The 115,343-nt window shown below is 43.3% G+C and carries 101 protein-coding genes, 5 pseudogenes, 1 riboswitch and 1 other annotated feature (1 of these 108 running past the window's edge); of the genes and pseudogenes, 84 read left to right on the top strand and 22 right to left on the bottom strand.

The window, feature by feature from the left end; genetic code table 11:
* The 3 genes from ACESTK_RS10330 to ACESTK_RS10320 all read left to right on the top strand — a co-directional run.
* Positions 1–34: the final stretch of a class I SAM-dependent methyltransferase gene (locus tag ACESTK_RS10330; protein WP_173773551.1), read on the top strand. 827 nt of this gene lie to the left of the window's left edge; the window shows 34 of its 861 coding nt (coding positions 828–861); the start codon falls outside the window, past its left edge; the stop codon is at positions 32–34.
* Positions 35–301: 267 nt separating this feature from the next.
* On the top strand, positions 302–1,582 hold the full coding sequence (locus ACESTK_RS10325; protein ID WP_173716845.1) for an aminotransferase: 1,281 nt from the start codon (positions 302–304) through the stop codon (positions 1,580–1,582).
* Between the two features lie 316 nt (positions 1,583–1,898).
* Complete coding sequence (locus ACESTK_RS10320; RefSeq protein WP_373119692.1) at positions 1,899–3,299, top strand: peptidoglycan binding domain-containing protein; 1,401 nt, start codon at positions 1,899–1,901, stop codon at positions 3,297–3,299.
* Here the strand turns inward: ACESTK_RS10320 and ACESTK_RS10315 are convergent.
* Positions 3,300–3,383 (bottom strand): annotated as a pseudogene (locus ACESTK_RS10315) (DUF6783 domain-containing protein); the annotation flags it as partial.
* A gap of 112 nt (positions 3,384–3,495) precedes the next feature.
* Here ACESTK_RS10315 and ACESTK_RS10310 point away from each other — a divergent pair.
* The 5 genes from ACESTK_RS10310 to ACESTK_RS10290 all read left to right on the top strand — a co-directional run bounded on the left by ACESTK_RS10310 (position 3,496) and on the right by ACESTK_RS10290 (position 9,017).
* The gene (locus tag ACESTK_RS10310; RefSeq protein ID WP_173770095.1) at positions 3,496–4,530 is read left to right on the top strand and encodes a D-alanine--D-alanine ligase; all 1,035 of its coding nucleotides are present in this window, start codon (positions 3,496–3,498) and stop codon (positions 4,528–4,530) included.
* A 42-nt stretch (positions 4,531–4,572) separates the two neighbouring features.
* Positions 4,573–5,940: a UDP-N-acetylmuramoyl-tripeptide--D-alanyl-D-alanine ligase gene (murF, locus tag ACESTK_RS10305; protein WP_173770096.1), complete on the top strand. Its 1,368-nt coding sequence runs from the start codon at positions 4,573–4,575 to the stop codon at positions 5,938–5,940.
* Between the two features lie 432 nt (positions 5,941–6,372).
* Positions 6,373–7,011, top strand: a complete 639-nt coding sequence (locus tag ACESTK_RS10300; protein WP_173716849.1) for a hypothetical protein — start codon at positions 6,373–6,375, stop codon at positions 7,009–7,011.
* Positions 7,012–7,314: 303 nt separating this feature from the next.
* Positions 7,315–8,271 (top strand): D-2-hydroxyacid dehydrogenase, encoded by a 957-nt coding sequence (locus ACESTK_RS10295; protein ID WP_173773548.1) that lies wholly within the window; start codon positions 7,315–7,317, stop codon positions 8,269–8,271.
* A 128-nt stretch (positions 8,272–8,399) separates the two neighbouring features.
* A complete protein-coding gene (locus ACESTK_RS10290) occupies positions 8,400–9,017 on the top strand; it encodes a viroplasmin family protein (RefSeq protein ID WP_173773547.1) in 618 nt (205 codons plus the stop codon).
* A gap of 86 nt (positions 9,018–9,103) precedes the next feature.
* Here ACESTK_RS10290 and ACESTK_RS10285 read toward each other — a convergent pair whose 3' ends face one another.
* Positions 9,104–9,928 carry a transglutaminase-like domain-containing protein gene (locus tag ACESTK_RS10285; protein WP_118582104.1) on the bottom strand — a complete coding sequence of 275 codons (825 nt, stop codon included), beginning with the start codon at positions 9,926–9,928 and terminating at the stop codon, positions 9,104–9,106.
* Positions 9,925–10,200, bottom strand: coding sequence for a hypothetical protein (locus ACESTK_RS10280; RefSeq protein WP_118582107.1), 276 nt, complete (start codon positions 10,198–10,200; stop codon positions 9,925–9,927). The genes ACESTK_RS10285 and ACESTK_RS10280 overlap by 4 nt, the downstream gene beginning before the upstream one ends.
* Before the next feature lie 279 nt (positions 10,201–10,479).
* Here ACESTK_RS10280 and ACESTK_RS10275 point away from each other — a divergent pair, with 279 nt between their 5' ends.
* Positions 10,480–12,738, top strand: coding sequence for a hydratase (locus tag ACESTK_RS10275; RefSeq protein WP_373119690.1), 2,259 nt, complete (start codon positions 10,480–10,482; stop codon positions 12,736–12,738).
* 147 nt (positions 12,739–12,885) lie between these two features.
* Here ACESTK_RS10275 and ACESTK_RS10270 read toward each other — a convergent pair whose 3' ends face one another.
* The gene (locus tag ACESTK_RS10270; protein ID WP_373119700.1) at positions 12,886–13,071 is read right to left on the bottom strand and encodes a DUF6783 domain-containing protein; all 186 of its coding nucleotides are present in this window, start codon (positions 13,069–13,071) and stop codon (positions 12,886–12,888) included.
* 1,110 nt (positions 13,072–14,181) lie between these two features.
* Between ACESTK_RS10270 and ACESTK_RS10265 the strand changes: the two genes are divergently transcribed.
* Both ACESTK_RS10265 and ACESTK_RS10260 read left to right on the top strand, forming a co-directional pair.
* Positions 14,182–14,913, top strand: a complete 732-nt coding sequence (locus ACESTK_RS10265) for an RluA family pseudouridine synthase (protein WP_118582110.1) — start codon at positions 14,182–14,184, stop codon at positions 14,911–14,913.
* 140 nt (positions 14,914–15,053) lie between these two features.
* Positions 15,054–16,154 (top strand): substrate-binding domain-containing protein, encoded by a 1,101-nt coding sequence (locus ACESTK_RS10260; RefSeq protein WP_118582113.1) that lies wholly within the window; start codon positions 15,054–15,056, stop codon positions 16,152–16,154.
* Between the two features lie 56 nt (positions 16,155–16,210).
* Here ACESTK_RS10260 and ACESTK_RS10255 read toward each other — a convergent pair.
* Positions 16,211–16,267, bottom strand: a pseudogene (locus tag ACESTK_RS10255) (DUF6783 domain-containing protein); the annotation flags it as partial.
* 551 nt (positions 16,268–16,818) lie between these two features.
* Here ACESTK_RS10255 and ACESTK_RS10250 point away from each other — a divergent pair.
* The 13 genes and pseudogenes from ACESTK_RS10250 to ACESTK_RS10190 all read left to right on the top strand — a co-directional run bounded on the left by ACESTK_RS10250 (position 16,819) and on the right by ACESTK_RS10190 (position 28,232).
* Positions 16,819–17,088, top strand: a complete 270-nt coding sequence (locus tag ACESTK_RS10250) for an AtpZ/AtpI family protein (protein WP_173717843.1) — start codon at positions 16,819–16,821, stop codon at positions 17,086–17,088.
* An 86-nt stretch (positions 17,089–17,174) separates the two neighbouring features.
* On the top strand, positions 17,175–17,600 hold the full coding sequence (locus ACESTK_RS10245; RefSeq protein ID WP_118582119.1) for an ATP synthase subunit I: 426 nt from the start codon (positions 17,175–17,177) through the stop codon (positions 17,598–17,600).
* Positions 17,601–17,708: 108 nt separating this feature from the next.
* Entirely contained in the window at positions 17,709–18,467 is a 759-nt protein-coding gene (locus tag ACESTK_RS10240; RefSeq protein ID WP_195391857.1) for a F0F1 ATP synthase subunit A, read from the top strand.
* Between the two features lie 122 nt (positions 18,468–18,589).
* Positions 18,590–18,868, top strand: a complete 279-nt coding sequence (gene atpE, locus ACESTK_RS10235; protein WP_179962564.1) for an ATP synthase F0 subunit C — start codon at positions 18,590–18,592, stop codon at positions 18,866–18,868.
* Between the two features lie 143 nt (positions 18,869–19,011).
* Positions 19,012–19,515, top strand: coding sequence for a F0F1 ATP synthase subunit B (gene atpF / locus ACESTK_RS10230; protein ID WP_118582125.1), 504 nt, complete (start codon positions 19,012–19,014; stop codon positions 19,513–19,515).
* Positions 19,512–20,051 carry an ATP synthase F1 subunit delta gene (gene atpH, locus ACESTK_RS10225; RefSeq protein ID WP_118582128.1) on the top strand — a complete coding sequence of 180 codons (540 nt, stop codon included), beginning with the start codon at positions 19,512–19,514 and terminating at the stop codon, positions 20,049–20,051. The genes atpF and atpH overlap by 4 nt, the downstream gene beginning before the upstream one ends.
* A gap of 15 nt (positions 20,052–20,066) precedes the next feature.
* Positions 20,067–21,596, top strand: coding sequence for a F0F1 ATP synthase subunit alpha (gene atpA / locus ACESTK_RS10220; RefSeq protein ID WP_118582131.1), 1,530 nt, complete (start codon positions 20,067–20,069; stop codon positions 21,594–21,596).
* A gap of 22 nt (positions 21,597–21,618) precedes the next feature.
* A complete protein-coding gene (gene atpG / locus ACESTK_RS10215) occupies positions 21,619–22,473 on the top strand; it encodes an ATP synthase F1 subunit gamma (RefSeq protein ID WP_118582134.1) in 855 nt (284 codons plus the stop codon).
* 222 nt (positions 22,474–22,695) lie between these two features.
* Positions 22,696–24,099, top strand: a complete 1,404-nt coding sequence (gene atpD / locus ACESTK_RS10210; RefSeq protein ID WP_373119688.1) for a F0F1 ATP synthase subunit beta — start codon at positions 22,696–22,698, stop codon at positions 24,097–24,099.
* A 12-nt stretch (positions 24,100–24,111) separates the two neighbouring features.
* Positions 24,112–24,513 (top strand): ATP synthase F1 subunit epsilon, encoded by a 402-nt coding sequence (gene atpC / locus ACESTK_RS10205; RefSeq protein ID WP_118582140.1) that lies wholly within the window; start codon positions 24,112–24,114, stop codon positions 24,511–24,513.
* A gap of 340 nt (positions 24,514–24,853) precedes the next feature.
* A pseudogene (locus tag ACESTK_RS10200) lies at positions 24,854–26,153 on the top strand (sodium-dependent transporter).
* Between the two features lie 45 nt (positions 26,154–26,198).
* Positions 26,199–27,392 (top strand): pyridoxal phosphate-dependent aminotransferase, encoded by a 1,194-nt coding sequence (locus ACESTK_RS10195; protein WP_118582146.1) that lies wholly within the window; start codon positions 26,199–26,201, stop codon positions 27,390–27,392.
* A gap of 129 nt (positions 27,393–27,521) precedes the next feature.
* On the top strand, positions 27,522–28,232 hold the full coding sequence (locus ACESTK_RS10190) for a glycosyltransferase family 2 protein (protein ID WP_373119687.1): 711 nt from the start codon (positions 27,522–27,524) through the stop codon (positions 28,230–28,232).
* Positions 28,233–28,307: 75 nt separating this feature from the next.
* Here the strand turns inward: ACESTK_RS10190 and typA are convergent, their stop codons facing one another.
* Entirely contained in the window at positions 28,308–30,143 is a 1,836-nt protein-coding gene (gene typA / locus ACESTK_RS10185) for a translational GTPase TypA (RefSeq protein WP_118582152.1), read from the bottom strand.
* 275 nt (positions 30,144–30,418) lie between these two features.
* On the opposite strand from typA, the gene ACESTK_RS10180 reads away from it, so the two are divergent.
* From ACESTK_RS10180 to ACESTK_RS10125, 12 genes are all read left to right on the top strand, one after another.
* Positions 30,419–31,042, top strand: coding sequence for a single-stranded DNA-binding protein (locus ACESTK_RS10180; protein WP_118582155.1), 624 nt, complete (start codon positions 30,419–30,421; stop codon positions 31,040–31,042).
* 272 nt (positions 31,043–31,314) lie between these two features.
* Entirely contained in the window at positions 31,315–31,818 is a 504-nt protein-coding gene (locus ACESTK_RS10175; protein WP_118582158.1) for a cob(I)yrinic acid a,c-diamide adenosyltransferase, read from the top strand.
* Positions 31,819–31,842: 24 nt separating this feature from the next.
* On the top strand, positions 31,843–32,736 hold the full coding sequence (dapA, locus tag ACESTK_RS10170) for a 4-hydroxy-tetrahydrodipicolinate synthase (RefSeq protein ID WP_118582161.1): 894 nt from the start codon (positions 31,843–31,845) through the stop codon (positions 32,734–32,736).
* Between the two features lie 175 nt (positions 32,737–32,911).
* Entirely contained in the window at positions 32,912–33,670 is a 759-nt protein-coding gene (gene dapB, locus ACESTK_RS10165) for a 4-hydroxy-tetrahydrodipicolinate reductase (RefSeq protein ID WP_118582164.1), read from the top strand.
* Between the two features lie 394 nt (positions 33,671–34,064).
* Positions 34,065–34,952, top strand: a complete 888-nt coding sequence (locus ACESTK_RS10160; protein WP_187565131.1) for a transporter substrate-binding domain-containing protein — start codon at positions 34,065–34,067, stop codon at positions 34,950–34,952.
* Between the two features lie 153 nt (positions 34,953–35,105).
* Complete coding sequence (locus tag ACESTK_RS10155; RefSeq protein ID WP_118582170.1) at positions 35,106–35,756, top strand: amino acid ABC transporter permease; 651 nt, start codon at positions 35,106–35,108, stop codon at positions 35,754–35,756.
* Entirely contained in the window at positions 35,757–36,497 is a 741-nt protein-coding gene (locus ACESTK_RS10150) for an amino acid ABC transporter ATP-binding protein (protein WP_373119684.1), read from the top strand.
* 6 nt (positions 36,498–36,503) lie between these two features.
* Entirely contained in the window at positions 36,504–38,207 is a 1,704-nt protein-coding gene (locus ACESTK_RS10145; RefSeq protein WP_373119682.1) for an amidohydrolase family protein, read from the top strand.
* A gap of 205 nt (positions 38,208–38,412) precedes the next feature.
* On the top strand, positions 38,413–38,859 hold the full coding sequence (locus ACESTK_RS10140) for a lipoprotein (RefSeq protein WP_373119680.1): 447 nt from the start codon (positions 38,413–38,415) through the stop codon (positions 38,857–38,859).
* 146 nt (positions 38,860–39,005) lie between these two features.
* On the top strand, positions 39,006–39,776 hold the full coding sequence (gene hisA, locus ACESTK_RS10135; protein WP_373119678.1) for a phosphoribosylformimino-5-aminoimidazole carboxamide ribotide isomerase: 771 nt from the start codon (positions 39,006–39,008) through the stop codon (positions 39,774–39,776).
* A gap of 94 nt (positions 39,777–39,870) precedes the next feature.
* Entirely contained in the window at positions 39,871–40,398 is a 528-nt protein-coding gene (gene hpf / locus ACESTK_RS10130; RefSeq protein WP_118582188.1) for a ribosome hibernation-promoting factor, HPF/YfiA family, read from the top strand.
* 48 nt (positions 40,399–40,446) lie between these two features.
* Positions 40,447–40,611: a hypothetical protein gene (locus tag ACESTK_RS10125; protein WP_373119676.1), complete on the top strand. Its 165-nt coding sequence runs from the start codon at positions 40,447–40,449 to the stop codon at positions 40,609–40,611.
* A 3-nt stretch (positions 40,612–40,614) separates the two neighbouring features.
* Here the strand turns inward: ACESTK_RS10125 and ACESTK_RS10120 are convergent, their stop codons facing one another.
* Positions 40,615–41,235: a 4'-phosphopantetheinyl transferase superfamily protein gene (locus ACESTK_RS10120; protein ID WP_187565128.1), complete on the bottom strand. Its 621-nt coding sequence runs from the start codon at positions 41,233–41,235 to the stop codon at positions 40,615–40,617.
* Positions 41,236–41,472: 237 nt separating this feature from the next.
* Between ACESTK_RS10120 and secA the strand changes: the two genes are divergently transcribed.
* Positions 41,473–44,049: a preprotein translocase subunit SecA gene (gene secA, locus ACESTK_RS10115; protein ID WP_195478463.1), complete on the top strand. Its 2,577-nt coding sequence runs from the start codon at positions 41,473–41,475 to the stop codon at positions 44,047–44,049.
* Positions 44,050–44,719: 670 nt separating this feature from the next.
* Here the strand turns inward: secA and ACESTK_RS10110 are convergent.
* Complete coding sequence (locus ACESTK_RS10110) at positions 44,720–45,550, bottom strand: AraC family transcriptional regulator (protein ID WP_173716554.1); 831 nt, start codon at positions 45,548–45,550, stop codon at positions 44,720–44,722.
* 249 nt (positions 45,551–45,799) lie between these two features.
* Between ACESTK_RS10110 and dapF the strand changes: the two genes are divergently transcribed.
* From dapF to ACESTK_RS10080, 6 genes are all read left to right on the top strand, one after another.
* Positions 45,800–46,648 (top strand): diaminopimelate epimerase, encoded by an 849-nt coding sequence (gene dapF / locus ACESTK_RS10105; RefSeq protein WP_173735272.1) that lies wholly within the window; start codon positions 45,800–45,802, stop codon positions 46,646–46,648.
* A 522-nt stretch (positions 46,649–47,170) separates the two neighbouring features.
* Positions 47,171–50,560 carry a penicillin-binding Tp47 domain C-containing protein gene (locus ACESTK_RS10100; protein WP_373119673.1) on the top strand — a complete coding sequence of 1,130 codons (3,390 nt, stop codon included), beginning with the start codon at positions 47,171–47,173 and terminating at the stop codon, positions 50,558–50,560.
* A gap of 173 nt (positions 50,561–50,733) precedes the next feature.
* Positions 50,734–52,698 carry an FMN-binding protein gene (locus tag ACESTK_RS10095; RefSeq protein WP_373119671.1) on the top strand — a complete coding sequence of 655 codons (1,965 nt, stop codon included), beginning with the start codon at positions 50,734–50,736 and terminating at the stop codon, positions 52,696–52,698.
* Positions 52,699–52,701: 3 nt separating this feature from the next.
* The gene (locus tag ACESTK_RS10090) at positions 52,702–53,337 is read left to right on the top strand and encodes an FMN-binding protein (protein WP_173716550.1); all 636 of its coding nucleotides are present in this window, start codon (positions 52,702–52,704) and stop codon (positions 53,335–53,337) included.
* Positions 53,334–54,122, top strand: a complete 789-nt coding sequence (locus ACESTK_RS10085; RefSeq protein WP_195699574.1) for a 4Fe-4S binding protein — start codon at positions 53,334–53,336, stop codon at positions 54,120–54,122. The genes ACESTK_RS10090 and ACESTK_RS10085 overlap by 4 nt, the downstream gene beginning before the upstream one ends.
* 193 nt (positions 54,123–54,315) lie before the next feature.
* Positions 54,316–55,371 (top strand): FAD:protein FMN transferase, encoded by a 1,056-nt coding sequence (locus ACESTK_RS10080; protein WP_373119669.1) that lies wholly within the window; start codon positions 54,316–54,318, stop codon positions 55,369–55,371.
* 151 nt (positions 55,372–55,522) lie between these two features.
* On the opposite strand, the gene ACESTK_RS10075 is transcribed toward ACESTK_RS10080, so the two are convergent.
* Together ACESTK_RS10075 and ACESTK_RS10070 are read right to left on the bottom strand one after the other, a co-directional pair.
* Positions 55,523–56,008, bottom strand: coding sequence for a Gx transporter family protein (locus ACESTK_RS10075; protein WP_148461028.1), 486 nt, complete (start codon positions 56,006–56,008; stop codon positions 55,523–55,525).
* Between the two features lie 3 nt (positions 56,009–56,011).
* The gene (locus ACESTK_RS10070; RefSeq protein WP_226815079.1) at positions 56,012–56,380 is read right to left on the bottom strand and encodes a NusG domain II-containing protein; all 369 of its coding nucleotides are present in this window, start codon (positions 56,378–56,380) and stop codon (positions 56,012–56,014) included.
* A 383-nt stretch (positions 56,381–56,763) separates the two neighbouring features.
* Here ACESTK_RS10070 and prfB point away from each other — a divergent pair.
* The 11 genes from prfB (at position 56,764) to ACESTK_RS10015 (ending at position 68,977) form a co-directional block, all read left to right on the top strand.
* A protein-coding gene (gene prfB / locus ACESTK_RS10065; protein ID WP_118580361.1) for a peptide chain release factor 2 occupies positions 56,764–57,892 on the top strand; the annotation gives its coding sequence in 2 pieces (ribosomal slippage) (positions 56,764–56,838 and positions 56,840–57,892; 1,128 coding nt in all).
* 113 nt (positions 57,893–58,005) lie between these two features.
* Positions 58,006–58,458, top strand: a complete 453-nt coding sequence (locus tag ACESTK_RS10060; RefSeq protein ID WP_118580364.1) for an ACT domain-containing protein — start codon at positions 58,006–58,008, stop codon at positions 58,456–58,458.
* 7 nt (positions 58,459–58,465) lie between these two features.
* Entirely contained in the window at positions 58,466–59,683 is a 1,218-nt protein-coding gene (locus ACESTK_RS10055) for a homoserine dehydrogenase (protein ID WP_204452589.1), read from the top strand.
* A gap of 96 nt (positions 59,684–59,779) precedes the next feature.
* Complete coding sequence (locus tag ACESTK_RS10050) at positions 59,780–60,988, top strand: aspartate kinase (RefSeq protein ID WP_195992727.1); 1,209 nt, start codon at positions 59,780–59,782, stop codon at positions 60,986–60,988.
* A 31-nt stretch (positions 60,989–61,019) separates the two neighbouring features.
* Positions 61,020–62,231 (top strand): hypothetical protein, encoded by a 1,212-nt coding sequence (locus tag ACESTK_RS10045; RefSeq protein ID WP_373119668.1) that lies wholly within the window; start codon positions 61,020–61,022, stop codon positions 62,229–62,231.
* Positions 62,232–62,280: 49 nt separating this feature from the next.
* Entirely contained in the window at positions 62,281–63,168 is an 888-nt protein-coding gene (locus ACESTK_RS10040) for a DegV family protein (RefSeq protein WP_118580373.1), read from the top strand.
* A 164-nt stretch (positions 63,169–63,332) separates the two neighbouring features.
* Positions 63,333–64,085, top strand: a complete 753-nt coding sequence (locus tag ACESTK_RS10035; RefSeq protein WP_373119666.1) for a DUF975 family protein — start codon at positions 63,333–63,335, stop codon at positions 64,083–64,085.
* Between the two features lie 30 nt (positions 64,086–64,115).
* Complete coding sequence (locus ACESTK_RS10030; RefSeq protein ID WP_118580379.1) at positions 64,116–66,275, top strand: Tex family protein; 2,160 nt, start codon at positions 64,116–64,118, stop codon at positions 66,273–66,275.
* 110 nt (positions 66,276–66,385) lie between these two features.
* Positions 66,386–66,649, top strand: a complete 264-nt coding sequence (locus tag ACESTK_RS10025; RefSeq protein WP_373119664.1) for a DUF1294 domain-containing protein — start codon at positions 66,386–66,388, stop codon at positions 66,647–66,649.
* A gap of 179 nt (positions 66,650–66,828) precedes the next feature.
* A complete protein-coding gene (locus ACESTK_RS10020) occupies positions 66,829–67,737 on the top strand; it encodes a mechanosensitive ion channel family protein (RefSeq protein ID WP_233456050.1) in 909 nt (302 codons plus the stop codon).
* 303 nt (positions 67,738–68,040) lie between these two features.
* Positions 68,041–68,178: riboswitch (FMN riboswitch) on the top strand.
* A gap of 163 nt (positions 68,179–68,341) precedes the next feature.
* The gene (locus ACESTK_RS10015; protein WP_118580386.1) at positions 68,342–68,977 is read left to right on the top strand and encodes an ECF transporter S component; all 636 of its coding nucleotides are present in this window, start codon (positions 68,342–68,344) and stop codon (positions 68,975–68,977) included.
* Here ACESTK_RS10015 and ACESTK_RS10010 read toward each other — a convergent pair.
* On the bottom strand, positions 68,941–69,120 hold the full coding sequence (locus tag ACESTK_RS10010; RefSeq protein WP_319017188.1) for a DUF6783 domain-containing protein: 180 nt from the start codon (positions 69,118–69,120) through the stop codon (positions 68,941–68,943). The two genes, ACESTK_RS10015 and ACESTK_RS10010, sit on opposite strands and share 37 nt — an antisense overlap.
* Between ACESTK_RS10010 and ACESTK_RS10005 the strand changes: the two genes are divergently transcribed.
* Entirely contained in the window at positions 69,052–69,195 is a 144-nt protein-coding gene (locus ACESTK_RS10005) for a DUF6783 domain-containing protein (protein ID WP_347708501.1), read from the top strand. The two genes, ACESTK_RS10010 and ACESTK_RS10005, sit on opposite strands and share 69 nt — an antisense overlap.
* 15 nt (positions 69,196–69,210) lie before the next feature.
* Positions 69,211–69,825, top strand: coding sequence for an NUDIX hydrolase (locus ACESTK_RS10000; protein WP_118580392.1), 615 nt, complete (start codon positions 69,211–69,213; stop codon positions 69,823–69,825).
* 31 nt (positions 69,826–69,856) lie between these two features.
* On the opposite strand, the gene ACESTK_RS09995 is transcribed toward ACESTK_RS10000, so the two are convergent.
* Positions 69,857–70,366: a hypothetical protein gene (locus ACESTK_RS09995; protein WP_148461039.1), complete on the bottom strand. Its 510-nt coding sequence runs from the start codon at positions 70,364–70,366 to the stop codon at positions 69,857–69,859.
* A 264-nt stretch (positions 70,367–70,630) separates the two neighbouring features.
* Between ACESTK_RS09995 and rsxC the strand changes: the two genes are divergently transcribed.
* From rsxC to ACESTK_RS09975, 4 genes are all read left to right on the top strand, one after another.
* A complete protein-coding gene (rsxC, locus tag ACESTK_RS09990) occupies positions 70,631–72,595 on the top strand; it encodes an electron transport complex subunit RsxC (protein WP_195992719.1) in 1,965 nt (654 codons plus the stop codon).
* A 1-nt stretch (position 72,596) separates the two neighbouring features.
* Complete coding sequence (locus ACESTK_RS09985) at positions 72,597–73,217, top strand: methylenetetrahydrofolate reductase C-terminal domain-containing protein (protein WP_195699561.1); 621 nt, start codon at positions 72,597–72,599, stop codon at positions 73,215–73,217.
* A 41-nt stretch (positions 73,218–73,258) separates the two neighbouring features.
* Positions 73,259–74,137, top strand: a complete 879-nt coding sequence (locus ACESTK_RS09980) for a methylenetetrahydrofolate reductase (protein WP_368366002.1) — start codon at positions 73,259–73,261, stop codon at positions 74,135–74,137.
* A 366-nt stretch (positions 74,138–74,503) separates the two neighbouring features.
* The gene (locus ACESTK_RS09975) at positions 74,504–76,225 is read left to right on the top strand and encodes an MATE family efflux transporter (RefSeq protein ID WP_373119662.1); all 1,722 of its coding nucleotides are present in this window, start codon (positions 74,504–74,506) and stop codon (positions 76,223–76,225) included.
* Between the two features lie 300 nt (positions 76,226–76,525).
* On the opposite strand, the gene ACESTK_RS09970 is transcribed toward ACESTK_RS09975, so the two are convergent.
* Both ACESTK_RS09970 and ACESTK_RS09965 read right to left on the bottom strand, forming a co-directional pair.
* Positions 76,526–77,428 (bottom strand): AraC family transcriptional regulator, encoded by a 903-nt coding sequence (locus ACESTK_RS09970; protein WP_270413378.1) that lies wholly within the window; start codon positions 77,426–77,428, stop codon positions 76,526–76,528.
* A complete protein-coding gene (locus ACESTK_RS09965) occupies positions 77,425–77,589 on the bottom strand; it encodes a DUF6783 domain-containing protein (protein ID WP_368072602.1) in 165 nt (54 codons plus the stop codon). Before ACESTK_RS09965 ends, ACESTK_RS09970 begins: the two co-directional genes overlap by 4 nt.
* A gap of 98 nt (positions 77,590–77,687) precedes the next feature.
* Between ACESTK_RS09965 and ACESTK_RS09960 the strand changes: the two genes are divergently transcribed.
* From ACESTK_RS09960 to ACESTK_RS09920, 9 genes and pseudogenes are all read left to right on the top strand, one after another.
* Positions 77,688–78,869: a sugar MFS transporter gene (locus ACESTK_RS09960; protein ID WP_118580427.1), complete on the top strand. Its 1,182-nt coding sequence runs from the start codon at positions 77,688–77,690 to the stop codon at positions 78,867–78,869.
* 212 nt (positions 78,870–79,081) lie between these two features.
* Positions 79,082–80,833 (top strand): S8 family peptidase, encoded by a 1,752-nt coding sequence (locus ACESTK_RS09955; protein ID WP_373119660.1) that lies wholly within the window; start codon positions 79,082–79,084, stop codon positions 80,831–80,833.
* Positions 80,834–80,971: 138 nt separating this feature from the next.
* Positions 80,972–81,376: pseudogene (locus ACESTK_RS09950) on the top strand (TnpV protein).
* A gap of 120 nt (positions 81,377–81,496) precedes the next feature.
* On the top strand, positions 81,497–83,326 hold the full coding sequence (locus tag ACESTK_RS09945; RefSeq protein ID WP_302471791.1) for a DNA primase family protein: 1,830 nt from the start codon (positions 81,497–81,499) through the stop codon (positions 83,324–83,326).
* 197 nt (positions 83,327–83,523) lie between these two features.
* Positions 83,524–84,468 carry a ParM/StbA family protein gene (locus ACESTK_RS09940; RefSeq protein ID WP_182438266.1) on the top strand — a complete coding sequence of 315 codons (945 nt, stop codon included), beginning with the start codon at positions 83,524–83,526 and terminating at the stop codon, positions 84,466–84,468.
* Positions 84,465–84,917, top strand: a complete 453-nt coding sequence (locus ACESTK_RS09935) for a hypothetical protein (protein WP_118580433.1) — start codon at positions 84,465–84,467, stop codon at positions 84,915–84,917. Before ACESTK_RS09940 ends, ACESTK_RS09935 begins: the two co-directional genes overlap by 4 nt.
* Before the next feature lie 824 nt (positions 84,918–85,741).
* Complete coding sequence (mobC, locus tag ACESTK_RS09930) at positions 85,742–86,122, top strand: plasmid mobilization relaxosome protein MobC (RefSeq protein ID WP_118392775.1); 381 nt, start codon at positions 85,742–85,744, stop codon at positions 86,120–86,122.
* Complete coding sequence (locus tag ACESTK_RS09925; protein WP_270424954.1) at positions 86,071–87,312, top strand: relaxase/mobilization nuclease domain-containing protein; 1,242 nt, start codon at positions 86,071–86,073, stop codon at positions 87,310–87,312. Before mobC ends, ACESTK_RS09925 begins: the two co-directional genes overlap by 52 nt.
* On the top strand, positions 87,245–87,985 hold the full coding sequence (locus ACESTK_RS09920) for a DUF6040 family protein (protein ID WP_270424952.1): 741 nt from the start codon (positions 87,245–87,247) through the stop codon (positions 87,983–87,985). The genes ACESTK_RS09925 and ACESTK_RS09920 overlap by 68 nt, the downstream gene beginning before the upstream one ends.
* 41 nt (positions 87,986–88,026) lie before the next feature.
* On the opposite strand, the pseudogene ACESTK_RS09915 reads toward ACESTK_RS09920, so the two are convergent.
* The 5 genes and pseudogenes from ACESTK_RS09915 to ACESTK_RS09895 all read right to left on the bottom strand — a co-directional run.
* Positions 88,027–88,125 (bottom strand): annotated as a pseudogene (locus tag ACESTK_RS09915) (cysteine-rich KTR domain-containing protein); the annotation flags it as partial.
* Positions 88,126–88,233: 108 nt separating this feature from the next.
* On the bottom strand, positions 88,234–88,860 hold the full coding sequence (locus ACESTK_RS09910) for an ABC-2 transporter permease (RefSeq protein ID WP_015541856.1): 627 nt from the start codon (positions 88,858–88,860) through the stop codon (positions 88,234–88,236).
* The gene (locus tag ACESTK_RS09905; protein ID WP_016286642.1) at positions 88,857–89,714 is read right to left on the bottom strand and encodes an ABC transporter ATP-binding protein; all 858 of its coding nucleotides are present in this window, start codon (positions 89,712–89,714) and stop codon (positions 88,857–88,859) included. The genes ACESTK_RS09910 and ACESTK_RS09905 overlap by 4 nt, the downstream gene beginning before the upstream one ends.
* Before the next feature lie 11 nt (positions 89,715–89,725).
* Positions 89,726–90,097 carry a GntR family transcriptional regulator gene (locus tag ACESTK_RS09900; protein WP_015541858.1) on the bottom strand — a complete coding sequence of 124 codons (372 nt, stop codon included), beginning with the start codon at positions 90,095–90,097 and terminating at the stop codon, positions 89,726–89,728.
* 530 nt (positions 90,098–90,627) lie between these two features.
* Complete coding sequence (locus ACESTK_RS09895; protein ID WP_270424950.1) at positions 90,628–91,179, bottom strand: helix-turn-helix domain-containing protein; 552 nt, start codon at positions 91,177–91,179, stop codon at positions 90,628–90,630.
* A gap of 646 nt (positions 91,180–91,825) precedes the next feature.
* On the opposite strand from ACESTK_RS09895, the gene ACESTK_RS09890 reads away from it, so the two are divergent.
* The 11 genes from ACESTK_RS09890 (at position 91,826) to ACESTK_RS09840 (ending at position 107,769) form a co-directional block, all read left to right on the top strand.
* Positions 91,826–92,071, top strand: a complete 246-nt coding sequence (locus ACESTK_RS09890) for a DUF6870 family protein (RefSeq protein ID WP_008369874.1) — start codon at positions 91,826–91,828, stop codon at positions 92,069–92,071.
* Positions 92,072–92,200: 129 nt separating this feature from the next.
* Positions 92,201–93,874: a recombinase family protein gene (locus tag ACESTK_RS09885; RefSeq protein WP_270424948.1), complete on the top strand. Its 1,674-nt coding sequence runs from the start codon at positions 92,201–92,203 to the stop codon at positions 93,872–93,874.
* The gene (locus ACESTK_RS09880) at positions 93,875–95,530 is read left to right on the top strand and encodes a recombinase family protein (RefSeq protein WP_270424944.1); all 1,656 of its coding nucleotides are present in this window, start codon (positions 93,875–93,877) and stop codon (positions 95,528–95,530) included.
* A complete protein-coding gene (locus ACESTK_RS09875) occupies positions 95,523–97,076 on the top strand; it encodes a recombinase family protein (protein ID WP_373119657.1) in 1,554 nt (517 codons plus the stop codon). The genes ACESTK_RS09880 and ACESTK_RS09875 overlap by 8 nt, the downstream gene beginning before the upstream one ends.
* Positions 97,077–97,195: 119 nt before the next feature.
* The gene (locus ACESTK_RS09870) at positions 97,196–97,924 is read left to right on the top strand and encodes a hypothetical protein (RefSeq protein ID WP_118520129.1); all 729 of its coding nucleotides are present in this window, start codon (positions 97,196–97,198) and stop codon (positions 97,922–97,924) included.
* Positions 97,925–97,936: 12 nt separating this feature from the next.
* Positions 97,937–98,779 (top strand): serine/threonine-protein kinase, encoded by an 843-nt coding sequence (locus ACESTK_RS09865; protein WP_005333818.1) that lies wholly within the window; start codon positions 97,937–97,939, stop codon positions 98,777–98,779.
* Between the two features lie 13 nt (positions 98,780–98,792).
* Complete coding sequence (locus tag ACESTK_RS09860; protein ID WP_118392780.1) at positions 98,793–99,989, top strand: hypothetical protein; 1,197 nt, start codon at positions 98,793–98,795, stop codon at positions 99,987–99,989.
* A 446-nt stretch (positions 99,990–100,435) separates the two neighbouring features.
* Positions 100,436–103,450 carry a glycoside hydrolase family 3 C-terminal domain-containing protein gene (locus tag ACESTK_RS09855; RefSeq protein WP_373119655.1) on the top strand — a complete coding sequence of 1,005 codons (3,015 nt, stop codon included), beginning with the start codon at positions 100,436–100,438 and terminating at the stop codon, positions 103,448–103,450.
* 180 nt (positions 103,451–103,630) lie between these two features.
* Positions 103,631–104,341 carry a LytTR family DNA-binding domain-containing protein gene (locus ACESTK_RS09850; RefSeq protein WP_148461047.1) on the top strand — a complete coding sequence of 237 codons (711 nt, stop codon included), beginning with the start codon at positions 103,631–103,633 and terminating at the stop codon, positions 104,339–104,341.
* Positions 104,338–105,678, top strand: a complete 1,341-nt coding sequence (locus tag ACESTK_RS09845) for an ATP-binding protein (RefSeq protein ID WP_270430990.1) — start codon at positions 104,338–104,340, stop codon at positions 105,676–105,678. Before ACESTK_RS09850 ends, ACESTK_RS09845 begins: the two co-directional genes overlap by 4 nt.
* A gap of 61 nt (positions 105,679–105,739) precedes the next feature.
* Positions 105,740–105,993 (top strand) — a binding site (T-box leader).
* Positions 105,994–106,065: 72 nt separating this feature from the next.
* Positions 106,066–107,769, top strand: a complete 1,704-nt coding sequence (locus ACESTK_RS09840; RefSeq protein WP_195379632.1) for a carbon starvation protein A — start codon at positions 106,066–106,068, stop codon at positions 107,767–107,769.
* A 75-nt stretch (positions 107,770–107,844) separates the two neighbouring features.
* On the opposite strand, the gene ACESTK_RS09835 is transcribed toward ACESTK_RS09840, so the two are convergent.
* The 3 genes from ACESTK_RS09835 to ACESTK_RS09825 form a co-directional block, all read right to left on the bottom strand.
* Positions 107,845–109,188 (bottom strand): MATE family efflux transporter, encoded by a 1,344-nt coding sequence (locus ACESTK_RS09835; RefSeq protein WP_373119652.1) that lies wholly within the window; start codon positions 109,186–109,188, stop codon positions 107,845–107,847.
* Entirely contained in the window at positions 109,178–109,630 is a 453-nt protein-coding gene (locus ACESTK_RS09830) for a MarR family winged helix-turn-helix transcriptional regulator (protein ID WP_227198892.1), read from the bottom strand. Before ACESTK_RS09830 ends, ACESTK_RS09835 begins: the two co-directional genes overlap by 11 nt.
* A 121-nt stretch (positions 109,631–109,751) precedes the next feature.
* Positions 109,752–110,885, bottom strand: a complete 1,134-nt coding sequence (locus ACESTK_RS09825; RefSeq protein ID WP_373119651.1) for an ROK family transcriptional regulator — start codon at positions 110,883–110,885, stop codon at positions 109,752–109,754.
* Between the two features lie 320 nt (positions 110,886–111,205).
* Here ACESTK_RS09825 and ACESTK_RS09820 point away from each other — a divergent pair, with 320 nt between their 5' ends.
* The 4 genes from ACESTK_RS09820 to ACESTK_RS09805 all read left to right on the top strand — a co-directional run bounded on the left by ACESTK_RS09820 (position 111,206) and on the right by ACESTK_RS09805 (position 114,965).
* Positions 111,206–112,825, top strand: a complete 1,620-nt coding sequence (locus ACESTK_RS09820; protein WP_373119650.1) for a mannitol dehydrogenase family protein — start codon at positions 111,206–111,208, stop codon at positions 112,823–112,825.
* Between the two features lie 119 nt (positions 112,826–112,944).
* Positions 112,945–114,303 (top strand): GntP family permease, encoded by a 1,359-nt coding sequence (locus ACESTK_RS09815; RefSeq protein ID WP_173773984.1) that lies wholly within the window; start codon positions 112,945–112,947, stop codon positions 114,301–114,303.
* A 13-nt stretch (positions 114,304–114,316) separates the two neighbouring features.
* On the top strand, positions 114,317–114,628 hold the full coding sequence (locus tag ACESTK_RS09810; protein WP_368366742.1) for an HPr family phosphocarrier protein: 312 nt from the start codon (positions 114,317–114,319) through the stop codon (positions 114,626–114,628).
* Positions 114,576–114,965: a VOC family protein gene (locus ACESTK_RS09805; RefSeq protein WP_373119648.1), complete on the top strand. Its 390-nt coding sequence runs from the start codon at positions 114,576–114,578 to the stop codon at positions 114,963–114,965. The genes ACESTK_RS09810 and ACESTK_RS09805 overlap by 53 nt, the downstream gene beginning before the upstream one ends.
* The last annotated feature ends 378 nt before the right edge of the window (positions 114,966–115,343 follow it).

Raw genomic sequence — 115,343 nt, 5'->3', positions numbered from 1 at the left:
ATGCGGTGCTTCTGGAAGATGGGAAGCGGTTTAAGTTACTGTTCACTGGTAACATTCCGCGAAGTGTTTTTTGTGAACAAAGTTCACAGAAAACCCGAGAGTTGCGGCGCGAAATCATGCAAAGCATGATTTCTGTGCATCGCGAAGCGTGTTACTGTGAACGAAGTGAACAGTAACCGGTTTAAGAGGGATTTTATATAAAATAGAGCCAAACACTTGACAACCGACAATTTAGCATACTAAAATGGAAAAGATATACGAGGAGGATACACCAAACAGGCAATTGCCGAAGGAGGAATTTATGAAAAAATATACCGAAATGAATCATGAAGAGCTTCTGGCACTGAAAAAAGAGCTGGACAAAGAATTTGAAGAGATCAAGGCACAGGGACTTGCCCTTGATATGTCAAGAGGAAAGCCAAGCAATGCACAGCTGGAACTTTCTATGGAAATGATGGACGTTCTGAAGGGCGATTCAGATCTGAAATGCGAGACTGGAGTAGATTGCCGTAACTACGGTGTGATCGACGGTATTCCGGAAGCCAAGCGTCTTCTTGGAGAAATGTCTGAGGTAGATCCGGAACACATTATCATATATGGAAATTCAAGCCTGAACGTTATGTTCGACAGTATCGCACGTTCCATGACTCAGGGTGTAATGGGAAATACTCCATGGTGCAAGCTTGACAAGGTGAAATTCCTCTGTCCGGTACCAGGTTATGACCGTCACTTCAAGATCACCGAATTTTTCGGAATCGAGATGATCAATGTTCCGATGACTCCACAGGGACCGGATATGGACATGGTAGAGAAGCTGGTAAGTGAAGATGCAGCAATCAAGGGAATCTGGTGTGTTCCGAAATACTCCAACCCACAGGGTTACACTTACTCCAAAGAAACCGTAGAGCGTTTTGCAAGACTGAAACCGGCAGCACCTGACTTCCGTATTTACTGGGATAATGCATACAGCATTCATCATCTCTATGATGATAATCAGGATTTCCTGGTTGAGATTCTTGGTGAGTGTGCAAAAGCTGGTAACCCTGATCTTGTTTATAAATTTACATCCACTTCCAAGGTAAGCTTCCCAGGCTCCGGAATTGCTGCCGTTGCAGCTTCCAAGGCAAACCTGGATGATTTCCGCAAATATATGCAGGTTCAGACCATCGGTCATGATAAACTGAACCAGCTCCGTCACGTAAGATTTTTCAAGGATCTTGACGGACTTCACGCCCACATGAGAAAACACGCAGATATCCTCCGCCCGAAATTCGAGCTGGTTCTGGATACGCTTGACAAAGAACTTTCCGGACTTGGAATCGGTGAGTGGACAAAGCCACACGGCGGATATTTCATCTCTTTTGATTCCCTGGATGGCTGTGCAAAGGCAATTGTAGCCAGAGCAAAAGAGGCTGGTGTTATCCTTACTGGCGCAGGTGCTACTTATCCATACGGCAAGGATCCGAAAGACTCCAACATCCGTATTGCACCATCCTTCCCTACACTTGAGGATCTTGGCAAAGCAGCACAGGTATTCGTACTTTGTGTGAAACTTGTCAGTGTAGAAAAACTTCTCGGCTAAAAGCGTGTTGCTGTGAACGGTAACCTTTCCGTAAAAGGTGAGCCGCTATTTTCAAACAGGCTCTGAAATCGGAAATTTGCGCATAGAATGTAACCATGCCAGATCAGGAAGAGTACCTGATCTGGCATATAAAAAGAGGCAGAGTAATCTACTGTTATCTGTGAACAGTAATCATCTGCTTTTTATTGTCTTTACCCGTCTGCATTTGGAAGATAGAAATAAATGCCGACTATGGAGTTTATTTCCTACATAAGGTTAAACAGAAGATGTGGTCGTGTAAAGGCAATAAGAATTCATCATAAGCAGGGAGGAATTTATGGCAAAAAATAAGGAAAAAGCAGGCGCAGGAAGAACGATTGTTATTTTACTTGTGGTTTTGCTGCTGCTTCTTACAGCAGGAGCCTATGGATATGGCGTGTACTACTTTTCCAGTCATTTTCTTCCAGGATCTATGGTAAATGGCTTTAATTGTTCCTATATGGCTTCAGAAGATACCGAGGACCTTCTGAACCAGCGTGTAGGCGCTTATGTTCTTGCTGTGGAGACCATGAAAAACGGTCAGGAAGCAATTTCTGCCCAGGATGTGGGGCTTTCCTATGTGTCTACTGGAATTGTGAAGCAGTTGATCAAAGATCAGGACCGTTTTACCTGGTTTCTTGCTTTTAACCAGGATAAGAATTATGATATTTCAGAATCCCTCAGCTATAATGTGGAGCTCATGGGGCAGGCTGTTGATAATCTGAAATGCATGCAGCCAGAGAATGTAGTCCAGCCTGTGGATGCCCAGATCCAGGATACCGGAGATACTTTTGAAATCATTCCGGAAGTAATGGGAAATGCTCTGGATCGCACTAAGACGGAGGAAGTGATTTCCGCAGCCATGCTCCGGGGAAAAACTTCTGTAAATCTGGAGAACGAGAGCTGCTACCGGAAGCCTTCGGTATACAGCACAGATGAACAGCTGAAAGCCAATTGTGAAAAAATGAACCAGCTTGTCAAGGTAATCATAACTTATGACTTTGCTGATCGTACTGAGACTGTGGACCGTACCCTGATCAAGAACTGGTTCGGTTATGATGAGGCTGGCAATGTGATCCTGGATGAAAACCTGGTGCGGCAGTATGTGGCAGACCTTGGGCTGAAATATGATACCATGGGACAGACCAGGACATTTCTGACTTATGATAATCGCCAGGTGGAAATTAAAGGCGGCGATTACGGCTGGGTGATCGATCAGGACGAAGAAGTAAAAGCGCTGATCGCTGCTATCGAAAGCGGTGTTACGCAGGTGCGTGAGCCTGTTTATCTGTATTCAGGCTATAGTCGCGGAACCAATGATATTGGTTCCACCTACGTGGAGATAGATCTGACAAACCAGCGTCTTGTTTTTTACCAGAAGGGAACTCCGATCGTGGACACACCCATTGTAAGCGGAAATCCGGATATAGAAGGCTGTGGCACTCCTACAGGCTGTTATGCACTGGATGCCAAGGAATCTCCGGCTGTGCTTACAGGAGAGGATTACGAGGCAAATGTGACTTACTGGATGCCTTTTGCAGGAAATGTGGGAATTCACGACGCTTCCTGGCGGTCTGAGTTTGGAGGAAATCTTTATCTGTGGGAAGGCTCCCATGGATGTGTAAATGTTCCATATGACAAGGCGGCCGAGATTTATGCAAATATTGAGGTTGGCATGCCGGTGGTTGTGTATGAGTAACTATTCAGTAGAGAATATTCCGCGAGGTGTTTTGGGAAAACTAGAGTCTGTTTGAAAAATCATTTCCGCAATCTGCACGCCCCACGGAAAATCAGCGCGAAATCATGCGAATGCATGATTTCTGTGCATGGCAAAGCGTGTAACTGTGAAGGAACTGAACAGTTACGTTTACGAACAAAAAAGGAGATATAAGATTATGAAGATAGTAGTTTTGGCTGGAGGAACCAGTACGGAGAGAGAGATTTCCATTGTATCCGGTACCGGAATCTGCGGTGCACTGCGCCAGAAAGGTCATGAGGCAATACTTGTAGATATTTTCTGTGGAGTTGAGAATGTAGACTGGGAGAATCCTTTCCCGGCTGAATATGATGTGGAAAAAGCAGCAGAGTATATGAGCAGCTTCAATCCGCAGATCAAGGAGATGGAGAAAAAACGCAGAAGCTTTTTCGGACCAAATGTTCTGGAACTTTGTGAAAAATGTGACATTGTGTTCCTTGGACTTCACGGCGCAAATGGTGAGGATGGCAAGGTGCAGGCTGCATTTGACTTGATGGGAATCCGTTATACAGGAACCGGTTATCTCAGCAGCGCCATGGCAATGGATAAGCGTATCACCAAGGAAGTTTTCCTGATGAACCATGTTCCTACCCCAGGCGGATTTACCATGACAAGAGACAATCTGGAGAAAGACATTGCTAAGCATGGACTGGAATTCCCGGTAGTTGTAAAAACAAGCTGCGGCGGTTCCAGCGTAGGTGTTTATATTGTAAATGATCAGAAAGAATACGAAGAGGCTCTTACAGATGCATGCCAGTATGGCGCGGATATTGTTGTGGAGGAGTATATCAAAGGCCGTGAATTTTCTGTTGCAGTTGTAGATGACAAAGCATATCCGATTATTGAAATTGCACCGATCCAGGGCTTCTATGATTATAAGAATAAATACCAGGCTGGCTCTACTGTAGAGACCTGCCCGGCTGAGATTTCTCCGGAGCTCACAGCAAAAATGCAGGAGAATGCAGTGAAGGCAGCGAAAGCACTGGGACTTACTGGCTACAGCCGTCTGGATTTCATGATGAAAGAGAACGGAGATATGTACTGTCTGGAAGCAAATACCCTTCCGGGAATGACTCCTACCAGTCTGATTCCTCAGGAGGCGAAGGTACTGGGAATGGATTATCCGACGCTTTGCGAGGAACTGATCCGGATTTCTTTAAAGAAGTACGAATAATATACCGAATATTTATATTACATATAAAAAGGATTAAATAAAATGAAAAATATTACCCTGGAAAACCTGACCAAGGTCTGCGGCGGTGTTTATTCCGGACCGTCTGACAAGCTGGAGCAGGAGGTTTCCTCTATTACAACAGACAGCCGGAAAGCAGAGGCCGGAACCTTATTTGTTCCCATCGTAGGCGAACGTGTAGATGCCCATAAATTTATTCCCCAGGTGATGGAGGCAGGTGCGCTTGCTACCTTATCTGAGAGAATCCTGGAGAATGCTGATTTCCCATATATCAAGGTAGAATCTTCCCTTCAGGCTGTAAAGGACATTGCAGAATTTTACCTGCAGCAGCTTCAGATTCCGGTTGTTGGAATTACCGGAAGTGTGGGAAAAACAAGTACAAAAGAGGTAATTGCCTCTGTCCTGAAAGAGAAATACCGTACCCTGAAAACACAGGGAAACTTTAACAATGAGTTAGGTCTTCCACTCACCGTATTCCGCCTTCGTGACGAGGATGAGATCGCAGTTCTGGAAATGGGAATCAGCGATTTTGGTGAGATGACCCGACTTGCGAAGATTGCAAGACCCGATACCTGTGTGATCACGAATATTGGCACCTGCCATCTGGAGAACCTGGGTGACAGAGACGGTGTGTTGAAAGCGAAAACCGAAATTTTTAAATATCTGAAAAAAGATGGACATATTGTATTAAACGGTGACGATGATAAGCTTTGCACTGTGAAAGAATATGAAGGAATTAAGCCTGTATTCTTCGGTATGGAGTCAGATAAGGATATTTATGCGGATGAGATCGTGAGCAGAGGGTTGAAAGGCATGACCTGCCGCATTCACGTAGGTGAGGAGTCTTTTACAACGGACATCCCAATGCCTGGCCGTCATATGGTATACAATGCCCTGGCAGCAACTGCAGTTGGTCGTATTTACGGACTGACGCTGGAGCAGATCCGTCATGGAATTGAGACTCTGGAAGCCATCAGCGGCAGATTCCACATGATCGAGACAGACCGTTTCCTTATCGTAGACGATTGTTATAATGCCAACCCAATGTCCATGAAAGCATCACTGGATGTGCTGAAAGATGGTGCTGGCAGAAGAGTGGCAATCTTAGGCGACATGGGAGAGCTTGGAGAGAATGAAGTTCAGCTTCACGCAGAGGTAGGCGAGCATGCAGCCCAGTGTGGAATTGACGTTTGCATCTGCACCGGCCCTCTTTCCGCAAACATTGCGAAGATGGCGAGAAAGAACCCGGAGCTTATCGTTATAGAAGAACCGGACCGTGACAGCCTTTTGTCCCATCTGTCTGATTATGTGCAGACCGGTGATACCATTTTGGTAAAGGCGTCTCACTTTATGCAATTTGAGAAAGTGGTAGCTGCATTGCAGGAAATGTAGGGAAGATAATGTATTGCCCTTTAAGCAGACTCTGTAGATATAATCAGAATCTGTTTAAGGGGCATTTACATTTATTTCCGCGATATATTTGACTTATAGCGCGAAAAATCAATGCTATTCCGCAATATATCATACTTATTCCGCAATAAATCAAAAACTAATTGATATATTGCGGAAAGTCTTTATATAAGTGATCATAAAATAGGAAAATATGCAGAGAAACCACAGGATAAGCGGGATTCACCGAGAATTTGACGAACGATTTATGTTTCATACAGAACAGGACAGCGGTATAATGTTCGTAAAAGGTTACTGTTTATTGGCAATGTTCCGCCAGGTATTTTTTGAAATCAGGTTCATACAAAAAAAGAGAACTGCGGTGCAAAGATATTGAACAGTTTCCCAATTTGAAAGAAAGCATGGGAGGACATTATGCTGGAGAAAATTATGGATCTGCAGATATTGCTCTACAGTATGGCGGCCCTTGGGACCCTTGGAGCAATTGGAATGCTGACGACAAACCTCACCTACAGAAGAATGCTGAAAAGTACCGGAAGCAAAAACACAGGCACGAAAAACACCCAAGGAGCAGGCAGCAGTCAGCGGATCAGCCTGAAGGAAAAATGGCTGAGACTTTGGAAAACACGGGACAGGCTTCTTCACAGAATGAATCGGCTGGTGTGGTATCCGGCACTTTTGTCCACTGTGATTCTTGGCTGTGCCATCTATTTTTCCAAGACGTTAAGGATAGAAGAGGGACTTCCTCTGACTTATCTGTATGTGGGCGCCACTGTACCGGTGGTGTTATTGCTTTTACGTCAGGCGTTGGATTTTTCTTACAAAGAAGAGCTGGTGATGGATACGTTGGCAGATTATGTGGAGCAGATGAGAAGCTGGACAGAAGAGATTCCAGCCGCGAAAAAAGCGGACCCTGTTTTACAGGAAGAAATCGTGGATAAGATTACCAGTAGCATCAAGCAGACAGCTGCTTCCGGAAGTCATTTCAGTAAGATGCTGACTCCTGAGGAAGAGAAGATTATGAGGGAAATTATCCGGGAATTTATGGCTTGACAATTACAGAATGGTAGATGAGGGCGCAAGCACTATCAGCCTTGCGCTCTTGTATTTTGGGGATTATTGTTTTCCCCATTTACAGCAACACGCTGCGCAAACTTAATTCTCGGGGGTTCTGTGAACTTTGTTCACAAAAAACACCTCGCAGAACATCACCAGTGAATAATAACAGGATAGTAACACTTATTGTACATTTTATAGTTTGGGATTGCATTTTCCCGGAGAAAACGGTATTTTATAAAACAGATGAGGAAACGCACGACTATATAAGTGAGCACAGAAGAAAGCGAGGAGCACATTATGAAAATTGTAATTCTGGAAGCAGACAGCCTGGGACAGGATATGGTATTTACTCCATTTGAGGCACTGGGCGAAGTAGTAATATATCGAAGTACAACAGCAGATGAAATGGAAGAAAAGACAAAAGACGCAGATGTGATCGTGGCCAACAAGGTTCCAATCTGCGAGTCTACCATTGGAAAAGCACAGAACCTGAAGCTGGTCTGCCTGACCGCAACAGGCTTTAACAACCTGAATGGAGACTATCTGAAAAAGAGGGGAATTGCAGCTTACAATGTTGCCGGATACTCTACAAACGGAGTGGCACAGCATACCTTCGCTCTTCTTTTCTATATTCTGGAAAAAATGAATTATTACGACAATTACGTAAAATCCGGAGAATATGCAAGAGGAACCTGTTTCTCCCATTTCGGACAGAATTTCTTCGAGCTGGATGGAAAAACCTGGGGAATTATCGGTCTTGGCGCAATTGGAAACAGGGTGGCGCAGATTGCCAAGGCATTTGGCTGCCATATTATCTGCTATTCCGCTTCCGGGAAGAAATACAATACAGAATATGAACAGGTAAGCCTGGATGAGCTTCTTTCCCGCTCTGATATTCTTTCCGTCCATGCACCGCTGAACGGGTACACGGAGAATCTGATGACACTGGAAAAATTCCGCAAGATGAAGAAATCCGCTATTTTCCTGAATCTTGCGCGAGGCGCCATTGTAAATGAGCCAGATTTGTATACAGCTCTTACCGAAGGCTCCATTGCAGGTGCAGGCCTTGATGTTCTTTGCAAAGAGCCAATGAATCCGGAGAATCCGCTTCTTAAGATCCAGGACAGCAATAAACTGATCATTACTCCGCATATTGCATGGGCTGCGAAAGAGACCAGATTCCGCGTAGTGGATGAAGTGGTGAAAAACATTCAGCGGTTCCAACGTGACGACAGGACAAACAGGGTATATTAAAGTTTCGGGCCAGGGATAGATTAGAGTGTGTTGTGGACATGCTCTAATCTATTATTGAAGATAAGAAACAGTTTCGTTATAATTAAAGAAAAAGTGTTTGAGAATGTCTGATACAGAAGGGAGACTACATGGCAAAGAAATACTATGCAGTAAGAACAGGCAGAAAAACAGGTGTATTTATGACCTGGGCAGAGTGTCAGAAACAGGTCACGGGATTTTCGGGAGCAGAATTTAAGAGCTTTCCCACTATGGAAGAGGCACAGGCATTTGCCGGTGTGAGTGCAGAGGGCATCCCGGATACACTTTCTAGGGCAGAAAAACCTGCGTCAGACCAGGTGATTGCCTACGTAGATGGCAGTTACCGCTCTGACACCGGCGAATTTTCCTACGGAATGGTCATCCTGAAGGATGGAGAAGAGCACACATTCTGCGAAAAAATGACAGACAAAGAGCTGGCACTGATGCATAATGTAGCAGGAGAAATCAAAGGCTCCGAAGTGGCAATGCAGTATGCTGTGGATCATAATATTCCGGAAATCACCATTTACCATGATTATGAAGGCATTGCCAAATGGTGCACCGGTGCCTGGAAAGCTACCAAACCCGGAACAATTGCGTATCAGGCCTTTTACCGGGAAGCCGTGAAGAAAGTAAAAGTCCATTTTGTAAAAGTAAAAGGACACTCCAACGACAAATACAACGATATGGCTGACCAGCTTGCCAAAAAAGCTCTCGGAATCCTGTAGCGGATCCGGGAGCTTTTGTAATCTGTGCGCCGCATATATTTTGTCTGAACTTAGTTACTGCAGCCAGTACAGCGAATATTAACCATTTATGAAATCTTATATTTCAAAACCGGGTAAAGTCCATAAGAACCATAGGTTGCACCGTAATACTTGCTGTAACTCTTTGCCTCTGCGAAAAGCGGGTCATAAACATACCCGTTGATCTCGCACCATGCGTGGGCATTGTTGTTGCTCTGCACAGCGTCGGCACATACATAAACATTCTTGTATCCGATTGCCTTGGCGAGGTAAGCAAATGCGCCAGCGTCAGAAACGCAGTCCCCGTTGTGATGGAGAAAATGGTCATTTGCAAAAGTAGCCGGCCAGTCCTTGCCGCCCTGGTCAAAATCACGCCAGATATTATAATAGCCCTTGATCACCCAGTTGAAGCATGTCTGAAGCTTCTGGGATTTGGACATGCTGGAATTGGTGATCTCTGCTGCAATCTGCTTGGAGCGGAGGTTGGCAATCTGAACCTGAGTCATTCTCTTTCCGCTGGCAGTATAGTAGGTAGAACCCTTTTTTCTGCCGATTACATGACTTTTATTGTCGATGTAGTAAGTAAATCCCCTGTAACCTTTATTAACAGTAGTATTTTTTAATAGGGTTCCCTTGGCACTGAAATAGAAATAATTCTTGCCAATCTTCTGGAAACCGGTGAGGCGTTTTCCTTTTCGATAGTATCTTCTGATTCCGGATTTGGTCTTCACCCAGCCTTTTTTCTGTGGCTTTTTGGGCGTCGGAGTAGGGGTGGCAATAACAGTTTCCGTTACCTGAGAAGGTGCAGCTTCAGCTGCGTTTGCAGTTACCGGAGTAAGGGCAAGTACTGCGCTGGTGAGAACCAGCATAAACATTTTTGTCTTTTTCATCATTCTCCTCCATCTTCCTCTATTACCTGTATTTCCAGGTAATCAAAGTCAATCTGTTCAATAAAATTATCCTGATAAAAACGTGTTTTACTGTGCTTCTTAAAATCCCGCACCGTAGTATCCAGCCAGATCGGATTTCCCAGATCCAGCTCATAACAGATCTGCTCCAGACAGTGAAAAACCTTGTGCGTTCTGGTCTCCTGGCGGTCATCACAGATCACGGTATCCTTCAGCATATGGTTATCTTTCCAGATTCTTCCCCAAAGGCGAAACATCTTAGAACACCTCCCATTATTTCAGTGTTGGTAGATTCTACCTTATCACTGATTTGAAAAAGTTGCAACAGAAATGTGGAGCAAAATTACAGACCATTTTTGGCAGAAAAAGCTTTTTAGCACGCTAAAGTGTTTTTGCTTGACCCTTTCGGAGAAATCTACTATAATTAACGATAATGTTGCTGCTGTTCACAAAAAATACCTCTCAGAATGTTGCTGGTGAACAGCTGCATAATATTTGTTACTTATAAATCTCTCAAGATGAGGAGGAGCTTTATTATGAAATTATATGATACTGGCGTGTATCTGCAGAATGGAAAGGAAATCATTCCGGCAGCTGAAGCCCAGCTTCCTGTTTCCAGAGAAGATGCAGCAAGAAATACCATTGCCTATTCTATTTTAAAAGTCCATAATACTTCCGGTAATATGGACAAGCTTCAGATTAAATTTGATAAACTGACATCCCATGATATTACTTTTGTAGGAATTATCCAGACTGCACGTGCTTCCGGACTGGAGCGTTTTCCGGTACCGTATGTTCTGACCAACTGTCACAACTCCCTCTGTGCAGTTGGCGGTACTATTAATGAGGATGACCATATGTTTGGTCTTACCTGTGCGAAAAAATACGGCGGTGTCTATGTTCCGCCACATCAGGCAGTTATCCATCAGTTTGCCCGCGAAATGCTTGCTGAGTGCGGCAAGATGATTCTTGGCTCAGACAGCCATACCCGTTATGGCGCTCTTGGAACTATGGCTATGGGAGAGGGGGGACCGGAGCTTGTGAAGCAGCTTCTTTCCCAGACATATGATATCAATATGCCAGGAGTTGTTGCTATTTATCTGAAAGGAAGCCCACGTCCGGGCGTAGGACCGCAGGACGTTGCTCTTGCTATCATTGGTAAAGTATTTGCAAATGGTTATGTGAAGAATAAAGTAATGGAGTTCGTAGGTCCTGGCGTAGCTAATTTAAGTGCTGATTTCCGTATTGGAATCGATGTTATGACTACTGAGACTACCTGCCTTTCCTCCATCTGGCAGACAGATGAGAAGATTCAGGAGTTTTACGAGATCCATGGAAGAGCCCAGAGCTATAAAGAGCTGAAACCGGGAGATGTGGCTTACTATGACGGCTGTGTGGAGATTGACCTTGGCGAGATCAAGCCAATGATCGCTATGCCGTTCCATCCAAGCAATACTTATACAATTGATGAACTGAATGCAAATCTGGATGACATCCTTGCCGATGTTGAGAAAAAAGCTCTGGTAAGTCTGGACGGCAAGGTTCCTTATACTCTCCGTAATAAGGTTGTAGACGGAAAGCTTTACGTTGACCAGGGAATCATTGCAGGATGTGCAGGCGGTGGATTTGAGAATATCTGTGCTGCAGCGGATATTCTCCGCGGAACCAGCATCGGTGCAGATGCCTTTACTTTAAGCGTATATCCGGCAAGTACTCCGATTTATATGGAGCTGGCTAAGAATGGAGTTCTGGCAGATCTTCTTGAGACAGGTGCTGTTGTGAAAACGGCATTCTGCGGTCCATGCTTCGGCGCTGGAGATACTCCGGCAAACAATGCTTTCAGTATCCGCCATACCACCAGAAACTTCCCAAACCGTGAAGGCTCCAAGATCCAGAATGGTCAGATTTCTTCTGTCGCACTTATGGATGCCCGTTCTATCGCTGCTACAGCTGCAAACAAGGGATTCCTTACCTCTGCTGAGAATTTCACAGGAGAGTACAGAGGACAGAAATATTTCTTTGATAAAACGATTTACGATAACCGTGTATTTGACAGCAAAGGCGTGGCTGATCCGTCTGTTGAGATCCAGTTTGGACCGAACATCAAAGACTGGCCGAAGATGCCGGCACTTGCAGAGAATCTGGTTCTGAAGGTTGTTTCCGAAATTCACGATCCGGTAACTACTACCGACGAGCTGATCCCGTCTGGTGAGACTTCCTCCTACCGTTCCAATCCTCTTGGACTGGCTGAGTTTACTCTTTCCAGAAAGGATCCGGCTTATGTTGGACGGGCAAAAGAGGTTCAGAAAGCAGAGCATGCCATTGAGAACGGCGAATGTCCGCTGGATGCACTGCCAGAGCTGAAGCCGGTTATGGAAGCGGTGAACAAAGAGTATCCGGAAGCTGGCAAAGGCAATCTTGGCGTTGGAAGTACTATTTTCGCAGTGAAGCCCGGAGATGGTTCTGCCCGTGAGCAGGCTGCTTCCTGTCAGAAAGTACTTGGCGGGTGGGCAAACATTGCCAACGAATACGCTACCAAACGTTACCGTTCCAACCTGATTAACTGGGGAATGCTTCCATTCCTGATCCCGGCCGGTGATCTTCCGTTTGTAAACGGTGATTACCTGTTCTTCCCGGAAATCCGCAAGGCTGTGGAAGAGAAAGCCGACTGCATTACCGGCTATGTGGTAAAAGAGAGCGGACTGGTTCCATTTACTGTAACACTTGGAGAACTGACAGATGATGAGCGGGAAATCATCCTGAAAGGCTGTCTGATCAACTACAATAGAAAATAAAATGTTATGAGGCAGGTCATTCTTTTTGAGAGCGACCTGCCTTTTTATCAGAATTTCCTGTTACATAAAAAGTTCTACATGGTATGATCACACTGCAACGAAAAGGCAAATATCGCTCAATGTGTTTCTACATAGGCTAGAACGTGTTTAAAAAAGCATTTCCGCAATCTGCACGTCCCACTTTGCGGTATATTTTTCCCGAATTCGGTTGTCGTAGCCCGCTATGATACCCTCAACCGGACAAAATCTCCCACAAATCATGACGTATATCTTGCAGAAAGCCTTTTTTAAACACCCATTTAGACTTTTGCAAAAAGGAGCCTTTCTTGTTATATAAACAAATATTCTGAATAATTATAATAATTAGTAAAAAACACAGAAATACAACGTGAAACGCCAAAATAAAACAGAAATAAAACAAAAAATACACGAAAAAGTATTGACAAATAAGATCAGAGATGGTAATATAAGCTCATCAAAAGAAAAGAAAAACAACTTCATAAAGAAAGGAGCTTAGTGATTCCAATGGGAACATAAAATCTTTCTAATCAATATAAGAGAGACAGGAATCGCATTTCCTGCAAGAAGACCTGATACGAGAACCGTGTAAATAGAAAATAAAGTATCACTTGATTCAGCTGATACTTATAAACGTATCCAAGGTAAATAGAAGCGATTACTTATATTGAATAACTGTCCACCACTAATACAAAGATCTGGAACTTGTGTAAAGAAACATTTCTCCAGAGGATATAACCCCTTATCACAGATAAGCAGGATATCTTGAGATTCCTATTGAACCTTTAGAATATGAATCGAAACTTTGCATTAGAAGAATATCATAATTGATATTCCAGTCAGAAATAGATCAGGAACTTCCGCTCAAACTTTTTTGTATAATACATATAAGAGAGCATATGAACCAGTAAGTGGTTTTGGATTTAACCGAATTAAGTTTGAAATTGTTTATGATAATGATTCAGAGCCTGAGAAGTATATCCGATATTTCTGCAGAAGAAATTATAAAACGTGAATTATAATTTCAATCTATCAAACTTCTAAATAAACCGAATGATAAACATCATATCGTTTATGAGCAGGAAATAAGATAAGATATTTTAAATAAAAACTTAAAACTGAATATAGAACAACTGAATAAAGACCACGTAAATATTAAATTGTAAATCAATTTGAAAAACGAGGAAAAGACCATTGAATACTGAAGAATTTTAGGACGGTCATCATTTGAAATATAAGTAAAATGATGACCGTCCTTTTCCATGCTGTGAGAGACAAAAAAGCGGGATGATGTATTGGATACGAAGTGAACAGGAACCGATATGCAGCATAAAGCATACCGGAATAGAAAGTGTGAGCTTGTAAATCAGGCTTTAATCCGCTATAATGAGCAGAGAAAATTGGAAACTATGAGGGAAGCAGACGATGTTTAGTGGGAAAATAGAGGACTACATTCTTTTCGAAGATAAAGAAATTATAGTTTGCCGTAAGCCAGCGGGAATTGCGGTACAGAATGCAAGAATCGGTGCCATGGATCTGGAGAGCAGCCTGAAAAATTATCTGGCAATGCAAGACGGTGGTGGGAGAAGGATTCCATATCTGGCAGTAATCCACAGGCTGGATCAGCCGGTAGAAGGTATTCTTGTATTTGGGAAGACACCTGAGGCTGCGAAATCGTTAAGTGCACAGATTACAGCTGGAAAGATGGAAAAAATTTATCTGGCAGTAACATATGGAAAGCAGGCCGAGGCTGGGAAAAAAGAAAAAGTTCTGGAGGATTATCTGAAAAAAGATGGAAAATCCAATACTTCTTCCGTGGTAAATGCGCACACTCCTGGTGCGAAGAAAGCCAGACTTTCCTATGAGGTTCTCGGTGAAGCTGTGGATGCAATTTCCGGAAAGAAAAAATGGCTGCTTCGAATTCATCTGGATACAGGCCGTCATCACCAGATTCGGGTTCAGATGGCTCATGCAGGAATGCCTTTGGCTGGTGACCGGAAATATGGTGCCGGAACGAATGTGACCATCGGGGCAGGCAGCCTGGCTCTGTGCGCTGCAAGCCTCACCTTTTTCCATCCGATAACCGGAAAGGTGATGAAATTCGTGACAAATCCGGAAGGGGCGGAATTTAAGGGGATTTCTATCCCGCAAATGTGAAAAAAACATAAAAACTATAGACGTGGAACCGAAATTGTGTATAATGTAAAAGCAAGATTAAACAAAGATGAAGACTGCGAAAAATAGTTATAAAAAGTTTCTATGAAAAACTTTAAACATTCAGATGAGGAGTGAATAAAATGAAAAAAGTAGCAGTGATACCTGCTGTTGTTCTGGCTGCATTATGCACCTTCACAGGCTGTAAGAAAGAAGAAGTGGAGAAAGTGATCGCGCCACTGGTCTCTGACGGGCAGACTACGGAATCCACAGAAGAAGCCCAGGAAGAAAAGGATCCTCTTATTCCTGAAATTGATACATCTGTAGAACTCCAGGCAGGATCCCGGGTGGCAGTTGTAAGCAAGAGTACAAGCGGAGAGTTCTGGGGACTGGTTAAGAAAGGAATGGAGCAGGCAATTGCCGATGTAAACGAGGCATATGGCTTCAAGAAAGAAGATCAGGTGACCATGACCTTTGAAGGCGCCAGCGATGAGAAAGATGTGGAGAGCCAGGTAAATACCATAGATGCGGTAATTGCAGAGAATCCGGATGTACTTTGTGTTTCTGCCAGCGATATGGATTCCCTTCAGGCGCAGCTGGAAGCTGCCAAGGAGAATGGAATCCCGGTTGTGGCATTTGACTCTGGTGTTACAGACAGCAAGATGGTCCGTGCATTTCGTGGTACGGATAATACCAGGGTGGGCGAAATCGCTGCGTATAGATTAGCCACAGCCATCGGAAAAATGGGTAAGGTTGCAGTCTTTTCTGCGCAGGAAAAGACGCAGAGCATTCAGGAACGTGTAAGCGGTTTTACCAATTATATCACCAATTATCCGGATATTGAAGTTGTGGAGATTGTTTATCAGGATCAGGTAGATGATATGACAGCTGCCATGCAGGAGGTTCTTGACAAATATCCGCAGCTGGACGGTGTTTTCTGCGATAATGCAGATATTGCCGATCTGTATCTGGACATGAAAAAGGATGAGACAAAGGATTCCATTGTGATGGTTGGTGTGGATGCCACAGCGAAACAACAGGAGGCTATCCGGAATGGTAAAGAGGTCGGTGTGGTTTCCCAGCAGCCTTACGCGATGGGATATCAGACCATCTGGACAGCACTTTTGACTACAGCACCAAAGAAGAGTGTGGAAATCAAGCGGAATGTGCGTATCGACCCGGCATGGATTGATTCCTCAAACATTGATGATCCTACATACAGTTCTTATTTGTATGCAAATTGAAATAGCTTTCATAAGAGGCACGTCATAATTTTCAGGAATGATTTCACAAACACGCTCTACGAATTTGGGCAAAATATGTCGCAAAGCGGGGCGTGCAGATTGCGAGAATGATTTTATAAATACGCTCTAAAATAAGATAGTGCGGTTCATAAGAAACTATGAAAGAGAAACTGCTTTGTACAGCATGAATTTACCAGGAATGGGAATGCTGATACAAGGCAGTTTTTTGCATATCAAAGGATATTGCAGCCAGAGCCTGTTTCAAACACATTCTAGTACATCGAAAATTAAGTTTCTGCTATATTGACGCAGGATGATTTCTTCATATGCAAGGCGGAGGAAGGAGGCGTAGCGGTGGCTACGGCGACCGACGACAACGCAGCAGATGAAAAATCAGACAAGTCAATATGGCGGTTACTTAATATTCAATGTACTAGACAATACTACCTGCCGTGTCTGAATTTTAGTCAATGTTTAACGATTGTATAACGACAAAATAACAAGAATTTGTTAGCATGTAATTACTTTTTGAAGTGTGAAAAAATTGACGATATGCAATAAAATGGAAGTCAATTTTTAAATAATGTGCACAATAGAAGTTGCTATCCATACTGAATTGTGTTAAAATCTGTCTATAAAATGAGACTTGAGACAGGAGACTTTTATGAAAAAATGGGGAGATATTATCAAGAATATGACTTTGCTTAGTCAATTTAGCTTATCCTTTATCACTCCTCTGCTTCTGTGCCTGCTGATCTGCTGGTGGATGAGTACCAGCCTGGGAATAGGAGAATGGATTTTTATTCCTGGCTTTTTTTTCGGACTGGGAGGCTCCTTTACAGTAGCCTATAAGCTTTACCTGTCCGTAACCGGACATCAGAAGAAAGAGAAAGAGAAAAAGAAGAATAAAGTTTCATTTAACAGACATCATTAGAGTGTGTTTGAGGAATCATTCCTGCAAAGTGTGACGTACATTTTGCAGAAAACCTTTTTCAAACACGTTTCAGAAGGGAGATTTGTATGAGCAAAATGTTTGCAGATGTGCAGCCGGCAGTGAGGAAAGAGACGAAGAAGGTGGCGATTGGTACATTTGTATGCGTAGTCCTGATGTGGGCTGTATTTGGAATCGGACATCTGGCAGTGCCGGAGCAGATTCCGTTTGATTATACAGTGCTTCTCGCCGGATTTATTGGCGGGATGGTGGCAGTACTGAACTTTTTCCTTATGGGGCTGACCGTTCAGAAGATAGTTTCCATGGAGGACGATAAACAGGCTGCAGCGAAGATGAAGGCCAGCTATAGTCAGAGAATGATGCTTCAGCTTATCTGGGGCGTTCTGGCGATTGCGGTTCCCTGTTTTCAGTTTGTAGCCGGAATCTTACCATTGCTTTTTCCAAACATTGTGATCAAGACAGTTGGAATCATTGGGGGGAGGAAGGCCGCATAATGATATATACAATTTTATGTAACTATTCAGCAGGTACTGCTCCGCGAAATGTGTGACAGATGTGGTACGGAACAGTTACAAATTTATAATGACAGGAGGTGAGAGTACATGGATATCGAAATAACCGGTGGCAGGATATTCTATACGTTTCCGTTCGAGATTCCCATCCTGGGGAAATTCCAGATCACGGAGACTCTGGTTGTAAGCTGGCTGGTTATGCTGTTGATCACAGGACTTTGTATCTGGCTGACACATGATCTGAAAGTGGAGAAAATATCCAGGAGACAGGCTGTGGCTGAACTTCTGGTGGAGACAGCAAATAAGTTCGTCATCGGAAATATGGGTGAGAAATTCAGCTATATGATTCCTTTTGTGGCGGCGCTTTTTGCCACCAGTGTGGTATCCAACCTGATCAGCCTTGTAGGACTGCGAAGCCCTACAGCAGATCTTTCCACAGAAGCTGCATGGGCAGTTGTTGTATTTACCATGATCACGGCACAGAAGATCAAGACAAATGGTTTCGGTGGATATATGAAGGGATTTACAACTCCAATCCCTATTATGACACCATTTAATATTCTTTCTGAGATTGCCACACCGATCAGTATGGCATGCCGTCATTTTGGAAATATTCTTTCCGGTGTAGTTATCAATGGTTTGATCTATGCAGCGCTGGCGCTGGCAAGCTCCAAACTGTTTGGACTGATTCCGGGTATTGTGGGAGAGGTTTTGTCGAAGATCCCATTCCTGGACGTTGGTATTCCGGCAATTATGTCAGTTTATTTTGACTGGTTTTCCGGAATCATGCAGGCATTTATTTTCTGTATGCTGACTGTAATGTATATCGCGAATGCAGCAGAAGAGTAGCGTAAAGAAGGCGGATGTTCACGAAGTGGGCAGAAAATCGGAAAATGCAGAAAATATTTTGCAGTTTCCGGATGAATTGAATTTTTAACAAGAGAAATCATAAATAACAGGAGGATTTGATTATGGATTTTACAGTATTGGCAAAAGGTATCGCACTGGCTGGTTGTGCAATTGGTGCTGGTCTTGCACTGATCGCAGGTATCGGACCTGGTATTGGAGAAGGTAACGCAGTTGCAAAAGCTCTGGAAGCAATCGGACGTCAGCCAGAGTGTAAAGGTGATGTAACCTCTACCATGCTTCTTGGTTGTGCGATCGCAGAGACTACAGGTATTTACGGTTTCGTAACCGGTCTGCTTCTGATCTTTGTTGCACCTGGTACCTTCATGAAGTTCCTTGGATAATTAAGGACAAGTATCACAGGCGTTACCATTCACAGACCGCTGTTATGGAAGCTCCATAGAGACGGCACCAAAGCAGCTGGTTTCTATACTGGTAAGATACTGGAACGGTATGAATGGTAGCAGTTACAACAGGAGGTTAGAACATGCAGGTACAGGAACTTGTAGGAATTGTGCCGTGGACGTTTATCGCACAGATCTGCAATCTTTTTCTTCAAATGTATCTGATAAAAAGATTTTTGTTTAAGCCTGTCAATGAAATGCTTCAGAAGAGAAGAGCAATGGCAGATGCCGAAATCCAGGATGCTACAAAGGCGAAGGAAGAAGCTCTTGCCATGAAGACAGAGTATGAACAGAATATGCAGCAGGCCAAAGCAAAGGCCAGCGATATTGTCACAGAGGCACAGAGGACAGCTTCCCTCCAGAGTGAGGAGATCCTGAAAAGTGCAGCCCAGGAAGCCCGTGCTATGAAAGAGAAGGCTGAGAGCGACATTGCACAGGAGAAACGCAAAGCTGTCAATGAAGTGAAGAATGAGATCGGCGGCATGGCAATGGAGATTGCCGGCAAGGTGATCGAGCGTGAGATCAAAGAAGAGGATCACGCGAAACTGATCGACGAGTTTATTTCGAATGTAGGTGAGGCATCATGACGCAGATTGCCAGATTATATGGCAGCAGCATGTATGATCTTGCTGCTGAAGAACAGCTTACCGACACTGTGCTGGAGCAGATGCAGACAATCCGGCAGCTTTTCCGGGAGAATCCCGATTATGTGAAATTGTTGTCAGAGCCTTCAATCCCGAAGGAAGAGAGGACAAAACTTCTTGATACTGCATTTGGAACAGAAGCAGAACGGTATCTGGTGAATTTTCTGAAACTGCTGTGTGAGCGCGGAATCCTGGGAGAGTATTCCGGATGCTGTGAGGAATTTACACGGCGGTACAATGTGGACCATAACATTGCCACTGCAGTGGTGACCAGCGCGGTTGCACTGACAGATGAGCAGATGGCAGCGCTTAAGGACAAGCTGGAGAAGATAAGCGGTAAGACCGTTACCCTGACCCAGAAGACAGATCCTACAGTGCTTGCAGGTCTTAAAGTGGAACTGGAGGGCAGACAGCTGGACGGTACAGTAAAGAGCCGTCTGGATGATCTTTCCAGGAAATTAAACGAGCTTATAGTATAAGGATGGATAGAGAAAATGCAGCTTAAACCTGAAGAAATTTCAAAAGTCATCCGCAGTCAGATCAAATACTACGATAACGCTATCAAACAGAATGAGACCGGTACGGTTCTTATGGTTGGTGATGGTATTGCAAGAGCCAGCGGTCTTATCAACTGTATGGCAGGAGAGCTTCTTGAGTTTGAGGACGGAAGCTTCGGAATGGCGCAGAACCTGGAAGAAAACAGTGTTTCTATCGTTTTATTTGGGGATGATTCCGGTATTGGCGAAGGTCAGACCGTAAAGCGCACCGGAAAGGTGGTATCCGTTCCGGTTGGTGAGGCTATGATCGGGCGAGTTGTAAATGCCCTTGGACAGCCTATTGACGGTGCAGGACCTGTAGTGACAAGTGAATACAGGGCGATTGAGAGCCCGGCACCAGGTATCTGCGAGAGACAGGGCGTTAACCAGCCTCTGCAGACCGGTATTAAGGCAATTGACTCCATGGTTCCCATTGGAAGAGGTCAGCGTGAGCTGATTATCGGTGACCGTCAGACTGGTAAGACCACTCTGGCAGCAGATACTATTATCAATCAGAAGGGGAAGGACGTGATCTGTATCTATGTTGCAATTGGTCAGAAGCGTTCCACCGTATCTTCCCTGGTTGAGACTCTTACAAGAAATGGCGCTATGGATTATACCATCGTTGTAGCGGCTACTGCTTCAGAAGCCAGCCCGCTGCAGTACATTGCACCGTATTCCGGATGTGCAATGGGTGAATATTTTATGTATAAGGGAAAAGATGTACTTATCATTTACGATGATTTAAGTAAGCATGCGGTTGCTTATCGTGCACTTTCCCTGCTGATCCGTCGTCCACCGGGACGTGAGGCATATCCTGGAGATGTTTTCTATCTCCATTCCAGACTTCTGGAGCGTGCCGCAAGACTGGATGAGGCACACGGCGGCGGTTCCCTGACTGCACTTCCGATCATCGAGACACAGGCAGGAGACGTTTCCGCATATATTCCCACTAACGTTATTTCCATCACAGACGGACAGATTTTCCTGGAGACAGAGCTGTTCCATTCCGGTGTTATGCCGGCTGTAAACCCTGGTATTTCCGTATCACGAGTTGGTGGAAATGCACAGATCAAGGCAATGAAGAAGGTTGCCGGTACTTTGAAGCTGATTTATTCCCAGTATCGAGAGCTGCAGAGCTTTGCACAGTTCGGTTCAGATCTGGATGCTGATACAAAAGCCAGACTGGAGCAGGGAGCCCGTATTGTGGAGGTTCTGAAGCAGAACCAGAATGCGCCGGTTCCAGTTGAGAAGCAGGTAGCTATCCTTTATGCAGTAACCAAGGGAATCCTTTCCAGGGTTGCTACAGAGGATGTAAGAACCTATGAAGCTGGTCTTTATACCTGGATTGACAGTGATGCACAGGGTGCTGCTGCAATGCAGGAAATCCGTTCCACAGGTGCATTATCTGCGGAGACAGAAGAGAAGCTGAAGGGCGCATTGGAACAGTATACTGAGAATTTTGTAAATACAAGACCTGAGAAATAAATTGTGACAAGGAGGACTTTTTATGGCTGCAAACATGAAAGCGGTAAAGCTGCGGATCAAAAGTGTGCAGAGCACTATGCAGATTACCAAGGCAATGGAGCTTGTAGCATCCTCCAAACTGCGTAAAGCAAAAGAAAGGGCGGAAGTCTGCCGGCCCTATTTTGAGACTATGCATCAGACTCTGGTGGATATTGCACAGGGGAATACAGATTTTTCTTCTGTATATGCCAGAGAATCCGGGAATGAGAAGTGCTGCTATGTACTGATCGCCGGAGACCGTGGTCTGGCTGGCGGATATAACACCAACTTGTTTAAATGTCTGGAAGCAGCCTCTGTGAATCAGGATTTCCTGGTTCTTCCCATTGGGAAAAAGGCTGTGGAGTATTCGAAGCGAAATGGATTTGCCTGTGTTACAGAAAGCTTTGGCGAAATTGCCGATGTTTCTGTTGCAGACTGCTTTGAGATGGCGAATCTGCTCTGCGGGGAATTTAAGAAGGGAGAATTTGGACACATTGATCTTTGTTATACAAAGTTTGTTTCCATGCTTTCCCAGCAGCCATCAGCGATTCCGGTGCTGCCTCTGAAGGACCTGACAGATAAACAGGATACAAAGAGCATCCGGAATCTGATTCTGTATGAGCCGGATGCGTCGGAAGTATTTGATGCCATTGTTCCGGAGTATCTGGCCGGTTTGATCTATGGCGCGGTTTGTGAGAGTGTTGCCAGTGAGCTGGCTGCAAGACGTACCGCCATGGAGGCTGCGACCAACAATGCCGAGGAAATGATCGAGAAGCTGAATCTGCATTACAACCGGGCACGTCAGGCAAGCATCACGCAGGAGATCACAGAGATTGTTGGAGGTGCGGAGGGAGTATAGGATAGGTGCAAAATATATTGCTGCCATGAAAGAGACAGTACTTACAATATTAGTTGATATTTTGCGTTTATAGAATATTCATCCGCGTGCTGGCTGGACAAAAAATAAGATATAGTGAAAAATATAACGAAATATCACTATATGGATTTTTCGGATGGTCAGTCACAGAAATAATGATGATTATGAAGGATTTTACCCTTCAATCTATAAGGAGATTGCTAAATGAGCGAAAAACACATTGGCGAGGTGGTGCAGGTAATCGGTCCGGTACTGGATATCCGGTTCGGGCATGACGAGCTGCCGGCACTTCTCAATGCCATCGAAATTGATCATGAAGGCACAAAGCTCACAGCAGAGGTTGCTCAGCAGATCGGGGATAATACGGTACGCTGTATCGCCATGAATTCCACCGATGGTCTGGTAAGAGGAACCAAGGCTGTAGATACTGGTGAACCCATCAAGGTTCCAGTTGGAGAAGAGTGCCTTGGACGAGTATTTAATCTTCTTGGTGATCCGGTAGATAATCTTCCGGCACCAGAGACGAAAGAGCACTGGGCAATCCACCGTCCGGCACCATCCTATGAGGAGCAGATGCCGGCAACTGAGATCCTGGAGACCGGTATCAAGGTTGTTGACCTGATCTGCCCTTATGCAAAAGGTGGTAAGATCGGTCTGTTCGGAGGTGCTGGTGTTGGCAAAACAGTTCTTATTATGGAGCTGATCCACAATGTTGCCACAGCACACGGCGGACTTTCCGTATTTACAGGTGTTGGAGAGCGTACCCGTGAGGGTAATGACCTTTACAATGAAATGAAGGAAAGCGGCGTTATCGACAAAACTGCACTGGTTTATGGTCAGATGAACGAGCCGCCGGGAGCACGTATGCGAGTTGGTCTTTCCGGACTGACTATGGCAGAGTATTTCCGTGATGTGAAGAATCAGGACGTGCTTCTTTTCATTGATAATATTTTCCGTTTTACACAGGCTGGCTCAGAGGTTTCCGCACTTCTTGGACGTATGCCTTCCGCTGTAGGTTATCAGCCAACTCTGGCTACTGAGATGGGTGCTCTTCAGGAACGTATTACTTCTACCAGAAAGGGGTCCATCACATCTGTACAGGCTGTTTATGTACCTGCCGATGACCTTACAGATCCGGCTCCGGCTACCACATTTACCCATCTGGATGCGACCACCGTACTTTCCCGTGAGATCGCCAGCCAGGGTATTTATCCGGCAGTGGATCCGCTTGATTCCACCAGCCGTATCCTTTCCCCGGAGGTAGTTGGACGGGAGCATTATGAGATTGCACGTGCAGTACAGAGAGTTCTGCAGCGTTATAAAGAATTGCAGGATATTATTGCAATTATGGGTATGGATGAGCTTTCAGAAGAGGATAAGCTGACAGTAAGCCGCGCGCGTAAGGTGCAGCGATTCCTGTCACAGAGCTTCTCTGTTGCAGAGCAGTTTACAGGTATGCCGGGACAGTATGTTCCGCTGAAAGAGACTCTCCGTGGATTTAAGATGATCCTGGATGGCGAGTGCGACAGTATTCCAGAGAGCTGCTTCCTGTTTGCCGGAACTATTGACGATGTATTTGAGAAAGCAAAAAATAACCAGAATCAGTAAAGGAGGCTGCCTATGAGGACATTTCCCCTTAGAATCGGTACCCCCGACGGCCTGCTTTTTGAGGGAGAGGTGCAGCGCATTGTGTGCCGCAGCATTACCGGTGATCTGGCAATCCTGGCAGGACACTGCAACTTCTGTACCGCTCTTGGAATGGGCGAGGCCCATGTGATACTGGAGAATGGCACCAGCCGCAGTGCTGCCTGCATCGGCGGCATGCTCACCGTAATGGATGGCAATTGCAGTCTTCTTGCAACCACCTGGGAATGGCAGGAGGACATCGACGCCGACCGCGCTGGAAAAGCCAAAGAGCGTGCCCAGGAAAAGCTGGCCAAGGGTGGTCTCTCCGATAAGGAGTACAAGATCGTAGAAGCCAAGCTGCAGAGGGCGCTGGTGAGACTTAGTGTGAAAAGTTAAGGAATAATGAAAGAGGACAGTTTTGCCTGGAAAATGGTGTTTAAGGTGAGACTGTTCTTTTTATGTATAAAAGTTTGCGGACACCAATACATTGGTCTCTGTTACTGCGAAAAAAATCGTAAATTATCACCAATGATTTATTTTCGACTTTAAAACGTCAAATTCCCATCACATAAAAGCGTTGACATAAAAGTGTGGGCGCGTTACAATAAGATATCGGGAAAAATATGAAAAAGGGCTGGATATAACCGGTCCTTTTTATTACTTTCCAACAAAAACAAAGCCTGGAAGGTGCAGCTGCCAGGCACTATAAAATGAAAAAGAAAACAAGTGGGACGATTTGAAAGAACGAGAAACATTTGGATCACGGCTGGGATTTATCCTGGTCTCTGCAGGATGCGCCATTGGGCTGGGAAATGTGTGGAAATTCCCATACATGGCAGGGAAATACGGCGGTGCAGCATTTATTCTCATTTATCTGGTATTTCTGGTGCTGTTAGGACTTCCGGTACTGGTATGTGAATTTGCTGTAGGACGTGCAAGCCGTAAAAGTACGGCAAGGGCATTTCATGATCTGGAGCCAGAGGGCGCCAATTTCCACAACTTCAGTTACATGAGCATGGTTTCTAATTATGTACTGATGATGTTCTATACCATGGTTGCCGGCTGGATGCTTTATTACTGCTATGCAATGGCATCTGGTAAGCTGGCAGGAAAGGATTCTGCACAGGTAGCGGACTATTTTACAGGACTTCAGGACTCAGCTGGTACAATGACTTTATGGATGATCATTGTAGTTGTTTTATCCTTCGGAGTGTGCTCTTTGGGAGTGCAGCGTGGCCTGGAGAAAATCACAAAAGTAATGATGATATGTCTTCTGGCACTGATCGTAGTGCTTGCAGTTCATTCTCTTACGCTTGACGGAGCGATGGAGGGAGTGAAATTTTACCTGGTGCCGGATTTTGCCGCTATGGCCGAGATCGGAATCGGAAATGTGATCTTTGGGGCACTGTCGCAGGCATTTTTTTCATTAAGTATTGGTGCAGGCTCTATGACGATTTTCGGAAGCTATCTTGGAAAGGATAGATCCCTTCTGGGAGAATCTCTGCATATTACTTATGTCCTTTGCCTCCCTGTCTACTGTAATTGCGGTTTTCGAGAATATTATATCCTATTCAATGGACAGAAAAGGCTGGAGCCGTGGAAAAGCTGTTATAGTCAACATGGTGGCAATGATCCTTCTTTCTCTGCCGGCAGTATTTGGCTTCAACATTTTGTCAGGAATACAGCCGCTTGGAGCAGGAACGAACATCATGGATCTGGAAGATTTCATTGTATCCAATAATATTCTTCCACTGGGTTCTGTAGTATTTGTAATGTTCTGCGTGTCCAAATATGGCTGGGGCTGGAAGCGCTTTATTAAAGAGGCGGATACCGGAGAAGGGCTGAAATTCCCTGCAAACGTACAGAAATACATGCTGTATGTGATTCCGGCGATTGTAGTTGTGATTTATCTGAATGGATATTATGATATGTTCAGCCCGAAGGGACCGGTTGTGCTGACCGTGTGGATGATTGTGAGTCTGCTGGTGCTGGGACTTGTAGGATGGATTATATTTGGGAAAAATAAGACGAAATAATAGAGAAATCTTAATAAGAAATAAGCAAAAGAGGAGTGACATAAAATGATAGCAGAAAAAATGAAACCATATGTAAAAAACAATTCTGCAATCCGTATGATGTTCGAGGAAGGCAATCGCCTTCGCGCGATTTACGGACCGGAAAATGTATTTGATTTCAGCCTTGGAAATCCAAGTGTTCCCGCACCGGATTGTGTTCGTCAGGCCATTATTGATCTGGTAAATGAGGAAGAGCCGACAGTTCTCCATGGCTATATGAGCAATGCAGGATTCGAGGATGTTCGCCAGACAATTGCAGAGTCCCTGAACCGTCGATTTGGCACTTCTTTTGCAGCAAAAAATCTGATCATGACAGTTGGTGCAGCCAGCGGATTGAACGTAGCATTTAAGACAATCCTGAATCCTGGAGAAGAGGTGATCGTTTTTGCACCTTATTTTCTGGAGTATGGTGCATATGTACGCAATTATGACGGCAATCTTGTGGAAATCTCACCGGATACTACCACATTCCAGCCGAATCTGAAGGAATTTGAGGAGAAAATCACACCGAAGACCCGTGCTGTCATTGTGAATACTCCTCACAATCCGACTGGAGTTGTTTATTCAGAAGAAACAATCAGGAAACTTGCGTCAATTCTGGAAGCGAAGCAGAAAGAATTTGGCACAGTGATTTACCTGATTTCTGATGAGCCATATAGAGAACTGGCCTATGACGGCGTACAGGTACCCTATCTGACAAAATATTATGCAAATACAATCGTAGGCTATTCCTACAGCAAATCCCTTTCTCTTCCAGGTGAGCGTATCGGTTATCTGGTTATTCCAGACGAGGCAGACGGAAGCGAGGAACTGATCGCAGCAGCAGCCATTGCTAATCGTACTATCGGCTGCGTAAATGCTCCATCCCTGATCCAAAAAGTAATCGCGAAATGCGTAGATGCAGAGGTAGATGTGGCAGCTTACGACAAGAACCGCCTTGCTCTTTACAATGGACTGAAAGAACTGGGATTTGAATGTATTAAGCCACAGGGAGCGTTCTATTTATTCGTGAAATCTCCAGTTACAGATGAAAAAGCCTTCTGCGAAGCTGGCAAAAAATACAATATCCTTATGGTGCCGGGAAGCTCCTTTGCCTGCCCTGGATATGTAAGACTGGCTTATTGTGTATCGTATGACACGATTATGAACTCTTTGCCCCAGTTTGGAAAATTAGCAGAAGAATTTGGGCTGAAAGCATGATTTCTGTGTACCGCGAAGCGTGTAGCAGTGAAGGTACTGAACAGTTACAATATGATATATAAAGTACGGTTAAAGATATGCTGTTAAAGCTTAAAGCCTGTTTGAAAAATCAGTAAATGGGAGGAAGTTATGTCCAGTTTATATATCGTAATTCCGGCATATAATGAATCGGAGAATATTGAGAAAACCATTGACCAGTGGTACCCAGTAGTGGAACGTCATAACGACGAGGGAAATTCCAGACTGGTGATTATTAACGATGGAAGTAAAGACAACACCTACGAACTTCTGCAGAAATGTGCCGCTACAAGACCCCTTCTTGTCCCACTGGATAAACCAAACGGCGGTCACGGTCCTACAGTACTTTATGGATATCGCTACGCCATCCGGCAGAAAGCCGATTATATTTTCCAGACTGATTCCGACGGTCAGACCAATCCAGACGAATTCGAGCCATTTTGGAACCAGAGGGGCCGGTATGATGCAATAATCGGCAGCCGCGCTGTCCGTGGCGACGGAAAATCCAGAAAATTCGTAGAGAATGTTGTATGCTTTCTGCTGAGAATGATCTTCGGTGTAAAAGTTTCCGACGCCAATGCGCCGTACCGCCTGATGAAATCCAGCCTGGTAGCCAAATATATCGACAAACTCCCAGAAGATTTCAACATCCCCAACATTATGTTTACAACATACTTCGTCCATTACAATGAGAAAGTTAAATTCATTGAAATCACCTTCAAACCCAGACAGGGCGGAACTAATTCCATTAATGTGAAGAAGATTGTGAAAATTGGCTGGAAGGCTGTGAAGGACTTCTATAAACTAAAGAAAGAGCTTTAGAGCTTGCTATATACAAAAAGAGCAGATAAATCTTACTCAACCTAAGATCTATCTGCTCTATTTTCTTATAATCCCTTACGCATTTTTCTTAATAGAAGCTCTCTTACGATCACGGGAATCCAGAATCTTCTTACGGATACGAAGGCTGCTTGGAGTAACCTCCAGAAGCTCATCTGTATCGATAAACTCAATAGCCTGCTCCAAACTGAGAACTCTTGGCGGAGTCAGTTTCAGTGCCTCATCAGCAGAAGAGGAACGAGTATTGGTCAGATGCTTGGTCTTGCAGACATTCAGCTCGATATCCTCTGCCTTGCCATTCTGTCCGATAACCATACCACTGTAAACCTTTGCACCAGGTCCGATAAATAAAGTACCACGCTCCTGAGCTGCAAACAGACCATAAGTAACAGCCTCGCCGCCCTCGAAAGCAATCAGGGAACCCTGTTTACGATACTGGAAATCTCCCTTATATGGAGAATAGCCATCAAAAATAGTATTGATAATACCAGTTCCCTTTGTGGAAGTAAGGAAATTTCCTCGGAAACCAATCAGTCCACGGGAAGGAATGTGGAACTCAAGACGAACGGAACCGTCGCTTGCAGTGCTCATTCCCTGCAGTTCACCCTTACGCTCGCTGAGCATCTGGATAACGGTACCAGAAAATTCCTCCGGAACATCAATGTAGGCAATTTCCATTGGCTCTAATTTCTTGCCACGTTCATCAATTTTGTAAAGTACCTCTGGCTTGCTGACTGCAAATTCATATCCCTCACGTCTCATATTCTCAATAAGAACGGAAAGATGAAGCTCACCACGTCCGGAAACCTTAAAGCACTCAGTTGTCTCAGTGTCTTCTACGCGAAGGCTGACATCTGTGTTCAACTCTCTGTAAAGTCTGTCACGGAGATGACGGGAGGTGATGTATTTACCCTCCTGTCCTGCAAGCGGGCTGTCATTTACCAGGAAGTTCATGGCGATAGTCGGCTCAGAAATCTTCTGGAATGGAATTGCCTCCGGGTTATCTCCGCCGCAAAGGGTATCTCCGATATGAATTTCAGCAATACCGGAAATTGCAACAATTGATCCGATAGTTGCCTCTTTTACCTCAACTTTATTCAGACCGTCAAACTCATAAAGCTTGCTGATCTTAACCTTCTGTTTTTTGTCCGGATCGTGGTGGTTCAGAAGAGTAAGCTCCTGGTTTACGGCAATAGTGCCGCTCTCAACCTTACCAACGCCGATACGTCCAACATATTCGTTATAATCAATGGTACTGATCAGTACCTGTGTGTCTGCATCCGGGTCTCCCTCCGGAGCCGGAATGTATTTCAGAATAGCCTCAAACAGCGGCTCCATGTTCTCTGGTGTATCCTTCAGATCCAGAACAGCGTGTCCTGTTTTTGCAGATGCATAGAGGAATGGGCAGTCGAGCTGCTCATCGGAAGCACCAAGATCCATAAGAAGTTCCAGAACCTCGTCAACAACCTCGTCTGGCCTTGCTTCTGGACGGTCTATCTTATTAATGCAGACGATTACGTGCAGATCCAGCTCAAGAGCTTTTTTCAGAACGAATTTGGTCTGAGGCATAGCGCCTTCGAAAGCGTCAACCAGAAGGATAACGCCGTCTACCATTTTCAGTACACGCTCAACCTCGCCGCCGAAGTCAGCATGTCCTGGGGTATCGATAATGTTGATCTTTGTGTCTTTGTAATGAACTGCTGTGTTCTTGGAGAGAATTGTGATACCACGCTCTCTCTCAATATCGTTGGAGTCCATGACACGTTCCTGAACCTCCTGATTGGCACGGAAAACACCGCTCTGTTTCAGAAGCTGGTCTACCAGAGTGGTTTTACCATGGTCAACGTGGGCAATGATGGCTACGTTACGTACATCTTCGCGTTTCGTCTTCATAAAAATCGAAATCCTTTCTTTATCGGGCAGAGGGATTCTGCCTCTTTCTTTCCATATTAATGTAGTTTCTTCTTTATATTGTCCAAAACCTCAGTTTACCACATTTTTCGCGAATTACAAGGTGTTGAAAAAAATTTTTGAATTTCTATGAAAAAAATATTTTAAATTTCTGGTTCTAAACAGGGTGATTTTCTCATAGATATTATAGACCAACAAGTAAGACAAGTATTATATGTCTGCAGAAAAAAGTGAAAATAAGGAAGGAGAACTACAACATGGCAGATAAAATTATTGAAAACAATCAGGTTTCCATCACGGGAAAAATCGTTACAGGTTTCACATTCAGCCACCAGGTTTACGGAGAAGGATTTTATACCATGGATCTTCTGGTAAAGAGGCTTAGCGATTCTGAAGACAGGATTCCGGTGATGGTATCTGAAAGGCTGGTGGACGTTACCCAGGATTACGTGGGACAGTATGTGGAAATTCACGGACAGTTCCGTTCCTATAACCGTCATGAAGAAAAACACAACCGGCTGGTGCTTTCCGCATTTGCACGGGAATTAAAATTTCTGGAAGAAGAGGATTCTCTGGCACCGGTAAACCAGATTTTCCTGGACGGATATATCTGTAAGCCGCCTGTTTACCGGAAAACACCGCTGGGAAGAGAGATTGCCGATCTGCTTCTTGCAGTGAACCGACCTTATGGAAAATCAGATTACATACCGTGTATTTGCTGGGGACGAAATGCCCGCTATGCTTCAGCCTTTGAAGTGGGCGGTCATGTACTGATCTGGGGCAGGATCCAAAGCAGGGAATACATGAAGCGCATCGGGGAAAATGAGACACAGAAGAGAATCGCTTATGAGGTATCGGTGAGCAAGCTGGAGTATGTGTAAACCAACCGAAGTGGCGGGAAATACGCCATGGTCTGCCAGTTACTTTATGGAAGGCAACCAGCCCGATTTTTCTCCAAGTTTCTTCTGCTTGCATTTCTGCTGGTTTTGCGGTAATATAAGCATATTAAAAATGGCGCAGTTTGCGGTTCTTATTTGCAAAGCGCGATATCTGGAATATAATGAACGGTATCATTTGCGGAGACGGCATTGCGAGGAATGTTATTGATCTATGGCAGACGGTAACATTATTTTTAACAATAAGAGGAATCAGTATGGAAAAAGAAATAACAGAAGTATATTGCGGAAATGGCAGAGGTAAGACCACACTGGCAATTGGTCAGGCACTGCGGGCATCTTCTCAGGGCAAAAGTGTGATCATCATTCAGTTCCTGAAAGGAAATGAACGGCGTGAGCTGGACTTTCTGGAAGAACTGGATCAGCTGGATATCAAGATCTTCCGCTTCGAAAAGATGGAGACCTGTTACGACCAGTTGAATGAGGAAGAGCAGGTTGAAGAGGAGCGCAATATTCTCAATGGTTTAAATTTTGCCCGTAAAGTGATTGCTACACAGGAATGTGATTTCCTGGTACTGGATGAAATTCTGGGACTTCTGGATAAGCATATTGCTACTGTTGATATGGTTGTCGGGCTTTTGAAACAGAAGGACGAATCTATGCATTTGATACTTACAGGAAATCGGGTAGACCCTGGCATTTTGGATTATGTGGACAGTGTGACTACCATTACCACTCTTGGAAGAGAGCAGAACTCATGATAAAGATGAATAGGAGGAAATAATATGGCAATTTTCAAAGGTGCAGCCGTTGCAATTGTAACCCCGATGCATGAAGATGGAAAGGTAAATTATGAGAAACTGGAAGAACTTCTGGAATATCAGATTGCGAACAGCACAGATGCAATCGTTATCTGCGGCACTACAGGCGAGTCTTCTACATTGACACACGGAGAACATCTCCAGACCATCAAATTTGCAATTGACAAGGTAGCTGGAAGAGTTCCTGTTATTGCAGGTACCGGTTCTAATTGCACAGAGACTGCAGTCATGATGTCGCAGGAAGCTGCTTCTTATGGCGCTGATGCACTTCTGATCGTGACTCCATATTACAACAAGGCAAGCCAGAAGGGTCTTATCCGTCATTATACAGAGATTGCCAATTCTGTACCGGAAACTCCGATCATTATGTATAATGTGCCAAGTCGTACAGGCTGCAATATCCAGCCTGCTACAGCAGTTGCTCTTGCGAAGAATGTGAAGAACATTGTGGGAATCAAGGCTGCAAGCGGAGATCTTTCCCAGATCGCCAAGATGATGTCCATGGCTGACGGAGCTCTCGAGCTTTATTCAGGAAATGATGACCAGGTACTTCCGATTCTTTCCCTTGGCGGACTTGGAGTAATCTCTGTTTTATCCAATGTTGCTCCGAAGAATACACATGACATGGTTATGAAATTTATGGAGGGAGACCTTGCTGGTGCTGCCAGACTTCAGCTTGAGGCTGTTCCTCTTATCAATGCACTGTTCTGCGAGGTAAACCCGATTCCGGTTAAGACTGCCCTGAACCTGATGGGCTGGAAAGTCGGACCGACCCGTATGCCTCTTTGTGAGATGGAGCCGGAGAACGAGGAGAGACTGAAAAAAGCTCTTGCTGATTATGGAATTAAGCTTGCATAAATAATGTTGAAATCCCGGACAGAGCCTGTCAGCTCTGGTGTGCAGCAGCATATTATCTGACAGCTGGCTGACGGGATTTCTTTGTAATATGTAAGCAGGGAAAAACAGAGCGCGTAGATTATTGAAATAATTTTTACAAGCTCGTTAATTTACAGTAAGAAAGGAAAAAATAAAAATGGTTAAAATTATCATGCACGGATGTAACGGTCATATGGGACAGGTTATTTCCAATATTGTTGAGAAAGATGCAAATGCCCAGATCGTAGCAGGAATCGACATTGCAGACCAGGGGAAAAACAGCTATCCGGTATTCACAAACATTGACGATTGCCAGGTGGAAGCAGATGCTGTTATCGATTTTTCCTCCCCGAAGGCTTTTGATAAGCTGATGGACTACTGCGAGAAGAGAAATATGCCGGTAGTTCTTTGCACCACAGGTTTAAGTGAAGAGCAGCTTGCAAGAGTAGAGGAGAGTGCAAAAAAGATCGCCGTTCTGAAATCTGCCAACATGTCCCTTGGAATCAATACTCTTTTGAAACTGGTTCAGGATGCAGCTAAGGTTTTGGCAGCAGCTGGTTTTGACATGGAGATTGTAGAGAAGCACCATAACCTGAAAGTGGATGCACCAAGCGGAACAGCTCTTGCCCTTGCAGATAGTCTGAACGAGGCAATGGACAACCAGTATCATTACGTATATGACCGCAGCCAGAGAAGAGAGAAACGTGACGCTAAGGAGATCGGTATTTCCGCAGTTCGCGGAGGCTCTATTGTCGGCGAGCATGAAGTGATTTTTGCCGGACCGGATGAAGTGATCGAATTTAAGCACACAGCATATTCTAAGGCTGTATTTGGCAAGGGTGCTGTAGAAGCAGCGAAATATCTTGCCGGAAAACCAGCTGGAAGATATGATATGAGCAACGTGATCGAAGGTTAACAGAAATATACAAAAATTGTAAAATGCATACAAAATAATTGTTGAATTTATGGATTTACAGATAGCAATGTGTTTGCTATAATTCCATCATAAGTTGCAACGGAGCAAACTACTTAGAGAGTTTGCTCCGTTTTTTGCGTTTATGGTATGGCAGGTCAGAGTATTTGCTGATAAAGCATTTTTGCACTTGTTTCCATAACGTACCGAAACTTCATAAGAGAGAAATGCAATATCGCATTTCTGCCATGCAGAAAGGGCTGCCACAGGGCGGTCCTTTTTGCGTTAGTAAAGCTGGAAATCGGGATAGCATAACTGCGCAGGCTGTTATTGTCCACTTTGGAAACGATAACAGAAGACTATCTGTACCGGCGAGAGTCAGAGAGGAGAAATTATTATGAGAAAAACAGCAAAAGCAATGGCACTTCTTACAGCAGCTTCTATGATTATGACAGCTTTTACCCCGGTTTACGCAGAGAGTACAGACACAGAGGACACGGCAGCAGTTGACTGGGAAAACGGTGAAAATATTAAAGCAATTAAGGAGAAAGGTGTGATCACCGTCGCAACCGGAACTTATGTACCATTTGAATACAGAGATGATGACGACAATATTGTAGGTTTTGATATTGACCTGGCACAGTATATTGCAGACAAGCTTGGAGTTGACATGGAAGTGACAGATATGGAATTTCAGTCCATTGTTCCTTCTATCCAGAATGGGGAGTATGATTTTTCCATTGCAGCAATGTATAAGACAGACGAAAGATGTGAGGTTGTGGATATGTCCAAATCCTACTGTGACAGTGGTATGATCCTTGCCGTGAAAGAAGATTCAGAGTATGCAGATACCGTTAAGAGTCTGGCTGACTGCGATGGTCTGAAGGTTGCCGTAAAAGAGGGGGCAACTTCTTATAACGTAGCACAGAGCTTCCTGGATGAGAATCCGGATGTTTCCTATGAGATTGTTCAGTACAAGGATACAGTAGGATGCGTATCTGACCTTTTGGCAGGCCGTGTGGATGTTGTGGTAAACGATCTTCTGAACCAGAAGATTCTTTCTCAGGAATATGAAGGTGCCAAGATCGTGTGTGATCCATTTACCCATGCAGAGAACGCCATCGCCGTACAGAAGGGAAAAGATGATCTGCTTGCATTTATCAATGAATGTATTGACGAGTATTATGCAGACGGCACTTATGATACACTCTGGACAAAATGGATTGATGCTTCCGGCGAGGGAGAAGAAACAGCTGCAGCAGAAGATGCGGAAACCGCTGAATAAAGCATAATAGTGCAAGGACTGAACAGTTACAATAAAACACAGATATGTTTCTATGCAGAAAGCGCGTTACTGGTCACTCCGTGACCAGTAATACCGGAAGAGTAAGGAAGAAAGGATAAACCGGCTATAATTACTGGCCACAGGGGAAATAGTATGGTAACATTGAAATGGTCACTTGTATTTGATAAAATGACATCACTGCTCCAGGGATGCGCAGTGACGATGGAAATATCGGTTCTCACACTTATTTTTGGTACGATTCTGGGTGTTGTGCTTGCGTTGATGAGGGACAGCCACATAAAAGTGGTATCCAGACTGGCACAGCTGTACATCTGGATCTGGAGAGGAACCCCGCTGATGGTGCAGGCATTTCTGATCTATTTCGGTTTGCCAAACCTGGGCATTACTTTCAGCGCTATGACAGCAGGTGTGCTTTCCATGTCTTTAAATACAGGCGCATACATTGCAGAAATTGTCCGTTCCGGTATCCATGCTATTGACCCGGGGCAGAGAGAAGCAGCCAAAGCACTTGGAATGCCCTGGCATCTGGAAATGCTTCGAATTGTGGCACCACAGGCAACCAAGATCTGCATTCTTCCTCTTGTAAACCAGTTTATTGCCACCATCAAAAATACCTCTATTTTGTCCGCCATCACTTTGACAGAGCTGACAAGAGAGGGAACCCTGATCGCTTATAATTCTTTCCATTATTTTGAGCCGTACATAGCTGTTGCGGTATTATATCTGATCCTGACAACTATATTTACCCAGATTGCAGGAGTTTTGGAAAGGAGGATGGCATAAATGGCAGAAGATGTTATTTTAAGTGTAAAAAATATCAGCAAAAGCTTTGGGGATCTTCAGGTGCTGAAGAAAATCAGTTTTGACATACATAAAGGGGAAAAGATTGCAATCCTTGGTCCTAGCGGTTCTGGTAAATCCACAATTCTTCGATGTATCAACCAGCTGGAAACCTACGACAGCGGTGAAATCAATTATATGGGAAAACCTGTGAATTTCGGTCAGGCGCTGCATGAGCTGCGGCAGCATATTGGAATGGTTTTCCAGAGATTTAACGTTTTTACCCATATGAGTGTGCTGCAGAATGTGATCGAGGCACCGGCCCATGTGAAAAAAGTTCCCAAACAGGAGGCAATTGCAAAGGCAAAAGATTTGCTGAAAATGGTTGGGCTGGAAGGCAGGGAAGAGGCAATGGCAAAGAATCTTTCCGGCGGCCAGCAGCAGAGGGTTGCGATCGCAAGAGCAATGGCTATGAATCCGGAAGTGATCCTTTTTGATGAGCCTACCAGTGCACTGGATCCGGAACTGGTTGGAGAGGTCTTAAGTGTTATCCGTAAAGTAGCAGCGGAAGGAGTATCCATGGTCATTGTCACCCATGAGATGAATTTTGCCAGAGAAGTAGCGGATCGGATTTTGTTTATGGAAGATGGCGTGATCGTGGAGGATGCGCCTCCGGAAGAGTTTTTTGAGCATCCGAAGAATGATCGTATTCGTCAGTTTATCAGGAAAGTTGAGGAAAGGTAATTCGGGATGGACTACATAATCAAAGATGGCTGGATCGTAAATGGGAAAAAGGAAAAGCCATTTCATGGAGATCTTGTAATAGAAAATGGGAAAATTGCGGAAGTGGGAACTCATGTGGAGATTCCAGCCGATTTTCCAAAAGAGCGTGTTCTGAATGCGGCCGGTGGTTATATAACCCCCGGCTTCCTTGACATTCACAGACACGGAGACTGGCAGGCCTTTGGAAACGGGGATGATGAGCTTTTGAACCGGCAGGGACTGACGACTGTTGTGAATGGAAACTGTGGGCTTTCGGTGGCTCCGGCCGGGGAGAAATTTGGGAAAGAGATTGCCAGATTTCTCAGCAGTGTGACTGGGGATTTTCGTTGGGGAAAAGATGAAAATACAGATGATACCGAAGGTGTACTTTTCTCAAAAAAGAAAGAGGAGTCTTGCGGAATTTCAGAGAAAGAAATCGAGATAGCTGCTCTTAGAATTATGTCAACCATGTCCGCCTACATGTCAGCTCTTGGAAAAGAAAAGCGCAGCGTCAACACTGGAATGCTTGCAGGAAATGGAACCATCCGCGCCAGTGTAAAAGGCTATGCTTCCGGGAAGCTTTCCAAGGAAGAATTACATCAGGTGTGGAAGGCTGTGGAGGAAGCTCTGTCAGCAGGAGCGCTTGGAATCAGCCTTGGAATTGCCTATGCCCCGGAATTTGAATATGACAGAGATGGGCTTGTGGAAGCACTGCAGTCCTTGAAGGGGACGGACATTCCCATTACCACCCATATCCGAAATGAAGGAGATGGAATCCTGCTGGCTCTGCAGGAAGTGATTTCCGTGGCGGAAGAGCTGCAGATTCCCTTGCATGTAAGCCATATGAAGTGTATCGGGCGGAAAAACTGGGGCGGGACTCCGGTGAAAATCCTGAAGCTGTTTGACCAGGCGGCAGAGCGAGGCGTGAAGGTGGATTTTGACCTGTATCCCTATCTGACTGGTTCCACCCAGCTGGTACATCTTCTTCCCCCACAGTTTCAGGAGGGCGGTACCGATGCAATCTGCGCAAGGCTGGCAGATCCGTTTTGCAGGAAGGAGATTACGAAGGTGCTGAAGCAGCCTTCCGATATTTTTGAGAACATTGTGGAGCTGGCTGGCTTTGATATGATCTATGCCAGCACTTTACATACGGAGAAATTCGGTAGCTTTGCAGGACAGTCTATTGCGAAGATCGCAGAGCAGTTTGGACAGGATCCTTATGATACCCTGTATGACATTCTCCTGGAAGAGCGCTGCCAGGTTACCATGCTGGATACCATTGCCTCAGAGGAGGACATGCTGTATTTTTTGAAAGACAGCCGGGCAAATCTGATCTCAGATGCGATCTATCCCGCAGGGGGCAAATATCATCCCAGAGTTTACGGGGCTTTTCCGAAGCTTCTTACTGCTTACGTGCGTGATAAAAAGATTTTTTCCATAGAAGATGCTGTATATAAGATGACAGCAAAACCGGCGCAGGTGCTGGGTCTCCCTCTGGGTACCCTGGAAAAAGGAATGCCCGCAGATATCAATGTATTTCATCTGGACCAGTTAAGCGTTCATGCAGATTTCCAGAATCCAAACCAGTATTGTACAGGATTTGATTATGTGCTGGTGGGCGGAGAGATTGCGGTAGCCCATGACGTGTGGAGAAATTCCAAAAGCGGCAGGATCGTGCGGAAACAACAGTGATAAGTGAAGAATGGAAATGTCCGGATTGATGGATTTTTAAAATGTAAATTTCTTCCAGAATAGTTTCTTTCTCATCTGTACATATTAGAAGCATACAGCAATGTTTACTGTTCGCAGGCTGAGTTCCGCCAGGCGGAACGGTCATTTTCGCGAAAGTGGACAGTAACGTGTTTTCAGCTGAAAATAAGAAAAGGAGACAGATGAGATGAAAAAAATGAAACGAATGCTCATAGGTACTTTGCTGGTATTTACATTATGTATGCTTACAGCCTGTGGAAATGACAATAACAATGCAGCGGATGAGGTTCAAAATAATGCAAATGAGGACGCCATTGATAAGGATAACGTGGAGAATGGAACTGCAGAGGATGAAAACATGGTGGATGACGCGGGCGACAGCGTAAATAATGGTGCAGACGGAGCTGGAACTGCTGATACCGCAGTACCAGATAAGGCAGGCACTGCCGGAGATGCAGATGTTCCCGGTGATAATGTGACAGACAATAACGATTCCGTTTCCGGTGCTCTCGGAGAAGGTGTGGAAGAATTAGGTGATGGAGTAGCTGATGGTGTCCGTGATGTTGGTGAAGGTGTGGGCAACGCTGTAGAAGATGTTGGAGATGCTGTGGATAATGCAGCGAATGGAAGATAATAAAAAAATAGAGGTAAAATGAAAAGGTGTTGAATGAAGAGAGGTGTTTCATTCAACGCCTTTTTGTGATATGATTTCAATAAATTTGTGAGCAAAATACAGGATAGCTACAACTTAATTACAAATGCAAGAAAAGGAGGATCATCATGAAATTTCGTCCCTGCATAGATATACATAATGGAAAGGTAAAGCAGATCGTAGGAGGAAGTCTGAAGGATGAGGGAAACCAGGCACAGGAGAATTTTGTGTCAGAGCAGGATGCAGCTTTTTATGCTTCCTTATATAAAGAAAAAGGTCTGAAGGGAGGACATATTATCCTTCTGAACAGTGCGGATTCTGAATACTTCCAGGCTACAAAAGCCCAGGCCATGCTGGCCCTTGGCGCTTATCCAGGAGGTCTTCAGATCGGAGGCGGTGTAAACCCGGACAATGCGGCAGATTATCTTGCTGCTGGAGCCAGTCATGTGATCGTCACCTCCTATGTGTTCCGTGATGGCCATATTTCCTGGAAAAATCTGGAGAAGATGGTAGATGCAGCCGGAAAAGAACACCTTGTCCTTGATCTCAGCTGTCGTAAAAAAGAGGATGCATACTATGTAGTCACAGACCGCTGGCAGAAATTTACAGAGGAGGAGGTAACTCTGGAACTGATGGAAAAGCTGGGTGCCTATTGCGATGAATTTCTCATCCATGCAGTGGATGTGGAGGGCAAGGCAAAAGGTATAGAAGTTTCCCTGGCGAAGTTGCTTGGTGAATACAATGGGCACCCAGTCACTTACGCTGGCGGCGTTGGCAGCATGGAGGATATCCAGACCCTCAAAATGGCAGCAGGCGGAAAACTGGATGTGACGGTAGGAAGTGCCCTGGATCTGTTCGGTGGCACCATACCATTTGAAAAATTGATAGGTAATTTATAAATGTGAAAAAATTCGTAATTTTTTCAGAAAATGATGTTAATTTTTAGAGTAATGTGTTATAATATACCCATCAAACAGCAAAGGGGATGGAAGCATGAAATTCATTATCAGCGGAAAGAACATCACAGTGACAGACGGGCTTCGTACAGCAGTAGAGGATAAGCTCGGTAAACTGGAAAGGTATTTCACTCCTGACACTGAAGTTGTCGTAACTCTTAGTGTAGAAAAAGAAAGACAGAAAATCGAGGTGACGATCCCGGTTAAGGGCAACATCATCCGTTCCGAGCAGGTCAGCAACGATATGTATGTATCAATCGACCTTGTAGAGGAAGTAATTGAACGTCAGCTCAGGAAATACAAGAACAAGATCGTAGATAAGCAGCAGTCAGCTGCCAACTTCCAGAAAGCATATCTGGACAAGGATTATGAAGAGGACGAAGAGGTTAAGATCATTCGTACCAAGAAATTCGATATCAAGCCTATGTATCCAGAAGATGCATGTGTCCAGATGGAACTTCTTGGACATAATTTCTTCGTATTCTGCAATGCAGAGACTGATCAGGTGAATGTAGTTTACAAGCGTAAGGGGAATACCTACGGACTGATTGAGCCAGAGGATTAATAGAGATATATCTGTTTGAAAAATAAAACAGGTGAATAGGAAGGGCATGTGAAAAAACGAAAGTTTTTTCACATGCCCTTGTTTTTTTGCTTTGACGGAGCAGCTGGAATTGGTCTGGCACTGCTGCAGCTTCATCTGGCAGAAACGGATCAGTATCATGTGACCAGATTTCTGGATGATCCGTTCCCTGATGAAAAAGTGATAAAAATTTGAATTTTAAAGTAATTCTTCAGCAAGCTCCCTGGCGGATAGTACGCGGACAGGGAGCTTGCTTTCGTCATAAATACTGTAGGCCAGAAATCCGGTTCCATTTTCTAATGGGATGGTATGGGTGTGCATATCCGGATGCAGAGTGAGAATCTCCCGGAAATTTCCGGTGATCCCTTCTCCGGTAAGTTTGACGGCGCTTTCCTTCATAGCCCAGATCCGGCAGAAATCCTGGGGGGACTTTAGGAAAATAAGCTCCTCCTGAGTGCAGACTCTTCGGATAAGAGATTCCCGGGGCTCGGTGAGCTTCTGGATATCCAGACCAATTTCCCTGTCATGCAAGGCACAGCCTACGAAATTTCCGCTGTGGCTGAGATTAAAAAACGGCATATTTTCCCCACGGAAAAATGGTTTCCCAGAAGAGGTTTTCTGGAAATCCGGGATTTCCCGGAAACCATATTCCTGTTTAAGTCCATAACGCAAAAGCAGCCAGGCCAGGGCAGAACGCTTCTGGTCTTCCGGCAATTTAAAATGCTGAACATATTCCCTGCGTGCAACAGGCAATGAGAAAATCATCTGGTGAAGCAATTCGTTTGAAATTAAGTCCAGTTCCTGAAAAAGATAAATCATATAAAAATTCTCCTAAAACATAAAATAATTTGAGGCTAATTTGGGGTATAAATTCATTTTACTTTAATATATCATATGGGAGACATATTTTGTTCATCAAATATTTATTGTTTTCCATGACAAAAAGTGTTAAAATAGACTGGTATGTTAAACAAAATAAATAATTTTAAATGAAATGAAATCAGTTATATTACACAATATAGCATCTAAAAAGATAGACAGGAGTATAAAAGCTAAATGAACATGTTTTCAAAAGTTTTCGGAACCCGCAGCCAACGAGAGGTTAAGCGTATCATGCCTCTCGTTAAGAAAATTGAGGATCTGCGTCCCGAAATGCAGAAATTAACCGACGAAGAACTTCGTGGTAAGACAAGAGAGTTTAAGAAACGCCTGGAAGAGGGAGCTACCCTGGATGATCTTTTACCAGAGGCATTTGCTACCGTCCGTGAGGCTGCCAAGCGAGTACTTGGAATGGAGCATTTCGAAGTACAGCTCATCGGTGGAATCGTACTTCATCAGGGCCGTATCGCCGAGATGAAAACTGGTGAAGGTAAGACCCTTGTAGCTACATTGCCTTCCTATCTGAATGCCCTGGAGGGCAAAGGTGTTCACGTTGTCACAGTCAATGATTACCTGGCGAAACGTGATGCCGACGAGATGGGACAGGTTCACAGATTCCTTGGGCTGACTGTAGGCGTAGTTCTGAACGACATGAAGCCGGAAGAACGCCGCGAGGCATATAACTGTGATATTACTTATGTTACAAATAACGAACTTGGATTTGACTATCTTCGTGATAACATGGTTATCTACAAGGAGCAGCTGGTACAGCGTGACCTTCACTACTGTATCATCGACGAGGTCGACTCCATTTTAATCGATGAGGCTCGTACTCCTCTGATCATTTCCGGTCAGAGCGGCAAGTCCACCAAGCTGTATGAGGTTTGCGATATCCTTGCACAGCAGCTGGAGCGTGGAGAAGCCAGCCATGAGATGACCAAGATGGCAGCTATCATGGGTGAGGAAGTTATCGAGACCGGTGACTTTGTTGTAAATGAGAAGGATAAGATTGTCAACCTTACCGAGCAGGGTGTGAAGAAGGTTGAGAAATTCTTCAGTATTGAGAATCTTGCAGATCCGGAGAACCTTGAGATCCAGCACAATATCATCCTTGCACTTCGTGCTCATAATCTGATGCACCGTGACCAGGATTACGTTGTAAAAGATGACGAGGTTATGATTGTTGATGAGTTTACCGGACGTATCATGCCGGGCCGTCGTTATTCGGATGGTCTCCACCAGGCAATCGAGGCAAAAGAGCATGTTAAGGTAAAACGCGAGAGCAAAACTCTTGCAACCATCACCTTCCAGAACTTCTTTAACAAATACGATAAGAAAGGCGGTATGACCGGTACTGCCCTTACTGAGGAGAAAGAGTTCCGTGATATCTATGCTATGGACGTTGTTGAGATCCCGACCAATAAGCCGGTTCAGCGTAAGGATTTAGACGATGCCGTATATATGACCAAGAAAGAGAAATTCAATGCAGTTGTCCAGTCTGTAAAGGAAGCTCATGAGAAGCAGCAGCCTGTACTGGTTGGTACTATTACCATTGAGACTTCTGAGCTCATCAGCCGTATGCTGAAGAGAGAAGGGATTCCGCACAATGTATTGAATGCCAAGTTCCATGAGCTTGAGGCTGAGATCGTAGCACAGGCTGGTCAGGCCGGTGCCGTTACCATCGCAACCAATATGGCAGGTCGTGGTACGGATATTAAGCTTGACGATGTATCAAGAGCAGCCGGCGGTCTGAAGATTATCGGTACAGAGCGTCATGAGTCCAGACGTATTGATAACCAGCTGCGTGGACGTTCCGGACGTCAGGGAGATCCAGGAGAATCCCGTTTCTATATTTCTCTTGAGGACGATCTGATGCGTCTGTTCGGATCTGAGCGTCTGATGAAGGTGTTCACATCTCTTGGTGTAGCTGAGAATGAGCAGATTGAGCATAAGATGCTTTCCAACGCCATCGAGAAGGCACAGGAGAAAATCGAGTTTAACAACTTCGGTATTCGTAAGAATCTTCTTGATTACGACCAGGTTAACAATGAGCAGCGTGAGATCATCTACAAAGAGCGCCGCCAGGTGCTGGATGGCGAGAACATGCGCGATGCCATCTACAAGATGATTACAGATATTGTAGATAATGCAGTAGATATGTGTTTCTCTGAGGATGTAGATTCTGAAGAGTGGGATCTGAATGAGTTCAACAGTGTTCTCCGTCAGATCATCCCAATCGAGCCGCTTACAGCTGAGAAGGTTAAGGGTAAGAAAAAGAATGAGATGAAGCATCTGATCAAGGAGGAGGCTGTGAAGCTTTACGAGGCGAAGGAGTCCGAATTCCCGGAGCCAGAGCAGCTGCGTGAGCTTGAGCGCGTTATCCTTCTGAAGAGCATTGACAGCAAGTGGATGGATCACATTGATGACATGGAGATTCTCCGCCAGGGTATCGGTCTGACTGCTTATGGTCAGAGAGATCCGGTTGTTGAGTACAAGATGGCCGCATTTGATATGTTTAACAGCATGATCACTTCCATTCAGGAGGACACCGTCAGAATGCTGTATCATGTTCATGTTGAGCAGAAAATCGAGCGTGAGCAGGTGGCTAAGGTTACTGGTACTAACAAGGATGATTCCAGTGTTCGTAAGCCGGTTCAGAGAAAAGAAATTAAGGTTTATCCGAATGATCCGTGTCCTTGCGGAAGCGGTAAGAAGTACAAACAGTGCTGCGGCAGAAAGACTGCTAATGTTTAAATCAGAGTGATTATAGAGAGCGAATTTCCAGAGGCGGGAGGTCTTGGGAATTCGCTCTTTTGCTATTTAATGTGTTGGTCGTTATCCCGGACGCGATTTCACAATGTATATTCACCGCCGCGCGTCCAGGCGTTCCGGCAAGCTAATGACTAACTACGACTAAGACGCTCAGGAAAGCCTTCGCGCCTAAGTCTCCGTAAGTCATGGATCTCGCCTCCACTAAAACCGCTCCTGAAATGCGCGGCTTGCGAATATACATTGCAAAATCGCTGGTTACTGGAAAGGGAAGAAAGAAACAGTAACGACAACAACGGGGGTGGGGTGAAGTAGTTGGTATCCCGCAACTTTATTGTTTTTTCTAATCTATCGTTGTCAAGAAAGTATAGGGAAACCAGTCACTCACCCTCCCCCCTTCGTTAAAAGTTCTTACCAACCAGCAAGTCCCCAGTACACAGCATTTGGGCAATGTGTATTACTCCAGCGAGCCATTTCAGGCGCGTTCCTAGCGAAGGTGAAATCCAGCGCTTACGAAGACTTATGCGTGAGGGCTCTCCCGAACGCATTAGTCGCAGTTAGCGATTAGTTCATCGGAGCGTTGCGCCGGCGAGTGAGTAATACACATTGTCCAAATGCGTCCGCATTGAAGAACTTTTAATCAACTAAATAGCAATTATATTGTCTGGCTCGGCGCGGTGCCAAATTGTTTTTTATAGGCCCGGGAGAAGGTGGTATAGTCGGAGAAGCCGCTTAACTGGGCGGCCTTCAGGATGGGGGTGCCTTCGGAAATTTTTGTGCGGGCGAGAAGAAGGCGCTTGCTAATGATGTAGTTGTGGATGGTGTAACCGGTTTCCTCCTTGAATTTCCGCATCATGTGATACTTGCTCAGGTAGTATTTCCGTGCAAGGGTCTCAATGGAAAGATCTTCAGTAAGGTTGTGGTTAATATAACGGAGAAGCTCTTCTATCTGGGAATCACTGCTGTAGGAATGAGCGTCATAAATGTACTGCTTTTCCAGAAAAATGCGGTTTACATAAACCATGAACTGGGTGAAAAGAGCTGAGCCAAGAAGCTCGCTTCCAAATTTTTCGTCTTTTAGGGCAGCTTCCAGTTCATAGAGAAGCTGCTTTAATTTTTCCTGAGTGTCAGAGTCCAGACGGATCAGATTGTAACTCCGGTCAATCGCCTTCTGAAAACAGCGGAGCAGTTCTGTGGATTTGATGTCGTCGCGGATCCATAGTACAAAACGTTCGTATGGAACCGAAAAATCAATTTCCGGTTTGTGGATGGCGTGACGGTTCACGAGGAGAATGTCCCAGGGCTTCAGATAGTAGGACTTTCCTTCAATGTGATAGGCAGCCTTTCCGGAAAGAAAGATGATCACCTTGTGAAAATCATGATAATGGTAGGAAAATTCCCGCTTGGTCTGGTCCTTGATGTGAAAAAGCCGGAAATCCTGCTCCAGATAGCCGGTTTTTTCAGTTGGCTCATTGAAAGAATTCATATGTTATGGCTCCTGTTTTAACTATAGTGTGTATGGAACCGCAAACTTTGTTTGCAGCTACGTTTGCGTAGCGTCATAATTCAATTCTGCGCTTGAAATATGACTTTATTATAAATGAAATACCGCATTTTTTGCAATATATTTCGCAAGTTATTCTATGTACATGGGAAAAATAAACGCTATACTGGATATAAGATGTGATTTGAGAAAAAAGATCACGGGCGTTTCGTCAGAAAGGAATTGAAAACAATGAGAGACAGCATTATCATGACAAAATATCAGGGCTTTGGAAATGATTATCTGGTACTGGATGCGAAGAAAAACCAGCTTCAGCTGCAGGGCAAAAAAGTTGCGCTTCTTTGCCAGCGGGGGTTCGGACTTGGAGCGGATGGTGTGCTTTACGGACCAGTTGACATTAACGGAAAAATGGGAATGCATATTTTTAATTCCGATGGAAGTGAAGCTGCAATCAGTGGAAACGGTGTCTGTATTTTTGCAAAATATCTTATGGACAATGAGTATGTTACAGAGAAAAAATTTGCCATTGAGACTTTATCCGGAACAATCGAAGTAGAATGTCTGAATGCCAGAGCGACAGAGTTCCGCGTAAATATGGGCAAAGCCTCTTTCCTTTCCAGAGAGATTCCGGTAACTGGCGAGGTGCGTGAGGTGATCGATGAGCCATTTACATTTAACAAGAAAGAATACAAGGCAACTTGTCTCACAGTAGGAAATCCACACTGCATTATTTTCATGGATCAGGTATCTCAGGAAAAAGTAAGAGAGCTGGGGCCATATGTGGAAAATGCAGATGAGTTCCCGGAAAGAGTGAACCTGCAGATCTGCCGCCAGATTGATAAAGGAAATCTGGATATCGAGATCTGGGAGCGTGGCTCCGGTTACACAAAAGCTTCCGGTACAGGAAGCTGTGCAGCAGCCATTGCAGCCTACCGGAAAGGTCTGATGGAAAACAGAATCAATGTAAACCAGCCAGGTGGTATGATCCAGATCGACATTAAAGAAGATGGAACTATTTTTATGACAGGAACTGTTGGATATATTGCAGAGATGAGCGTGGCTGAAAGCTTTTTCTCATAGAAAGAAAATATGGTGTATGGCGCATCCAAACGGCCGTGTCTGTGTAGCAAAACGGCTGTTCTAAAACGTATTTGTGACCGCCAGAGGGCGCAAAATGCAGATATGGCAGAAAAGATAAATAAAAATGAAATTTAAAGGCTGCCAAAGGGAAATGATACACAGTATAATTTTTGTGCATCGCGTAGGAAGGCGGTGCAGCAGATGAAAAATCAGACAAGTCAATATGGCAGTTACTTAATTTTCGATGTACGAGAATCCAGGTATAGAAGTAAGAAGACTTCCGTGCCTGGATTTTTTTGCTGCAAATGAGTGTGCTGTCTGTAAGCGATGTCATTATATCTGAAGAGAGGAAAGTAATTAAAATATGGAGACAGAATCAGCTTGTCGGTATACGGAAGCCCACTCTTGTTGATAAAAAAAGTGCAATGTCTAAACTAAAAAAAGATAGACATTTCTAACACGATTCTGTAAAATAAACAAAGGTTAGAAAACACTAATAACAGTTAAACAAGGAGGAAGAGGATGGCTGACAAAAAGTTATTAAGAAAAATTGCTCCGATCATTATGAGTGCAGCTGTAGCGATGACCAGTTCACCAGTTGGAGTAATGGCAGAAGATTTTACTTCTGGTGAAGTGTCTGTTGAGGTTTCTGATGAGACTATATATGATTCTGATGAGATTTCAGACGACTATGACGAATCATCAGAGGCTGACGATTCAGCAGATTTTGGTACAGACACAGAGGATGGTTTTGAATCTGGAGAAGCCGCAGAAGAGGAGTCTGGATTTGAGGACGGCGAAACCGGAGACACAGAAGATGCTTTTTTAGCAAACACTGAGGGCGAAACCAACAATGAAGCGGGAGCTGTGAAAACAGTGGAGGATGGTCAGATCGTACTGATGAACATTCCCTATGAAGCTTTTTACAGATCTGAGTTGAAAAACAATGATGTAAAAGTAGATGCATTTACATCCGCGACGAAAGCAAAAACAAAGATGAGCGGCGTGATGAATGGAAATGCTGCTTATCATACAAGCGCGGAAGGAAATGAACTTGCAGGTGTTACTTTTCCGGTAAAAGTGAATAAAGCTTCTGATTTGGAAAATTTTAAACAGATTACAGACAGCACTACTATAGAGATTACTACGAACATGAAAGGCCAGGTAAGTACTAATACATATACTGGTGCAGCGGCTCTTATTGAACAGCCAAGCTATACTTATTATGTTCCGGCAGAAACTCCTGCATATTACAAGGAAATGAGCGTAGATGAGAACGAAAATATTTCTTTTGGCGCTGTTCAGGGAATGTCCGAACAGAATGTTAGTGTGAATGCTGAATTAAAGCTTAATTCCAAATATGGAGATTATCAGCTTGAGCTGGATGAGACAGCAGTAAAGGCAGTAGTAAATGCATCTAATGGTGATAAGATTTATGGTGTAATCATCAATACAACAGACGGAACCACTTATGCACTCCGTCATCTTGAGAATATCTGGAAAGGAAAAGAACTTGCATGGAGCACCGGCTTTACAACAGAATCTCACGGTTGCCCAATAAGCTCTGACCACTACAAATCCATGATGGGAAAAACTATTTCCAGCGTAACGTACTATACGGATAAGGGGGAAATTAATTTTGATATTCCAGATACTTATGTTCCGGTAAAAACAGGTGTCAGTGCAACCGTTGACAACATCAAGGTAACAGATGCAGAGGTTAAAGTTGAATTATCTGAAGCACTTCCATCTGATTATTCAAAGAAATATGCAGTTGATGATGTGGAAGCAGCGACAACAGAGACAGGAGTAAAGGTTACAAATCTTACACCTGGAACACATACTCTGACAATTTCCGATGCAAATGGAAAATATGCTCCTGTCAGCGCTACTTTTACAGCAACAACAGATACTGTAATGGCTTCCTATGATGAGTATGAAGGAAAAATGGTTGCTGCGGCAGATATTACCGCTGAGCAGTTTGTTGCATTTACCAAAACAGTTTCAAAAGTAAAAATTGGTGACCAAGAGTATGCTGCAAGCGGAAAAGGTGCTGTGAAGATTGTTCAGGAGGATGGAACTCTTGATTATTCTAAAACAGCTGTAAACGATGGAGATACAGTAGTTGTAAGTGCTGCCGGATACCCAGATGTAACATTTGTTTACAACGAAAACGTATATGTATACGCAGGTCTTACATGGGCTGAGTACTGGGCTTCCGAGGATGTATACAATGCAGGCTCCACAGCTTCTTCTGAAGAAAAAGACAGAAGAGGTGAGTCAGACCTTGGAGCATTTGATGCTGTAACAAGAGCAACTGCAAACCATGGCCTTCACAGAGGAAGCTTCCAGGCAATCGCGGTTCTTAATGGAAAAACAGTTTCCCACTGGAGCGCAGACGGAAAAACAGTTTATTATGCCGATGGAACATCAGAAGTATTTAACCGGAACAATGTAACCGGATATACCGTAACTGGCCTGAAATATGTACCGGTTGAGATTAAGAGAGCTGACCTTGCTGCTTTTGCAGAAAGTCATGCAATTGTAAAAAATGGCGGACAGCTGATCGGCGGTTATGGCGAGAAAGAACTGAAATCCTATGAAGCCGTTGCAAATGTAACTGCAAATACAAATGGTTTGAAAAAAGCTACAAAAGCTGAAGATGGAAGCTTTGTAATCGGAGCAAGACAGAACGGAACTGAGTCTGGTATCAAAGATGCAGAGCTGAAAGTGGCAGACGGAATTACAGCAGCTGTAAAGCCTGGAAATGGTTCCTATGGTGAGTTCCTGAGAGTTGACCTGACTGGAAACTATGGCGATCTTGGTGCACATATGCAGTCTGTTGAGTGGGCATATTATGGAAATGATTCCACTTATACAAACAGACTTGCAAACTATGGAACAAAATTTGCAGCTGATAACTGGATGCATAAAATGATGGGTATCCAGCTTGGTCTTACAGAATCTGGAAGATGCAAGCTTCCGGAAGGAACTGACGGAACTGGTTACTGGATCCTTACTGTTCATGCCCTTGGATACCAGGATTACGTTGTAAAATTCCAGGCAACAGCTGAGAATATTGCAAAACCTGCAGGTGATGCAGATTCCACACCACTGGAAAACATTATCGCAGAAGCAAAAGCCCTGAACGAGGCTGATTATACTCCGGAGAGCTGGGCTGCTGCAAAAGACAGCATTGCAAATGAGCTTGAAGAGTGTGAGGAAATGCTTGCAAATATTAAGAATCAGACAACTTATGGCGTAGAAGAGCAGATCGGACATTTAAGAGAAGCTCTTAACATGCTTGTAAAAGCTCCGTCTCCAACTGCAACGCCGGCACAGCCGACTGCAACACCAGCCCCGGCAAAGCCGACCGCAACACCGACCCCGGCACAGCCAACTGTAGCACCTACACAGCCAACTGCAACTCCGGCACCGACTGCAGCACCGGCCAAAGGAATTACAGCAACTGCAAAAGCTTCCACAATTTACACCAAAGGAAAAACCTCTACAACCATTACGGTTGTAAAAAATGATGTAACTGGAAAAGTTAAATTTACATCCAGCAACAAGAAAGTAGCGACTGTTACCTCCAAAGGCGTTGTAAAAGCGAAAAAAGCGGGAAAGACAACCATTACTGTAAAGGTTGGAAATTACACTAAGAAAGTAGTAATCCAGGTTAAGAAACCTTCTCTGAAGCTTGCAAAATCTTCTGCAACAATCAAGAAAGGCAAAACAGTAAAAATCAAAGCAACCGCAACACCATCCGGAAAAGTAACATACAAGTCCAGCAACAAGAAAGTAGCGACTGTTACTGCAAAAGGTGTTGTAAAAGGTAAGAAGAAAGGTACTGCAACCATCACTGTTACAAGTAATGGGGTATCTAAGAAATTCAAAGTAAAAGTAAAATAATTGGTAACCATTCAGAAGGTACTGAACAGTTACAATAATTGTTACAAAGTTTTTACTGGTAACAAATAAGACTTGTGTGAAACAAGGCAAAGGAACGGGGGCCGTTTTTAACAGCCCCTGCTTTTGCTTGTAAAAAGAAACTTATTTTGCTACATATTTTAACAGGAGACAGCATGAAAAAACGAGACAGTGATAAGAATCCTTTTGAAAAAAAGAATCTGGTGAAACTTGCTCCAGCAGCAGTGGTTATTGCGGCTGTGGCTGCAGCAGGTGCTCAGGCTGGCAGCAGTGGAAAAGAAGTGACTGCTGAAACCAGAGAGGTTGTAAAATCCCAGGATCTGGAATCGCTTCTGAAAACAGCCTATTCCTATGAGGCAGCAGATGACGAGGCAAAAGAGGAGAGTCTGCTGAAAGCAGGCAAAAATACATCATCATCTTCAAAGAAAAAAACCTCCAAAATTTCAAAGAAAAAAAGTGGTATAAAAAAAGGAAGCTCAAAGACCCTTCCAGTAAAAACGGCTGCATCTTCAGGGGTAGGTCAGGGCTCCACCACTACACCAACTACAGAAGTTCCGGAAGGCGGCTATAAAGATGGAACTTATCAGGGCAGCGGTACTGGCTTTGGAGGAACGATTACCGTACAGGTAACTGTATCAGGTGGGAAAATCACAGCTGTTGATATATTGAGTGCCTCTGGAGAAACAGGCTCTTATTTTGCCTCTGCACAGGGCGTTGTAAGTAAGGTTTTATCAAGCCAGTCCCCGAATGTGGATGCAGTCAGCGGTGCAACTTATTCCTCAAATGGGATTATCCAGGCAGTACAGAATGCCCTTTCACAGGCAGGAAACAGTGATTCTGCCACACCGGCTGCCACACCAACTCCAACGCCAACGCCAAAACCTGCAAAGAAACCGAAGAAAGATACTTCTGTCAGCTATAAAGATGGTGTATATGAGGGACAGGCAGAAGGTTTTGATGGAATCGTAACGGTAAAGGTTACAATAAAAAATGGAAAAATCAAAAAAATAAGCAACACAAATACAGATACACCTGAATTTTTTAATAAAGCATGGAAAACAATCAAGTCCAATGTAATTTCCAGACAGAGTACTTCTGAAATTGATACTGTAAGTGGTGCAACATTTTCTTCAAATGGAATTCTCGGAGCTTTATCCCAGGCTCTTTCAAAGGCTGATCAATCAGGAACTACAGACTCAAAGGAAGAAGATATAACTCCAACCCCGACTACTGTACCTGATGAAACTGTAACACCAATTCCAACGGAGATTCCACATCCTACCAAGACTCCGGATAATCCGTCAGATGAACAGCCGGTTGTAAAGCTTTTGAAAGATGGTACCTATACAGGGTCTGCAATGGGATATTCTGGAAAGGTTAACATAACACTGACAATTAAAGACGGAAAAATTACGGAAGTAACCAATACAAACTCAGATACCAGAAGCTTTTTCAATAAGGCATGGAGATCCATACAGCCTAAAATACTGGAAAAGCAGAGTACAGAAGGAATTGACACTGTAAGTGGTGCAACATTTTCTTCTATGGGAATTCTGGATGCGTCCAAAATAGCATTGGATCAGGCAAAAAATACAGAGGTACAGCCTTCAGTAACGCCAGAGCCCACTGAGGCGTCGGATTCCACCGAGAAGCCAGAACCCACAAATACGCCAAAGCCGACTTCTGTTCCGGAACCAACGACTGCACCGGAGCCTACAGCTGTACCAGAGCCTACTGAAACGCCAGCGCCAACTTCTGCACCGGAACCGACGGATACACCGGAGAATTCTGTGACGCCGGAACCGACAGCTACGCCAGAACCCACGCCTGTGCCTGCTGGTGCATATATAGATGGAACCTACACTGGCATTGGAGAAGGCAATGACGGACCAGACAGTGTACAGGTTACCGTAACAATATCCGGAGGACAGATTGTGGGAGCAACTTATTTTTCCTATGATGATGAAGAATATGCAGATACAGCCTGGGAGGGAATTCTTGGACAGGTTATGGGAAAGCAGTCCGCAGACAGTGTAGATACAGTATCTGGATGCACATATTCCTCCCAGGGATTTATTCAGGCATTTAGAAATGCATTAAATCAGGCAAAAGGAGCATAACCCATGAAATACCAGAGTTTTATTATGAGAGTTTTATGTCTGCTTCTGATCGTTGGTGTCGTTCTTGGCTACAACTCCATGCAGAAAAAAGATAGTGATACCGAAAAAGACCAGCAGATCGCCAGTCTGACAACCAGAGTGGAGGCCTTGGAAAAACAGCAGGATGAGATATTAAGTGCCCTTGAAGAGGCTGCAAAAGCGCAGGAAGAGGCGAAGAAAAAGGCAGAAGAGGAAGCGAAGAATCAGAAAGCCCAGACGGAAGAAGCGGCTTCCGGGGATGCTTCCGAGGACGCGAAAAAAGATGACAAGAATACAGATGAGACAGAGGCTGAGGACGCTTCTTCTGAGGAAGAAAGTGAAGATCTTGTCTACAAAAACGGAACCTACACAGGAGACGGCCAGGGCTTTGGCGGCAATATCCAGGTTCAGGTTACACTTGAAAATGACACGATTACAGACATTCAGGTGGTAAGTGCACCAGGCGAAGACTCTGCATACCTTTCCCAGGGACAGGGCGTGATCAGTACCATTCTGGCTGCCCAGAGTACAGATGTTGACACCATTTCCGGAGCAACCTTCAGTTCCACTGGAATTATCAACGCTGTAAATGATGCACTTGGAAAGGCGGAAAATCAATGAAAAAGAGACAGAGAAAAATCCGGCTGATCCGCGCCGGCATCCAGCTTCTGTTTTTCATTTTTGCTCCGGCACTTTTTTCCACAGCATTCGCAGGCGTGAAGTCCGTTTTTCAGGCAATCGCAGCACATCAGGCAATCAGCTGGAATTCCTTTCTGGATGTGACTGCCGTGCTGCTGGTGGTAACCTGCCTGTTCGGACGGCATTTCTGCGGATATGCCTGCGCATTTGGTTCCCTTGGGGATGCATTGTACGAGCTGACTGTGTTTATCCGCCAGAAGGTTTTTCATAAAAAAGGCCGTCACGGATACTCAGAAAAAGCCATCCGCATTTTGCAGAAGGTGAAATATATCTGGCTTCTGGTGCTTCTTGTATCTATCCTTACCGGCTGGTACAGTAAGCTTCAGGGCATGAGCCCCTGGGATGTGTTTTCCATGCTCACCGCTGGCAGACTTCCCGGTGCTGCCTACAAGGTGGGGATTGTGCTGCTGATTCTGCTCATGATCGGAATGTGCACTCAGGAAAGATTTTTCTGCCAGTTCCTCTGCCCAATGGGCGCAATTTTTGCTATAATGCCTATAGCGCCCTCTGCGCTGTTCAACCGTGACAAAGGCACCTGTCCGGCGAAATGCGGAGCCTGCAAAAAGCGCTGTCCTGCTCATCTGGACATTGACGGTGATACCCCTCTCTCAGGAGAATGTATCTGCTGCCACGCCTGCCAGGGAATCTGCCCGAAGAGGAACATCCGGATCGGGATTCCGAAGGCGAAAGATGAGAGCCTTTTTTAAACACGAGCTGGGAAAAGATGGGCGAACGCTATTGGAAAATAAGAGAAAATAAAATCAGAAAGAACAGGATATGAGTAAAAAAAGAAGTAAAGTAAGATTTCAGAATGAAGTCGATTTAATTAAGGTACATTATAAAAAGCAGTCCAGAGATCAATCACTTACCTGCTTGGATATGTTTAATGGGAGAAGGCATTTGAGAAAGAGAAGTGCGGCAGGAATCCTCTGCGGCAGCCTGCTTCTCACTGTCATTTCCGCTACAGTACTGGGAAAAACAACTACAGTTGTTTATGCATCTGACATAGAAAAATACACAAACGCAGATTTCGCAATGGACACGGTAGTTTCCGAAACCCTTTATACCTCAGGCGAGGACATCAACACTCAGATTGGCGAAAAGCTCCGCGAAATGGAAACCACCCTCCTTTCCTGGACAGAGGAAAACTCCCAGATTTCCCAGCTGAACAATGCTGAGGGCAAGACCATGGAAGTCTCTGATGATCTTGCCGCCGACCTTGAGAAAATCCGCCAACTGTCCCAGGATTCCGACGGTGCTTTTGACCCCACCCTTGGAAAGATCATTCGCCTGTGGAACATTGACGGCGAGAATCCTCATGTCCCGGACCAGTCCGAAATTGACACTCTTCTTCCCGAAGTGGGCTACGAGAAAATTCAGGTGGACGGAAACAATGTAACCCTTCTTGATGGCTGTACCCTGGATCTTGGTGCCGTTGGAAAAGGCATGGGCTGTGACCAGATCATGGATTACCTGCAAACCCAGCCAGACGTTTTCGGTATGATTCTGAACCTTGGTGGCAGCAGTGTCATGACCTACGGCGAAAAGCCAGACGGTTCCCCCTGGAAAGTAGCCCTCACCGATCCCCGTGACACCGAAGGTGACTACCTTGGCGCCATCACCCTGGACGCCAACCAGTTCCTTTCCACCTCCGGCGACTACGAAAAATACTTCATAGAAGATGGAATCCGCTACCACCACATCCTGGATCCAAAGACCGGTTACCCCGTCCAGAACGGTCTCACCTCCGTTACCATCGTCTGCGACCAGGGCTACCTGGCCGACGGCCTCTCTACCGCCTGTTTCGTCCTTGGTATGGACGCCGCGAAAACCCTTCTGGAGAAATATGGCGCAGAAGCTGTATTTGTAGACGAAGATAAGAATGTATATGTGACAAGTGGATTGATGGATAAATTCGAATTAATGAAAGACGGATACACAGTAAACGAAGCATAAGTTGTCCATGATAGATTCGTAGAAAATGATAGCTTACGGAATAACGAAAAGAGCTCCAGAGAATAGTCAAAAACTACCGCCAGGAGCTCTTTTTCAACTAACAGCATTTGGGCTGAATATATTCAGCCCAGATGCGTACGGTGGTAACATCTCACGGAATTCTCTTAAGAACTTCCTTCGTCAGCACTCCAATCAGCAGTCCTGTAATCACTCCTGACACCATCAGCGCCGGAGCATAATAATACAACAGTCCCACCGTATGCGTTGCCGGAATCGCCACCAGCAGCTGACCGATGTTATGGGAAACGCCACCAGCCACACTTACACCCAGCTGCCCGAATCCAATCTTATTTTTCACAAAAACCATCACAATCAAACTAAGGGTCGCCCCCGCCAGGCTATACATAATACTGGAGCCGCTTCCAAACATAAAACCGATAATAAAAATTCTCACAATGGAAACCAGCGCTGCTTCTTTCCACGTATACCTCTCCAGCACAAAAAGCACCGCCAGATTTGCAAGCCCTAGTTTCATTCCCGGAATTCCCGCAAAAAACGGAATCAACGATTCCACATACCCGAAAATAATGGCAATGGCTGCAAACAGCCCAAGATACGCTGTCTTTTTCTGATTCATCACTTACACCACTGCGTCAAATCCACTTTCGGAATCCTGTGAATCTGAATCGCCCTCTCCCTGAATGACTACTCTGTTTGGCAGGCACACAATATATCCGCCTGCACTGCCCACTGCCGGCTGCTTCATGCAAAGATGATCCGGGCAGTCCGCCTCTGTCATCTTTACCTCGCCGTCCTTAATTTCACACACATTGGTATCCCCAATCTGGATCACCTGATCCTCCGCCAGTGAATAAGTCCCATAAAGTTCCCCATCCACCGTAATCTGGATCGACCCATGAGTTCCATGTGGAACCGCATAAACAAAAATACAAAGCACCACTGAAATAACCAATAGTGCACCAATAAATACCGCTTCTTTCTTCTTCAAAAATGATACCTCTTCATTAATAGCTTTAACAAAAATCATTATATCATAGAACCATGTTCCACAAACGAACCATTAGTTTATGATATAAGAAATACAGAGATTTTTCAACCTATTCTAAAATCCATTTTTGAGAAAAAATCGCAACAGAGAGAATGACTGTTATTCACAGAGGAAACGGTAACGGGTGGCTGTTCCTTTCCACACCGCTTTTTATTGTAATTTCCCACGGAATATGCTATTGTATAGTTTGAAAGTCTGTGTGCCGTGCGGATCGCGGGAATGATTTTTCAAACACGTTCCAGACCTGCGGCATTGTTGGAGAAAAGTAACGATTCAGAAAACACTGGACAGTTACACAGAAATATTAGAAAGAAGGTGAAGCTATGGTTGAATTAGACCAGTTCAAGAGCATTCTTGCAACATACACAGAACCATTAGTGGAAGTGAGGGATTCACTTTGACCTGGCTAACAAAGAAAAGCGGGTTGAAGAATTAGAGCGCGAAATGGAAGCGCCTGATTTCTGGGACAATGCAGAAATATCCCAGAAGAAAATGAAAGAATTAAAGGGTATGAAGGACGACATGGAAACCTATCAGAATCTGGTAACCCAGAAAGAAGATATGGAGACCCTGATCGAGATGAGCTATGAGGAAAATGATCCGTCCATGATCGAAGAAATCCAGGAAATGCTGGATGAGTTCCAGGCACAGTTTGACAGTATCCGTGTGAAGACACTTCTTTCAGGAGAGTATGACGGCGAGAATGCCATTATCAAACTGAATGCAGGAGCTGGTGGAACAGAAGCCTGCGACTGGTGCAGTATGCTGTATCGTATGTATACACGCTGGGCTGAGCGCAAGGGCTTTTCAATTGAAGTTCTGGACTATCTGGACGGTGATGAAGCTGGTATCAAATCTGTTACCTTCCAGGTAAACGGAGAGAACGCATACGGACTTCTGAAGTCTGAGAAAGGTGTTCACCGTCTGGTACGTATTTCCCCGTTCAATGCGGCTGGAAAGCGCCAGACCTCTTTCGTATCCTGCGATGTAATGCCGGATATTGAGAAAGATCTGGACGTAGAAGTCAATGATGAGGACATCCGTATTGATACCTACCGAAGCAGTGGTGCCGGCGGACAGCATATCAACAAGACCTCATCCGCTATCCGTATCACTCATTTTCCAACAGGAATCGTGGTACAGTGTCAGAATGAGCGTTCCCAGCATATGAATAAAGATAAGGCTATGCAGATGCTGAAGGCGAAGTTATATCTTCTGAAACAGCAGGAGGCAGAAGCCAAGCTTTCCGGAATCCGAGGTGAAGTAACGGATATCGGCTGGGGCAACCAGATCCGTTCCTACGTTATGCAGCCATATACCATGGTCAAAGATCACCGTACCAATGAAGAAACCGGAAATGTAGATGCAGTTATGGATGGTGCCATTGATATCTTTATTAATGCATATTTGAAATGGATCGCACTTGCGAAGAGACCTGCAGAACAGCAATAAAAGCATGCTGCTGTTCACGAAGGGAACGGTACCAGCTTCCGGATTATGTCTGGATACAGCGGCTGTAATGGCAGAGATTTGCAGGGCGCAGTGAAAGTGGAAGGAAATGCAGGATGCCAAAGACAACAGATAAGAATAAATATTTTGTAGTAAAAGAGCGGGCTGTGCCAGAGGTGCTTCTGAATGTAGTTGCAGCGAAGAAGCTTCTGGAATCAAAGCGGGCAGCTACGGTTCAGGAAGCTGCAGACGCTGTGGGAATCAGCCGAAGCTCTTTCTATAAATATAAAGATGATATTTTTCCCTTCCACGAGGAAGCCAAGGGAAAGACCATCACATTTATTATACAGATGGATGATGAGCCGGGAATTTTATCCAATGTTCTTCGGGCTATTGCAGAAAACCATGGCAATATTCTGACCATACATCAGAGTATTCCCATCAGTGGTATTGCCACCCTTACCTTAAGTGTACAGATCCTTCAGGGAGAAGGGGATGCTGAGGCGATGGTGGATGACATTGAACAGATGGAAGGAATCCATTATTTAAAAATTTTAGGCAGGGAGTAACGGACAGATGATAAATATTGCAGTGTTAGGATATGGCACAGTTGGAAGCGGTGTAGTAGAAGTCATCCGCACCAATCATGAATTGATTAACAAAAGAGCCGGGGAAGAGATTAAGATCAAATATGTACTGGATCTTCGTGAGTTTCCGGGAGATCCGGTAGAAGAGATTCTTGTGCATGATTTTGAGCAGATCGTAAACGATCCGGAAGTTAAAATTGTAGTAGAAGTAATGGGAGGAACCGGTGCTGCCTATACTTTTACAAAAAGAGCACTTGAAGCCGGCAAGAGTGTGTGCACCTCGAATAAAGCTCTGGTTGCCAAATACGGGCCTGAGCTTATGGAAATTGCAAAAGAGAAAAAGATCAACTACCTTTTCGAGGCAAGCTGCGGCGGTGGAATCCCGATCATTCGTGCTATCAACGGTTCTCTCACCGCAGATGAGATCAATGAGGTCAGCGGAATTCTGAACGGAACTACCAACTATATGCTGGATAAGATGATCACAGAAGGCGCTGATTTCAATACTGTTCTGAAAGAGGCTCAGGAAAAAGGCTACGCAGAGGCTGATCCTACCGCTGACGTGGAAGGACAGGATGCATGCCGTAAGATTGCCATTCTTTCCTCTCTGGCATATGGAAAATTCCTGAATTTTGAAAATATTTATACAGAAGGAATTACAAAGATCACGCCAGAGGATATGGAATACGCAAGAGAAATGGGCAGAAGCATCAAGCTTCTTGGCACAAGTAAGAAATTGGGAGACGATTCTTTCTACGCACTTGTAGCACCTTTCCTTGTAGGGCAGGAGAATCCTCTTTATGGCGTAAAGGGAGTGTTCAACAGTATTTTTGTACATGGAAACATGCTTGGCGATGCCATGTTCTATGGAAGCGGAGCAGGCAAGCTTCCTACTGCAAGTGCAGTTGCAGCGGACGTTGTGGAGGCTGCAAAGCATCTTCATGATACCATTCCAAATAACTGGAGCAATGAAGAGATGACCCTGATGGAGCCGGATTCTGTAGAAGGCCGTTTCTTTGTACGTGTGAAGGATACTTCCCTGGATGAAGTGGATAAGGCTTTTGGTAAGGTTGAGGCTGTGATCGAGCCGGATTCCCTTCCGGAAGAATTTGGTTTTATTACCAGACTTATGACACAGGGCGAGTACAAAGAGCGTGTGAAAGCGCTTGGAGAGAATGTTCTGGGCATGATCCGCGTGAAAGACTGATAACATGAAACCGCAGTTATTCAGGTAATGGGCAGCTGCGTGAAACTGTCTGCATGCGCAGATAAAAATAAAACTGACAGCGTGAAAGGAAAAACTATGCTGATAGTTAAGAAATTCGGCGGTACTTCCGTTGGGGACAAACAGAGAATGTATAATGTTGCCAACCGTTGTATCGAAGAATATAAAAAAGGAAATGACGTGGTGGTGGTTTTGTCCGCCATGGGAAAATATACAGATGAGCTGATCCGTATGGCTCATGATATGGACGACAAGCCTCCGAAGCGTGAGATGGATATGCTCCTTACCATCGGTGAGCAGATGTCCGTATCCCTGATGGCAATGGTAATGCACAAGCTGGGCGTTCCGGCGGTTTCCCTGAATGCCTTTCAGGTGACCATGCATACCACAAGCAGCCATCAGAATGCAAGATTAAAAAGAATCGATACAGAGCGTATTCGCCGGGAGCTGGATGCCCACAGGATCGTAATTGTTACCGGATTCCAGGGCGTAGATAAATACGATGATTACACCACTCTGGGACGAGGCGGTTCTGATACCACTGCCGTGGCACTGGCAGCAGCGCTTCATGCAGATGCCTGCGAGATTTATACAGATGTGGACGGCGTTTACACAGCCGACCCACGTAAGGTTCCAAATGCAAGAAAGCTGAAAGAAATCACATACGATGAGATGCTGGATCTGGCAACATCAGGAGCAGGTGTACTTCACAACCGTTCTGTGGAAATGGCGAAGAAATACGGAGTGCCCCTTGTGGTCCGCTCTAGCCTGAATAACAGTGAAGGAACGGTAGTGAAGGAGGTAGTTAGCGTGGAAAGAATGCTGATCAGCGGTGTTGCGCTGGATACAGACGCTGTGAGAATCGCAGTACTGGGGCTTCGCGATGTGCCTGGTGTTGCATTTAAGGTATTTGATACCCTTGCAAAGAAAAATATTAACGTAGATGTTATCCTGCAGTCTATCGGACGTGCAGGAACAAAGGACATTTCTTTTACAGTAAATAAGGATGATCTGGATGATGCAGTTGCCACTCTGGAGGAGAGCCAGGAGCGCCTTGGCTTCAAGGAGCTTCACTCTGAGCGCAATATCGCCAAGCTTTCCATTGTTGGCTCCGGTATGCTCAGCAATCCTGGCGTGGCTGCCAAGATGTTTGAGAGCCTTTACAATGAAGGGGTAAACATTAATATGATCTCCACATCTGAAATCCGTATTACCGTCCTCATCAATGAAAAAGACGGAATCCGGGCTATGAATGCAGTACACGATGCTTTCGGCCTTGCCGACTGATCGAATATAAATTCTAAGGAGGAATTTCTGTATGAAAAGAAAAGTATTGGGAGTGCTTTTTACAGCAATGTGCCTGTGTGCGGTTCCGTCCGCGGCTTATGCAGAGGCACAGGAAGCCGAAACTACAGAGGCAGCAGGAGAGGCTGCTGATGAGCCTGAGGCTGGTGCAGAAACGGTTACAGAGCTGTCCGACAGCCTGTACGATTTTCAGGTGAAGATCGAGGATAAGGTTTACCAGTTCCCTATGTATTACCAGGATTTTGCAGCAGACTGGACACTTGGCAAGAACGAGGACCCGGAGATGGGCGTTGGAACCAATTCCTATGGTTCCATCAGTTTTTACAAAGGGGACGACCGCGTTTCCGTAGATGTGATCAATCTTGGAATCAACCAGTTGCCATTAAACCAGTGTTTGGTGGCGGGAATTGATATTGATGCAAGCTATGATTTTGATGTGGCGGCTACTCCTGTAGAACTGCCTGGCGGAATCGTAATGGGAAAATCCAATTTTGATGATATCAAAGCTGCTTATGGTGATCCAAGCGATACTTACGAGGGAGACCTGTATACCAAGTATTCCTACTCGAAAGATTATTACGAGGAAGTTCATTTCTATGTATATAAGGATGACAATACTCTGAAGCAGGTAGATATGCGTAACTTCGTAGAGCCAGAAGGATATGACAAGGGAAGTGTAAGCGAGGAAGTTCCGGAAATCGTATCTTCCTATACCGCTCCTACTGAGCTGGGAGATGATCTGCTGGCTCCACAGTTGGAATTCTGCGGAGATCTTTATTCCCTTCCGGCTCCGGTGTCTGCATTCCTTGAGAATGGCTGGGAGCTTCAGAATGTGGAAGATGGCGCTTATGTGGCTGGCCGGGATCTGGAATTTGTAGACATGATGAAGAATAACCAGAGTGTGCATTTCAGTGTTTACAATTTTACCCAGGATGCAACTGCCATCGAGAACTGTTTTGTACGGGAGCTTGAGGTAGGCAATTACGACAGTGATGCTCTTACCCTTACTCTTTCCGGTGGATTTACCCTGGGTGCGAAGAAGGCGGACCTGATCGCAGCTGCAGAGGAAAAAGGCTATTCGTGTGATGAGGACGGAGATTACCTGAATATTTATAAGACTGCAGATACCAAGATTGACAACCGGGCACAGTTCTGGTTTAACAAGGATGAGGATCCGGATACAGTGGCAAGTGTTGCGTACAGAAATGAAATTCTTCCAGAATAAGGGAGAACCCGATCTGGAGGTTTTACAAAATTAGTAACAGGAGGGAAATATGAGCAACTATGTGATCAGCTGTTGTTCCACAGCGGACCTTACGAAAGAACATTTTGAGAAAAGAAATATTTCCTATATCTGCTTTCATTATGAATTAAATGGAAAAGAATATGCAGATGATCTGGGACAGTCCATGCCTTTTGATGTGTTTTATAAAGCCATGCAGGATGGGGCATCTACCAAGACTTCCCAGGTAAACGCAGATGAGTTTGAAGAGTATTTTGAAGGATTTCTGAAACAGGGCAAGGATGTGCTTCACGTCTGCCTTTCTTCCGGGATTTCCGGTGTTATAAATTCAGCCAACGTTGCAAAAGCGGAGCTGGAGGAAAAATACCCGGATCGTAAGATTCTGGTTGTGGATTCTCTGGGCGCGTCTTCAGGATATGGTCTTTTTATGGATAAACTTGCTGACCTCCGGGATGAGGGTAAATCCATCGGGGAAGTTCATGCCTGGGCAGAAGAACACAAGCTGAACCTGCATCACTGGTTCTTTTCCACAGACCTTACGTTCTATATCAGAGGAGGCCGTATTTCCAAGGCCAGCGGCTTTTTCGGCACTATGCTGAATATTTGTCCGCTTCTGAATATGGATGATCAGGGAAAACTGATCCCAAGATTTAAGATCCGTACCAAGAAAAAGGTGATCCGGGCTATTGTAGACAAAATGGAAGAGTACGCCGAGGGCGGACTTGACTATAGTGGGAAATGTTATATTTCCCAGTCCGCATGTATAGAGGATGCCAGGGAAGTGGCAAGGCTGGTGGAAGAGCGTTTCCCGAAATTAAATGGGAAGGTTGAGATCAACAACATCGGAACCACCATCGGGAGTCATACAGGTCCTGGTACGGTAGCGGTGTTTTTCTGGGGAAGTAAGAGGACGGCGTAGTTATAAAAAAATTACAGATGTCAGATGGGAAAATGCTATATTAGGAACAGCTGGCATGGTTTAATGGAGCAAAAGTGAAAACAGCGAAATGGTGCTGCAATATATCTGGCCGGGATGTATCAGAATCCCGGCCTGCTGTTTCACTGCAAAGGAGAATGATGATTATGAAAAAAAGAAGTACGAAGGAAATCAAACTGCAGGCCAAAAAGTCATTGCAGGGACATGTTGGAACTGTGATCCTTGGGCTTCTGGCAGTGTATGGTCTGAATACCTTAGGAACAATCCTTTCTACCAATTTGTTTTCTGGCACATCCGCGCTGGATCTGGTTCTCAGCGAAATATTTATGCTGGTGGTGTCACTGATCGTGGGAATCATTTCTGCTGGTCTGGGGTATATGCTTTTGAATATTTCCCGGGAAAAGGAGTTTTCTCTGGGAGATCTTGGCTACTTTTTCAAAAACCAGCCAGACAGGGTGATCGTTGCAGGCTTTGTGCTTGCGATGATCCAGCTGATCACAGCAATCCCTTACTATTATGTGAGCTTTACCACAGATCCGGGACTGACTGTGGATTCCCAGATCCAGAGGCTTTCCATGACTCTGGGACTGCTGGCTGTAAGTACGCTTTTGAATTTTCTTATTTCCCTTCCATTTGCCATGACCTATTTTCTTATGGCGGATGACACAGAGCTTGGAGGAATCCAGGCACTGAAAGAGAGCGCAAGGCTGATGAAGGGAAATATCTGGAGATATGTGAAGCTGAATCTTAGCTTTATCCCGCTTTTGTTATTATCTGTGTTCACGTTCTATATTGCACTTTTCTGGATCATGCCTTATATGGAAATGTCCATGGTGGCATTTTACCGGGATCTGGATGGAGAACTGGACTACAGACTGCCGGAAGATAGGACTATTTAGAAATACAAGCAACAAGAGGAGATTGAAAAAATGGATATTTTACAGGCAATCACCCAGGAACTGGGGGTGCAGAAATGGCAGGTAGAAGCTGCTGTTAAATTGATCGACGAGGGAAACACTATCCCTTTTATTTCACGATATAGAAAAGAAGCTACCGGAACCTTAAATGACGAGCAGCTTCGTAACCTGAACGAGAGACTGACTTATCTCCGAAATCTGGAAGACAAGAAGAATCAGGTCCTTTCCAGCATTGAGGACCAGGGCAAGCTGACAGAAGAACTGAAGGCACAGATCCTGGCAGCACAGACGCTGGTAGTCGTAGAGGACCTTTACCGCCCGTACCGTCCGAAGAGACGTACCAGGGCAACCATTGCCAAGGAAAAAGGCCTGGAGCCCCTGGCAAATATCATTATGCTCCAGATGACAAACAAGTCTATTGAGGAAGAGGCAGAAGCCTTTGTGTCAGAGGAAAAAGAGGTTGCTTCTGTGGCAGACGCCATTGCTGGTGCGAAGGATATTATTGCAGAGCATATTTCCGACGAGGCAGATTACCGAATCCACATCCGTGACCTTACTGCAAAGAAAGGAACCATCAGTTCTGTGGCAAAGGATCCGGAGACACAGTCTGTTTACGAAATGTATTACGAATTTGAAGAGCCGGTGAAGAAGCTGGCTGGACATCGTGTGCTGGCGTTGAACCGCGGTGAGAAAGAGAAATTCCTTACTATTAAGATAGCAGCACCGGAGGAAGATATTCTCCGCTACCTGGAGAAGCAGGTGATCACCCGTGAAAACCCGTTTACCACACCAATCCTGAAAGAGGTAACAGAGGACAGCTACAAGCGTCTTATTGCGCCGGCAATCGAGCGTGAGATCAGAAGTGACCTGACAGAGAAGGCAGAAGACGGTGCTATCAAAGTCTTTGGCAAGAACCTGGAGCAGCTTCTCATGCAGCCTCCAATCGCCGGACAGACTGTCCTTGGATGGGATCCGGCCTTCCGTACAGGCTGTAAGCTGGCTGTTGTAGATCCTACTGGAAAAGTTCTGGATACCACAGTTGTTTATCCAACTGCTCCTACTAACGAGAAGAAGATTCGCGCTGCGAAGGATACAGTAGAAGCTATGATCAAGAAGTATGGCATTTCCCTGATTTCTGTTGGAAATGGTACTGCTTCCAGAGAGTCTGAGCAGGTGATTGTTGATATGCTGAAGGAGATTCCGGAAGCGAAGGTTCAGTATGTAATTACAAATGAGGCGGGTGCTTCTGTTTACTCTGCAAGCAAGCTTGCTACAGATGAATTTCCCAATTTTGATGTAGGACAGAGAAGTGCCACATCCATTGCAAGACGTGTGCAGGATCCGTTGGCTGAGCTGGTTAAGATCGATCCGAAATCCATTGGTGTAGGGCAGTATCAGCATGATATGAACCAGAAGAAGCTTGGCGAGGCTCTGACAGGTGTGGTTGAGGATTCTGTAAATAAAGTAGGTGTGGATTTAAATACTGCTTCGGCTTCCCTTCTTGAGTATATTTCCGGTGTTTCCAAGGCTATTGCGAAGAACATTGTAGTTTACCGTGAGGAGAATGGCCGTTTCACAAGCCGAAAAGATCTTCTGAAGGTTGCGAAGCTTGGTCCGAAAGCATTCGAGCAGTGTGCTGGTTTCATGCGTATTACAGGCGGCTCCAATCCTCTCGATGCGACAAGCGTTCACCCGGAGAGCTATGAGGCGGCTTCCAGGCTTCTTGAGAAACTGGGATATTCCGCTGAAGATATTGCAGGAGGCAAGCTTGCCGGACTTTCCAGACAGATCAGGGATTACAAGAAGACTGCAGATGAACTGGAAATTGGAGAGATTACTCTTAGGGATATTGTAAAAGAGCTGGAGAAACCGGCACGAGATCCGCGTGATGAGATGCCGAAGCCGATTCTCCGCACAGACGTACTGGATATCAAGGATCTGAAAGAGGGTATGATCCTGAAAGGAACTGTCCGCAACGTAATCGATTTCGGAGCTTTCGTTGATATCGGAGTTCATCAGGATGGACTTGTTCATATTTCCCAGATGAGTGAAAAATTTATCAAACATCCGTTGGAAGCTGTAAGCGTCGGAGATGTTGTGGAGGTTCGTGTTCTCGGTGTGGATGAGAAGAAGAACCGGATCAGCCTTTCTATGAAGGGATTAAATAAATAAAGAGAAGAGGGAAAACATTATTTCTCTTCTCTTGCCATTGCCTTGTAGAAAGCTTTTTTCAAACACGCTTTATAGCGTGTTTGGCAGGGAAATTAGAGAGTTGGATTAAAATGTTAGAAAATATTCTTGTTGTATATCTGGTTTTCGTTAATATTGCAGCATTCGGGATGTATGGCATCGATAAACAGAAAGCCATCCGGAAACAGTGGCGCATCCCGGAGGCTCAGCTTCTTGCGGTGGCTGTCATTGGCGGTTCCGCTGGGGCTCTTCTTGGAATGCAGTTTTTTCATCATAAAACCAGAAAGTGGAAATTCCGTCTGGGTGTGCCGTTAATTCTGGCAGCGCAGTTGATACTGTGGAGAGTCTTGCAGTAGACGGTGGATAATTTGCTTCCAAAATGAATTTCCGGTGGAAAACAGGCCAGATTGCCCTGTTTTAAATGGGTATTAGTTCCTGCCGCTTTTGCGATTTTGAGCGGAGTGGACGAAATTGTTTTTGGATAACAAGGGACAAAGTTGTTTGTGGGAAAGGACTGAAAAAAGGAGATGGGAATTTGGAAGGACAGGTTATAGAGAATGCAGTTCAGGAGACTGTCCAGGAAACAGTGGATAAAGTAAACTCCAACTGGGATCAGATCAAGGCTTACTTTAACGGTCATATTCCGGATTTGATCAGCTTCGGAATGAAAGTGGTTCTTTCTATTGTAGCGTTTTATGTGGGAACAAAGCTGATCAAGTGGCTGCTGAAGGTTGCGAAGCGTTCCATGGAAAAGGCCGGCATAGACATGGGGGTTGCCCAGTTCATCTGTTCTTTTGGGAAATTTTTGCTGTATCTGATTCTGATTTTTAATATAGCTACTAATTTCGGTGTGAAGGAATCTTCCGTAGCAGCTCTTCTGGGAACTGCCGGCGTTACCATCGGTCTTGCTTTGCAGGGCGGTCTGGAGAATCTGTCTGGCGGCGTTATGCTGCTTTTGTTTAAGCCTTTTCAGGTAGGAGATTATATTATACAGGATCAGGCTGATGGAACGGAGGGAACCGTATATAAGGTTGAGATGTTCTATACGACCCTGATCACCATTGACAATAAGCACGTAATCATTCCAAATGGAAAATTATCCAACAGCACCATTATCAATGTAACTGCGCAGAATTTGCGTAACCTGGAAATCAAAGTGGGAATTTCCTATGATTCCGATATTAAGAAAGCAAAAAAGCTTTTGCAGCACATTTTACAGGAAGATCCCGGAACCAAATCGGACAAAGACATGCTGGTCTTTGTAGACGAACTTGCTGACAGCGCCGTAGTCATGGGCCTTCGCGTCTGGGTGCCTACCGATAAATACTGGAAGATCAAATGGCGCCTCAATGAGAAAATCAAAGAATCTTTTGATGCCAACGGAATTTCCATTCCGTATCCGCAGATGGATGTACATGTGGTGGAGACAAATAAAGACAAATGATAATAGATATATAATGATATGAGTGTCAAAAGGTCTTTTGCCACTCATTTGATACCCCGGATTGCTCCGCAGCTACGCTGCTCCCGCAATCCTCCAAATATTCGAAATCCGCTGATTTACTGCGTAAATCGCTACTTTCTCATATTTGGCGTGTCCCAAGTTCAAACGCCTTATCGTGCAAGCACGAACGGCTTTTTGACCTTTTGACACTGGTATCATATAATAGAAAATATGAAATAGATGTACAAATAGATTTCCTATTGAAATTATCTTATTTCTATTGTATAATCCACCATGAAAAGAAAATTTCTTCGGGGCAGGGTGATCGAAATCCTTGGAAATCGAAATTCCCTACCGGCGGTATAGTCCGCGACCCGCTTTGGCGGCTGATTTGGTGAAATTCCAAAACCGACAGTAAAGTCTGGATGAGAGAAGAACGCGCAGAATATTTAGATCGGTTGATTTTTTTGTACGTGCTCATTGCCCCGGAAGAGATTCCGGGGCTTTTTATGTGGTGATTTTAACGTTACTGTTTACTGGTAACATTTTAATCCCATACTTGCAGAAATTTTCTTTAAATATTATAATTTAAGGAGCAATGAGTATGAGCGAACAAGTAATCAAAAATGGAAACGTAATGGAGCGAAGCCGTACCAGAACCATTGCCCAGGTAGCAATGTTAGGTGCTGTGGCAGGTGTGTTGATGAATTTTGAGGTACCGCTGCCATTTCTGGCACCGTCCTTTTATCAGTTGGATTTCTCTGAGATTCCAGCACTGATCGGTTCTTTTGCAATGGGACCTGTAGCAGGTATACTGATCGAACTGGTGAAGATTCTGGTACATCTGGTAACCAAGGGAACTATGACAGCAGGCGTTGGTGATGTGGCAAACTTCCTCTTTGGCTGTTCTTATGTAGTTCCAGCCGGACTGATTTATCGTTATCAGCATAAGAAGACAAGAACACACGCAGTGGCAGGTATGGCAGCAGGTGTAATTCTTACCACAGTGCTTGCATGCTTTGTAAACGCATTTGTACTTCTTCCGGCATACGGCAAGGCATTTGGAATGCCGGTACAGGCATTTATTGAAATGGGTGCAGCAGTACACAGCGGTGTAACCAACCTTCTTACTTTTGCAATTATGATTCTTGTACCATTCAATTTATTCAAATACACATTAACCTCAGTGATCGTGTTCTTTATTTATAAAAGAATCCGTGTGATTCTTCGCGGTGACTGATTCTCTGTTCCTTGGTGAGATCTAGAGCCTGTTTGAAAAATCATTCCCGCAATCTGCACGCCCCACTTTGCGGTATATTTTGCACGAATTCGGTTGCCGTAGCCCGCTACGGCGCCCTTATCCGGACAAAATCTCCCACAAATTGTGACGCACATCTTGCAGAAAGCCTTTTTCAAACATGCTCTAGCGAGACCTCTGACCAGAACAGCAAGAACTGACGAAAAGAGGTTCCTATGGGAAAAATCAACAGCATTACCAAACAGACAGATAATCGTTATGTAAACCTTTATAATGTAAAAGCCACCAGTGTGCACAATACCCCGGTAAACTATTTTGTGTCTTCCCGTGCAAAAGATGTAGACAGCCTGAAAATGGTGACACATAAGAACAATCCGGACGGTGTGATCATTTATAGCATTTATGGCGAAAAACATGACAAAGTGGTGTTGATTCGCCAGTATCGTTATACATTAGGTGATTATATTTATGAATTTCCAGCTGGTCTGGTAGAGCCAGATGAGAATTACCATGAAGGCGCAATTCGTGAAATGTACGAGGAAACCGGACTGAAGCTTGATCCCATTCCGGTAGCAGAAGCTTACCAGAAGCCCTATTTCACTACTGTAGGAATGACAGACGAGTCTTGTGCGACTGTATATGGATATGCCAGCGGCGAAATCAGTTCCAAGGCACAGGAAGATACGGAAGAGATTGAAGTGATTCTGGCGGACCGCGAGGAAGTGAAGCGGATTCTGAAGGAAGAGAATGTAGCGATCATGACGGCATATATGCTGATGCATTTTCTGGAAGATAAGGAACCATTTGGATTTTTGAATAAGATCAGGTAAAACAAAATCCCCGAAATTTTCGGGGATTTTGTTATTCATAGTATTCAATATCCTGACCGGAAGTATCGGATGAGCTGTCTCTATTATCGGAACCGGTACCAGAGCCATCCTCTGTATAATCAAGGTCTCCGCTGTCTTCTGTTCCGTAGTCCTCTGAAGGATCCTCTGTATAATCAGGAATATCGGTATTATCGGTAGTGTCGCTTCCTGAACTGTCTTCGGAATCTTCTGTAGGATAAGTAATCTGACCACTGTCAGAGGAATCCGTATCTGAATTATCATAGCTGCCGTCTACCTGGCTGCTGTCATAAGAAGTATCGTTCTGGCTGCTATCGTAAGAACTGTCATAGTTGCTGTCCTGGCTGTAAATCGGAAATTCAGCCTGTTCAGCCTGTTCAGCTGCAGTTTCCGGTGCTTCTGTCAAAGTGGTCTTGGCTGTGGGAACACGGCTCTCCTTGGGAACCACTACGGAAATTCCAAACATAGCCATACTAAGCAGAACCGCTGTGGATGCGATATGGAATTCATCTTTGTATCTCATAAATATTACACCTCATAAGTATCTTTATTAACGGTTATTCAACAGATATCCCAATTATAACACATCCAGGAATGATTTTGTAAAAAATAAAAACAGTATGGTTAAGAATAGTTACAAAGTCTGGATAAAATAGTCAGTTTATGTTATATTATATAGGAAAAAAACAGTAACTTATTTATCTGCTTTTATAAGTTTTTTTGTGGAGGGAACGGATAAGAACAGATAGTATAAGAATATAATTTCTATTATAAGGAAGGTGAGCAATTGGAAAATTATACTAAGTACAAGCTGAAAAGCAGTGATGAGCTTGCATCAGTGCTGAACGGCAAGGACAACCTGTTTGTGATTGCCTGTAATAAGTGCTTTAAGGAATTTGAGACGGTTGAGGAACCGGATTGCGATGAATTCCTGAAGTTTGCAAAGGAGCAGGGAAAGACTGTCACAGGTAGTGCGAAAGTTGATTTCTTATGCAATAAAATGCACACAGAAAGAAAATTGCAGGATCTGCTTCCGGAAGGAACAGAGAATGTGGTAGTAATTTCCTGTGGTCTTGGTATTCAGACTGTTGCGGATCTGGCAGGTAAGCCGGTTGTTGCTGCAAGCAATACCCTTAACTACAGAGGTCATCATGGCATGGCACTTACCAAGAAGAGCTGTGATGCATGTGCACAGTGTTATCTGAATATTACCGGTGGTGTCTGTCCCATCGTTGACTGTTCCAAGAGTCTTGTGAATGGTCAGTGTGGAGGAGCAAAGAATGGAAAGTGCGAAGTAGATCCCAATAAGGACTGTGCATGGGAGAAAATTTACCAGAGACTGGCGAAACAGGGACGTCTGGAAGAATTCCTTAATCAGCCCGTACAGGTTCGTGATTTCTCCAAGGTTAATTTCAAGGTGATCAATGATTATGTGAAATCAATCAGAGAAAACAGACTGGATGGTTATTATGGTGGTGTTCATCCGTCAGAGCGCAAGGAATTCAGTGAGCACATTGCTCTTAAGAAGTTCCCGGATCCGAAGACGGTTGTAATTTCCATGTCTCAGCATCTGGGTGCTCCGGCGAATCCCATCGTTCAGGTTGGTGATACAGTAAAAGTCGGTCAGAAGATCGGCGAAGCTGCCGGATTCATCAGCGCTCCTGTACATTCCAGCGTAAGCGGAACAGTAGTTGCTGTTGAACCTCGTATGCACGGCACAAGAGGTAGTGAAGTGATGGCTGTTGTTATTGAATCGGATGGAAAAAATACTCTGCACGAATCCGTACAGCCACATGGAGACCTTGACAAGCTTACTCCGGATGAAATCATTGATATCATTCGTGAAGCAGGAATCGTTGGTATGGGTGGTGCAGGTTTCCCGACCTGTGTCAAGCTGAAACCGGCGAAACCAGTTGATACCATCCTTCTCAATGGATGCGAATGTGAACCGCTTTTGACAGCCGATCACAGAGTACTTCTTGAGTATGCAGATGATATTATTTTTGGTCTGCGAGCAGTTCTTAAGACAACCGGTGCCCAGAAGGGTATCATTGTTATTGAGGATAACAAGCAGGATGCCATTGAATTAATGCAGGAAAAAGTTGCCAATATCGGAGATATGGAAGTATTTGTTGCCAGAACCAAATACCCACAGGGCGCTGAGAAAACTCTGATCAAGCGTGTTATGGGCAGAATTGTTCCAAGCGGCGGTCTTCCGGCAGATGTTGGTGTTGTAGTAGATAATATCAGTACAGTAAAGGCAATTTCAGACGCAATCCAGACAGGAATGCCTCTGATTGAGCGTGTTGCCACTGTTACAGGCGAGAAGATCAAGAATCCTGGAAACTTTATCATCAAAATTGGTACAAGTGTAAGAGAGCTGATCGACTACTGCGGTGGATTTACAGATGAGGATGTTCTGGTTAAGATGGGTGGACCTATGATGGGATTCCCTCTGAATACACTGGATGTACCTATGATGAAAGGCTCCAACGGTATCATTGCAATTGATACAGATGAGACAAAAGAGCAGCCATGTATCAAATGCGGACGCTGTGTAGATGTCTGTCCGATGGAACTGTCTCCGCTGTATTTTGTAAAATATGCCAAAGACGAGAACTGGCAGGGCATGAAAGACATGAACGTTATGGATTGTGTTGAGTGCAGATGCTGTCAGTATATCTGTTCTTCCAAGATTCCTATCATCGACAGTATTAAAGCCGGAAAAAATGCAGTAAGGGGGATGAAGTGATATGTTGATTACCCAGTTAAAAGCAAAAGAAGCAATCACATCACTGACAGCCGGAAAGAAAGTTTTCATTATTAACTGTCATGGATGTAAAGAGGTTCATTTTCCGGAAAAAGAAGCTGTTGAATTTCAGAAGGAGCTTTCCGCTGAAGGAAATGTGACAGGAATTATGACTACTGATTATATTTGTAATCCGGAAAATATGGAGCTGCGTCTTCAGAAACATATGAGCAAAATTCAGGAAGCAGATATGGTTCTTGTATTTTCCTGTGGTGTTGGTGTGCAGACAATTTCTGAATATCTGGAAGATAAGATGGTCTGTGCTGCCTGTGATACATATCCGGTACCTGGTTTCCAGGGAGTGACACCATTAGAATATAAATGCGATCAGTGCGGTGAGTGTTATCTGAATCTGACAGGTGGAATCTGCCCGATCACAGCATGTTCCAAGAGCCTTGTGAATGGCCAGTGCGGCGGTTCCAAGAATGGAAAATGCGAAGTGGACAGCGAAATGGAGTGTGGATGGGAGCGTATTTACAGACGCCTGAAAGAGATTGGACGCCTTGATGTGCTGAAATGCCCGACACAGATCCACAATTTTGCTACAGATGATGAAGTGAAATAAAAGGTTAATCCTAAATTTTTAATGATTGGAGCAAATATAATATGAAAATGAAAGAATTATTCGATCGTGGTGAATTTGCAGTTTCAGCAGAAGTAGGACCGCCGAAAGGAATCCATGTAGATGAGCTGGTAGAAGAAGCCAAAACATACCTTACAGGTGTTCATGCAGTTAACGTAACAGATAACCAGTCTTCTGTTATGCGTCTTGGATCTCTTGCAATGTGTAAGGTTCTCAAAGATGCAGGCATGAATCCGATCTTCCAGCTTGCATGCCGTGACAGAAACCGTATCGCTCTGGAGTCTGACCTTCTCAGCGCTGCTATGTTTGGTATTGACAATATTCTCTGTCTTACCGGTGATCATACTAAAATGGGCGATCATCCTCAGGCAAAACCGGTATTCGACCTTGATTCCGTATCTCTTCTTCACACAGTGAAGCTTCTGGAGTCTGGCGTAGATCTTGGTGGAAACCAGCTTGTTGGAGAGCCTCCGAAATTCTCCAAGGGTGCTGTTGTTTCTCCATGCAGTGATTCTGTCGATGCACAGCTTGCAAAGATGGAGAGAAAGGTTGCAGCTGGTGCTGACTATTTCCAGACACAGGCTGTATTTGAGCCGGAGAAATTTATCAAATTTATGGAAAGAGCAAAACAGTTCGGAAAACCTGTACAGGTTGGAATTATTATTCCGAAGTCCGCTGGAATGGCGAAATTCATGAATAACAATGTTGCCGGCATTCATGTTCCGGATGAGATGATCGAGGAGCTGAAGGCAGACAAAGAAAAGACAAAAGCTGGAATTACCGGTGTTGAGATCGCTGCACGTATTATCAAAGAGTGCAAGCCATACTGCCAGGGTGTTCATATCATGGCACTTGGCTGGGAGTCCAAGATTCCGGATCTGCTGAAATTAGCTGAAATCTAAAAAGTCAAGCGGATATTCGCAACCCCAGCAGGGGACTTACTTTATTCGGTAAAATTACATGGGCCGTCCGAACCATGAATGCAGGAATCTGCGTTTGTGGAGGATGGCTCGTTTTTTTACTCGCTATGAAAGTCCTGGACGGCAACCAAGAATGAGCCATGCTTGCATCAGCGAATTCTTGGGTATCGGACGGGCTAGACCGTATGAGTAAGTAGGGCGATAGCCCGGATTACGAATGCGGTCGGCAGCTGTGGGAGTGCCATAGGCGCGGAACAGCTGACTTTCATATAAAAATAGTATTGTTTTAAACAGAAATGAACGATATAATTTTATTATTGGGAAGTGATGGGGCAGGAGGAAAATTATATGGAAACAAACTATGCAAAAAGTGCATACAGAACCTTTTTATTCTGGGGAGTATGCTCTTCTCTTGGGGTTACCGTATCCACCCTTGTGGATGCTACTCTGGTAGGAAATTTTATAGGCAGTACCGGACTGGCTGTGGCGAACATTGCCACACCTGTATTTCTGCTTTATTTACTTATGGGGATCACCTTAGGAGGCGGTGCAGGTGTCTTAATTGGGAAAAAACTCGGTGAAGCAGATCTGAAAGGTGCAAATCGGGTTTTCGGCTCCGTATTAAGTGCAGGACTGATAACAGGTGTGCTTTTTGCAGCAGTATCTCTCATATTTCGCAGCGCATTATGCAGTCTGCTTGGTGCCACACCGGAGCTTTTGCCACAGGCCCTGCAGTATCTGACGGTAGTGTTTGCTTTTGCCCCAATTTATGTGGTATATAATATTCTTTCCATAGCAGTGCGGACAGACGGAGCACCAAAGCTGGCTGCCATTTCTTCTGCTGGCGTTATTGTCACCAATTTAAGCCTGGATCTGTTATTTATGAAAGTGCTGAACTGGGGACTTGTTGGGGCTTCGGCGTCTTTATGTATTGCGGAAACAGTAGGAACTCTGATTCTGCTTACTCATTTTTTGAACAAGCAGGCGCTTTTAAGCTTTCATTTTCACATTCCTACAGGAAATGAGATCAAAGAATATGTGGAAAATGGATTTGGCGTAGGCTCTGCATTTATTTTTCAGGCGGTGGTTATGCTGGTGTTTAATACTATGCTGTTAAAGGGAAACTCAGAAAATGGCACTTTTTCTGTGGCTGTATTTGGTGTTATTTATACCATGAGTACCATTCCGGGGGCTATGTTTGACGGTGCCGGAGCTGCTGCTTCTACGGTTATCTCCATTTTAGGCGGAGAGAAGGACTGGAAAGGAATGCTGGCGGTGTATCACGATGGACTGCGGATTGTTGCAGCAGCAGGAATGATTATGGCATTGTTTTTTGCAGCCGGGGCAAAAAACATACTGATATTCTTCGGTCTGAATGATGGTCCGGCACTGGAAACAGCAGCGACCGCATTTCGTATTTATGCATTAAGCGTGGCTCTGGCAGGAGTGAATGTGGTAACCACGTCCTTCTGGCAAACAATAGGAAAGACAAGATATGCTTCCGGGTTATCTGTTTTACGCAACTTTGTTCTCATGCTGGCGGCTGGATTTTTTCTGATCGATAAAAAGGGAATCGTAGGGCTTGCGCTTGTGTATGTAATAAGTGAGGGAGTTTGCCTGCTGCTGGTTTTTGCAATACAGATATTTGGAAAAATAAAAGATTACATAAAAGAAAAATACAGTTTTACCAACCGGGTTTTTGAGGAATATTATCCCATCGAGGAAGGCAGTATGGAAAAAATGTCCCAGAATCTGGAAGGGTTGTGCGATGAATGGGAACTTGATTTTAAACAGTCCTTCTTTATCCATCTGATCGTGGAGGAGCTGCTTCTGAATATTATGAAATTTGGTATCGGCGAAACAGATAAGAAATATTATGTATCCGTAAAAGTAATGGACAACAACGGTGAATGCATCCTGCGGATCCGGGATAATGTCAATTCCTACAATCCCTTCGACCTTCGCGGTGACGAGGTTGACCGTGCTGTAATGGAAATGATCAAGAAAAAGGCGAAGTATTATGAGTATCAGAGAAAGCTGGTGTTCAATTATCTTTATGTGACGATCTAACTTGTTTTACATATGGCAACATGCTAAACTGAGTTTAAATAAATTACCAGATGGAGGTGACCACTCATGAGCCAGACTGTGTCTCTGGGAGAATAAGGATTCTGTTACCTTGATCACACGTTCCCGGTATTTGGAAAGACATTTGTACTTGATAAAAAGGTAAAGAAAGTCCGCCTGTATGCAACCGCATATGGTGTTTATGAAGTGGCAGAGCTGCTTGGGGCTGCACCGCAGGCGAAACCGCTTTATGACGCTGTTGTGAATGCACTGAATGCGAAATGTAAAAATAACAAATAACAGCTATTTATCCCACTTTTCTTTTCGATATTCCCCAGGTGTCACCTGGTAGTGCTTTTTGAAAGCTCTGCAAAAATAATCTACATTGTGAAAACCGGTTTCGGCTGAAATGGTGCTGACTTTTTTCTCTGTATGGGAAAGCAGAAGGGCAGCCTGTTTCAGCCGATAGTTTATGAGATAATTGACCGGCGTGATGTAAAGATAGCGCCGAAAAAGGTTTAAGGCAGAGCTTTTACTAATCATAGACTGTGCAGCAATCTCATCCAAGGAAAGATTTTTTCTGTAATTTTCGTGAATAAACTGCATCATCAGCTGGAGCCTTGCGCGGTTTACAGAGAATTGTCCAGTGATTTCCGGTGTAGTGGAAAGGTCTGTATGCTTGTATATTTCCAGCCAGAGCTGCTGCATAAGGGCAGAGGTCAGAAGATGGCAGGAAGAACCGGAAGTCTGCGCAGAAAAAACCTGCTTCATAAGATCGAGAACTCTGGCCTGCCAGGAAATCTCTCTGCAAAAAATCCAAAAAGGAATATTCGATGTAACGATAGGCTTTACATAGTTCTGGTAGATATAGCTGTCTGTAGCTGCAAGGAAAGAGGGCATGCAGAGAAAGTTTGGGATGACAGCATCCACAGGAGAGGAAAAACGGTGAAGGAATTTGGAATTAATAAAAATGCCGCTGTCAGCTGGCAGCTCCAGCTGTTTTTCCCCAATCCATGCAGTTACGGTTCCGGATTGAATATACACAAATTCCAGCTCCGTATGCCAGTGCCAGTCTATGCAGTTAAAATCAAATTGGGCTAAATGCTCATAATAGTAGCGAAAGGGATAGTCCTGGCTTCCATGGGGAATGGTCTCCATTAAATTTTCGTCGGTAATAATTTTGGTATATACGTTGGTTTCTTTCATATCTTGTTTATCCTCAAATCGAGACCTGGAGCCTGTTTGAAAATCATTCCCGCAATCTGCTCGTCCCACTTTGCGGTATATTTTGCAGAAAACCTTTTTCGAACCGCTCTGGGAAGTGCCCCGAAAAAATAGAAAATTAATGTTTTTACGATATTATACAATAAAAATCAGAAATAATCCAATGAAAAACACATTTAAATATAATATAATCCAATAAGACAAAAATCTTCTTTAAAGAAGAAAAAAAGGAGAACCAATCATGCCAAATTACCAGAAAACCAAACGAGCCTGTTATATGGGCTTTATCACCCAGGCTATAGCAGCAAATTTTGCACCTTTGCTGTTTCTGAAATTTCACACAGATTATCATATTTCCCTTGGAAATATTGCACTGATCTCCACCTGCTTTTTCTTTACCCAGCTGCTGGTTGACTTGTTTTGTGCCCGATTTGTGGACAAAATCGGATATCGCGTGTGCATTGTAACCTCTGAGATCAGTTCCGCTTTAGGACTGGTGGGGCTGGCATTTCTTCCGGAGCTTTTGCCAGATCCTTTTATGGGAATTATCATCAGTGTTATTGTTTATGCTGTTGGAAGCGGACTGATTGAAGTGCTGTGCAGTCCTATTATGGAAGCATGTCCTTTCAAAAATAAAGAAGCGACCATGAGTCTTCTTCATTCCTTCTACTGCTGGGGCTCTGTGGGAACCATTGCAGTTTCCACCCTGTTTTTCGCAGTTTTTGGAATGGACAGCTGGAAGTGGCTGGCAGTTTTGTGGGCAATCGTTCCGGCCGTTAATGTTTACAACTTTGCCACCTGTCCCATCGAACATCTGGTGGATGAAGGGGAAGGTATGAAAATCAGGGAACTGTTTCGTAAGCCTGTGTTCTGGATTGCCGTGTGTCTGATGGTGTGTTCAGGGGCATCAGAGCTGTCCATGTCCCAGTGGGCATCTGCCTATGCAGAGGCGGCACTTGGACTGTCAAAGACCATCGGAGACCTGGCCGGTCCCTGCATGTTTGCCATTACGATGGGAATCAGCCGTATGATCTTTGGAAAATACGGAGATAAAATGGACTTGATGAAATTTATGGCAGGCTCCGGAATTTTATGCGTATTCTGCTATCTTCTTGCATCTCTGTCCTCCAATCCGGCAGCAGGACTGATCGGCTGTATTGTCTGTGGATTTTCCGTTGGAATCATGTGGCCTGGTACCATCAGTATTTCCTCTAAGAAATTTCCAGCCGGCGGAACCGCCATGTTTGCCCTTCTTGCCATGGCAGGAGACCTTGGAGGCAGCATAGGCCCTGGAATCGTGGGCCGTGTCACACAGAATGCAGGAGATAATATCCGCGTGGGTATGGGCGTAGGACTGATTTTCCCAGTGGTGCTGCTGGTGATGATTTTTCTGCTGAAAAAGGTGAAAGTAGAGGAAAAATAACTGGTATTTGAAAATCTACAGAGGGTTTAGAACGTGTTTGAAAAAGGCTTTCTGCAAAAAAATTCCATAAAGCAGGGAGTACAGATGGTGGAAATGATTTTCAAACACGCTCTGAAATATAATAGGAAGGCTGAGGTATTATTTAAAACGGGTTGGCGTAAATTAAAGATAAGTATATTCTGAGTATGCATATGCTGCAAAATGGAGGAAATATGCCAGATCAGAAGCTGGATAATCTTTTGAACCTTGCGCTGGATGCCACAGAAGAGGAAAGAGAGAAATCCCGAAATCTGAATGTGGGGTATGAGAAGCAGACACGAAAGTGGGAAATTATTGTGAAGTATAGTGAAATGGGTGATTCTGTTGAGGCGTTGCTTGGTGGATCCGGAATTTCCGTGGTTCCTCTCCTTGGCGGGTATGCCATTGTGACGCTTCCTGAAAGTATGCTGGAAGAATATTCCCGACGTCCCCAGATAGAATTTATAGAAAAGCCCACCCGTCTGTATTTTGAAGATCTTTTTTCAAAAGAGGCAAGCTGTATTACCCAGGTACAGCGCGATGAACCGGGGAATCTGCAGCTGACAGGGCGCGGCGTGTTGATCGGAATTGTGGATTCCGGGGTGGATTACAGGCATCCTGCATTTCTTACAGCAGATGGAAAGTCCAGGATTCTGCGTTTGTGGGATCAGAGCATTCCCGGTAATCCCCCGGAGGGCTATGCAACAGGAACTGAATATACCAATGAGGAAATCAATGAGGCGTTGTCCCTCTCTGTGCAGGAGGGGCGGCGCCTTGTTCCGTCTGAAGATGGAAGCGGTCATGGAACCGCTGTGCTTGGAGTGGCAGCTGGCAGCGATTTTTCCCGTGGGGCAGTGAACCGGGGTGTGGCATATGAAAGTGACCTTCTGGTTGTGAAAATGGGTATTCCAAGACAGGACTCTTTTCCAAGAACTACAGAGCTGATGCAAGGTGTAGATTATCTGGTTCGGCAGGCTATACGGCTTGGAAGACCAATCGCGCTCAATTTAAGCTTTGGAAATAATTATGGCTCACACAGAGGCGATTCTCTGCTGGAAACTTATCTGGACAATGTGTCCGGTATGGGGAAAAATGTGATTTGTGTAGGAATGGGCAACAATGGAAATGATGCTCTGCATACCGGAGGAAAGCTTTCGCCAGGTGAAATCCAGGAAATTGAACTTGGGGTTGGTGCCTTTGAGCCAACCTTGAATGTGCAGCTTTGGAAAAATTACGAAGATGAGATGGAAATCTATCTGGAAAATCCAGCCGGGGAGCGTGTTGGCCCCCTTTTTGAAACACTGGGCGCCCAGCGTTGGCAGGCGGGAAATACGGAACTTCTGATTTATTATGGAAAACCGGCACCGTATCATGTGACGCAGGAGATTTATGTGGATTTTCTGCCGCAGGATGAGAAAACCCCCTATGTAGACAGCGGTGTGTGGAAAATAATCTTAGCAGCAAGAAATATAAAAAACGGGGAATATTTCCTGTGGCTTCCAGGTGGCAAAACGCTAAACCCAGGCACAGCCTTCTATCTTCCACGTCCTCAGGGAACCCTTACAATCCCTGCCACTGCCAGACGCGTGATCAGCGTCGGCGCCTACGACGCCCGTCAAAATACCTATGCTGATTTCTCTGGCCGCGGCTGTCGTGCCCTCCCCTATCCAAAACCCGACCTTGTCGCTCCCGGTGTTGATATCTATGCTCCCCGCTCTGGTGGAGGCTATGCATCCTTCACTGGCACTTCCTTTTCCACGCCTTTCGTTACCGGTGCAGCCGCCCTCCTTATGGAATGGGGAATCACCCGCCGAAAAGATCCCTACCTCTATGGCGAAAAACTAAAAGCCTATCTCCGTCGTGGTGCAAAAGCCTTGCAAGGATCGGAAAAGTTGCCAAATGACTTAATCGGGTGGGGGGAGGACGTTATAATAAGGTTACATTGAAGAAAGTCAGTAAAATCAAGTGTTTCCGTTCATTTTCCCAACACAGAAACGAAGCACTTTCACCATGATTTTGAAGAAAATCTGCCCGGGTTGGATTCAAAATGATATGGAAAGAAAGATTTGTAGCAATGACGTAACATGAACAGTTGGTTCTGTTACAGACAACAGTTTAAACGAAAGAGAGGTCATATGGATATGAAACTGACTTATACAAATGTAAATGGATACCTGATTCCGAATCTCACCTATAAATCCGGTGAGCAGATGGAGCGACTTGGCAAATATGGATTTCTTCGCAGAGATTATCTGAAGAACCATCGAAACTCAACGTATCAGGTGATGCTTTTACAGGATACGATTGGCGAGCATCTTCTGGAAGTGGACAAGGCAGCAAGAGAACGGGAAGAAGTAATCTTGGAGCAGTTGGAAGAAAAATAACCACTGCCAGATAAGGAGAAAGATCAGATGGCATGGGTAAGAGCAGCTAATCAGCACAGAGCGATTGCAGAGGAGATTATCTTGAAAGAATTGATTTATGCATAAGAATTGCCAGTAACCAATCTGGCAGGTAACTGATAAAAATAGAATATTGTGAGTGAAGTAAGGCGTGAGTCATAAAATATGGCTTGCGTCTTTTTCTTTGTCTGAAAGGAAGTGATAAGTTTGAACAAGAAGTTTTTGAAGCATTATATGGAAACCAATCCGGAAGGGACAGCACAGACCTATATTTTTCTGGTGGACAATCAGGATATCGCATTGAATATTGTGATGTCAGGTTATCAGGCACTTTGTCTGGTGCAGGAAGATGATGGATATTATTTCAGTGCAGATTCTTTTATAGAGGAAATGAGATCTATTCAGTTTACTGGAAGCTGTCAGAGTGCCTATCATTATGTGACTGCCTGTACGGTGAAGTGGATGAATGATAAGTTACAGACATTTTTCAAAGACGCTGGTCTTGATGGAAAAGCGGGCTGGCAGTTGTTCAAAGAGAAGGAGTACCTTGGCAAACTGGATAATCAGAAAGAAGTTGAGAAATTACTGGAAAAGTATATTCTTCGGTTTGAGCGAGATCCGAAAGAAGAACCGGAACTGAGCCGTTTTCACTTATTTGATGCAAAAGGAAATGTGAAAGGTGTCCGGGATATGGAGATTGTAGATTACCTGGTGGAGAATGTTCAGTTTTTTGTGGTGGGAATCACACCGTATTATTATGAGCATGGTGTTTTCCTGGAAGACCATGATGGGGTAAGAATGAAATACCGTATCCAGAAGCTGATCTATCGTGACCAGGTACAGAGTGGAGTGATCAAAAGAATCTATAATCTGCTGATCGCACAGCCAAAAGTTCACCGAGAGGCATATGAACTAAATAAACAACCTGTGAGGTGGATCAACTTCAAAAATGGATATTATGATCCGGTTACGGGTGAAATGCTGGAACACAATCCGGATTATCTGACAATCAATCAGATTCCATTTCCCTATTATCCAGAGGATTGTGAGCAGGTGTTACAAGGTGGAGAAAATATCAAAAAGTATCTTGCATCGTCTCTTCCAAATAAAGAAGAACAGCAGACATTCTGGGAGTATTTTGGATACTGCATGACACAGGATACGCAGTTTCAGAAATTCCTTACACTGAAAGGAAATGGTGGAACCGGAAAGTCTGTGGCAGTATCACTGATCCAGTATGTGGTTGGAATCACCAATATGTCCAGCATTTCTTTACAGGATTTGAACAAACGATTCTATGCGACTGGAATGTACGGAAAGCTACTAAATGCCTGTGCGGATATTCCATGTAAAGCAATGGAGAACACAGATGTATTAAAGAAAGCAGTCGGTGAAGATACACTGATCTATGAGAAAAAGGGACAGGATGCAATCCATTTTCACTCTTATGCAAAGTTACTCTTTTCTACCAATGAAATGCCGCAGAATCTTGAGGATAAGTCGGATGCTTTTTATCGCAGACTACTGATTCTTGATATGAACCGGGTAGTAAAAAGTGGTGAAAAAGATCTGCACTTAAAGGAAAAGGTACAGGCAGAATCCGATTATGCAATTCATATGGCGATGATTGCATTGAAAAATCTGTACGAACAGGGAAAGTTCACGGAGAGCGAACACAGCAAAGAATGTGTAAGAGAAGTGCAACGGACGTCAGATAGTATCTGTGCTTTTATTGATGAGTCATTGGTGCATGCCAAAGGAAAACGTCTGAAACGAAGTGAAGTGTTCCATATGTATGAGGAATACTGCAAAGAGAATGGCCGACAGGGGCATGGTAAATCCAACTTTTTCAGGAACATGACAGATAAAGGTTTCCTTCTGAAGCAGTACAATGGTGAGTTTTATTATCAGGATATTGCAGTTAAGGAAGAAGATTTTTGTCCTGTAGATCCAGAAGAAAGAATACCTTTTGAAGAAACAGATACAGATTATAAACAGTTACAGTTAAATATGAATCAGGGAATTAAGGGCATTTAGGGCAAAATAAGCAAAAAGAAATGTTACCGGAGCAGGAGAAATAACAAAGATAGCTGCCAGAGTACATAAAATTTTGCTTTTTTTACACTGACTGCCCCTTTTTCATGTATCAATGTTCTAGCTGATACAAATATAGGTTTTTCCCGAATTTGGGAAAAAGTAAAAAAATAAAAATTAAGAAAGTGTGAGGTATGATTATGAGAATGATGAAAAACAACAATAATGAGACAGTTATGGTGATCGGGATTGATCATGGGTATGGAAACATGAAAACAGCCACCAGATGCTTTCCAGCCGGTGTAGCCAGATATGACAAGGAGCCAATCTTCCAGAATAATCTTCTTGTTTACAATGGCATGTATTACCAGATCGGAGAGGAACACAAGGAGTTCTGTGCAGAGAAAACGCAGGACGAGGACTATTATGTGCTGACACTGGTAGCTGTCGCAAGGGAACTGGATGGGAAAGGTATGAATCGGGCAAAGGTACACATTGCAGCCGGACTTCCACTTACCTGGGTAGCTACACAGAAAGAAGATTTCCAGAAATATCTTCTCCAGAATGAATGTGTGGATTTTACATTCCGCAATAAAGAATATCATGTGGAGTTTGCAGGAGCTGATATTTACCCACAGGGATTTGCAGCAGCCTTTTACCGTTTACAGGATTTCAAAGGAATCAACATGCTTGTGGATATTGGAAACGGGACTATGAACATCATGTATATCAATAATTCCCGTCCATTAGAGAAGAAATGCTTTACAGAGAAATATGGAACGCACCAGTGTGTGCTTGCAGTCAGGGAATCTTTGTTGAAAGAACTGGGAACAGTGGTGGATGATCTGGTGATTGAGCAGGTGATCCGTACCGGGACAGCAGATATTGGTGAGAAATATCTGACAGTCATTCGTAAAGCTGCCGGAGATTATACGAAAGAAATTTTCCATAAGCTGAGGGAACGGGAATACAATCCAGAACTGATGCGTCTGTATGTGGTCGGCGGTGGCGGTTGTATGATCCAGAATTATGGAGAATATGACAAGAGCCGGGTGACAATTGTACGGGACATCTGTGCCACAGCGAAAGGCTATGAAGTAATGACCGTAAGGAAAATCCAGAGAAACGGAGGGATGCTTGTATGAGAAAAGAACGGAAAATCATCAACACAAATATCCGTTTGAACCTTTGTGATGAACAGGACAGGCAGGCATGGGAATATTTGCAGACGATGGACAGGGAAAAATATAAATCGTACACCAGAGCAGTTGTAGTAGCTTTGAATGATTATTTTTCTAGAGAGTACAGGAATGAAGCAGATCCGTATCTGGAAACCAGAGAAAAGGAAGATGCGTTTTTGGAAAGAGTGGAAACAGCTGTCCGGGATGGAGTGAAAGAATCCGTTCCGATGGCTATAGCGAAGAATCTGATGGAAATGCTTGTACCGTTTGTAAAAGAATCGGTAGGAGAAATTAATCTGCTGGACAGAACACTAACAATGGAGAAAACGGATGGAGAGATCGCAGAAGATAATCTGGACTGGGAGAAAGAAGCTGATATGGATGCAGCACTGGATTTTGCGGACAGTTTTTAGATGGTTATGAAATAGCAGTAACAGGAAAATAGACTGACAGTAAGGAATAGCTTTACAAAAACAGAATAGCAGAAAAAGACAATGGCAGTGATGGCATTTCAGACATTATGAATTGGAGAAATGTTTATGACTGCTATTTTTATGTCTTTTAGCAGAAATGGAAAGAGATCCAGAAAAAGAAAGACAGAAATAACAGGAAAATATAACAGAAAAGCGCTGGCAGATGGGTGGATGGAACAAGCAAGGCGAAGAAAAGAATAGAGTGCCGGATACGGCACATGATTGTCCGATACTTCGCATCGGAGTGATGCATGAACAGCCTGTTTCAGAAAGAGAAAATCTATCGAAATGGGAGCTTTTCTATTTCTTCCACAGTCTGTTCCTGCACCACAAAACCACCGTCATCTACATTTAGGGTTGATAATGCAGTGGGGGAAATGTTGCTTGGCTGGTATCGGTTCAGTGGTGGGGAGATGACAGGCAAGTTTCGCAAAGTGGCAAGCCACTCTGCACCGGAGACAGCCTTTGGGCTGTTCCTAAACTTGCCAGAGGGCTCCGCCCCTTGGAACCCCGGCACGTCAATAGCGTAAGTATTCCTGCGAAATGTCCACCGGACATTCCTACGGAATACTTACTGATTGACTAGGACTTGTCTCCGCTACCGCTCCGGTCGGTGCAAAGCTGACGTCCACTGGACGTCATGCACCCTGCACCTGTATAAGAGAGCGTTGCACTCTCTTATAAATCTCCTGCCAATATACACTAAAACGTTGTGTCTGTTAATAAAGAATGAAAAATCAGGCAAAGAAAGGAGACAAAAGCCTATGAGAAAACGAAATCATACAGTAACCATACGAATGAATAAAGCAGAATATGAGCTACTTCAAAGCAAAGTAAAGGAATCTGGAAGAACACAACAGGAAGTTGTAATAAAAGCAATCGCAGATTTGAAGATAGCTTCTACAGCGGAAGTGGAAGAACTAAAAAGATTGAACCAGATGTTTGCAGATATTATCAGTCAGCTCCGGGGAGCTACTACAAATATCAATCAGATTGCAAGAAAGCTGCATACAGATGGAGAAGTTCCAAATGACAGTACGCTGTATTTCCTCAATAAAAATATTCTTAAGTACCGGAAGGAGAGTGAAAAGATATGGCTATTAATAAGACGATTAATAAGCGGACAAATACACATGGAGCAATGAGAAACTGCATCGAATATGTTTTGCGACAGGACAAGACCAACGAATTATTTACCTGTGTAACAGGCCCGTACTGTCATGACGAGATTAATTATGATCTGGTGTACAGAACCTTTCTGGAAGAAAAGAAGATGTGGGATAAAGATTCTGGGAGAATGTACGCTCACAACATTATTTCCTGGCATAAAGACGAGCAGATTACTCCGGAGCAGGCATTAGAATTTGGAAAAGAGTTTGCAGAAAATTGGTTCAGTGGATTCCAGACTTTAGTGGCTGTGCATAAGGATAAAGACCATATCCACTGCCATCTGGTGACTAATTCAGTGAGTTATGAAGATGGGAGAAAGCTGCATAATACCAGAAAAGATCTGGAACGTATGAAACAGCTTACCAACCAGATGTGCCGGGAACGTGGACTGACAGTTGCCGAGAAAGGAAAGCACTTTGATGGATGCCAGATTGAAAAAGGGGAAGTCATTGCGTGGAGCAAAGATAAATATAACCTGTTCCGTCAACAGGTAAAGGACAGTTTTGCAGCGGACTGTGCAATGGCGGTATTAAAGGCACTGGAAAATTGTATCAGCAAAGAAAAGTTTATAGAAAAAATGAAACAGTTTGGATGGAACGTAAACTGGACAGATAAACGGAAGCACATCACATTTCAGAATCAGGATGGGAAGAAGGTGCGAGACAGCAATCTGTCAAAAACATTTCATTTGGATATCAGCAAGGAGGGACTAGAGAATGAATTTAATGGAAATAGGGAAAAATCCAGAGTTGCAGCCGACAGAGACAGCAGAGCAGACGAAGAACTCAGAAACTATTACAGAGAGCTTGAAGCAGCCATCAAAGACGCCAGAGGAATCGCCGATCAAACTCAAAGTGGAGAGGGATATTCTCGTACAGAGTTTCGAGAAAGCGAAAGCGTTCATGCGAACACAGAAAAAGCAGATCCAGACACTGGAAGAAGAGAAACAGACGATCTTATCCGACAGGCAGAGATTGCGAGAAGAAGTTCGGAAATCAACCGTAGAAATTCAGCGTCTAACAACAGAACTGTCCGAAACGCAGAAGCTGAATCAATCGCTTCAGCAGAGCAACGACGATCTGAGGAACAGGAATGGTTTGAAGAGCAGGAGCGAGCAAGAGCAGCTCGAAGAAGAAATAAGAGACGTTCGGGACCAGAACTCTAAACTTCAGATACAGGTGAATAAATCATCTGTTGAAGCAGTAGATGAAGCACAGAAGAAACAGAAAGAAGCAGAGAAAAAGATGGAACAGGCAGAAACAAAGGCCCGTAACGAAAAGAAACGGGCAGAGCTGGAAATCCGTAAAGCGAAAAAAGAAGTAAAAGCCAGAACCGAAAAAATGAGGGATACGGAATATTTTTGGGGAATGGGATACATTACGGTAATCCTGTTTGCAATTATACAGAACGGTGCTTTTCAAAATGATTTCATAGATTTTTTCAGGACTCCATTCATGTGGTATTTTCAATTTTGTGAATGGTTGGCACATCCAACCTATGATAACGGATTTAACCAGAAAATAGCATATACATGTGGAGAAGCATGGGTTATCAGAATTCTGGCAATCGTAGCTGTCCTTCTCATAGTGGTAATTATAATGGCGATAATTATGGAAATAATAAAGAAATACAAAAAAATGTGGGATAAAATTTCACAGATGTTTTTAATCGGAAGTCTTTCGGGGATAGCAGTACTTGGAGATGTAATTAGAGAATATCTGCCAGTGAATTTGATTTTGACATTTGGATTTATCAATGTGGGAATCATGTTGCTTAAAATATATTTTCAAAAGAAGTTTGAAGAGAAAAGCCTGTATGCTGATAATCACTATGATTAGGAAAATACAAAAGCCGATAACCACAGTTCAAGAACTGTGTATTATCGGCTCTGCGGCTGTGCGTCTGGCGTTTTAATAGCAGTTATATGGAATTGTTCAATGTCGATTAGGCATTCGCTTTTGCACTTCGACAAAAGAGTGGAAAATTTTTTTACTGGCTCATTTTCTCAGATTTTGTCGCGTGTTTTATTTCCGTAGACAGGGAAATGCACCCACTCGACACTTACTTTTATTTGAGCCTCTACTTTTTATTTTTTCCTTGAATATCCTATAACACTAACAAAATACGATGCAACTACTATACCCAAAACAAAAATAGCAATCAACATAGAATTTTTAACCAAATTTTGAGTAACGTATTTCATATCTTTTGATATTTTGCTTACGAAAAAGATAACGAGAAGTGTGCAAATCATTCTCACATACTGAACACTCATATAGCCAAACCACTGTGCTATTGCTAAACATATAGAACACCATAAAACAGGTAATGCTATTGCAATGGCGATAGAAAAACCAAACTGGCTAAGCGTAAAATTATGATAAACCACATAACGAATGATATAAATGATAACTGTACCCATTATACTAATCGGAACAAGAAGCAAGCTAGTCAAATACTTACTGAAAATGATTTGGTACTTACTCAGCGGCAAGGTTAATTCATATTGTTTCCATGAAGTCAATCCATCATAGGTCATGGTCATCATTAAGTGCATACCGATAAAAAGTGAAAAAAAAGCCGATGACATAATTGAGTAAACTTCATTCTCTCCGAAGAATGAAATTGCTATTACAAAAAAATACATTACAAAAATGACTTTTTTATTCATTTTCTTCATAAGCAATAAATCCTTAAAAACCAATCCTTTCATTTGACACCTCCTTTGATATAGAACAGCATAATGTCCTCAATAGAAGCATTATCAATAATTAGATTTTGGTATCTTTTTTTTGCAGCTACTTTGTCATGTATTAAGCATTCCACGCTAAGATTTGTTTCTCGACAACATACATAGTCATCTGGTGAAACAGTATTAAATTCTGATTTTTTACAGCGTATAATTCCATAATTATAAATGAGGTCATCTTTCTTTTCCTCAAAAATAATTTTTCCATTATGAATCAGAATTACATAGTCAGCAACCTTTTGTATGTCAGAGGTTATATGTGTAGAGAACAAAATAGAGTGTTCTTCATCTTGAATAAATTCTAAAAAAATGTCCAAAATTTCATCTCGTACAACAGGATCTAACCCTGTTGTTGCTTCGTCTAAAATCAAAATCTGGGGTCTATGCGATAGTGCACAAATAATTGACAATTTCATCTTCATACCTTTTGAAAGTTGCCCTATTGATTTATTTAATGGAACATCAAGGCGTTTCATATATTCTTCAAACAAATTCATATCCCATGTTTTATAAGATCCCGAAAGGATTTGGGCAATATCTTTTGCATTTAAGACGGAATGGAATTTACATTCGTCAAAAACAACACCAATGTTTTCTTTATGCAAATAAGAATGATTTTGTTTACCCAATATTCTTATTTCACCCGCATCCAACTTCAACTGGTCTAAAATTAAATTGATAGTTGTACTTTTTCCAGCACCATTTTCTCCTATGAAACCCACAATACGTCCTGTAGGAACTGTAAATGAAATATGATCTAACATAAAATCATCAAATTTTTTAGTCACATTTTTTACAACAATACTGTTCTGTTCCATAATTCCACCTCTCATTCTTCAAAAAATAGTTTTAGAATATTAGCCATTTGCTCATAGCTGATACCATGGGTACGACCGATTATAGCAACCTTTTCTAAAAGTTCTTCCGCTATTCGTAGTTGTTCTTCTTGAATAAATTCTTTATTTGGTGATGCAACAAAACTACCTTTTCCCGATACGGTTTCGATAAACCCATCTCGAGTTAAATCTTCGTAAGCTCGTTGAACAGTAATAACACTTATATGCAGGTCTTTTGCCAGTGCACGCATGGAAGGCAGGGCTTCTCCGGCAAATAGGGTACCATTCATGATTAAACTCTTGATCTGCATAGCAATTTGTTCATAAATAGGTTTATCACTACTATTACTTATGATAATTTCCATTCTAATTTCCTCTCACCACCTTCCGATATATGCGTACTTATACGATATGTACAGTGTATATGATAGTGTCAGAAATGTCAATAAAGTAATCCTACAATTCATTAAAATATACCATATAAAGTTTTCAAAAATCAGCGTAATCCAACCTGTCAACCGGCATAACAAGGTTATTTCTTTGTGCAAATCAGCACGATAATGATAGGATGAGCGATGATAAATTAAGAACTTCTGGCTCCATGGAACGAAATTGTCAAAGCTGAAATCGAACGTCGTGCAAACGAATCAAATCAATCATATGTGAATTGTCAAGGGGCTCTGGCTGCTGAAAAGTAGTCGGGGATTTTTTCTATCATACCTAAAAATTAAGCGCTTATCATATATTCAGATTGGCAGTGAAGTAGTTGCTAAAGAATATCCAAATAGACGGGAATATGCTGTGAAGAATACATATAGTAGAAGAGCATTAGATTAAAAAAAGAATAGCTCCCCATTATTGGAATATTTTCCAGTTTTGGAGAGCATTGTATTTGCTATATTCGCCATTTTTTCTTAGGTTCATATTTCCCACACCCGTCACAGGTCTGTGGCCAGTTGATTTTCCATTCAAAATATTCATCTCTGGTAATCTCACCAGATCTCAGTTCTTCTTTTCTGAGAACCCATTCTTTCATAAATTCATTCAGAACCCCATAATTAAACCACATGCCGACAGGTGGATGAGCTGGCCAGCTATCAGAATCATGATAACGGACAGCAGTATCCTCATTAGAATTGCATTTTTCACCCGGATAAGTTTCTAATTGAAAGAGATTGATAGCTGCTGGGTTAAATTCATCAATCCAGAACAGAATTTCCATCAGTTCAGAGGCGTCCATCGTGGTTGGCTCATGTAGTGTCAGTGGGTTTACGTCCAGAATCTTAGCCATTTCACTTACCAGATCTTTGCGGGGAACCCGGTAATTCGTTTCGTATTGGGCAAGGCGGTTTGCACCTTTATCGCCCCAGCCGAGGGCAGCACCAAGTTCTGCCTGTGTCATATTCCGGAATGTCCGGATTTTTTTTATTTTATCACCGATTGTCATATCAGATTTCCAACTTTCTTTTTGATAAAGCCATTTTACTACCAAAAACAAGGAATGTAAACAGAAAGATTCGCATTGAAGCGAACAAAATACTTGACATTCGCATAAAAGCGAATTAAAATGACAGTACAATAAAGGTTCGCATGAAAGCGAATGTACAGATAAGGATAAATATTTTTTTGTAAATTATTGCAAAATGAGGTTGGTAAAATCCTTCTGTCAGGCTTTATTAGTGAGAGGATTTTTTTGAAGAGAACAACATTTTGGTGTTTCCAGGCTGTAATAAGTGAAAGGGTATTCAAAAAAATCTCTTTTGTACCTTGAAAATTACATGAGCTGTATAATCTGATTCCACAGATGCCATAACCCTGTAAATGATTTTACGGGCGAGCGTCGAAGATACTCCGGAAACGGCTGGTAAGTTTGCGAAGAAGCTGCCAGCATTCAGAAATATTCTGATAGAGGTTGGAAGTAACGCTGACAACAGATTATACGAATGGAAGCCAATACGCTGAACAGAATACAAAATGCTATAGATATCTGGATAACTGGAGAAAAGAGGAAGAAAGTTAAGGTGATGCGGTTGAGAAAATTGTAGGTATAGGACGACTTATACAAAGAATATGTTGGAAAAGAGGTGAGCATCATGGTGAATCAGTCAGTAATAGATTCCAGTGTTGATCTGGAGCAGTTAAAGGACATTGAAGATTTAATTCCTGATATGGATAAAGCTATTTCTGAGAAAGTGGAAACTTTTCTGGATAAATCCGGCGATCAACCGTATGCTCACATGAATGAAGGGTATGTGGTGGTCGTGGAAATGACCGGAGAAATGGATGCCACAGATGCCATTAGTGATTATCTTAGAAAAAGAACGGAGTTGATGTATTAGATGCAAGTCTTGAAAAAATATCTTGCGAAGCTACAGATGTTATGTTAATGTGAGGTCAGGGAAAATGAACGTGATACATGGTTTCTGACTTCAAATTCAATGGAATAAGTAAGTTGGGAGCGATGTAAAATGGAACAGATGCAAATGAATATGCCAGATATATACGATGCTGCATTGTATCTTCGATTATCGAAAGATGATATGGAAGAGGGCGGTGCGAAGTCAGAGAGCAACAGCATTGCAAATCAGAGAGAGTTACTTCGGAGCTTTGTAAAAAGCCAGCCGGATATTCAGATCTTTGATATATATGTGGATGACGGATACTCAGGAGGAAATTTTGACCGACCTGAGTTTAAACGAATGACAACTGATATAGAAGCTGGAAAAGTAAACTGTGTGATTGTAAAAGACTTATCCAGATTCGGAAGAGAATATATAGAAGCCGGGCGATGGATCGAAAAGACCTACCCGGCTTTAAATGTGCGTTTTATTTCAGTTACAGACCAGTTTGACAGTAAAACAGCAGATTTTTCAGAGAAGTCATTTGTAGTTCCAATCAAAAATTTTGTAAATGAAAGCTATTGCCGGGACATTTCCGGTAAAGTGCGAAGCCATCAGAAAATCAAACGTGAGAAAGGTGAATTTATTGGAGCATTTGCACCGTATGGTTACTGCAAAGATTCGGAGAATAAGAACTGTCTGGTGATTGATTCTTATGCAGCGGATATTGTAAGAAAAATATTTTCATGGAAAATTGATGGGTTCAGTCTTGGAGCAATCGCAGAAAAACTGAATGTACGTCATGTGCAGTCGCCAAAAGAATATAAAAAGGCAAATGGTGAAAATTACAATTCCGGATTCCATAGTTCAGATACACCAAAATGGTCGGCAGTGCAGATCAAAAGGATTCTGACCAACGAGGTTTACATTGGAAACATGGTACAGGGCAAGCAGGAACGAATCAGCTATAAAGTAAAGCAACGCCTAGATAAGCCAGAATCAGAGTGGGTGAAAGTAGAAAATACGCATCCGGCAATTATCAGGCAGAATGATTTTGATGTGGTTCAGAAGCTGCTTCAATATGATGGCAGGGCATCGAAAACATCAGACAGTGCAAACTTTTTTTCGGGATTTGTGTTTTGCGGAGATTGCAAGACACCGATGATACGCAGGGTAAATCAGTATAGGGGGAAGAAAAAATCCTTTTATATCTGCCAGACAAAGAATAAAGGTGGAGATTGCACCAGACATAGTATTCCGGAAGAGGTGCTGAAAAGAATTGTGCTGAAAGAGATTCAGGCATATACGGCACTTTTTATAGACTATCAGATGATTATGGAAGAACTTTGTGAGATGCAAGTCAGCTACGATCAGGTAATTGGTTATGATACACAGATTAGTAAGTTACAGGAAGAATATAACCGATATTACAGTCTGAAAGCATCTTTGGGTGATGACTTGAAAGAGGGACTGATCAGCAAAGAGGAGTTTGATGATTTTCGGGAAAGTTACGGAAGAAAATGTGAAGAACTGGAGCAGATGATTGAAAATCAGAAAAAGCTGGTAAAGCAAATGTTTGAGGGTGGAGTGTCTGCAACTGTTCAGTTGGAGGACTGGAAGAAATCACTGGAAATCAAAGAATTGGATCGCACATTGCTGGCACTGACCGTAGATAAAATCTATATTTATGAAAACAAGCAAATTAAAATTCACATCCGCTATCAGGATATGATTGAGAAGATGAAAGTCATAAGACGGTTTTATGCGGAACACAGGACAGAATGCAGGAAAGAGGTGGGATAAATGGCAAGAACAGCAAAAAGATATAAGAAAAACACAGAGAAGAAGATTCCTGGTATTCCGGTATGTATGGCTGCAATTTATGCCAGATTATCCGTAGACAATGATGAAAAAAAGTCAGAATCTATTGAAACACAGGTTACGCTGATAAAAGAATTCATTCAGAAGCACAATGAAAATCCGGACAAAGAGTATGAGATTGCTGTATATGATATTTATTCTGATTTGGGAAAAACCGGAACAAATTTTGACAGACCGGGATTTGAACGGATGATGAATGATGTCAGGGCAGGTAAACTAAACTGTATTCTGGTAAAGGATTTCTCACGATTTGGAAGAAATTATATCGAAACTGGCAACTATCTGGAAAAGATTCTTCCTTTTATGAAAGTGCGGTTTATTTCTGTATGTGACAACTATGATTCATTTGCACCGGATGCCAAGAATCAGGAATTATCCATGAATATCAAGAATCTGGTGAATGATGCTTATGCGAAAGACATTTCCGCAAAAGAACGGGCAGCGAAACGTATTGCACAGAAAAATGGTGAGTATGTGGGATCTACAGCTCCATATGGATATTGTGTGGAAAAGATAAATGGAATTTATAAGTTGATGGTGGAACCGGAAGCTGCAAAGATTGTCCGCAGGATTTTTGAAGAATATGCTTCGGGAGATGGCATACAGAGCATTATTGACAGGCTGTTTGAGGATAGGGTACATCGGATTTCAGATTATAACCAATATCATCATGTGTACTGTCAGGATGGAGAGAACCTTCATCAGTGGGGGAATTCTTCGATACGTGCAGTGCTGAACCGAAATAATTATTATGGTGATCTGGTTCAGAGGAAATACGAATCCAGATTTCAAAGAGGGGAAAAATGGTGTGACATATTGGACGAGAGCCAGTGGATTATTACGCCAAATGCCCATGAACCGATTATCAGCCGAGAACTGTTTGAAAAAGCACAGGTCAGGCTAAAAGCAGCACAACAGAAAGCAACAAAAACTACTGCAGGGTGGGAAGATGATGAAAGAGCATTTTACAATGTATTCTATTGTGGTGATTGTAAGCGGAAAATGTGTACACGTAGATACAGAGGCAATGTGTATTACTTTTGCAATGCTGCCTGGTATCGGGATGAAAGAAAATGTAGTCACAAATCTATTTCCGAAGAGAAATTGCAGAAAATTGTCCGTTCGGAGCTGACCAGACAGTTTCGGTTATCTGGATTGCGGAAAAAGGATATGTCTGCTATAAGCAGTGCGGTATTTCTTTCCAAAATCAATGAGATTCAAACTGAGATCAGAAAACTGAATATAGATATGGAAAGACGTTCAGAAAAACTGGCACAGGCATTTATGAAATATAAAGAGGGTGAACTTTCCAAAGAAGCCTATATAGAAATGAAAGATGACCGTAATAGCTGGAAAGAGTTCTGCGAAGAGAGAAAGAAGTCTTTAGAGCAGACCATACGAAAGCTGGAAAAACAGCAGAAAGAAGAAGCCAGATTTTTACGAAGCCTGCTGGAGCTGGATGGGACAACCAGAATCAATGCGGAACTTGCAGAAGGCTTGATTGAAAGTATGTATCTATATGGTGATGGCAAACTGGAAATCAACTTCGGGTTTAAGGGGGTGGTAGAACATGAGTGATCAGAAACTGATTATTGGATATTACCGCCTTTCCATGGAAGATGACTCAGAGGGAGAAAGTAACAGCATTATTAATCAGAGAAAACTGGTAAAAGATTATATTTCCAATATTCCTGAACTGGTGGCTATGCCCTTTCAGGAGTTCTACGACGATGGATATTCTGGTTCCAGTATGGAACGTCCGGCAATTAAGCAGGTTCTGGAACTTGCCAGGGAGAATAAAGTGCAGTGTATCGTAGTAAAAGATTTTTCACGTTTTGCCAGAAACTATATTGAGATGGGAACTTATCTGGAACAGATTTTTCCATTCCTGGGAGTACGATTTATTTCTATTTCAGACCGATATGATTCTAAAGATTATAAAGGAAAGAGTTCAGACATCGAAGTACAGTTTAAAGGATTGATCGCAGACTTCTATGTGAAAGATCAGTCTGTAAAGGTAAAGGCAGCAGTCAGCACCAGACGGGGAAAAGGTGAGTATTGTTGTGGTTCTGCACCTTATGGGTATCGAATCAATCCAGAAAATAAGAAAGAACTGGTGATTGTAGAGGACGAAGCGGAAGTGATTCGCAGAGTATTTGAACTGACCAATCAGCGATATTCCAAGATGGAGATTTGTAAGTTATTCAATGAAGAGGGTGTATTGACTCCCTTGCAGTCTATGAGCAGACGACAGAAATCAGACAGCAAGAAAGCTGCATCAAGAGGATTGCAGTGGACGAGTGATATGATACGGAAGATTGTGGATGATAAGACCTATATAGGCTGTATGGTCTATGGAAAGACAAAGATTCCAGATCCCGGAACAGGGAAAGAAGTACCAGTGCCGAGAAATCAGTGGAAAGTGATGGAAAATCACCATGAGCCGATCGTATCAAAAGAAGTTTTTGAAAAAGCACAGTCCCTGCAGATCAGATACACCAAGAAAAGCAAATTCGACAGGAAAACAACACTGTTAGGTGGCTATGTGAAGTGTGGAAATTGTCGCAGAAGCTTGACTTCAAGCAGTCCGGTTCATGGTCATATCCTTTATAGCTGTGCTTACAGTAAAGGAAAAGAAGATACAGGATGTTTTGCCGGGAAAGCGGATAACAAAATGCTGGAGTATATCGTGCTGGCAGAAATAAAGGCTTACTTACGTCAGAATATCAGCCAAGAACAGATGCAGCAATCTATGAGAAAACAGCATGAGGACAGTATAGAAGCCTATAAGATGGAAAGTGCAGACTGCGAAAAACGTCAGGAGCAGATAAAGATTCAGAACCGACAGAACTATGAGAAGTATCACGAGGGACAGATGAACCAGAAACAGTTCATGGAAGCAAAGATGCAGCTGGAAGAAGAAAAAGAACGACTGCAGAAGCGTGTGCAGGAGTTGGCTGAGTTGATAAACGCTGAGAAAGACATCCTGATGAAAAAGAATGTTCCGGTGGAGCAGATGTTGAAGTATTTAGGCTATGAGAAGCTAACACGAGAAATGCTGGAAGAATATGTGTCCGGAATATATGTGTATGATGATGGGAGAGTGGAGGTAGAGTGGGGATGAAAAAATACTAGTTATGTTTATTTTAAGAAGCCTTGAGTGATTGATTTTTAAAGGCGGGATTGTTATAATTGTTTCTATAAAAAGTGCAAAAGAGAGATTGAAAAGGGTGAAATGTAACAATGGATAGGATATTGATGTTTGATCATAATATTAAAGATATAGGATTGTATACACGACCATCAACTCAAGGGGATGAGTTGGATTTGGTTGAAGATTTTATTGAATATTATATTCATAATTTTTTAAAAAGCAATAAAACAAACAATTTAGCTATATTTGTAGAACCTAAAGTTGCATCCGGATTTCCTGACATTGTATTTGCATCATATTCACCTAAAATATTGGAGAATTGGTCTGAACAAAGAGAAAATCTGGAAACGAATGATTTAAAAGTGTTATCTCAGTTATTGATGACTAAAGGAAGTACAGGAAGTGAATTGATAACAAGACTTAAGATGCCAGAAAAAGATACAATTCAGGCCATAGAAAAATTACTAGATGCACATATGATTATACGTGATCACGGCTTATGGAAACCAGTAGACATCAAAAAGATATATAATATAAAAAAATTGATTTCAGTGGAAGCTAAAATGACGGATATAAAGAAAGTTGCTGAACAGTCTCTTATTAATACATGGTTTGCATCACAATCATATGCATTAACAAGTACTTCAAATCCGCAAAGTAGTACGATTAAAAAGTTTGAAAGACAAGGCACAGGTTTGTATTGTAAGAAGAGAAGTTTTAGAAAAATAGTAGAAGCAAAGAAATTAGCATCACCGTCAAGTTATCAGTCTTTACAGTTTAATGAATGGATTGGAAGGACTGTTGCCCATTTAAGTTAGGAGAAATGAGAGATGAAAAAATTTCAAGAAATGTGTCAAGAAGAATTTGAAAAAATTGAATTGATGGCACGTGGTGGACAGAAGATTGTATTTGATGGAGTTCACAACTCATATGGAGAAACTGTTATTAAATTATATTTTCAGCTTAACGATCCCAGGTCTCTTAGGGAAATACAAATAGAAAGAGATTTAAACTTATCCATGGTACCTAAAATATATGAAACTGGAACCATAGAGTATGAGGGAACAGAGACATTATATATTATTGAGCAAAAAGTAAAAGGAACAGAATTACGGAAGGTGCTTGAAAGTGGCAAGAGATTTTCTTTAGAGGAAGCAGTGACATTTTTGGAACAGGGGTTAGAGTTTATTGCTTGTATAGAGAATAAAGGTATTGTGCATAGAGATATTAAACCGGAAAATATTATACGAGCAGATGATGGTAGAATATTTTTCCTGGATTTTGGAATTGCAAGGATATTGGGAGCAGATTCATTGACAAGAACAGGTGCAATGATGGGTCCGCATACACCTGGATATGCTGCGCCTGAGCAATTTAATAATTTAAAAAAGGAAATTGATTCTCGAGCAGATATTTTTTCACTAGGAGTTGTTACCTATGAATGTATTACAGGAAAAAATCCATTTAGAGAAGGCTCTATAAATGCACTTGAAGTCTTACAAAAGACAGAAACTATTACACCTGTACAGTATTCAATCAAAGGGGATACTCAAAGTCAGTTTATGGCATTATTAGGGGCAATGATGGGAAAATATCCTTCTAGAAGACCTAGGACTGCTAAGCAAGCAATAGATTGGTTAAAAGTAGCTAAAAAGACATTTGTTTATGAATAGAAGGGGTTAAAGAATGGAACTTTTTATACAAATGGGACATAATATGCAAGCGTTAGCTCTCGAGCATTTAGAAGAGTTTGATGGTGGAACTATTATCATTAGCCCTATGAACATTTTGCCCAATAAGGTAAAAGGTTATGCAACTAGGGTGCATAAGAAAAAAGGGAAAGTACTTGTTGATCCACAATTGTATTATCCTAGACAATATCAAAAAAAATTGTCTCAGTATGCATATTGGCCGAAGAGTGATATTACATCATTGGAAATGGGACAATTTGATACGGTAGTAGAAGAACTATCAAAATTAAATAACGAAGTTGAGGCAGAAGCGTTTTTGTTGCCTTCCATTACTGCTAAGAAAATAGACGATTTATGGAATAAAATACAGAAAATAATAATAGAAAGTGCAAAAAAATATGCACCTGATATGAAGTATATACACACAATTTCATTGAGTAGTGATGTACTTAATGATGAAAGCCAGATTGAACGGGTGATAGAGTATGTTGAAGAATGGGATGTAGAAGGTGTATATATTGTATGCGAACATCCGGAACGATATTATTTGGTGGATCGACCATTGTGGGTGTCTAATATTATGTCATTAGTAGCAGGAATTAAGAGACAGCGGAAGATGACGATTGTGGGTTATGCAAGTCATCAATTATTATGTATGGCATTAGCAAAATGTGATGCAATTGCATCAGGAAATTTTTTGAATTTAAGATGGTTTCAGCCAGAACATTTTGAAACAATAGATGATAAACAGCCTAGCCGTCGAGCGGTATGGTATTATTGTCCACAAGCATTATCAGAGTATAAAATTCCTTTTTTAGACATTGCAAAACGTATGGACCTATTAGATAGAATTGAACCTCCAGTAACGATGAAAAATAAATATAGTGAAATGTTGTTCAATGGAAGTTTACCATCATCAACAGGTTTTGGCGAAAAAGAAGCATTTAGGCATTATCTTTATTGTCTTCATAAACAATGTCAAAATAGTGTTCTGGAAACCTATGCTGAAACAAAAAATTTACATGTTTTAATGTTGGAAACAGCTGAACAATTATTATCGGGGTTAGGAAAAAAAGGAATTAAAGGGCAAGATCGAGATTTTACTGAAATTTTGGATGTAAATAGAGCAGCTATTTCAGCTTTCGATATGGCTTATCATTTTCCGCTTTCACAAGAATGGAATGAGTTATAAAAAATCGTTATGCGGAGAATGATATTTGTAGCAATGACATAACATCCTCCCCACCCACTTTGTGACAATTATATAACGTCCTCTATACAGAAATATGCGGTTTTAAGCCATTTTCTTGGCAAAAAAGCCGCATATTTTTTGTAGCAATGACTTGACATCCTCGGGACGGCTCTGTTTGGAAAGTAGCCTGCCAGAATAGGATAATTAATGTACAAGATGTAGCAATTTAAAGTGTCCCAATCTGAACATTTTAAAAAGCAGGTCGGATTATTGACTTTTACACCAAGTGTTTCCGAATGGATTAATAAAACGAATGCCATAAAAACTACCGTTTATGTAAAAAAAAGAACCGTTTATGTAAAAAAAGAACCGTTTATGTAAAATACAACAGAATCTGCTGAAATCTGATAGAATACTCCTGAAAATAACAAAGGGAGGAAATGATTATGACAGGATTTTTAGTAAATTTACTGAGCCCGGTTTTCAGCAGTCTCGGTGTAAGTCAGGCTGACCTTACATCCTATATTGAGAAGCTGATCGGCTATGTTATCGCAATCCTTGCTTTACTTGTTGTGATGATCGTAGTAATGGTTGTGGCTCATAAAGCCAAAAAGGGATTCCGTCATGTGATCCGCTGGCAGGCTGCCATTGCATTTATTGCAATTGTTGCAGTGCTTGTAAATGTAATCTGCTACGGACCGATGTACAACAACGTATCAAGTGTTTTAAACGCAAAGAAAGTAGTACTTGCACAAGAGACTACAGACCAGAGCCGTGCAACCATTCAGAAGGTTGCTGAAGAAGGAATGGTGTTACTGAAAAACGATGGTATTTTACCTCTTTCCTCAGATACAAAGAAACTGAATGTATTCGGCTGGGATTCTACAAACCCGCTGTTTGGCGGAACAGGATCAGGATCTTCTGATTCCTCCACAGCAATCGGTATCCTGCAGTCCTTAAAGGATGCCGGATATGAGACAAACGAGTCTCTTACCAAGATGTATACTGACTACAGAGCTGACCGTCCTACAATTGCCATGGCGCAGCAGGACTGGACACTGCCTGAGCCGACTAAGGAGTATTACACAGACAGCCTGATGGACGAAGCAAAAGAGTATTCTGACACAGCTGTAGTTGTAATTGGACGTTCCGGCGGAGAGGGTGCAGACCTTCCAACCGACATGAAATCTGTAATTGATGGAAGCTATGCAAAGAAAGCAGAAGAAGTATCTGTTTCCCCAGACAATTACGGATATGTAAAAGGAAGTTACACAAACAATGGAGACTATGATGACTTCGACGAGGGAGAAAGCTATCTTGAGCTTTCCAATACAGAGGAAGATATGCTGGATACAGTATGCTCCCAGTTTGACAATGTTATTGTAGTTGTAAACGCAAATAATGCAATGGAACTGGACTGGGTAGACAAATATGAGCAGATCGGTGCGGTTATCTTTGCTCCTGGAGCAGGTGCAACTGGCTTCGAAGCACTGGGCGAGATCATCAATGGTTCTGTAAACCCATCTGGAAAAACAGTAGATACCTTTGTAAAGGATCTGACAGAGACTCCATACTACAATAATATGGGCCTGAATGCTTATACAAACGTAGAAGATCTGAAAGAGCAGATCGCAGCAAATGATCCGGCTTACGAAGGAAGCATGGGATTTGTAAACTATGCAGAGGGAATCTATGTAGGATATAAATTCTATGAAACAGCAGCTGAAGAGGGTCTTATCAAGTATGAGGATATGGTACAGTATCCATTTGGATATGGACTCAGCTACACAACCTTTGACAAACAGATTGAGAATTTCAAGGATAACGGAGATACCGTCACCTTTGATGTAACGGTAGAGAACACAGGCTCTGTTGCTGGAAAAGATGTTGTGGAAATTTATTACACAGCACCTTACACAAACGGTGGAATCGAGAAAGCAGCAGCAAACTTGATCGCTTTCGAGAAAACAGATTCTATTGAGCCAGGAGAATCCCAGACAAAATCCTTTACCATCAACAAAGAAGATATGGCTTCCTATGATTCTGAAGGTATTAAGATCTCCGGAGGCGGTTATATCTTAGAGGCTGGCGAATACACAATTTCTCTTCGTTCAGACTCTCATACAGTTCTTAGTGAAGAGAAGTTCACCGTTGATGAAGATATTGATTACAGCAAAGATGGTCGTTCTTCCGACAAAACTGTTGCAACAAACCAGTTTGAGGATTATGCGAGAGGCGACTTTGAGCAGCTTTCCCGTGAGGACGGTTTTGCAAATTATGACAAAGCATGCGGTGTGCCGGAAGAGGATGCTTATGTAATGAGCGACGAGACAAGGGCAGCCGTAGAAGAGAATGTATTTGGCATTTACGATGGAACCAAATATAACAATGATTCTGATGAAATGCCGGCAATGGGAGCAGACAACGGACTTCAGCTTGCTGACCTTACCGGAAAAGATTATGACGATGCAGACTGGGATAAGCTGTTAGACCAGCTCAGCTTCGAAGATATGGCTACTCTGATCAATGTTGGTGGATGGCAGACCGCAGAAATCAAATCAGTAGGTAAAATTGCCACATCTGACTGTGACGGACCTGCCGGATTAAACAACTTCATCACAAAGGCATATGGAACTGCTTATCCATCTGAAGTTCTTATGGCTCAGACCTGGAACAAAGAACTTGCAAATGAAATCGGCGTTTCTATGGGACAGGAATATGTAGATGCTGATAACTACGGATGGTACGGCCCGGCTATGAACATCCACCGTACAGCATTTGCAGGACGTAACTTCGAATATTATTCAGAAGACAGTCTGTTGTCCGGATACATGGCAGCAAATGAAATGAATGGAGCAGCCACCAAGGGTGTTTATCCATACATGAAGCATTTTGCATTAAATGATCAGGAAACAAACAGATGCTCTTTCCTTCTCACATTTGCTTCCGAGCAGACAATCCGTGAAGGATATCTGAAAGCATTCGAGCTTGCAACAAAGGGCTTTGAAGGAAAAGCAATGGCAGTTATGTCCTCCTTCAACTGGATCGGTACAGTACCAAGCTGTGCAAACAACGAGCTTTTGAACAACGTGCTCCGTGGAGAATGGGGATTTGTTGGAATGGTAGAAACCGATTATGACGGTTCCTATGGTTACATGATCACCGATCATTGTATCAGAAACGGAAATGATCTGATGCTTGGATTTAACAGTGCAGAGTCCAACAAACTGACAGACGAGAGCGCAACAGCAGTTCTTGCAATGCGTCAGGCTTGCAAAAATATCCTTTATACAGTAGCAAACAGCGGATATTATGCAGATGGAAATCCGGCAACCGGAATGACCAATATGACAAAACTGTTTGTAATGATTGACGTGATTCTTGCAGTTGTTCTTATTGTAGTTGATACAATTGTAATTGTACGCTGGAGAAAAAAGAAAAAACAGGCTGTAAACGAATAATTAAACAGTAATCTGGAGACATAAGTCCCCCTTTTAAATCTGGAATAAGCAGAGCGAGGAATCTGTAAAATTTCCAGAGCAAAAAAGGGGGATTTTTTTATGCGATTTTTGTCTTGCAGAGTGAGGAAAAATTATTTATTATGAAAGGAGGCGTAATAACAGGAAAAAAGGAGGACTGGCATGATCAGCATTGCAATTGTGGAAGACGAAGAAATGTATGCAAAGCAGCTTCAGCAGTTTCTGCATCAATATGAAGAAGAGAACAAAGAGATGTTTGACATTACAGTCTATTCAGACGGCGATCAGATTGTAAATAAATATAAATCCCAGTACGATATTATTCTGATGGATGTGGAAATGAAATTCATGGACGGAATGTCTGCAGCTGAAGAAATCCGCAAAATTGACACAGAGGTTGTGATCATTTTCATTACCAATATGGCACAATATGCGATCAGAGGATATGCAGTGGATGCGCTGGATTATGTACTGAAGCCGGTGTCCTATTTCGCATTTTCCCAGCGGCTTAACCGTGCCATCAGCCGGATGAAAAAGCGGGAAACGAAGATCATCATGGTGAATATGAAAGGCGGCATGGTCAGGATTAATGTTGCAAATATTTATTATATTGAAAGTCAGGGACATACTCTGATACTCCATACCATACTGGGAAACTATGAAACAACAGGGAAAATGAAGGAGATGGAGGAAAAGCTTGCGGAGATGAATTTCTGCCGTGGAAATAAGGGATATCTGATCAACCTCCAGCATGTGGAACGGATCCAGGATGGATGTGCTTTGGTGAAGGGAGAAAATCTGACATTGAGCCGTGCACGAAGAAAGGTATTCATGGAAGCCCTGACCAGATATTGGGGAGAGGTGATAAAATGACAGAATATTATCTGCCCGATATTCCAAGACTTTATACGGCACTTGCAGAGTGGATGGCTTGTCTGATTTTTATTTTGCCTTTCAAAAAAAGATTTTCACCGGCTGTAACAGGCTGTCTTGTGGCAGGTGCATTTGGAATACAGAGCGTATTTCTGATTTCCACCGGTGGGGTAAGATTGATTTTCTGGATCCCCTGTATGATATTTGCGGTTTTTCTGATGGTTGCTTTTGTTTTTTGCTGCTGTGAGATAAGGCTGACTGATGCGGCATATTTTGGAATGATTGCTTTTGTAGCAGCTGAATTTATGGCTTCTGCCGGGTGGCAGATCCTGTGTTATACAGGGAAAGAAGCATGGATGTCCTGGTGGCAGCAGGGAATGGCAATTCTTCTGATCTATGGTGTGATTGCAGTGATATTGTACAAAATTCTTCATATTCATATGCCAAAGGATGGACAGATGGAAATCACCAGAAGGGAATATTTTTCCGGACTCCTGATCAGTATTGCCGTATTTGCTGTCAGCAATATGAGTTATGTGAATGTGAACACGCCATTTACAGGCAGATATTCTTTTGAAATAGGGAATATCCGTACTATAGTAGATGTTGCAGGAATTGCAATTCTATATGCACATTTGATACAGTGCTGTGAGCTTCGGGTGAGAAAAGAACTGGAGGCGGTACAGAATGTGCTTCAGAATCAGTATGCGCAATACAAGCAGTCAAAAGAAAGCATTGAGCTGATCAATTATAAGTATCATGATCTGAAGCATCAGATTGCTGTGTTAAGAAGTGAAGCTGATCCTGGAAAACGAGAAGAATTTCTGGATAAAATGGAAGCAGATATAAAGAAATATGAAAGTCAGAACAAAACAGGAAATAAAGTGCTGGATACTGTGCTGACTACCAAGAGTCTTTATTGCGCAAAGAATAACATAACCTTTACCTGCGTTGCAGATGGAGCCTTGCTGGATTTTATGGACGTTATGGATATCTGCAGTATTTTTGGAAATGCACTGGATAATGCCATTGAATGCGAATTGAAGATTCCGGATAAAGAAAAAAGGCTGATACACGTCAGTGTTTCAAAACAGAAAAACTTTCTGCTTCTCCGGTTTGAAAATTATTATGATACCGAACTGAAATACCAGGGCGGAGCGTTTATCACAACGAAGCGGGACAAAGAATTCCACGGTTATGGACTGAAAAGCATTCGCTATACGGTAAATAAATATGATGGCGCTGTTTCCATTGACACAAAGGAGAATTGGTTTGATCTGAAGATACTGATACCGGTCGGTGAAAATGCACAAAAACAGATTGACAAAATCGTATAATATATACAAAAAATGTATTGCAATTTTCTAAAAAAAGTAGTAAAACTTTAGTTAGATAAAGAGAAATGCATTGAACAGGACAAATTACAAAAGATAACCGGAACACAGAGAGCCGCAGACTGGTGAGAGGCGGCAGAAGGTATTTTGTGGTATCACCTGGGAGCATCCCGCTGAAAAAATAATAACTAATTTCAGTAAGCCGGGACGTAGTCTTCACGTTACAGAAGAAGCTGTTTATACAGACAGCAATGAGTGGTCGTATTTAGTAATAGATACGATAATACAAAGTGGTACCACGGAAATTCCGCCTTTGTTATCCATTGGATAGCAAGGGCGTTTTTTATATATTAACCACTTGACTACAAATGAAAGACGAGGAGAAAGATTATGAGTGGAATTATGATGATGGTAATCGCTATCGTAGTTCTGGGCGGCGCCTATCTTCTGTATGGCCGTTACCTCCAGAACAAATGGGGAATTGACCCGAAAGCAAAAACTCCGGCTTACGAAATGGAGGATGGAGTTGATTATGTACCGGCTGATACCAATGTAGTATTTGGACATCAGTTCGCATCCATTGCCGGTGCCGGCCCGATCAATGGACCAATCCAGGCTGCCATTTTTGGATGGCTTCCGGTACTTCTTTGGATCCTGATCGGTGGTGTGTTCTTTGGAGCAGTTCAGGACTTTGCATCTATGTATGCCTCTGTAAAGAACAAAGGACGTACAATCGGATACATTATTGAAGCGTACATTGGAAAACTTGGAAAAAAATTATTCCTTTTATTCTGCTGGCTGTTCTGTATTCTGGTTGTTGCGGCATTCGCAGATGTTGTAGCCGGAACCTTTAACGGATTTGCCACAAATGATGCAGGAGAAGTGACAAAGGTAGTGGCAAACGGAGCTGTTGCAACAACTTCCATGTTATTCATTTTTGAAGCAGTTGGACTTGGATTTTTCCTGAAGTACACAAAGTTCAATAAATGGGTAAATACTGCTTTTGCAATTGTGCTGTTGGTTGCAGCAATTGTGCTGGGACTGCAGTTCCCAATGTATGTAAGCCTTGGAACCTGGCACATTATTATCTTTGTATATATTCTGATCGCCAGTGTAGCTCCTGTATGGGCGCTGCTTCAGCCACGTGATTATCTGAACAGCTATCTGCTGATCTTCATGATCGTGGGCGCTGTTATCGGTGTATTTGCAGCGAACCCGGCATGTAATCTTCAGGCATTTACAAGCTTTAATGTAGATGGACAATACATGTTCCCAATCTTATTTGTAACAATTGCCTGTGGTGCAGTTTCCGGCTTCCATTCCCTGGTATCTTCCGGTACTGCTTCCAAGCAGATCAAAAATGAAAAGAACATGCTGCCGGTTTCCTTTGGTGCAATGCTTATGGAAAGTATGCTTGCAATCATCGCATTGATCGCAGTTGCATCCTTTGGACAGGGCGAGGCAGCAGCACAGGGACTTACCACCCAGCCACAGATTTTCGCAGGTGCGATTGCAAACTTCCTTTCTGTGATCGGTTTGCCTCACTCCCTTGTGTTCACTCTGATCAACCTTGCAGTATCCGCATTTGCGCTTACATCTCTTGATTCTGTAGCCAGAGTAGGACGTCTGTCCTTCCAGGAATTTTTCCTTGATTCCGACACAGATGAGAAAAATATGAGTCCATTCCAGAAAGTGGTAACAAACAAATACTTTGCAACCATCATTACACTTGTACTTGCTTACCTGCTTACCAAGGTTGGATATGCAGAAATTTGGCCACTGTTTGGTTCTGCAAACCAGCTGTTATCTGTACTGGCACTGGTAGCCTGCGCAGTATTCTTAAAGAAAACCAAGCGTCAGGGCTGGATGCTTTGGGTACCAATGGTATTTATGATGGCAGTTACCTTTACCGCACTTGGAATGACAATTGTAAAGCTTTCCAAAGCATTTGTAACAACAGGTCTGGATCTTGGAAATTCTTTACAGCTGATATTTGCAGTATTACTGTTAATACTGGGTGTGCTGGTTGCAATCCAGGGTATTAAGAAGCTTTTGGAAAAACCGGAAACTGAAAAGAAAGCAGAACGGGCATAATAAGAATAACCCCGTCATAAAATAAGTCCCCAACGCAGTACATTTTACAGACTGCGTAGGGGACTGTTTTTTTACTTATTGCCTGTTATTGATTTTTTTGTTGAAGTACAGAAAGAAAATTACATTAAGCAAAATGCCTACCAGTGTGGAGGCAGGTGCTGCCAGACCGATTTTTGTCAGGCTGGCAGCAGGCTGAATGCTCATATAATATGACATTGGAAGACGCACCAGAAGTGTCTGGAACAATCCCTGAAACATAACCCATAAGGTCTGGTTATTTCCGTTAAAATAACCAACCATACTAAACATAATTGCTGTTAAAATTGTTTCAGGCGCGAAGCCCTTCAGATACTCAAAGCCTTTCTGGATAACTGCTGCATCAGTTGAGAACAGGCTGGCAAGTACATCACCCTTCAATAGAATCAGAACAAAAACCAAACATCCGAATAGCAGTCCGACTCCGATTCCGGTGAACATGGACTGCTTTGCACGCTTCGGCTTTCCCGCTCCTACATTCTGGGAAACGAAGGATGCCATGGACTGCATCAGTGCGCTTGGAATCAGCATGGCAAAGTTTACAATTTTGCAGGCAACCCCATATCCGGAGGAGGCTTCCAGTCCCAATCTGTTTACAAATGCACAAAGTGCCAGGAAGGACAGCTGGGTAAGAAATTCCTGGAGAGCAAGAGGCAGCCCGATTCCCAGAAATCGTTTACATTGGGAATTAAAACGGAAGTTGGATTTTTGGATGGAAAAGGGCAGCTTCTTTTTCAGTAGGATGATGATCGCACATACTACACTGACCGCCTGTGCGAAAACGGTTGCGAGAGCTGCGCCGGCGGCATCCAGATGAAGTCCTGCAACCAGAAATAAATCTCCGAAAATATTTACAATACAGGCTACCAGAACGAATAAAAGCGGCGATTTACTGTCACCAAGCCCGCGGAAAATAGCAGCAAGCAGGTTGTAGGCAACAATGAAGAAAATACCGCTCCCACAGATTCTTACATAGCTTGTGGTAAGTGAAACAGCCTCCGCAGGAGCCTGCATAAGCACGGAAATAGGGTGGTCGAAAGCAATCATTACAATAAAAAGTATGGCAGAAATGACAGCAAAAACAACTGCAGAACCGCCAATAACAGAGCCAATCCGTTCCGGCTTTTTTTCGCCAAGATAGCGGGCTATGAGGACTGTGATTCCCATAGCAAACTGTGTCACCACAAAGGTAACAAGGTTCAGTACCTGGCTTCCGGTAGAAACGGCAGATAATCCGGAGGTGGAGCCGAAGCGTCCAACTACCAGAAGGTCTACGGCACCATATGCTGCCTGCAGTACAAGGGCACCAAGAATCGGCAGCATAAAAAGGGCAAGCTTTTTCAGAATACTGCCCTGGGTGAAATCATTCTTTTCATTTGTCAAGGTCAATTCTCCTTTCACACATAATTTTGTAAAATTTCTCCATGGTCCGGATGGTACACAGAATGTCCTCATCTGGAATACTGTCTACATAACCGGACAGGATAGTAAAGTACTGCTTATTGTACTTTTCGGAAAGGGCTTTTCCGGCTTCTGTGACAGTAAGATAAGTAACCCGGCCGTCCTCTGCAGATGCAAACTTTTTCACATAGCCTTTGGCTTCCATGTCCTTCACTGTACGAGTTACACCGGGACGTGGGAGGGAAAGAGCATCACTTACATCTGATACCTTCACTTGGATTCCCTGCTTTTCCAGCTTTTCAATGATATCCAGATATTGAATATAAGAAGATGCAACTCCATCTGGCAGAGGCGGTAGCATATCCCGGATCCGCTTGCCCTGATAACAGGCATCCATCATACGCTTGATAAGTTCAATGTCCATGTGTATTTCTCCTCACAAAAAAATAATTACCACAGTTAATTATCAGTGGTAATTATAATAAGGGCGAAATCTTTTGTCAAGAAAAATGTGTAATTACATGTTTTGCATTGATTTTTCACTATTAAACCGAGTGGATAAATTCCTCCACATAAAATAGTGCAGCCCCGATTGCCGGCGTATACTGCCCATGAGTTTCCACAAGAAGCTGTTCTTCTTCCAGCTCAAAAGGAGTCATGGAATTAATCTGTTCCAGCAGATAATCGGTGTCTTCTTCTGTAAAATAAGGTGCCAGATATCCACTGATAATGATTGGTGCATCAATAACCAGATTCAGGTTTTTCATTGCAAAAGCCAGATGATTGAGATAATCCTCCCAGATTTGTATAAGCTGAGGGGATTTTTTTTCTCTTAAAAGAGGGAAAAATTCCTTTATAGTCATGCCGCCGGCCTGTTCCAGAGAGTTGGCAGAGCAATAGGTTTCCAGACAGCCCCGGTTTCCGCAGTAGCAAAGCGGTCCGTCCGGGTTGATGCATATATGCTCAATTGTTCCGCTGTGCATGAAACGGCCCTGGTGAATCTGGTGATTGGTGATAATGGCACCGCCAAGATTTCGATTCAATAAAAGGACAACAGCACTGTCAAGCTCCGGATGGTTCCATAATTCCAGAAAGGCAGCTGATTTGGAGTCATGCTCCAGATGGCAGGGATAGGGCAGATGTCTGGAAAAATCCTTCAGCCGCATTCCTGTGTTGTTCATAATATTTCCGTAGATAACAGTAGTATTATCCGGGGAAGTAATTCCCTGGGTAGCGATGGAAACACCCAGAATTTTATCCTCTGGATACTGGTTTTTGGCAATAAAGTCTTTGACTTTGTCAGTGATTTGCTGATAATACGCAGCTGTGTTTGAGTAGGTAAGCGGAATTGTATCAATACAGATCGTATTTCCGTACAGATCGATAGCGGTGATATGAAACATATTTTTTAATATGCCAACACCAATGGAAATTCTGAAATCCGAAACAATCTGAATGGCATTGGCCTTTCGTCCTCCGGTGGAATCAAAGTAACCATTTTTCTCGATCAGCCCTTCATTTTCCAGAAGATTTAAATTCTGGCTGACAGTAGACAGACCCATCTGCAGATCCTGGACAATCTGTAGCTTGGAGGTCAGTTTGTTCCGGTAAATGTATTGGTAAATTTTGGAACGGTTTATCTTTTTTAAAGCAATGGTAGTTAATCCTTTTTCACTCATGATAGTCTCCTGGTTATGTTATTTCATCTTTAATGTACCAGATAATATTAAGATTTAACTGTATTCTAGTATAGAGCTTGGGAAAAAGCAACAGTAACAGAGCAACCAGTAATCCGTTATTAATAAATTGGTAGAATCATACAAAATCAGAATTTAAAAATTATACTTTCTGCCAATAGATTTTTTAACAGGAAAGATATATACTGAACTTACAGTTAAGACATACACATAAGTCAAAACAAGAAGGAATGATAAAGAGATAACAGATTTTGAGTGGAAATCAGATCTGTATAAGACGAAAAATCAGGGAGGAACAGAACATGAAATTAACATTAAACGGAATCAAAGAGCATGAAGCATGGGAAAATGCAGGAATTCAGCTTCCAGGTTATGATGTGGAGAAAATATCTGCCAAAGCGAAAGAAGCTCCAGTATGGGTACATTTTGGAATCGGCAATATTTTCCGTGTATTTATCGGTGGTATTGCAGACGGACTTCTGGAAGACGAAATTCTGGACAGAGGAATTACCTGTGTGGAGACCTTTGACTATGATGTAGTGGATAAGATTTATGAACCATATGACAATCTTGGATTAAATGTAATCCTTCATGGAGACGGAACCCGTGAATATAAGGTTTTGGGCGCTCTGGCAGAAGCTGTAAAGGCTCAGTCTTCAGAACTGGCTCAGTGGAACCGTCTGAAAGAAATTTTTACCAGTAAATCCCTTCAGATGGTATCCTTTACCATCACGGAAAAAGGATATGCATTACATAAAGCTGACGGAACCTGGTTCCCATTTGTACAGGCTGATATCCAGAATGGTCCGGATAAGGCCACAGGTGCCATGGCAGTTCTGGTGGCAATGCTCTACGAGAGATATAAAGCAGGCGAATATCCGATCGCTCTTGTATCCATGGACAATTGCTCCCAGAATGGTGCGAAGCTTCGTGAGTCTGTGCTGACTATGACAGAAGAATGGAAGAAAGCCGGATTTGTAGATGATGGATTTATAAGCTATGTAAGTGATGAGAAAGTGGTTGCTTTCCCATGGACCATGATCGATAAGATCACACCTCGTCCCAGTGAGCAGATTGCAGCTGACCTTGAGAAGCTTGGCGTAGAAAGCATGCAGCCTGTTATCACAAGCAAGAAAACATATATTGCACCATTTGTAAATGCTGAGAAACCACAGTATCTTGTAATCGAGGACAGCTTCCCCAATGGACGTCCTGCTCTGGAAAAAGGCTTCGGCGTATACATGGCAGACAGAAATACAGTAAATCTTTCTGAGAGAATGAAAGTAACGGTATGTCTGAATCCGGTTCATTCTGCAACTGGTCCTCTTGGCGTGGTTCTTGGATATGACCTTTTTGCCCATATGCTGAATACAAATGAAGACATGATGAAAATGGCACGTATGGTAGCCTATAGTGAGGGACTTCCGGTAGTTGCTGATCCTGGAATCCTTTCCCCACAGGCATTTGTGGATGAGCTTTTTAACGATCGTTTCCCAAATGAATACCTTGGCGATACCAACCTTCGTCTTGCTGTGGATGTATCCCAGATGGTTGGAATCCGTTTTGGAGAGACTGTAAAGGCATATGTGAAGAGATTCGGGAATGCATCTAAGCTCACAGCAATTCCTCTTGGAATCGCTGGCTGGTTAAGATATATGCTGGCAGTGGATGATGCAGGGAATAAATATGAACTGGCACCAGATCCGATGAATGAGGAACTCCAGGAACAGTTAAAGGATATTGTTATTGGAAAGCCTGAGACTTTTAAGAATCAGCTGAAACCGATCCTTTCTAACGAGCGCCTGTTTTTCACAGATCTTTACAAAGCTGGTGTGGGAGAGAAGATTGAGAACATGTTCAGGGAAATGATCGCAGGGCCGGGAGCTGTGAGAGCTACAATTCATAAATATGTTACAGCGTAACAAATTTATCTGGGATGCACTATGCTGATAAGTCCCGAATATAGGATAGCAAAAATGCGGGTGTTGTTATCTGTTTAACTGTAGACTATTGAATGAGAAATTTGGGGAGGAAATACAAAATGACAGAACCGGTATTTGTGGCAGAGTCAGCCAGACTGCTGATCGCGGCAGGGACAGGAATTATATTGCTTCTGCTTCTTATCATTAAATTTAAGATTCATCCGATTTTATCACTGCTGATTTCAGCATTGGTTATTGGGCTTGGAGCCGGAATGCCGGTTCCAACCCTGGTAAGTACAGTGGAAAAAGGTGCGGGGGATACCTTGCAGGGAATTGTCCTATTAATTGGACTTGGCTCTTTGTTTGGAGGAATCCTGGAAGTATCAGGAGGTGCACAATGTGTTGCCCAGACTTTGATCAATAAATTCGGTGAGAAAAAATCTGGAATTGCATTGGGAATCACAGGGCTGGTAGTTGGTACAACCGTATTCTTTGAGGCTGGCGTGGTGATTCTCATTCCACTGGCATTCGGACTTGCAAAAAAGACAAAGAAATCTACTTTATATTATGTGATCCCTCTTCTGGCTGGACTTGCCACAGGCTTTGCATTTATTCCGCCATCAGCAGGCTCTGTCCTGGTGGCAAATATGCTGAACGTGGATCTTGGCATTATGATCGCAGTAGGTGTGCCTGTTGGAATTTTGTCACTGATTTTTGCAGGTATTTTATGGTCAAAATTTATCGGAAGTAAAATTGATGCAGGACTTCCTTCAAATATTCAGGAAGTTCGGGAAGCCGAAGAAGGAAATCTTCCGAAGTTTTCTACAGTGTTATGTATTATCCTTGTACCATTGGTACTGATTTTGTGTAACACACTTTCAACTTATATTCCTGGTATTGCTCCGGCGAGACCAGTGCTGGAATTTCTGGGAACTCCATTTGTAGCGCTGATCATTGCTGTGTTGTGTGCCATGTACTTCCTTGGAAAAAAACAGGGATATGATGGAGAGCAGTTAAAGAAAATTCTGGACCGTTCCCTGCGCCCTACAGGACAAATCCTACTGGTAATTACTGGCGGCGGAATTGTCCGCTGGGTGCTTCAGGACTGCGGAATGGGAAATATTATTGGACCAGCTCTTGAAAAAAGCGGACTTCCGTTAGTATTGATTGCTTTTCTCATTGCAGCACTGATCCGCTCGTCTGTTGGAGCTGCTGTGGTAGCCATGACAATGGCAGCTGGAATCATGGCCGCTATGCCTGGAGTAGCAGGACTGTCACCACTTTATCTGGCTGCCATGGTCTGTGCCATCAACGGAGGAGCAACTGCTTTCAGTCATGTAAATGATTCAGGCTTCTGGCTGGTCAGTTCCCTTCTTGAGATTGATGAGAAAACGACTTTGAAATCCTGGACCATGATGGAAACCATTATTGGAATTACAGGTCTGGTCTGTGCTATTGTGATTAGTCTGTTTGCGTAGGAGCGTGAAAGCGATGAAAATAAAAGTAACATTGGGAACTATGCAGAATGCAAGTAAATTGGTCAGTATTGCAGAATCAATTTCCTGCGATGTGGATCTTTGTTATGGACGCTATATTGTGGACGCGAAATCCATGCTTGGAGTCTTAAGCCTGCCGGATTTTGCATATGGAGAATTGCAGATTCCAGTTGAGACGGAAGAGGAAAAGAGGTGGATTTTAGAAAAACTGGCTGAAGCCGGGCTGTTATATGAGAAAAAAAGGAGGAGAAATAATGTTAAGGAAGCAGTTAAATGGAATTCAGCATGTGGGAATTCCTACAAATGATATAGAAACAACCGTTGAATTTTATAGAAGGCTTGGATTTGAGGTCGCTTTGCAAACTGTCAACGAGGAAGCAAATGAGAAAGTTGCATTCCTCAAGCTGAATAATCTGGTAATTGAGACATATGAGAATAAAGCTGCTAAAATGGAATTAGGCGCTATAGATCACGTTGCAATTGATGTAAAAGACATCGAAAAAGTATATGAACTGATCAACCATGCTGGTTTAAATACCACCAGGGATACGATCCATTTTTTACCATTCTGGGAAAACGGAGTCAGATTTTTCACAATTAAGGGACCGAATAAGGAAAAGATAGAGTTTAGCCAGTATCTGTGATACCCCGGCGGGAACATTCAATTACCCATCCGTAAATCAAGTAGGAAAATACAGAAAGAAGGCATATGCCATCACACTTGGAGTAGTCGGTGTGATGGCATTTTGATTTACGAGGGAGTCTTATATTCAAATTGTCCAAATGGGTACAACATAATTTTCCCTGTCGATTACGCTTACGCTAGAGCCTGTTTGAAAAATAAAAGTTGCACAAAACATATATTCTAATACCCATTTTCATGTTAGAATAAAGAAAAAGGGGTGTTAATTATGTTGAGATGATACGAATTAACCGATGAAGAATTGGTGCTAGAATATAAATAGTACAAGTCAAAATGAGAATCCCTAATTACAAATTTTATGGTACTATGTAGTTACCGC

The sequence above is a fragment of the Ruminococcus sp. Marseille-P328 genome, assembly GCF_964249465.1.
Taxonomy (GTDB): Bacteria; Bacillota; Clostridia; order Lachnospirales; family Lachnospiraceae; genus Blautia_A; species Blautia_A faecis.
Note: the sequence above shows the minus strand (reverse complement) of the source record. Positions and strands in the feature narration are given on the sequence as shown.

Excerpts from the sequence above, each read along its gene's own strand:
- ACESTK_RS10040 (WP_118580373.1), top strand. The coding sequence starts at position 62,281 with ATGAGCAACTATGTGATCAGCTGTTGTTCCACAGCGGACCTTACGAAA.
- ACESTK_RS10090 (WP_173716550.1), top strand. The coding sequence starts at position 52,702 with ATGAAATACCAGAGTTTTATTATGAGAGTTTTATGTCTGCTTCTGATC.
- ACESTK_RS10145 (WP_373119682.1), top strand. The coding sequence starts at position 36,504 with ATGGACTACATAATCAAAGATGGCTGGATCGTAAATGGGAAAAAGGAA.
- ACESTK_RS10180 (WP_118582155.1), top strand. The coding sequence starts at position 30,419 with ATGGCAGATAAAATTATTGAAAACAATCAGGTTTCCATCACGGGAAAA.
- ACESTK_RS10085 (WP_195699574.1), top strand. The coding sequence starts at position 53,334 with ATGAAAAAGAGACAGAGAAAAATCCGGCTGATCCGCGCCGGCATCCAG.
- ACESTK_RS10285 (WP_118582104.1), bottom strand. The coding sequence starts at position 9,928 with ATGATGAAAAAGACAAAAATGTTTATGCTGGTTCTCACCAGCGCAGTA.
- ACESTK_RS10310 (WP_173770095.1), top strand. The coding sequence starts at position 3,496 with ATGAAGATAGTAGTTTTGGCTGGAGGAACCAGTACGGAGAGAGAGATT.
- murF (WP_173770096.1), top strand. The coding sequence starts at position 4,573 with ATGAAAAATATTACCCTGGAAAACCTGACCAAGGTCTGCGGCGGTGTT.
- ACESTK_RS09855 (WP_373119655.1), top strand. The coding sequence starts at position 100,436 with ATGACAGGATTTTTAGTAAATTTACTGAGCCCGGTTTTCAGCAGTCTC.
- ACESTK_RS10325 (WP_173716845.1), top strand. The coding sequence starts at position 302 with ATGAAAAAATATACCGAAATGAATCATGAAGAGCTTCTGGCACTGAAA.
- ACESTK_RS10195 (WP_118582146.1), top strand. The coding sequence starts at position 26,199 with ATGATAGCAGAAAAAATGAAACCATATGTAAAAAACAATTCTGCAATC.
- ACESTK_RS10100 (WP_373119673.1), top strand. The coding sequence starts at position 47,171 with ATGGCTGACAAAAAGTTATTAAGAAAAATTGCTCCGATCATTATGAGT.
- ACESTK_RS10260 (WP_118582113.1), top strand. The coding sequence starts at position 15,054 with ATGAAAAAAGTAGCAGTGATACCTGCTGTTGTTCTGGCTGCATTATGC.
- hpf (WP_118582188.1), top strand. The coding sequence starts at position 39,871 with ATGAAATTCATTATCAGCGGAAAGAACATCACAGTGACAGACGGGCTT.
- ACESTK_RS09995 (WP_148461039.1), bottom strand. The coding sequence starts at position 70,366 with ATGAGATACAAAGATGAATTCCATATCGCATCCACAGCGGTTCTGCTT.
- ACESTK_RS09960 (WP_118580427.1), top strand. The coding sequence starts at position 77,688 with ATGCCAAATTACCAGAAAACCAAACGAGCCTGTTATATGGGCTTTATC.
- ACESTK_RS09910 (WP_015541856.1), bottom strand. The coding sequence starts at position 88,860 with ATGAAAGGATTGGTTTTTAAGGATTTATTGCTTATGAAGAAAATGAAT.
- ACESTK_RS09865 (WP_005333818.1), top strand. The coding sequence starts at position 97,937 with ATGAAAAAATTTCAAGAAATGTGTCAAGAAGAATTTGAAAAAATTGAA.
- ACESTK_RS09875 (WP_373119657.1), top strand. The coding sequence starts at position 95,523 with ATGAGTGATCAGAAACTGATTATTGGATATTACCGCCTTTCCATGGAA.
- atpF (WP_118582125.1), top strand. The coding sequence starts at position 19,012 with ATGCAGGTACAGGAACTTGTAGGAATTGTGCCGTGGACGTTTATCGCA.
- atpA (WP_118582131.1), top strand. The coding sequence starts at position 20,067 with ATGCAGCTTAAACCTGAAGAAATTTCAAAAGTCATCCGCAGTCAGATC.
- ACESTK_RS10110 (WP_173716554.1), bottom strand. The coding sequence starts at position 45,550 with ATGAATTCTTTCAATGAGCCAACTGAAAAAACCGGCTATCTGGAGCAG.
- ACESTK_RS10190 (WP_373119687.1), top strand. The coding sequence starts at position 27,522 with ATGTCCAGTTTATATATCGTAATTCCGGCATATAATGAATCGGAGAAT.
- ACESTK_RS10175 (WP_118582158.1), top strand. The coding sequence starts at position 31,315 with ATGGAAAAAGAAATAACAGAAGTATATTGCGGAAATGGCAGAGGTAAG.
- ACESTK_RS09940 (WP_182438266.1), top strand. The coding sequence starts at position 83,524 with ATGAGAATGATGAAAAACAACAATAATGAGACAGTTATGGTGATCGGG.
- ACESTK_RS09900 (WP_015541858.1), bottom strand. The coding sequence starts at position 90,097 with ATGGAAATTATCATAAGTAATAGTAGTGATAAACCTATTTATGAACAA.
- atpC (WP_118582140.1), top strand. The coding sequence starts at position 24,112 with ATGAGGACATTTCCCCTTAGAATCGGTACCCCCGACGGCCTGCTTTTT.
- ACESTK_RS09925 (WP_270424954.1), top strand. The coding sequence starts at position 86,071 with ATGGCTATTAATAAGACGATTAATAAGCGGACAAATACACATGGAGCA.
- ACESTK_RS10275 (WP_373119690.1), top strand. The coding sequence starts at position 10,480 with ATGAAATTATATGATACTGGCGTGTATCTGCAGAATGGAAAGGAAATC.
- ACESTK_RS10140 (WP_373119680.1), top strand. The coding sequence starts at position 38,413 with ATGAAAAAAATGAAACGAATGCTCATAGGTACTTTGCTGGTATTTACA.
- ACESTK_RS10160 (WP_187565131.1), top strand. The coding sequence starts at position 34,065 with ATGAGAAAAACAGCAAAAGCAATGGCACTTCTTACAGCAGCTTCTATG.
- ACESTK_RS09985 (WP_195699561.1), top strand. The coding sequence starts at position 72,597 with ATGTTGATTACCCAGTTAAAAGCAAAAGAAGCAATCACATCACTGACA.
- ACESTK_RS09975 (WP_373119662.1), top strand. The coding sequence starts at position 74,504 with ATGGAAACAAACTATGCAAAAAGTGCATACAGAACCTTTTTATTCTGG.
- ACESTK_RS10060 (WP_118580364.1), top strand. The coding sequence starts at position 58,006 with ATGCCAAAGACAACAGATAAGAATAAATATTTTGTAGTAAAAGAGCGG.
- ACESTK_RS10035 (WP_373119666.1), top strand. The coding sequence starts at position 63,333 with ATGAAAAAAAGAAGTACGAAGGAAATCAAACTGCAGGCCAAAAAGTCA.
- ACESTK_RS09825 (WP_373119651.1), bottom strand. The coding sequence starts at position 110,885 with ATGAGTGAAAAAGGATTAACTACCATTGCTTTAAAAAAGATAAACCGT.
- ACESTK_RS10015 (WP_118580386.1), top strand. The coding sequence starts at position 68,342 with ATGAGCGAACAAGTAATCAAAAATGGAAACGTAATGGAGCGAAGCCGT.
- ACESTK_RS09840 (WP_195379632.1), top strand. The coding sequence starts at position 106,066 with ATGAGTGGAATTATGATGATGGTAATCGCTATCGTAGTTCTGGGCGGC.
- ACESTK_RS10045 (WP_373119668.1), top strand. The coding sequence starts at position 61,020 with ATGAAAAGAAAAGTATTGGGAGTGCTTTTTACAGCAATGTGCCTGTGT.
- atpH (WP_118582128.1), top strand. The coding sequence starts at position 19,512 with ATGACGCAGATTGCCAGATTATATGGCAGCAGCATGTATGATCTTGCT.
- ACESTK_RS09820 (WP_373119650.1), top strand. The coding sequence starts at position 111,206 with ATGAAATTAACATTAAACGGAATCAAAGAGCATGAAGCATGGGAAAAT.
- ACESTK_RS10295 (WP_173773548.1), top strand. The coding sequence starts at position 7,315 with ATGAAAATTGTAATTCTGGAAGCAGACAGCCTGGGACAGGATATGGTA.
- atpE (WP_179962564.1), top strand. The coding sequence starts at position 18,590 with ATGGATTTTACAGTATTGGCAAAAGGTATCGCACTGGCTGGTTGTGCA.
- dapF (WP_173735272.1), top strand. The coding sequence starts at position 45,800 with ATGAGAGACAGCATTATCATGACAAAATATCAGGGCTTTGGAAATGAT.
- ACESTK_RS10290 (WP_173773547.1), top strand. The coding sequence starts at position 8,400 with ATGGCAAAGAAATACTATGCAGTAAGAACAGGCAGAAAAACAGGTGTA.
- ACESTK_RS09890 (WP_008369874.1), top strand. The coding sequence starts at position 91,826 with ATGGTGAATCAGTCAGTAATAGATTCCAGTGTTGATCTGGAGCAGTTA.
- ACESTK_RS10030 (WP_118580379.1), top strand. The coding sequence starts at position 64,116 with ATGGATATTTTACAGGCAATCACCCAGGAACTGGGGGTGCAGAAATGG.
- ACESTK_RS10250 (WP_173717843.1), top strand. The coding sequence starts at position 16,819 with ATGAAAAAATGGGGAGATATTATCAAGAATATGACTTTGCTTAGTCAA.
- ACESTK_RS10240 (WP_195391857.1), top strand. The coding sequence starts at position 17,709 with ATGGATATCGAAATAACCGGTGGCAGGATATTCTATACGTTTCCGTTC.
- ACESTK_RS10300 (WP_173716849.1), top strand. The coding sequence starts at position 6,373 with ATGCTGGAGAAAATTATGGATCTGCAGATATTGCTCTACAGTATGGCG.
- ACESTK_RS09970 (WP_270413378.1), bottom strand. The coding sequence starts at position 77,428 with ATGAAAGAAACCAACGTATATACCAAAATTATTACCGACGAAAATTTA.
- ACESTK_RS09980 (WP_368366002.1), top strand. The coding sequence starts at position 73,259 with ATGAAAATGAAAGAATTATTCGATCGTGGTGAATTTGCAGTTTCAGCA.
- ACESTK_RS10245 (WP_118582119.1), top strand. The coding sequence starts at position 17,175 with ATGAGCAAAATGTTTGCAGATGTGCAGCCGGCAGTGAGGAAAGAGACG.
- hisA (WP_373119678.1), top strand. The coding sequence starts at position 39,006 with ATGAAATTTCGTCCCTGCATAGATATACATAATGGAAAGGTAAAGCAG.
- ACESTK_RS10280 (WP_118582107.1), bottom strand. The coding sequence starts at position 10,200 with ATGTTTCGCCTTTGGGGAAGAATCTGGAAAGATAACCATATGCTGAAG.
- ACESTK_RS09870 (WP_118520129.1), top strand. The coding sequence starts at position 97,196 with ATGGATAGGATATTGATGTTTGATCATAATATTAAAGATATAGGATTG.
- ACESTK_RS09810 (WP_368366742.1), top strand. The coding sequence starts at position 114,317 with ATGAAAATAAAAGTAACATTGGGAACTATGCAGAATGCAAGTAAATTG.
- ACESTK_RS10095 (WP_373119671.1), top strand. The coding sequence starts at position 50,734 with ATGAAAAAACGAGACAGTGATAAGAATCCTTTTGAAAAAAAGAATCTG.
- ACESTK_RS09850 (WP_148461047.1), top strand. The coding sequence starts at position 103,631 with ATGATCAGCATTGCAATTGTGGAAGACGAAGAAATGTATGCAAAGCAG.
- ACESTK_RS09815 (WP_173773984.1), top strand. The coding sequence starts at position 112,945 with ATGACAGAACCGGTATTTGTGGCAGAGTCAGCCAGACTGCTGATCGCG.
- atpG (WP_118582134.1), top strand. The coding sequence starts at position 21,619 with ATGGCTGCAAACATGAAAGCGGTAAAGCTGCGGATCAAAAGTGTGCAG.
- ACESTK_RS10000 (WP_118580392.1), top strand. The coding sequence starts at position 69,211 with ATGGGAAAAATCAACAGCATTACCAAACAGACAGATAATCGTTATGTA.
- ACESTK_RS09895 (WP_270424950.1), bottom strand. The coding sequence starts at position 91,179 with ATGACAATCGGTGATAAAATAAAAAAAATCCGGACATTCCGGAATATG.
- atpD (WP_373119688.1), top strand. The coding sequence starts at position 22,696 with ATGAGCGAAAAACACATTGGCGAGGTGGTGCAGGTAATCGGTCCGGTA.
- ACESTK_RS09860 (WP_118392780.1), top strand. The coding sequence starts at position 98,793 with ATGGAACTTTTTATACAAATGGGACATAATATGCAAGCGTTAGCTCTC.
- secA (WP_195478463.1), top strand. The coding sequence starts at position 41,473 with ATGAACATGTTTTCAAAAGTTTTCGGAACCCGCAGCCAACGAGAGGTT.
- ACESTK_RS10320 (WP_373119692.1), top strand. The coding sequence starts at position 1,899 with ATGGCAAAAAATAAGGAAAAAGCAGGCGCAGGAAGAACGATTGTTATT.
- ACESTK_RS10120 (WP_187565128.1), bottom strand. The coding sequence starts at position 41,235 with ATGATTTATCTTTTTCAGGAACTGGACTTAATTTCAAACGAATTGCTT.
- ACESTK_RS09905 (WP_016286642.1), bottom strand. The coding sequence starts at position 89,714 with ATGGAACAGAACAGTATTGTTGTAAAAAATGTGACTAAAAAATTTGAT.
- ACESTK_RS09880 (WP_270424944.1), top strand. The coding sequence starts at position 93,875 with ATGGCAAGAACAGCAAAAAGATATAAGAAAAACACAGAGAAGAAGATT.
- ACESTK_RS09955 (WP_373119660.1), top strand. The coding sequence starts at position 79,082 with ATGCCAGATCAGAAGCTGGATAATCTTTTGAACCTTGCGCTGGATGCC.
- ACESTK_RS09935 (WP_118580433.1), top strand. The coding sequence starts at position 84,465 with ATGAGAAAAGAACGGAAAATCATCAACACAAATATCCGTTTGAACCTT.
- ACESTK_RS10075 (WP_148461028.1), bottom strand. The coding sequence starts at position 56,008 with ATGAATCAGAAAAAGACAGCGTATCTTGGGCTGTTTGCAGCCATTGCC.
- ACESTK_RS10050 (WP_195992727.1), top strand. The coding sequence starts at position 59,780 with ATGCTGATAGTTAAGAAATTCGGCGGTACTTCCGTTGGGGACAAACAG.
- ACESTK_RS09805 (WP_373119648.1), top strand. The coding sequence starts at position 114,576 with ATGTTAAGGAAGCAGTTAAATGGAATTCAGCATGTGGGAATTCCTACA.
- dapB (WP_118582164.1), top strand. The coding sequence starts at position 32,912 with ATGGTTAAAATTATCATGCACGGATGTAACGGTCATATGGGACAGGTT.
- ACESTK_RS10150 (WP_373119684.1), top strand. The coding sequence starts at position 35,757 with ATGGCAGAAGATGTTATTTTAAGTGTAAAAAATATCAGCAAAAGCTTT.
- ACESTK_RS09830 (WP_227198892.1), bottom strand. The coding sequence starts at position 109,630 with ATGGACATTGAACTTATCAAGCGTATGATGGATGCCTGTTATCAGGGC.
- ACESTK_RS09845 (WP_270430990.1), top strand. The coding sequence starts at position 104,338 with ATGACAGAATATTATCTGCCCGATATTCCAAGACTTTATACGGCACTT.
- typA (WP_118582152.1), bottom strand. The coding sequence starts at position 30,143 with ATGAAGACGAAACGCGAAGATGTACGTAACGTAGCCATCATTGCCCAC.
- ACESTK_RS10025 (WP_373119664.1), top strand. The coding sequence starts at position 66,386 with ATGTTAGAAAATATTCTTGTTGTATATCTGGTTTTCGTTAATATTGCA.
- ACESTK_RS10155 (WP_118582170.1), top strand. The coding sequence starts at position 35,106 with ATGGTAACATTGAAATGGTCACTTGTATTTGATAAAATGACATCACTG.
- ACESTK_RS10055 (WP_204452589.1), top strand. The coding sequence starts at position 58,466 with ATGATAAATATTGCAGTGTTAGGATATGGCACAGTTGGAAGCGGTGTA.
- mobC (WP_118392775.1), top strand. The coding sequence starts at position 85,742 with ATGAGAAAACGAAATCATACAGTAACCATACGAATGAATAAAGCAGAA.
- ACESTK_RS09885 (WP_270424948.1), top strand. The coding sequence starts at position 92,201 with ATGGAACAGATGCAAATGAATATGCCAGATATATACGATGCTGCATTG.
- ACESTK_RS10265 (WP_118582110.1), top strand. The coding sequence starts at position 14,182 with ATGTTTAGTGGGAAAATAGAGGACTACATTCTTTTCGAAGATAAAGAA.
- dapA (WP_118582161.1), top strand. The coding sequence starts at position 31,843 with ATGGCAATTTTCAAAGGTGCAGCCGTTGCAATTGTAACCCCGATGCAT.